The sequence below is a fragment of the Paenibacillus sp. BK033 genome (genome assembly GCF_004345425.1).
GTDB lineage: Bacteria > Bacillota > Bacilli > Paenibacillales > Paenibacillaceae > Pristimantibacillus.
Map to the genome: position 1 here is coordinate 235,814 of NZ_SLVP01000006.1, position 115,343 is coordinate 351,156.

Consider the following 115,343-nt stretch of genomic DNA (forward strand, 5'->3'; position numbering starts at 1 on the left):
TGAGTCGGCCCTGACTTACTTGCGCGAGCAATCCGTTCCGATCGTCATCAAGGCGGACGGGCTTGCGGCAGGTAAAGGCGTAACCGTTGCTTACTCCATGGAGGAAGCGGAGAAAGCGCTGAAGGAAGCGATGGTCGACAAGGTGTTTGGCGAAGCCGGCAACCAAATCGTTATCGAGGAATTCCTGGAAGGCCAAGAGATGTCGATCCTTGCTTTCGTTGACGGAGAGACGGTAAAAGCGATGGTGCCGGCGCAAGATCATAAGCCGGTATTCGACAACGACAAAGGCCCGAACACGGGCGGCATGGGAACTTACACGCCGCTGCCGCATATCGACCAGGCTATTATCGAAGAATCGATCGAGAACATCATTAAGCCAACCGCAAAAGCGATGGTGAGCGAAGGACGTCCGTTCCGCGGCGTATTGTTCGCAGGTCTGATGATTACGAAGGACGGTCCCAAAACAATCGAATTCAACGCGCGCATGGGCGACCCGGAAACCCAAGTCGTTCTGCCGCGCTTGAAGACCGAGCTGGTTGACGTTGTTCTCGCTTCCTTGAACGGGCGCCTTGACCAGCTGGAGCTGGAATGGAGCGACGAAGCAGCGGTATGCGTTATCGTGGCATCGGAAGGTTATCCGGCTTCGTATCCGAAAGGCCGCGAGATTACCGGCCTTGATGCGGCTGAAGCGCAAGGCGCTCTCGTATTCCATGCGGGAACGGCGGAGAAAGACGGCAAGATCGTAACGAGCGGCGGACGCGTCCTGGGCGTCGTAGGCCGCGGCCGCGACATTGCGGAAGCGCGCGCCCGCGCTTACGAAGCGGTTAGCGTTATTCATTTCGACGGCATGCACAGCCGTACCGATATTGCAGCAAAGGCGCTGAAGGGCTAAGCTCAATTCAATTCGAACGTCTATAATTTTTTTCTTATAAACCTGGCTTGGAGTTTCCGGAGTGAAACGCACGCCACCGCCTAAGGACGGCGATAGCCGTTTCGCCTTGGCCGGACAAACAAAAGAAAGCGGTCATCAGGCATTTGCCTGAATGACCGCTTTTTTTCGTTTGGGAGCGAATAAATAGAGACTACTCCTTGTGAAACAACAGACTGCGTTCAAGGATGATATAGACTACGGCAACCACGATGCCGGCGAGCAATAAAACTGTCAGCCAATGGTCGGTCAGCCAGGATATCCACATCGGCATAGGAATCATCTCCTTGGTTGGACATTAGTGTGCGGATTATTATAGATTGGGCAAGGAGCGACGCAACTATTCCTCCGCAGCGTATATTTTATTGGTGAACCCTCGTCATTGGGGCAGAATAACGGTATTGACACCGTGCTTAGAAGGATGATAATATGAACCCAATACAATTCATAGTAATCGGGTAGGAATTATAGATAATAAGTATCGAACCGCAGGAGGACTAATCGTTATGGAGAAACAATTATTGCTTCGTCATGAAGAGCTCGAGCTGACCGCGACGCTTCATTATCCGAGCGATCACCAGAAGGACAATGCCAAAAAGCAGGCTATTATTATATGCCACGGCTTTATCGGAAGCCGCGTTGGAGTTGACCGGTTATTCGTGAAGACGGCAAGGGCGCTTGCGGCGCAAGGCTCTTACGTGATCCGGTTTGATTACGGCGGCTGCGGCGAGAGCAACGGGGATTATGGGGCCCTCGGCTTTGAAAGCATGATTGATCAGACCCGTACGGTTATCGATTATATTGCAGGCATGGATTGCGTGGATCCAAGACGAATCGTTCTGCTTGGACACAGCCTTGGCGGTGCGGTGGCGCTTATGACGGCGGTAAGGGACAAGCGAGTGAAGCGTCTGGTGATGTGGTCCCCCGTAGCCTATCCGTTTAATGACATTGTGCGGATCGTCGGGCGCGCAGGTTATGACGAAGCGGTGCAAAAGGGAAGTACGGACTACGCCGGCTTTACGCTTCAGCCGGTATTCTTCGAATCGCTGCTTCAGCATCAGCCGTTCCAGGCTGCGACGCGCTTTGGCGGAGAAGTGCTGCTTGTTCACGGCACAAGCGACGATCTGATTCCGGTCGATTACAGCTTCCTGTACCAGAAGGTATTCTGGACGCGCAGCGACGGGCTATGCGACAAGGAGATAATTTTCCAGGCCAATCATACTTACTCCAGCCGCCATCACCAGGAGGAAGCGATTCGCGTCACCTCCGATTGGCTGGAAGGGCTGGATAAGAAGCAGCAGGAATGGCATAACTGGAGTATTTAGGAAGACATGTCCCGCTTTTTATGTTTAAATGGTAGTAATCGTTTTTCGAACGCTATCATTTTCTACTAAAAGGCGGGGAGCTAATGGGCAGTCGTTTTCGCATGGCATGGTTGATCAGCTTGGCTATTCTTATTGTTCTCGTATCCGCTTGCAGCAGCGGCTCAGGCAAGAATACGGAAGGAGCAACACCTTCTCCAGCGGGATCCGAAGAGCCGGAGGCTACGCCATCGGCCGAGCCAACGCCGGATCTGGCCTTCACGGCTCCTCTCACGGGGCTGAAGCGCGAGACGGAAGCAATAGCGCGGCCCGTTGCGGTTATGGTTAACAACTTGAAACCGGCGCGTCCGCAATCCGGGCTGACCAATGCCGATGTGGTATGGGAAGTGCTCGCGGAGGGCGGCATAACGCGGCTGGTGGCGATCTTCCAAAGCACGGACAAGGGAACCGATGCGGTCGGACCGATCCGCAGCATTCGTCCGTATCTGATCGATATCGGGGAAAGCTACGGCGCTATTCTGGCTCATTCTGGGGCCAGCAATGACGCTTATGATATTTTGCAGCACCAGGACAAGCCTTATCTCGACGAAATCTCGAACGCGGGCCCGTACTTCTGGCGGAGCAAGGACCGCAAGGCGCCCCATAATCTGTACTCCGAGCTGGATAAGCTTCGGGCAGGTGCAGAGAAGAAGGGATACCGCAGCGATGTAACGGTTCCGTCCTATACCTTTGCGGAAGAAGGAGCAACCGCTGCGGGTGCGGCAGCGTCCTCGATTCAGATCAAGTTTCTGCTCAAGGACTATAAGGTCTCCTATGAGTACGATGCGGCAAGCGGGTTATATAAACGACTCGTCAATGATGAGCCGCATACCGATCTGAATAACGGCGAACAGCTGACTGCTGCCAACGTAGTTGTGCTTGGTGCCAATCACAAGACGCTGGACGATGTCGGGCGGCTGTCGGTTGATCTGCATGCGAGCGGCTCGGCGTTATTGTTCCAGAAGGGAAAGGCCGTCGAATGCGAATGGGTTCGCGCAAGCGACAATATGGTCAGGCTGATGAAGGATGGAGCCGAGCTTCCTTTTGTACCGGGGAAAACGTTCTTCCAAGTCGTGCCGAATGCGCCAACTTTCGCCGAGCATGTGATTTATGGGTAAAAAAAAGACAAGTCGGACACACTCTAACTAGGTGTAGAGGGTGCCCGCAAAAAGAGATAAAGCGGTGCGTTCCTTCGCGGAACGCATCTTTTTATATTTTTTTTGCAAAAACGAAAACTTTTCATAAATCCTTTACATTCCCTTAACAAATATAAAGTAAACTGTGTTAAGATATTGTGGGCTCATTTCGAAAATGATGCCTAACCATCCAGTCGGGTAAAGGGGATTACGATGTTTAAGAAAAAGGATATTTTCTTTAAGACGTTTGAGGAAATGGCGGATACGCTGGTTGACGCAATCGAATATTTCGCAAACGGTGTTTCAGACCTGTCGGATGTCGCCCAGTTCGCCAAAATCATGAAAGAGCATGAGAGCAGAGGCGACCAGTACGTTCATACCATTCTGAAAGAACTGAACAAAACGTTCATTACCCCCATTGAGCGGGAAGATATAATGGCTTTAACAAGTTCGCTCGACGATGTGCTTGACGGCATCGAAGCTTGCGCATCGCGCTTTGAAATGTACAATATCCAGGAAAAAGACGAGTACATAACGCTGTTTGGCGATATCCTGCTTCGTTCCGCGAACCAAATCAAGAAAGCGATCTATCTCCTTACCGATAAAAAACTGCTGGCGATCCGCGAGCCTAATATTGCGCTCAACGAGCTGGAGAACCAGGCGGATGATCTGCTGCGCGTTTGTATCAAGAGCCTGTTCACGAATGTGACTGATCCGATTGAACTGATGAAGCGGAAAGAAATTTACGAAATGTTGGAGCAAACGACCGACTACTGCGAAGACGTAGCGAACACGCTGGAATCGATCATTATGCGCAACAGCTAAGCTTACACGGAGAGTAGGAGTCAATTCAAATGGATTCAATCACATTATGGATGGTTGTCATACTTGCGCTCGGTTTCGACTTTATTAACGGTTTCCACGATACGGCAAACGCGATCGCTACGACGGTATCGACCCGTGCCCTTAAACCAAGGGTTGCCATTATTATGGCGGCCTGCATGAACTTCATCGGCGCGATCACGTTTACGGGCGTTGCGAAAAAGATCGGCAGCGGGGTTGCCAATCCTGCGGATCTGTCCAATGGGGTAGAGATCGTTATTGCGGCCCTTATCTCGGCGATTGCCTGGAACCTGCTTACCTGGTGGTTCGGCATTCCATCGTCTTCCTCGCATGCTTTGATCGGCTCGCTTGCCGGCGCGGTAGCATCGGGAGCGGGCTTTGACGCCATTAACGCGCATGGTTTTGTCGATATCGTTAAGGCGCTTATTTTCTCGCCGTTGATTGCTTTTTCGGCCGGTTTCATTATCATGTGGATCTTGAAGCTAATCTTTGCGAGGACAAGCCCGCATCAAGTGAACAAGGGCTTCCGGTTCGGGCAGATTCTGACTGCGGCATTCCAGTCGTTCTCCCACGGTACAAATGACGCCCAGAAAGCGATGGGTATCATTACGTTTGCGCTCGTAGCGGGCGGTATCCAGGATCACTTCGAGGTTCCGCTGTGGGTGAAGATGTCCGCCGCGCTTGCAATGGCTCTTGGTACATCCATTGGCGGATGGAAGATCATTAAGACGATGGGTACGAAGATCTTCAAGATCGAGCCGATCAACGGCTTTGCCGCAGACGTTGGCTCGGCGGGCGTTATCTTGTCGGCAACGATGCTCGAGCTGCCTGTCAGCACAACGCATGTTATCACCTCCTCGATTCTCGGCGTAGGCTCCGCCAAACGCTTCTCCAGCGTACGCTGGTCGCTTGCCGGGAAGATCGTTATCGCATGGTTTATTACAATTCCGATCACGGCGCTTTTTGCAGCAGGCGTGTATTGGGTCATTGATACGGTGTTTATGTAAGAAGACAGCAAAAAGTGCCGGGAATGGTTCCCGGCACTTTTTTGTATTTTGTTCCCAAAACTCACTGCAGCTGCCATAGAGCAGGTACGTTGGAAGGCTCCCATCCGGTGAGGGAGGTATGAGCCTGGAGGCATTTATAAGCAGCTCCGTTATACGTAACGAGGGTTCCTACGGCATAAGCCGTATTTGGCGCCCAGGCAGGCGCGCCCGTCGAAGCTGCCGTTGTGCCGCTGACCGTGCTTGCGGACGATTGGTTACCGGCCGCATCGATCGCATAAACGGAGAAGCTGTAGGCAGTGCTTGCCGCAAGGCCGGTAACGGTATAGGATGTCGCGGTGCCGGAGGCCGTTGTGACTAGCGTGGAGCCGTTATAGATTTTGTAGCCGGTAACTCCTACGTTATCGGTAGACGGGCTCCACATCAGCATCATGCTGGAGGAGGTTGGAGTACCCATGATATGAAGTCCTCCCGGTGCGGTAGGTGCCGATGTATCAACGGACGGAGGTGCCGCTGTCGTAATGTTCAGGCTGTTGCTGGCAGCGGATTCGTTGCCGGCGGCATCAACCGCCTTAACGGTAAACGTGTAGGCCGTGCTTGCCGTGAGGCCGGTAACGGTATAGCTGGTGCCCGAGGCTGTTCCGGCCAGCGTAGCGCCTCTATAAATCTTGTAGCCGGTTACGCCAACGTTATCGGTCGAAGCGTTCCAGGACAAGGAAACGCTGGTTGCCGCCGTAGCGGTTGCCGCAAGAGAAGCAGGGGCCGAAGGAGCCGTTGTGTCGACGGGATTCGAACCGGTAAAGTTAACGTCGATGACGTTATAGAAAGCATTGGCCGTATCGGCAACCTCCCACACCGCAAGGATGACATGATAGCCGCTTCGCTCGGGAACGTTGCAGGTATTCGAGTAGGAGAATGGCGGCTGGGCCCCGTTATAAGCAACGGAGCAGAACGGTGTCAGATCGAATGAGTCGCGGGTAAGAGGGGCATTGGGATTCCAGGTTGGCTTGGTCATGTAATATTTCCAGCTAGCCGTGGAATGGTTGGCAGTCAGCTTCCAGGTGAAGGTATTCGTGCCGGAAGAGATATTCACTTTGGTCCAGCGGGTTGCGGATTGCTCATCGAGCTTGGGAAAAGCACCGTTTGCGCTTGCGATTTTGCCGTCGGCAGGTCCTGCTGCCGGGAAGCCTTTAGGAGCTTCCAGGCTTTGCGGCTCGTATACGATTGCTCCGCAATCGGTGTTGGCTCCGCTTTTGCACAGCGCTGCCCGGCTGGCCGGTCCTTCCACGTAACCATGCGAGTACGCTTTTGCCGTCGTGAACAGCATGGAGACGGCGGCAAGCACGAGGAGAGCGCAAATCGTCATGATCTTGAATGGAGTTGGCCGCGACAGTCGTAATAAAGTCATTATTCATACCTCCTAATAATTTGTTTATATAAACTCGGGGGAGCTTATATCGGGCAAACAAGGGTCAGGTACGATGGCTGCAGCGATTGGGTCGGATAAGTTGTATTAAAAGTTATAAGGTTATAATGATTGTAGTTGAAGCTGAGAAATTCCTCATGAGTCTTTTGGGGTAAAATTCCAAAATTATGAAATTTATATTCAAAATGTAGCTCTGTCCGCGCATAATCGGGCAATAAATTTGACAGGCAATGTCAGAAGCGGCTTTTTCGACATTGCGGCTAGTTCCAAGGTCACGGAGGAGCATGGGCCGTCTCTGGCATAAACCGACAAAAGGGCAAACAAAAAACCACCCCGTCTGCAGCTTGAAGCTGCAATCGGGGTGGTTGATCAGGCGTTGCCGGTTAACGCTGCCGCTTCCGCTTGCGGCGTCTGCCGGCGGAGTTAGTGGGTTTCTTGCGCCGTTTGCGTTTCTTCGGCACATACTCGATACTATCGTCCACCGCGTCGCTGCCGGAGTCCTTTTTGAAGGAGCCCAGAATAACCTTGACGAGAGGAGCCATTTGCGACACACTGGATACGACCTTTTGAACCTTGCCAACGGTGGTCAGAATGCCATCCAAGCCGCCAATCCGGTCGACAAAGCCTTTAATCTCGGTCAAGCTCGGCATGCTGAAGCCGCCGGCTTTGGCCGGTGCCGTCGTCTCCACCAATTCTGCCGCCGTAGTCGGCACGACGACAGGCAGGTTATCCTCGTGTTGTATGATAGTCTCTTCCGTCGAAAAGACAGGAGGCGCAGGTGGAATCGGAGCACCATCCGTACTGAAGCCAAGTGGATTCTGGAAGCTGTTTAATCCCTGACTGGTCTGGTTACGGACATAGCCGCGCCGGTGATGGCCGCTGTGCGGCGAGTGCGGCGGATACTGGTGAGGGTTCGAATGCCCGCCCCCGCCAGGGTAGTTCCGGTAATTCACGCGGATCACAACCTTTTTTCAAAGTTTATGGAACAATGGCTTCCCTACTCCGTCCGCTTCCGCATGGGGGATTAGCCTGCGCACAGGTCCGGTCCCGTATGCCGTATAGGGAAGTATTCTTGGTATTAGTCTATGGCATAGGCAAACATGACGATTGGACGAATGCCCTTTTTTTATATAAATAATACGGATATTTACCTACGGGACGCTCTTCCGTCCTGTAAAGCGTGAATACGGTAATGCTTGAAAAAACCCCCTAAAAAAGCTACAATGTGAGCATTAGACATTAATGACAATGCCTGAAATGCGCGTGTAATCACGCCCCTGAGGAGTGGATGATAATGCAGCTTAAGAAGCTCAACGATAAAGCAATTGATCAATTATTCGAAGCGATTCTTACCCTTAAATCCGTTGAGGAATGTTATATCTTTTTTGACGACCTGTGCACGGTCAATGAAATTCAGTCGTTGTCGCAGCGTCTTGAGGTCGCTCGCATGCTGGGCAAGGGCAGCACGTACAACCAAATCGAGGCGGAGACAGGCGCAAGCACGGCAACGATTTCCCGGGTTAAGCGCTGTTTGAATTATGGCAACGATGGGTATAAAATGACTTTAGAGCGTTTAGGCAGATAGTGCCATGAAGCCGGGCATTCTCGTGATCAGTCATGGTTCGAGGGAAGCAGAATGGGTTCGGCTGGTTGACGAGGCGGTCGCCGCCGCGGCAGCCTCTCCGCACGTGCAAGGCGTGCCGGTCTATTCTTCTTTTCTCGAAATTGTTGAAGGCCGTTTAATTCAGGATGGCATAGATGCGTTAGAAGAGCAGGGAGTGACGGACTTATTCGTGCTTCCTTTGTTTCTTTCGTCCGGCAGCACGCATGTCGATGAGATCGGGCAGGCATTTGGCCTGCCGCCGGTGGCCGAGCTTGAAGGCGATCTTGGCACCTTCCGGGTTAACGCCAAGGTTCACTACGGCATGCCGATCGACGACGATCCCGACATCGCGGAGCTGCTGCTGTCGAACATTAAGCCGCTCTCTGTCCACCCTGAAGTTGAGACGGTTATGCTCGTTGCGCATGGAAGCCGGGAGAAGGTTTTTCATGAACGCTGGCAGCACGGTCTGAACCTGCTCGCGGAACGGCTGCGGAAGCTGGGCGGCTTCGCCCGCTCTAGGACGGCGATGCTGCTGCCCGATCAGGCGGCGGATCATTTGAGAGCTTTGCAGGAAGAGAGACCAAATGAAGCGGTAATCGTCGTTCCTTTATTTTTGAGCAAGGGTTATTTTACGAATACGGTCATTCCATCGCGGTTGAAAGGTCTGGATTACCGGTACAACGGGCAGGCTATGCTGCCCCATCCGGCTATTGAGCGGTGGCTGGAGCGGCGTATGACGGCTTGGCTTCAGGAGAGGTAAGTGACCGTTTTTTGAAAGAAATGGTGGGTTAATCGATGAAGCGTGCAAGATTGATTTACAACCCGACATCGGGAAGGGAAGAGATGAAGCGTCGTCTCCCGGATATTCTGCAGAAGCTGGATCAGGCGGGTATCGAGACCAGCTGCCACGCGACGATTGGAGCGGGAGATGCAACGCTTGCCGCAGCGGATGCGGCGCAGCGGGATTACGATCTGATTATCGCGGCAGGCGGCGACGGCACCATCTATGAGGTTATTAACGGGATGGCGAATAAGCCGAACCGGCCTCCTCTTGGCATTTTACCGCTGGGGACGACGAATGATTTTGCCCGCGCGATGGGTATCCCGAAGCATTGGGAATACGCGTGCGATCTGATTATCCAGAATTACACGCGGCCGATTGACGTCGGTCAAGCCAATGAGCGTTATTTCATTAATATTGCGGGAGGCGGCTCGCTGACCGAGCTGACCTATGATGTGCCGATTAAGCTGAAGACGATGATCGGGCAGCTGGCGTATTATTTGAAGGGCTTAGAGAAGATGACCCGCTTAAGCCCAACGGAGCTTATTATTGAAGCGGAAGGGGTAGGCAAGTTCCATGAGGAATTTATGCTCTTCCTGATCTGCAACAGCAATTCGGTTGGCGGATTCGAGAAGCTGGCGCCGGAAGCAAAGCCCGATGACGGGCTGTTCGACGTCGTGCTGCTCCGAAGATGCAACCTGGCCGAATTTATCCGGATCGCTACGCTGGCGCTCCGGGGCGAGCATCTGAACGATTCGCATGTGATTCATTTCCGTACGAATAAGATGAAGGTCACTTCGCCAAGTTACGTGCAGATTAACCTGGATGGCGAATACGGCGGTACGCTGCCGTTTACGTTCTCGGTACTGCCGTCGCATCTGCAGATTTTTGCCGATGAGCTTGGCGAAGCCTCTTATCGCCATCGTTAATGGCACTTGGAATAAACCTCCGGCAGTGAGCGTTACGCTTGCGCCGGAGGTTTATTTCTTTATGCAGATGCATTACACTATAGGGATAATAGCATGAGGAAGCGGAGAGCAATGATGAATAGAAATCATACGCGTAATGCGGGTTCAAATAGAAAAAGCCATACGGCAGGCGGCCGGAAGAACGGGGGAGCGGGAGGATCTTCTTCGCAGGCTGCCGTGGACGCACCGGTGCAAAAAAATGAAGAGGTTGTTGTCGACATCATCGGTCTGACCCATGACGGGGAAGGGGTTGGCCGGGCGGATGGCTATACCTTGTTTATTCAGGGGGCATTGCCGGGCGAGCGCGTACGGGCGAAAGTAATGAAGGTGAAGAAAGCATACGGCTACGCGCGTCTTCAAGAGCTGCTGGAATCAAGCGCCGACCGCGTTGTACCGGTCTGCGGCATTTACGATAAATGCGGCGGCTGCCAGCTGCAGCATATGGACTATGCCGCGCAGCTCAGCTGGAAGCGGCAGCATGTCGTGGATGCGCTGGAGCGGATCGGGAAGCTGCGGATTGCGGGCGAAGGAGAAGCGGCGTCCGGGATTATCGTTCATCCGACGGTAGGCATGAACGATCCGTGGCGATACCGCAATAAGGCGCAGGTGCCGGTTGGGGCATCCGCAGGCGATGGCGAGCTGGTTGCAGGCTTTTACGCCAAGGGCAGCCATCGCATTATCGATACGGACGAATGCCACATTCAGCATGACCGCAACGATGAGGTGGTCCGCGTCGTGAAGGCGATCGGCCGCGAGCTTGGGGTTACGGCCTATAACGAAGAAACCGGACAAGGGCTGCTCCGCCACGTGATGACGCGGACAGGCTTTGTGAGCGGCGAGATTATGGTTGTGCTCGTGACGAACGGGCGCAAGCTTCCGCAAGCCGAGCTGTGGGTTGAACGGATCCGCGCGGCACTGCCGGAGGTAAAAAGCATCGTGCAGAACGTAAACACGCGCGATACGAACGTCATATTTGGCGATGAGACGAAGGTGCTCTGGGGCAGCGAGGTTATCTATGACGAGCTTGACGGTATCCGGTTTGCGATCTCGGCCCGTTCGTTCTATCAGGTGAACCCGTCGCAGACGGTGGAGCTCTACCGGACAGCGGTCGACTATGCGCAGCTGACAGGCAAGGAGTCCGTGATCGACGCTTATTGCGGCATCGGGACGATCTCTCTATTCCTCGCACGGAAGGCTGGCCGCGTCTACGGCGTAGAGATTGTGCCGGAGGCCATCGAGGATGCGAAGCGTAACGCGGAGCTGAACGGCATCGGCAACGCCTCGTTTGAGGCAGGCCCGGCGGAAGTTGTCATCCCGCGCTGGCGCGAAGAGGGAATCATCCCCGACGTCATCGTCGTTGACCCACCGCGCAAGGGCTGCGACCCGGAGTTGCTGGACACGATTCTGAAGATGCAGCCGGAGCGGGTCGTGTACGTCAGCTGCAACCCTTCCACGCTCGCGCGCGACCTGCGCACGCTGGAAGACGGCGGTTACAAGACCGTGGAAGTTACGCCGGTTGATATGTTCCCGTGGACGAGCCATGTGGAGTGCGTTGTGTGGATGGTAAGAGATTGAGAAATACGGTGAAACCCTTTATTTTATTGCATTGTGAGCTTGCCTAGGATATTAGTACTGGAAAGCTCTTGATGTAAATTTGATGTAAAAATTAATCATACAAATGCCTATATAAACGGAAGACGCCAGGAAAAACCTGTGCGTCTTCTTTATTTTATTGTGCAGTACCGGATGCGATTCTATTTCTTCGTTCGGTAGACACGCTCCGGCCGGCCGACGACCCCGTAGGAAAGATCGGCATAGACGCTGCCTAGTCCGACAAGGTGCTCCAAATACCGTCTGCTCGTCGAGCGACTCGTGCCGATCAGATTCGCAACCTGCTCAGCCGACAGGCCCTTGCTCTCGGAGGCGAGCGCTTGCACGACCTTCTCCAACGTGAGCCTATCGATTCCCTTAGGCAGCAGCGTGGATTCGGCCGCAACTTCGGACTTGCTTGAACCGGCAAGCACGCGGTCGATATCGTTCTGGTTCACGGTTTGCGAATGCGCTAAACGGTGCAGCTCTGCCTGAAAGGCAACATAGCGAAGGAGCGTTTCCCGAAGTCGGTTAAAGACGAGCGGTTTCATAATATAATCGAATGCGCCGCCACGGATCGCTTCACGCACCGCTTCGCTTTCTCTTGCGGCGGTAATCATAATGACGTCCGTATCCCGATAATGCTGACGGATGTAGTGCAGCATGCTTAATCCGTTCGTATCGGGAAAGTAGATGTCGAGCAGCACGAGATGGGGATTTAACACTTCCAGTTGTGTCCGGGCTTGTGTTTCGTCAGTAGCAATGCCGACGACATGAAAACCTTCGATTTGTTCCACAAAGCGTCTGTTAATTTCAGCGATTTTGACATCGTCCTCCACAATCAGCACTTCTATAGTTGGCGTCTCCGTCATCATTTCGATTGCTCCTTCTGGCTTAAATCAGCATGCTTTGGTATAGCTACCGTAAAAATCGTACCTCCCTGCGGGCTACGACTGAAGGTCAAGTAGCCGTTCAGTTTATGAATGGCATGCTCTACTAGCGATAGCCCAATGCCGCGATGTTCGCCTTGCTTGGTAGAGAAGCCCTGCTTGAATATGGCCTTGCTGAATTCCTCAGGTATGCCAACTCCGTTATCCTCGCATTCGATAATTAAATCATCGCCTAGATCGGTCAGAAACAAGGAGGTAAGCTTGTTGTCCTCGTCCAGCTCACTGCGGGCAAGCACCGCTTCCATCGCATTATCTACCAGATTGCCGATAATGGTGACGAGCAGACTTCGGTCTATATGAGGCGGTATGTCGCGAAAGGAGCTTTCCTCGTCAAGACGGAAGGTGATCTTCAGCTCCTTCGCGTGATTGTATTTGCCAATGAGCAGCCCGGCGATTACCGGGTCGGGAACTTCGCGCATGATGAATTGGACGAGATTTTGATGAACGCTCGCTTCTCTTGAAATAAGGTCGATCGCTTCCTGATAAGACTCAAGCTGGATAAGTCCCGAGATAACATACAGCTTGTTGGAAAACTCATGGGTCTGGGCGCGAAGCGATTCGGCGAACCGCTTGACCTGCGACAGCTCCTCGGCAAGCCGGTACAGCTCGGATTTGCTGCGGAAGCTGGATACGGCGCCGCTTACCCGATTCTGAAAATCTTTGATCGGCACGCGATTCACAACGACCTCTTCCTCGCCGATCAGCATCTCCCGATCCGATTGGGCAAGTCCGGAGCGAACAACATCCATCAGACCCGTATTCGGGATAATCTCCTCCACCTGCTTGCCGATAATGCTCTCATGCTCGGGTATGGCGAGAAGCTGGTGCGCATAGCGGTTGGCCAGTGTTATGCGTCCGGACCGGTTAATCGCGATGAGGCCTTCGCGGATCGATTCCAGAATAGCCTGTTTCTCCATATAAAGCTCGCCTATCTCCTTCGGCTCTAGGCCGTGGATGGACCGCCTTACGCTGCGGGCAATGAGGATGGAGCCAATCGTGCCTACCACAAGGACAACGAAGGAAACGAGCATCACTTCAATTTGATATGCATTAGTGATGGAATTGACATCGACGGTCAAAAATCCGACGGAAACGATGCCGATTACGCGGCCGCTTTTGTCAAAGATCGGAGCTTTGCCGCGCAGGGAAGGACCCATTGAGCCGGTAGCCTTAGAAATAATGGGTTTTCCTTCAAGCACGGGACCATTGTCGCCGCCGACCATTTGCCCGCCAATTCGTTCCGGAAGCGGATGGGAGTACCGTACGCCTTCCCGATTCCCGACTACGATGTATTGGGCGCCGGTTTCGAGCCGAACCGATTCGGCCAGAGGCTGGATGACGAGCGCAGGGTTCTGGTCGTCGAAGGCGCCCCGGATTTCGGGCATGACGGCAAGGGTCTCCGCAACCTTGAGAGCCTGCTCTCCGATTTGCTTCTCCAGCAGGGTAGTGATAACAACGTAGAAAATACCGCCCAAGCTAATAATGACGAAAGCGAGCAGGGAACAAATGATAAGGATAAGCTTTGTTTGCAGCCGCATGCAGGTCGCCTCCGATTTTTCCTCCTATTGTAGCATAACTTGTAACCGCTATCTTAAATAACGGGCCGTGAACAAAATGAACAAAATGACCACAATCGCTTTATTATCGTTTATGTCCTTAACATTTTCATTTGATAAGTCGGATGTTATTCTGAAAGCGCTTCAAAGAAAGCGCATACAAAAACAAATTCATGCGGGAGGTCTTCATACATGAAAAAATGGCTTATAAAATCCTGGAAAGCCGCTCCAATCGCCGTACTCGCCATCAGCCTTGCTGCATGCGGCAGCGCAGCGAACAAATCGGGTTCCGGCTCTTCGGATTATCCGAGCAAATCGCTCACGATCGTAGCGCCATCGGGCGCAGGCGGCGGCTGGGACATGACAGCGCGCACCATTACGAAGGTGCTGACGGAAACGAAAGCGACCGACAAAGCCATCACCGTCGAGAACAAGCCGGGCGGAGGCGGCGCTGTATTTATGGCCGAGTATGCTACGAAAGACGTCAAGGACAACCATAAGCTGTTCGTCAGCTCTCCTCCGATTCTGATCAACCATTTGAAGAAGGAAGGAAACTCGCCTTACGGCTACAACGATACGACGCCGCTGGCGCAATTGACGAAGGATTACGGCGCTATCGCCGTTGCTGCGGATTCGAAATACAACGATCTGAAATCGCTCTTGGACGACATGAAGGCAGAACCGTCGAAGTTTACGGTAGCCGGCGGGTCCGCGCCAGGCTCGATGGATCATCTGGTCTCGATCCTGCCTGCATTCAAATACGGGATTGATCCAAAGAGCGTCAAGTATGTCTCCTACGACGGCGGCGGCGAAGCGATTACCGCCCTGCTTGGCGGCAACGCCGATGTGCTGGGCACGGATGCGTCCTCGCTCGACCAGTACGTAAAGGCCGGCAAGATTAAGGTTCTCGCGGTTGAGTCTCCGGAGCGCTTGACCGGCGGCAGTCTGGCGGATGTGCCAACGCTGAAGGAGCAGGGTATTGACGCAGAGTTTCTCATCTGGCGCGGTATTTTCGGTCCGAAGGAGATGAGTGCGGATGCGAAGTCCTTCTGGGATGCAAAGCTGAAGGCGATGGTTGAGTCCGAGCAATGGAAATCCGAAATGACGGCCAACAACTGGCAGAGCGATTACAAAAACGCGGACGATTTCAAAGCATTCCTGGGACAGCAGGAAGCGCAGCTTAACGAAATGCTGACGGCGCTTGGCATGCAAAAATAGAGAAACCATGCAGCATTAGGGGAGAAGAATCTTCTCCCCTAATGCTCTCAGAGGAGAGTGACCGAGGTGAACCTTTCTTTCGACCGCTATGCTGGCATCGTTTTCTGTGCGATCGGAATCGCCTTTATGATCGGCAGCAAATCGATTACGGCAAGCTCCTACGGCAGCAATGTTGGGGCGAACATTTTCCCTATGTTTCTGGGCGGCTTTCTGTCCTTGATGAGCGCAAGGCTGATCTACGAGACATTCCGCAAACAGCAGCAGCAAAAACGCAAATCCAACCTTGACTACAAACGGTTCGGCATTATTTTCACCGCAGCCGTCTTATATGCCTTCTTCCTGGAGGACATTGGCTTTGTTATCTCGACGTTTCTGTTCCTCATGATCGGCTTTCAGACGATGGAAAGAGGAAAAGTATGGCGATCGGTTATCATTGCCGCTTGCTTCTCGTATGGCGTTTATTTTCTTTTTGTCAACGTGCTGGACGGCTCTTTGCCTGGTTTCCCAGCTTGGCTTGGCATCTCCTAGGGGGTTTACTCGATGAGCACAATTGATTATTTGGCGCATGGGCTGGCTACGGCCATGCAGTGGCATAACGTTGTATTCGTCTTCCTGGGCGTGTTGATCGGCACGGTCGTCGGCGTGCTGCCGGGTATCGGCCCGATGAGCGGTGTTGCGCTCCTTATTCCCATTACAGCAACCTTGACCGGAGGACTCGGACCCGAGGAGGCAGCCACAAGTTCGATCATTTTGCTTGCGGGGGTTTATTACGGGGCAATGTACGGCGGCTCTACCACCTCAATTCTGCTAAATACGCCAGGCGAGTCCTCATCGGTCGTCACTACGCTCGACGGTTATCAAATGGCGAAGCAAGGCAGGGCGGGCGCGGCACTGGCGATTTCGGCGATCGGCTCGTTCGCTGCAGGCATTATTTCGCTCATCGGCTTAATTTTTCTTGCGCAGCCGCTGTCGGCTGTCGCAATCAAATTCGGCCCTGCCGAATATTTCTCCCTGATGGTGCTCGGCTTGTTGGCCATCAGCGGCCTGGCGGGCAAATCGATGGTGAAGGCGCTGATGATGACGGCGTTTGGCCTGCTGCTGGCGACGATAGGCATCGATAGCGTATCGGGTGTCGAGCGTTTTACTTTCGGCATGCCGGAGCTTTATCAAGGTCTTGAGTTTTTGACCATCGCAGTTGGCATGTTCGCGGTCGGCGAAGTGTTCAAAACGATTCTGGAGCGTGAGAGTAGCGATGCCGAGATTGCCAAGATCAATCGTATCCTCCCGACCAAGCAGGATATGAAAGAAAGCGCAGGGCCAATCGCCCGCGGCTCCGTGCTTGGCTTCTTCATCGGCCTGCTTCCCGGCGCCGGCGCGATTCTAGCCTCCTTCTTCTCCTATGTGATGGAGAAGAAGCTAAGCAAAAATCCGGAGAAGTTCGGCAAGGGCGCTATCGCAGGCGTAGCCGCACCGGAATCGGCGAACAACGCGGCTTCCGGCGGCGCAATGATTCCGCTGCTTACAATGGGTATTCCTTCGTCGGGTACGACGGCCATTCTTATGGGCGCGTTTATTATGTACAACGTTCAGCCGGGTCCATTGCTATTCCAGGATCACCCGCAGCTCGCGTGGGGCGTTATCGCCAGCATGTTCGTCGGCAACCTGATGCTCCTTATTCTCAATATGCCGCTTGTCAAGCTGTTCGCCAAGGTCATTGAGACGCCGGCTAAATATTTAATTCCGCTAATTATAGTTTTTTCTGTATTCGGGGTATACGCGGTGCAGTATTCAACCTTCGATTTGCTGCTCATTATGGCATGCGGGGTCATCGGCTATGTATTGTCCAAGAATGATTTTCCGCTCGCTCCGCTTGTCCTTGGCCTTATTCTAGGTCCGATGATGGAGAACAATATGCGGCGGGCCTTGACCATTTCGAACGGCGATTTCATGATCTTCCTGCAAAAGCCGGTATCTCTCGCATTCCTCATTATCGGCGTGTTGTGGATTAGTATTCCGCTTCTACTGAAGCTGCGCGGCAAGAAGGTGATTATTAACGAAGAAGGCTAAACGGATTGGAGGTTTTTTAGGTGGATCTGCAGTGGCTTGTGCTTGGCCTGCTCAAAATTATACTGATCAATATCGTGCTCAGCGGCGATAATGCGGTCGTTATTGCCCTGGCCTGCCGCAATTTACCCGAGGAGCAGCAGAAGAAAGCGATCTTCTTCGGAAGCTTTGGCGCTATTGTTCTGCGAATCGTGCTAACGTTTGCCGCTGTGTGGCTGCTGCATATCCCTTTCGTCCAGCTAGCCGGAGGGTTGCTGCTCGTATGGATTGCTTTGAAGCTGATGAAGGGAGAGGACGAAGAGGGGGAGCTCGCATCCAGCAGCGAACTTGGCGCTGCTATTAAAACGATTCTAATTGCCGACCTGGTTATGAGTCTGGATAATGTGCTAGCCGTTGCCGGCGCGGCGGATGGCAACTACGCGCTTATCGGACTGGCCCTCGCGATAAGCATTCCGTTGATTATTTGGGGAAGTACATTATTAATGCGATTAATGCACAAATTTCCGATCATTGTCTTGCTGGGCGTCGCCTTGCTTGGATACACGGCTGGTGAAATGATCATCGGTGACGAGAGGGTCGCGCATGTCATGGATACCATGCCTCCTTTCGTTCACAGCTTGCTCCCCGTGCTGCTTGCCGTTGCCGTCGTGACAGCCGGCAAGCTGCTGCGGCGCAAACAGCACGCGGTGGTAAGGCAGGATGTGCAATCCTAGAAAAGAAATGGAGGGGCTCTTATGGATGGCTTAGGGACTAGAACGATTGTCGAAATCAATCAAACGGCTAACACGTTTCAATCGAGCGTTGTGATGAAGGTAGACAACCGGGTGATCGATGTGAAGAGCATTCTCGGACTCAGTCTCTCCCTGCTGCACGATTCGCAATATGAGCTGGAAATTCACGGTCCTGACGAGGCGGAGGCGAAGGCGGTCATGGTCGAGTTATTTGAAAAGCACGGCCTCCAGGTTAAGCTGACCCGTTAATGGATACCAAAGTTGAACTGGAAGGGAAGCTGAGAAGAATGACTATGCCGAAAACAGGGAGCAGTAACATCGTCATCCGGCTGGAGATGGACAAGGAGGCGGCAACCTTTGGCTTGATTGCTACGGCAATAGGCAAAGCGGGCGGCGATGTTGTCGCCATCGACGTAAGCGGCAACGGCCGAACGACGACCGTTCGGGATTTGACGATTAATATCGTGGATGCGGCAAGCAAGGATGTCATCGTCCGTATGCTGAACCATCTGCCAGGCGTTACGGTGCTGCAAGTGTCCGATCAGACCTTCCTGATGCATCTGGGCGGTAAGATCGAGGTGACGCCCAAAATGACCATCAAAACAAGGGATGATCTTTCCCGTGTCTATACCCCCGGCGTCGCGAACATCTGCATGGCCATTCACGACAATCCGAACAGTGCCCACAAGCTGACCATTAAACGCAATACGGTTGCGGTCGTTTCGGACGGAAGTGCCGTTCTAGGCCTTGGCAACATCGGCCCGCTCGCTGCCATGCCGGTCATGGAAGGAAAGGCGATGCTGTTCAAGCAGCTGGCTGGCGTTGATGCTTTCCCGATCTGTTTGGATACGCAGGATACGGAAGAAATCATTGCTACGATCAAACGGATCGCCCCGGCATTTGGAGGCATCAATCTCGAGGATATCTCGTCCCCGCGCTGCTTCGAGATCGAACAACGACTCATTGAGGAGCTGGATATTCCGGTATTTCATGACGATCAGCACGGAACGGCCGTTGTGCTTCTGGCTGGTCTGTATAATGCCGTGAAGCTGGTCGGTAAGCAACTCGCGGATTGCAAGATCGTTCTGTGCGGTATCGGCGCGGCAGGTATTGCATGCACGAAAATATTGCAGGCAGCGGGAGTGACGCGGATTGTAGGCGTTGACCGGGAAGGCGCGCTCGTTCGCGGTAACAGCTACCCGCACGAAGCATGGCGCTGGTATGCGGAGCACACGAATCCGGAGATGGAGAGCGGGGCGTTGTCCGATGTTATCGAAGGCGCGGATATTTTTATCGGTGTTTCGGGCCCGGGCGCACTGAAGCGCGCGGATATTGAGCGGATGGCTGCCGATCCAATCGTGTTCGCGATGGCCAATCCGACTCCGGAGATTTTGCCGGAAGAAGCCGAGGGTCTTGTCCGCGTTATGGCAACCGGGCGTTCGGATTATCCGAACCAGATTAACAACGTGCTGTGCTTCCCGGGTTTATTCCGGGGCGTGCTGGATTGCCGGGCTTCCCACGTTACGGAAGCGATGAAGCTGGCTGCGGCCCAGGCAATCGCAGACGTCGTGAGCGAAGAGGAATTAAGCGAGCATTACATCATTCCGGGCGTTTTCAATCCGCATGTTGCAGAACGGGTGAAAGAGGCAGTCATTCAAGCCGCTTATACCTCCGGCGTAGCGCGCAGGAGAGTGCGAAGCACAATGAGCTAACTTGCAGACGCCAGATATAAACAGCAAGTATGCCCAAATGTTAATACAATTTTAGTTTCCGGATATGATGAATGGTTCTTGAGAATGCTGCTGTTCATGAAACTCGTATTCGAATACTGGAGACTTTGCGTTTGGATAGTGAAACAACTCTACCCGAGAGAGTGCATTGCTGAATGAAGTCATTTATAGCAAATAACATTTTCGAAAAGTCCGTCAAATCAAGGCTACTGCGTATACTAACAGATTAAATCTATCGTAAATATGTTTCCATGGACGAGCCACGTGGAATCGGTTGTTTGGATGAAACGAAGCATGTAACAGAAGCTTCCTTCCGAAATGCGGAAGGAAGCTTTTTTAATAGAGAGGATGATTGGCGGACAGAAAATTCCTTCACGCTTAAGAAGCCGGCACATATACTGGCGTAGGCGAATGACTCTCTGAAAGGAGGCTGCGGCATGTACATCTTTCCATTCGAACGTCAGGACGATCACCCCGTGTTGACCAGTGCCAGGCAGACGGCCGCAAACCAAATTCTGTTAACGTATGACCGGCGGGCAGACCTCAACTCGGCTGTTCGTTTATCCAATTATTGGATTCGCAGCAATGCCGGCACAAATAGTGCGGCAAGCGTAAACATGGGGAATGCCCTTTCGGCTTCTAACGCCCTCCAGCCGGATATGGCGATGATTACGCCGGCCGATAATTCAGGCATGCATTTTCTCATCACGTTTAGAAGCAACATTCCTCCCCGCACGCTGTATATTGTTCTTCCTTGCTTCGTAAATACGGAGGGGGCAGCCGGATTCAACGGCGAGAATTGGGGACCTTACAGCATGAACATGTTCATCGGCATGTAAGTGACGAACAATTGAAGCGGGCTTCTTATCTGGAATCGGGTTCCAGATAAGAAGCCCGCTTTTCCTTTTTCGGAGAAAATAAAGCACCGGCAGAAGAGCCCTTGAAGAAGGCGTTGAACTGCGGATGCTTCTTTACATGCCTTGAACTTTTTTGGAAAGAATAAAATAACGATTCCTAATTCGTGGCAAACAAGGAGGCTTTCGTCATGCCCGATATTCTTGCTACCGTATACGGTTTGAACGAGCAGCCTTGTTCGGAGCCTTTGCTCGAGCTGCTAGAAAAGGCGTTTGCGGATTCCATGGATTTCCGAGTGGTGTTAATTGGCTCCTTGGATAAAGACGAAATGATTTTATGTTACCTCCAATCGTTATGCTCTTCGCAAAAGCTGGATTTTCTGCTAGGAGAGGACAATGGGCATTTAACCGCGCGTCTAGCCCGTTATAGCGGTACCGGAATGACCGAAGGGGAATTCGAGCGCTGTGAAGCGGCGATCTGCAACGGATATGCCATTCTATGCAAGCGGAAATCTTCGAAGGGCCTGATTCTGCAATTATCAGAGAATCAACAAAGGGGCATCGGGTCTCCAATAACCGAGAATGTTCTTCAAGGTCCAATGAATGCTTTTATCGAAAGTCTCGACGTGAATACGGCTTTGATTCGGCAACAAATTCATTCTTCCAAGCTGAAAATGTGGGAGACTGTGGTCGGAACCGAGAGCTATACCCGTGTCGGGCTGTTTTATTATGCGGATGCCATTGACGTTGATCTGTTATCGCAGCTTAAAGAGAGGATTTCCAGCATTAAGACGGATGCTATTCATGACTGCGTTCAATTTCTGCGTCTGCTTATGTCCCGCAAGCGAATGCATTTATTTCCTTTGGCAGTTTCCACCGAAAGACCCGATCGAGTCTCGATGGACCTGCTACAAGGCAAGGCTGTTATTATGGTTGACGGATCCCCGTTCGCGTTAAGCGTGCCTTCCGTTTATACCGACTTTTGGCACTCGCCTGAAGATAAATATGTAAATCCATTTGTAACCCAATTTCTGCTTATCCTGCGTTTTCTGGCGATGTTCATCAATTTGTTTCTCCCGGCTTTGTATGTGGCGTTGACCTCGATAAACGTGGACGTCAACCGTCTAGAGATTAGTCTGGCAGCTGCTGCAAGCCGGGAAGGCGTACCCTATCCCGTATTTGTAGAAACGCTTCTTATGCTGGTCATGATTGATTTTATTGCCGAAGCCGGCTTGCGGCTGCCCAAGACGATAAGCTCGACCGTTACGATGGTAGGGGGCGTCGTGCTTGGACAAGCGATTATCCAGGCGAATATCGTCAGCAACCTGCTCATTATCGTTGTGGCGGCTACGGCTATTACGAATTTTATTGTTATAGATTACCAAATGGGATTGGTTCAGCGGATTTTGAAGTATTTCATTGTAGTGGGGGCATCGATCGCCGGAATTCTGGGTATCGTCTTCTGCTTTGCTTGTCTTGTATTTTATCTCAGCTGCCTGGAAACATTTGGATCCCCTTATCTTACTTCCTTATGGTCTAAAAGGAAAAAGACAACCTAGCCCAATCCATCGTCCAATTGCATCAAAGGAGTGTTCTATGAAGCGTCTATCGAGTATTGGCGGGTATGAACTGTTTGCTATTCAAATGTTATACTCCGGTGCCGCGGCTGGATTTATTTATCCGAGCTTTATCATCCGCAGCACAGACGGAGCCTATTGGGTCCCCATAACGATCTGGGCAGCGGGTGCCATCGTCAGCTCATGGATTTACAGCCGGCTGCTCACTCAATTAAACGGAGAAAAGCTGTTGCGCCGCATTCGCGGTTCCATAGGCGTAGTCTGGACATGCATCATTTGCCTGCCCATTCTTCTGTTCTTTTTTACTGCGATTGTTATTATGCTGAGGGCTTATTCAGAGATCGTTACGATGACCATGCTTCCCACCACTCCAATATCGTTTTTGAACGGTATGCTTCTTGCCCCTGCCGCACTTGCGCTGGCGGGGATGATGCCGATTTTACGGACAGCCAGAGTGTTTTTTCTGCTGACTTTGCTGTTTACTTTAATATTGATAATTATTGGTCTAAGCGATGTGCATTGGACGCTTGGCGCCCCGTGGATCCGAACAAACGGCGATTTCTTCATGGATAAACGCTTCTATGCCGGATCGTTTATGTGGATGGGGTTTGTCATCACATCGTTTATTGGGCCCTATACGAGGCAGTCGGCAAGAAAGGCGTGGAGCAGTTATTTCGTTGCAATTTTGTGTACTCTTCCTTTGATCTCCAGCTATATTTATTTGCCGGTACTAACATTCGGAAGAGAATTAAGTGAACGTCTGACAATGCCCTTCATCTCCAAGATGGATTCCGTATCGCATTATTGGATTGTGTTCGAAAATTTAACCGCTTTTTATGTCTCCATCACGATGCTCTACATCTTGGTTATCATGGCCCTAAAGATGCATGCCATTGGAGAAATGTTTAGCACGCTATGGCCCCGGGCAAATAGACCTGTCATATACGCAGTGGCGTTATTGGCCGTTTATGCGACTGCAACGCTTGTAACCTCTTGGAGGGAGATCGAGAGCATTACCGTACTGACAATCGGAATCAGACTCTACGTTATGTTTGTTTTTCCTTTGCTTGGGATGCTGGCCGTAGCCTACGGCCGGAGAGTTGGAAAGGAAGAAGGAGTATGAGAAGAAGGCATCGATGGCCGCTTGTTATTACGCTCTGTCTGCTTATGCTCGTAACTTGCGGGTGCTGGGACTCCAAAGACGTGGATAACCGGCTAATGGTCGGCGTAATAGGTCTGCAGAAATCTACGGATGCCTCCTTAAAGGTATGGTTTCGTTTTCCGCTGCCCAAAGGAATGCAGGAAACGAACAAAAAGGATTTTTTTACGCTAAGCCAGCACGGGGAGACCGTATCGGATGCGATGAACAGAGTTAAATACAAGCTGCCCAAGGCGCTTGATCCTTCCTCAACACGCGCGATTTTGGTGCACGAATCGTTAGCCCAAACGGGACTTGTGCCTTACTTGGAGTTTGCGATAAGAGAGCGGTCCGTTCCCCTGGATGCCGTAGTCGCTATTATAAGAGGCGATATGGAGCGTATCTTTACGAACACCAATCCGACGGGAGAGCTCTCAGGCATCTACACCAAGCTGTTTTTCGAGACTTACGCGGGAGGCATTCCGAGAAAAAACAAAGTGATGCTGTGGGATGTTTACTCTAAATTATACAATCCCTTTCATGCTAATCTGATCCCTTTATTAACCGAAGGGAAGCAGAATTCGTTCGTCCTTGCAGGCAATGCGATTTTTGTCAAAGACAAGATCGTTGGGGAATTAAACAAGGATGAATCGCTTTTGTATGAAATTTTCACACATCGGTTTCACGATTCCGAGGTTGAACTGATGAGCAAATCGGATGTCCGAATTGTACATAACCATACCCGCGTAAGGACAGACCTGAAGGATGGGAAGCCGATTATTCGAATTGACTGCTCGCTTGTCACAACGCTCATCGACAGCTCCCGTTCCCGGAAGCAGAATTCAACCGAAGTTGTTGCCGAGCTGGAAACGGATCTGAACACTCTTGCCAAATCGATGTTTGAAAAAACGCAGCGGTTAGGAGCCGATATTTTTGGCTTTGGCAATCGTTTCCGCAGCCGCCTTCAGCCGTCGGAGTACGAGAAATGGCCGGAAATGTTCAAGCATGCGGAGATCAGCTATACGTTCCGCATCGATTTGAGAAATACGGGATTGGAGTTTCTCGACTAATGTTGTTCCTTTATAATAAACCCAGAGGTTTTCTTTATAATGGGAGGAGCGGTTGAGGTAATGGATTGGACAGTGGATGCCATGCTGCAGCAGCTGTACGAGCAAGCGGAAAGGGAAAGACGCATGAAGGAAATCGAAGCTCCGTTGGCGGAGAGACGCCATAACCTGCTGAGCAAGCTGAAGCAGGCGCTGGGCGAATTCCCGGATCGCAACTATCCTCTTAACGCCAGATTGATAGACCGAACCGACTATGGCGATTATTTCCTGGAGAGGGTTGCTTACTCTACGATGCAATCGGTCCAGGTGCCGGTCTGGGTGCTTATTCCGAAGGACACGGCAGGCCCAATGCCCGCCGTGCTTGCCTGTCATGGCCATGGCAATGGCATGAGGGATGCGGTTGGGCTGGATGAGCAAGGCCGCGCGCTGGACGATCCGGGTATTTATAACCGCTTTGCGGTTCAACTGGCACTCCGGGGAATGATCGTAGCGATTCCCGAAATCATGGGCTTTGGCGCCCGGCGGCTGGCACGGGATTCGCAAGCCAACCCTTCAGGCAGCTCCTGCGTCGATTTGTCCTCACAGCTGCTTATGTATGGAAGAACGCTGGCCGGCATGAGAGTATACGAAGCGATCCGGGCGCTTGATTATTTGCAGACACGCGAGGATGTAGACAATGAAAGGCTTGGCGTGTTCGGATTTTCGGGTGGCAGCTTGATCGGCGCGTATACCTCGGCATTGGACGAGCGGGTGAGAGCGACGGTATTATGCGGCTGGGTTAATACGTTTCAGGGCAGCATTCTGTCCATGCACCATTGCATAGACAATTACATGCCGGGCCTATTGCTTGAGGCAGAGCAGCCGGAGCTGGCCGGGCTGCTTGCGCCAAGAGCCTTGTTCGTGGAATCGGGAGAGCATGATCCGATCTTTCCGGTAAAATATACGAGGAACGCCATCGAGGCATTGCGGGAGATCTATAACGAATGGGAAGCGGCAGAGCGGCTGGGCTGGGATATCCACCCCGGAAAGCATGAGATTAGCGGAAGAATATCTTATAGCTGGCTCTATGAAACATTAATGGGATAGGAACCGACCGAATTTGACAAGAGCTAGGGCGATAGTTATGCGGCACAAGTCTTCCTGACATGGACACGTATGGTAGCAGCGGCACTTTCGTTTATTTTCCTCCTTGTTATGATAGTTGACATAGCCTTCATGCGGCTGGCACTATCGGTAAGCTCATGCTTACGACTAAAGAATCCTCACAATCAGGCTAATCCGGGCTATTTGTGTGATCATTCTTTTAAGGAGGAATGGATGTGGCGAAACGCAATTTTTTTGGTCTGATATCGTCATTAATTTTGGTCGGAGGCCTTCTGACGCCGTCAGCGGCAACGGCGGCGCCAACGAAGCAGACAAGCTACAACGCAAATCCCAGCGTGCTGGACGTAGGCGCCAAGCTTAGGGCAGACACGCTGGAAAGCGTCGAAGCCGAGGGACGGCTGGATTTGACGGGAAGTGCGGCTTCGGAGGATGCGGGCTTGTCGTCAGAGGCGGCCGGCTTGACGGAAGCGGATGTGGGTACCGTCAAACCATGGCTGACGAACAACGATGTGAACGGTCAATATTATTTAACGAACTTTACTCTTCGGGCCGTCGGGAAAAGCGGCGAGGTGTGGGTAGCGAACAACCTCCGATTCCCGGATGGCGATCCGCGAAACGGCTCCGTTCAAATTACGGACGAGCAGGTACAATACTTGCTGAACGAATTCGAAACGCGTATTTATCCGAAAGAAATCGAATACTTTGCACCGCCGGCTGAACGCAAAGGGGAAGACGGGTATAACGGCTTGTACAAGGATGACAGCGGCCGCGTTGTTATTCTAATCGATAATATCAAGGATCAAAGCTACTATGATCCGAATTATCCGAGCTATATCGCGGGTTACTTTTCTCCTACGATCAGCGATTTTGCCGATCGCAACGTAATGACGATTGACAGCCTGGATTGGCTGAACAGGACAGGGCCTACCGCGGCTAAGCCTTATCTGTATGAAGGCGTGTTCGCTCATGAGTTTCAGCATTTGCTGCACCGGGATACCGATCCGGCGGAAGAAAGCTTCATTAATGAAGGCTTGTCCGACTTTGCCCAATACATGGTGGGCTACGGTCATTCCACGGACCATGTGAGCGAGTTTTTGTCCAATCTCCGCAACTCCCTTACCTTATGGGGCGACCAGACCGATCTCCAGATTCTTGCAGATTACGGTAACGCTTATCTGTTCCAGCTGTATCTCTACGATCATTACGGGGAGTCCTTTATTCGAACCCTGTTCCATAACCCTAACGCCGGCATTAGCGGTGTTGAAGCCGCGCTGGCCGAGGCGGGGATTAATAAGTCGTTCGCAGACTTATATGCCGACTACATGACGGCCGTTGTGCTAGACAGCGGTTATAAAGGGGACTCTTCCACCTACAAGTTTAATTCCATTGATCTGGCTCCCGATTTTGCAACCTCGGTTAAGACGGATAATATTACGCCTGCATGGGGAACAGACTTTAAGGTCCTCAAGCCCGATTCGAAAATTGATCACCTGTACTTCCAGGGACTTGACTTCCTGCGCACGAACTGGACGCCTGTTCAGGATCCAGACAAAGGAACGGTCCTTTGGAGCAATCAAGGCGATCAGGCAGACAACTTCCTGATCAAGGAGCTGGATTTGACAGGCCAGTCCAAGCCTGAACTCAGCTTTGATACGAGCTATAATATCGAAGAGCAATGGGATTTCGGCGTTGTGCAAGTATCCGAGGATGGAGGAAAGAGCTGGACGTCGCTCTCGAACGAGGATACGCGCAGCGATCTGGTCGAAGGAGGTTATCCGAAGACGGCAGCGAATCTGCCCGGCTTCACGGGCAGCTCGGAAGGCTGGAAGACGGAGACCTTTGATTTGTCCGCTTATGCCGGGAAGAAGGTGCTGCTTGGGTTCCGGTACCTGACGGACTGGGGCTTTAATGAAGCGGGCTGGTACTTATCCAATCTTCGTTTGAACGGAGCGGTGATCGATCCGATGTCCGACACCTCCGGCTTCAAGAGCTTGGAGCAGACGATCGGCCAATACGTGAATTATCAGGTAGAGTTTATCGGCCTCATGAAGAACTACGACAAGCAGAAGGATAAAGAACGAGGCAACCAGGTGAAAGTCATCCGGGTGCCGGATCTGATCAACATGTCGGAGTCGAGCCGCGTCGAGCTTGCCGATATGCTTCATAGCTCCAAATACGACCGTATCATTATGATGACGACGTATGCCGCGCCCGAAGGCAGCGTGAGCAGCGTGCCTTACGATTACGACGTAGTCTTAAAGTCTAGCGGGAAAAAGGGCAAGCCGTCTAATTAAAAAATAGAAGAAGACGCCAGGACCTCCTGCGCGTCTTCTTCTTTATCTCTAAACTCTCTACTCCGTATCCGGTTTTCTTTACTCGAAATAATCAAAATCCGCGTATTTCCGTTTTCGGCAGGAATCCTGGCAGCAGACGCCAACGAAGGCACCGTTGAAGTGGCCGAATTTGGAATGTTCGTCCGAGCATTTGCTGGCATCTAATACAGGACCGGCCTACGTCCATTCCTCGCCGTCCGGGGGAGTCATAAAAGCGCAACGCCTCCCCTTCGATGACGGCCCGCAGATAAACCCGATCCCAGCCGGCAATCGGCATCCGGGACAACTTACATTCGTTATTCGCAATTTGCGGAGCCTAACAAGGTGTCGCTGAAAGGGGATCCGCTTTTAACCTCGCTATTGTTGGTTACACTGTTGTTCTTTGTGCACAGCGAAGTAGAACGGTTCGTGGCACCCGGAGCCTCAATTTTAGCCAGATTGTATTGGAGAGAATCCAACGTACTGCAAATTATTTTAGGATGCGGTTGCGGGTTACTTGCAGGGACTTGTTTTTAAGATCCTGGATCTCGCTCATTAGCGACGTCAGCGTGTCGGAATAATGCTGTTTCCGTTCCGCGTCCTTTAAGGAGGCTAGATTGATCTCGATTGTCAGTAATGCGGATTGCGCGGCGGCTTCGAACAGGATCGCGCCGATCCCCAGATCAGAGATGACGTTTTTGTTAGAAGACTCCGCAATGCGATGGGTGAACACAAGACCTTCCCGGCAAACCTGCATGAGACGAAGAGGAACATCAATCGCCTGAATGGCAGCTTCGTGAAGCGCATTTGTACGTATCCGTTTCTCTTCGTCGGAGCTCTTAGGGAGCTTTAGCGCATCCATGTATCCATTAAAAGAAGCGATATCCGCCTGCAGCAGCTCTTCGCATTCTGCCGTTAAACGGCGCATCTTCTCTATGACTTCACTAATGGTGGATTGAATATCGGCGAATTTCTCGCCTTGAGTCAGGTTTCCGACCATGGAAGTCATTGAAGCTCCAAGCGCGGCAATTAGTGCGGCTACGCTTCCTCCGCCCGGGGTAGGATTGGAGCTGCCGGCTTGCCGCAGAAAAGAACGGATGGAATCATCCCATGTAATCGTTGTTGTCATCTACTTTACCTCCCCAAGCTGAAGGTCAATCGCCTTCATCAGATTCTCGTACAGGATAGCCGTTGTTAATGTTCCGACTCCGCCCGGTACAGGGGATACCGCCGCTGCGCTTGCTTGGACGCCGGCTGCTGCATCGCCGACTATTTTACCCTCCGGCGTTTCATTAATTCCCGCATCGATAATAACCAGATCGGGATGAACCATATCTTGCGTAACGACATTTGGATGTCCAACCGCGACAAAGGCGATCTCGGCATGGCCCAGATGAGAAGCGACGTCCGGTGTACGCGAATGGCAGACGGTAACGGTGGCGTTCTCGCGTTGAAGCATATGGAACAGCGGGAGTCCAACGGTCTGACCGCGTCCCACGAGCGTTACATTCTTGCCTTCAAGCGTATAACCGTGGTGTTTCAGAAGCCGAATGCAGGATTGAGGGGTAGCCGGATAGAGGCCGGTTTCACCCGTTACCGTCGCAAGCTTATTATCCGGCGTAACTCCATCGACGTCTTTTAGAGGAGAGATCGCCTTCTCGATCGTGCTCGCCGACAGATGCCGGGGCAGGGGGAGCTCCAGCATAATGCCATGTACGGATGGATCATGGTTCAGCCGATTAACAAGCTGAAGGATCTCTTCTTCCGCAACCTCTGCCGTGAAGGAGTGCAGCGTAAAAGCGACGCCAAGCTTCTCGGCAATTCTTTGCTTAGCCCCGGCATAATAGGCCGATGCGGGGTCTCCTTCAACCAAAATGGTTGCCATATGAGGCTGGACCCCAAGCTGCTCCCACTCCTTGACCTTCGTTCGGATTTCTTCGTATACCTGATCTGCCGCTTCCTTCGCTTTCAAAAGCTTCGTCATTCCAATCCCTCCATGCCTTTTTGTTCGTGAACGAAAAAAAGCACCCGCGGAAGGCTCGCGAAAAAACGCGAGTCTCTATCCTCAGATACTTTTCCCAGGCGAACGGAACGTTCAAGCTGTATGCTCCCTCGTGGTCCATTCCACTGTTTTCGCCAGTCGCATACAACGTTATTTTTCTTACTGTATCAAAAGATTGAAAGAAAGAAAAGCCTTCTCATCTAGTAATCTATTTCTTCCTTACGGCATACACATTAGTAGTCTTGGCTGGAAGATACATAGATTCCATGGAGGTACGATGCGAATGACGGTGCTTAAATACGTAATGGCTTTGCTTCTTTTTCTGGGCTTTAATCTGGAGGCGGCGGGCCGTGTGACGGCAATAGCCTCTTCTGCTGCTTCAGCTCCGGCGAAGCCTGTTGCCAAAGAGGACAAGCCGATTGAGATCAGCTTTGCGGGGGATATTCTACTGGACGGGAAGGTTGCGGCGAACATGGATAAGTATGGCGTGAATTATCCGTTTGAGAAGGTACGCAGCCTGTTATCCGGCTCCGACATCAGCTTCGCCAATCTGGAGACTCCGATCTCGACGCGCGGGCAAAAGGCGATCAAGACGTACACCTTCCGTTCCGCGCCCAAAACGCTGCAAGCGATCGTTAACTCCGGAATAGACGGAGTTTCCGTTGCGAATAACCATACGCTCGACTACGGGGTGGAAGCTCTGAGCGATACGCTGGACTACCTGGACGAATACAAGCTTGGCCACACCGGGGCTGGAAGCAATATCGACGAGGCGTTTACCGCCTACTCCAAGAAGGTCAACGGGAAGAAGGTAGCGATCGTTGGCATAAGCCGGGTGCTCTCGGGTCCAAGCTGGTACGCAGGGGATAACAAGGCGGGGATCGCCTCGGGTTACGATTTTGACACGATGATGCGTTACGTTAAGAACGCGGTTAAATATTCGGACATAACGGTTATCTATATTCACTGGAATAATGAATACCAGGATTACCCAGAGGATTATGCGAGAACGTATGCGAAAGCCTTTATCGACGCGGGGGTAGATGCCGTAATCGGCAGCCATAGTCATTGCCTGCAGGGGATTGAAACGTACAAGGGCAAGCCGATCTACTATTCCCTCGGCAACTTTGTCTTTACCCCAACGCAGCGTTCAAACAAAGCGTACGACTCCATGATTGCTACTCTGACGTTCGACGGGGACAAGGTGAGCAGTAAAATTACGCCGGTAAAAATCGAAAATACAAGACCGATTCTGCGGGATCAGGCTTATAACGAAACGACGTATTCGAAGCTGAGTAAGATTTCATTCAACGTGAAGGTCAACAAGGATGGGACGGTATCGGCAAAATAACGGCAAGAAGAGGGATTGAAAGCCCCCTGGCGAATTATTGTCCGATGGACAATAATTCCGGGGGGTTATGTTTTTGAGAATCGGTAAGTCCAAACTCAGATTCAGATTTCTGATCTTTTTAGCCTTGTTCATTGTCACGGTTGTTGTCATTAATGTCGTGTCCAAATATGCCGATCAAACCAGCTTTGCCGTCTCAACCGTAAAAACCGAGATCAACGGCAAGCTGAGCTTGAAGATCGGCTCGCTGAAGGGCACTTACACGGTGGACGATTTCTCCGTTGCGGATGCGGGTCCGGTAAATATCCCGTATGAGGCGTCTTCGGAGGAGGGGACGTTTATCCTCAAGGTCAGCCATGATAACGAGACCGTATGGGAGAAAACCGTAACCTCCCCGGAGAACGGCAGCATTGAATATAAGGCAATCAAGGAACGTTACAAAATTACGGTCGAAACCGAATCGGCGAAAAAGCTTGTCGTCAAGCTTTCGCGATAAGCTTAATAGAAAAGGCCCCCGATCCATCGATCGGGGGCCTTGCTTGCGTTTGGTCACATGGCTTCCATCTTCTGAGCCGTGTACAGCTTGTAGTAACGGCCGCGCTGGGCCATCAGCTCGCCATGCGAGCCGGCTTCGGCGATGCCTTTGTCGGCTACGTACATAATCCGGTCGCAGTTCTTCACCGTGGACAGACGGTGCGCGATAATAAACGAGGTCCGTCCCTTCAGCAATTCGTTCAGACCCTTCTGCAGCAGGCGCTCGGTCTGGGCATCAATCGACGAAGTAGCTTCGTCGAGAATCAGGATGCGCGGATTCGCGAGCAGCGTGCGGGCGAACGAGATCAGCTGGCGTTGGCCTTGGGATAGCTTCGAGCCTCGTTCGTTTACCTCGGTCATATAGCCATGCTCGAACTCGCGGATGAAATCGTCGGCGCATACGGTCTTGGCTGCGGCAATAATCTCTTCTTCCGTCGCGTCCAGCTTGCCGTAGCGGATATTGTCCATAATCGTGCCGGAGAAGATAAAGCTGTCCTGAAGCATAATGCCCATCTGGCTGCGCAGCGACTTCAGCGTCACTTCCGCAATGTCGTGACCGTCGATTAGAATCCGGCCCTCGGTAACATTGTAGAAACGAGAGATCAGGTTAACGACGGTTGTTTTACCGGCGCCTGTAGGGCCTACAAGCGCGATGCTCTCGCCGGCCTTCACATCAAACTTCAGGTTCTGAAGCACGTTGACGCCCGGGTCGTAAGCGAAGGTCACATCGTCGAAGGTGACCCGGCCTTTGATAGCCGGCAGCTCGCGCGCGTTAGGCACATCGCTGACCGTTACCGGTTCGTCAAGCGTCTCGAAGATCCGTTCCAGATAAGCAACGGCGTTGATAAAGCTGTTGTACAGGTTGGAAATATTAAGTATCGGCTGCCAGAAACGCGCCGCGTAGCTGCTCATCGCCAGAATAACGCCAAAGGTGACTTCGGCCGGGCTTAGCGCCAAGAGACCCACGAAATAAATGGACGTCGTTACGAGCGTCGTCAGGTTATCGACTGAGAACGGCACAAGGAAGTTGAAGTACATCGCTCTCATCCACACGCTGCGATAGTTTTCCGATAAGCGGGTGAACGTGCCCTCGTTATGTTTTTCCCGGGTGAAGATTTGCGTAACGCGAATGCCGCTAATGCTCTCCTGAAGATAAGCGTTCATATTGGAGCTCTTATTGGATACCGCTTGCCATGCCCGGCGCTGCTTCGTCTTGATCAGCAGCATGATGCCGATGAAGATCGGCAGACCGCCTATAATAAGAAGAGACAATCTGGCGTCAACCGCGAACATGAACGCCGCGATAAAGATCAGGTTGAGAATCTCCAGAATCAAGTTGATGATACCGTTGGACAAAACATCGGATACCGAGTTGACGTAGTTGACAACGCGGATCAGAATTTTGCCTTGCGGGCGGTCGTCGTAATATTGGAACGGCAGCTCCTGCAGGTGCTTGAACAGATCGGAGCGGATATCGAAGATAATATCCTGCCCGACGCGTGTCATAATGCGGGAGCGGATCGTTGCCAGAATAACGCTGACCACAATGGTCCCGAGCATTAACAACGACAGCCAGACAAGCCCGCCTTTATCCTTGGCGGGAATGGTCACGTCAACCACGTGCTGCATGATCAGAGGCGCGGAGAGTGCGATACCCGCCGACAGGGCGCTCAGCACGAAAGCGATAATCATCGGTTTCTTCTGGCGCTTGATGTAGACGAGAGCACGCTTGAAGTGCTTGATATTAAAGGGCGACTCCAGATTCTCGTCGATGTCGAATTTATTCCTTGCCATGAGCCGTCACCTCTCTCTCGATGCCTTCGTTCTGCAGCATAAATACTCCGTAATAATACCCGCGCCTTGCGAGAAGCTCGGCGTGAGTGCCTTCTTCGATAACCCGGCCGTTCTCCAGAATGAGGATCCGGTCGGCTTGCGCCGTTGTCGATACGCGCTGCGCGATAATGATTTTGGTGCAGGAGAATTCAAGCTCCTTCAGACTCCGCTGAATATGCTCCTCCGTCTCGTTGTCGACGGCCGAGGTCGTATCGTCCAGAATCAGAATCGGAGGCTGCACGGCCATCGCGCGGGCCAAAGCGATCCGCTGCTTTTGACCGCCCGACAGACCCACCCCCCGTTCGCCTACGACCGTATCGTAGCCTTCCGGCATTTTGCGGATAAAGTCATGGGCAGCGGCAAGCTTGGCGAACTTCGCCACGTCCTCCTCCGGCATATCCGGATTGCCGTAAGCGATATTGCCGTCAATCGTGTCGGAGAAGAGCAGGACGTCCTGCGTCGCTACCCCGATATTGCCGCGGAGCTCGTCAAGCTCCAGCTTGCGGACATCCTTGCCGTCCACGAGAACGCGGCCCTTCGTGACATCATAGAAACGCGGAATCATGTTGATCAGCGTTGTTTTGCCGGAGCCCGTGGCGCCCATGATGGCAACGGTTTCACCCGGCTCAATTTTAAAGCTGATATTTTCGAGTACCGTAGCACTGTCGTATTTGAAGCTGACGTTGTCGAATTCGATGCTGCCCTTATAGCGGTGCTTCACAACCGGCTTGTGCTCATTGACGATTTGAGGCTGTGCATAGTACACATCGATGATTTTGCTAAGGCTGGCGAAAAACCGCTGGATATCGTTAATAATAATGCCGATGTTGCGCATCGGGTTGGATAGACCCCAGATAAGCGCGGAGAACGCGGAAAACTCGCCAAAGGTAATCCGTCCGTCCATCACGAGCAGACCGCCCGCAATCATAAGAATGACGTTAAAGGCCTGGGACAAGGTCTCCAGATAAGGGAAATAATCAAGCCAGACCAACGCGGCCTTCTTGTTGGCCGTCGAGTAATTGACGTTCTTCTCGGTAAACTTCCGAATCTCGAACTCCTCGCGCGCGAAGGCCTTGACGACCCGGTTGCCCGCGATATTTTCCTGGGTTGTTGTATTCAGCTGCGACAGGCGCTCCCGGAGATCCACATACATCGGGCGTACGCGTCTGGCGAAGATAAAAGCGACGATTAGAATTGGCGGCGACAGGATAAGCAGCCATAACGTAAGCGAGACATCGATAAAGAAGAAGTAGGCGACCGCTGCCAAAAAGATCGTAAGAGACTCGATAATCGTCTTGATAATCCATGCGAGCGAGTGGCGCACCATCTCGAGATCGCCCGTCATCTTGGTCATCAAATCCCCGGTACGGTTGCGGTCATAGTATTGCATGTCTTGACCTTGAATTTTGTTGTACAAGTAAATCCTTACGCGGAACAGCATGTTCTGCGATGCGCGTTCGTAGAGCAGGGTAGTGAAGTAAGCAAGCCCCGTGCGCAGCAGGGAGAAGCCGATCATCCCAAAGCATAAGCCGATCAGCAGGGATCGTTCATCGGTCAGATTTTTTACGGCATTGTCGCTTGCGATGAAGGTGTCGACAATGCGTTGACCAATGTACGGGTTAATGATCGTGAGCGATGAGCCAATGACTGACAGGCATAGGGCGATAATGTACCTTGCCCGATCACCCTTCAGATTGTGCCAAAGCCACTTGAATTGAAACATGTGATCACCGATTTCTGTGTTAGTGTAAAAGCTTTATTGGTAAAAAACTATGGAGATTATATCACAAATAATCCATTATCCAACGGGTTTTTATAAGTTTAGCTGAATAAAAATAAAAGGCTGATGGACTGTCTTGATCTTGAAGGAAGTATGTCCGAATATTGTAGTTTGCTCATTCGGCCGTAGACATAGAATTTTATTTTGGCTAATAATGGGGAGAGAAAATGGAAAACGGGGGAGGGCGTAAATTTGAAGGGGGACATGACGAATACCGGTGCTTTTTTGCAACAAGCGGTGAGCACCTTCAGGTCGGTATTATCGGACAATTTAGCAGGTATCTATTTGCACGGTTCGTTAGCCATGGGCTGTTATAACCCGGAGAAAAGCGATATCGATCTCATCGTTGTCGTGAAGGATAAGTTGTCCAAGGAAGAGCTGAAGCAGATAACGAGTCATGTTTTGCTTCTGGATCAGGGCTTGCCCGGCGGCAATGGGATAGAGCTGAGCATAATATTGGAGTCTTATGCAAGGGAGTTTGCGTACCCCACGCCATTTGAATACCATTACTCGCAGTATCATCGGGAGCGGTATCGGTCAGAGCCCGGTTATCTATGCGGAGGATTCGAAGACCCGGATATAGCGGCGCATTTTACCGTTATTTATTACAGGGGCAAGACCTTATGGGGCGTACCGATCCCGGAGCTGTTCAAGCCGGTTGAGAGCATTTATTACATTCGGGCTATTCTTGGCGATATAAGCGAAGCTTCCAAAGAGATTACCGATTTACCGGTGTATTATTCCTTAAATTTATGCCGGGTTTTGTTCTATTTGCGGGAAGGCAAGGTGTCCTCCAAGCTAGAGGGCGGGGAATGGGGACTGCGGGTATTGCCGAGCAAATACCGTCCCTTGCTAAGAGCCTGCCTGGATGAATACAGCGGGCAACAGGGAAATCCGCCGGAACGGGATGGTGAACAGCTTATTGAGTTCGCCCAGTATATGCTGGCTGAAATAATAGCTTCAGGTTAGCCTACTATATTCTTATTGGATCTTTATTGTATAATTTTAGCAACACATCCTAGCGAATGTTTAACGGCACGGCGTATGGGAGGTAAACGAGTGACAAGGATCTATATCGTGCGTCATTGCAAAGCTGCCGGGCAGGAGCCGGATGCTCCTTTAACGGAGATAGGCTTGCAGCAGGCCGAGGAGCTGGCGGATTTTTTCGCCGGTAAGGAAGTGGATGTCATTCTATCAAGTCCGTTTGAAAGGGCTTATCGCAGCATTACCCCATTGGCTGATAGACTCGCCGCAGATATCGTTACGGATGTTCGGTTAACGGAAAGAGTCCTGTCCCGCACCAATCATGCGGATTGGCGGGAGATGCTGCGATTAGCCTACGAGGATATGGATTTACTTTACGAGGGCGGGGAGTCCAGCAACGCGGCAATGAGCCGAGCGGTAAGCGTCGTTACGGAAGCTCTGGGCAGCGGCAAGAAAAACATCGTTATCGTCTCGCATGGCAATTTAATTTCCCTGCTGCTCAAGCATTTTGACAGCAGGATCGGATTCGACGAATGGGAGGTTATGTCCAATCCGGATGTTTTTCTGCTAACCTTCCCGTCGTGGGATAAACCTAGCATTCGGCGAATTTGGGAGAAATAATGATGTCCCTATGTTTATTTTCGCTAGTTTTGCGTTAATTCTAGGAATAGGCAAAAAATATCGTTAAAAGGAGTTTTGTCCGTATGCCGCAAGGCAAGTGGTTTCGCATAGGGTATGGCATTATCGTCGTGTTGTTGATCGCCTTTCTGGCGTCCAAAGTCGATTTCGTTTTTGATCCGATCGGGAAGGTGCTGGCCGCGCTGTTCGTACCGCTCTTGATCTCAGGCATGTTCTATTATTTGTTCCGGCCGTTTGTAAGGCTGCTCTCTATGAAGCTTCCGAAGGTGCTCTCTATTCTGATCGTTTACATAGGCGCAATCGGCATCTGCTATTTGTTCTTCTGGATGATCTGGCCTCCAATCCGGGACCAGTCCATTAATTTGGTGAACAACTTTCCGCAGATCGTCGCTTCCGTTCAGACATGGCTGGAGTCCATGCAGCAGCATGAATGGCTGAAGGAAATCGGACAGAAGGATGCTCTTTCCACGGAAAATCTGACGAACAAGCTGACCGGATCGCTGGATGAATTGCTTAATTCCGTCATCGGCAGCGTACGCGGCATTTTTAACGTGATTATGAACTTCTTCTTCCTGCTTGGTCTCGTTCCGTTTATGATCTATTACTTGCTCAGCGAGGGAGACAAGCTGCCCGGCCATATCCTGCGGATGCTGCCGGAACGATTTCACAAGGAAGCAAGCGGGGCGCTTAAGGAGATCGATGCGTCGATCGGTTCGTTTATCCTGAGCAAGGTGCTTACGTCGCTCCTTATCGGCGTATTGACCTTTGTCGGTTACCTGCTGATCGATATGCCTTATCCGTTATTGCTTGGCTTAATCGCCGCCATTACGAATTTCATTCCTTATATCGGACCGTTGATCGCTTTTATTCCGACGGCTGTTGTAGCGCTTACCGTATCTCCGATGACGGTGCTTCTGGTTGGCGTTGTGCTTATCGTTTCCAACCAGATCGAAGCGAACCTGATCGGACCGCGGATCATCGGCAAGCAAATGAACGTTCATCCGTTCACCGTTATGCTGCTCGTAATTGGCGCAAGCTCCATTATCGGCGCTTTCGGCATGATTATCGTCGTTCCCGTCTACGCGATAATCAAGATTATCGCGATCCGGGTCTACGCTTTCCGCAAGCATAACCGCATACCGCCGAAGGATCCGCTTGCGGAGGTTGTCGAGCGGAAGTAGAAATTCGCTAGATCGGAGTGGGTATCGCTGACAAGAAGGAAAAAAGAAAAGATACTCGCGCGTGCCATTGCAAAGCTGTAGCTCATTTTTTGACATGCCGTACATTAGAAAAAGCTGTCCACCCCGGACAGCTTTTTCTATTTCCCACTCAACTACCTCATTCTGAATTATTTTCCATTCCGCCGGGCATGATAAGAAATGCAAATTTGGGCACATCGCTAAAGGGAGGGGATTCGTCATGGTGACGTTAAGACAGCTGGCTACAATGGTCATTCTGTTTTTAATCGGAAGCTCCTCTTTATTTCTGCTTGGCGGCACGGCGGAGCGGGATGCGTGGATGTCGGTTGCCGTTGGCGTGCTGGCCGGCTTCGTCGTTATCAGCCTTGTGACGCTGCAGATTCAAAGGCTTGAGCCTGACCGAAACCTGATCGAAATATTCAAGCTGTATTTCGGCAAAGTGATCGGCTTTGTTTTTGGACTCATCTATGTCGTTTACTTCTGTTACAAATGCACCCGCAACGTCCGCGAATTCGCGGATCTGTCGATTATGTTTTTGCTTTCGGATACGCCGCTGTCCGTCATCATGCTCATCATTTGCATCATCGGCGGTTATGCCGTCATGGGCGGGCCCGGAGTTTTCTTTCGGATGGCAGAGGTGCTGCTCCCGATTTTGATTTTGATTTACATCTTAATCTATCTTCTGCTGATCATGACAGGGACTATTGATCTGGCAAGACTTCTTCCGATGCTGGAAAAAGGCTTCAAGCCGGTCTGGGACGCCGCTATTCCGGAGATTATCTCCTTTCCTTTTGGCGAAATGGTGCTATTTCTCATGTTCTGGCGCTATATCGACAAAAGCAGCTTCGGCCAGGTAATGCGGGTAACCATGAAGAGCTATTTATTCGCCGGAGCGTTTATTACGGTCATGAATGTAATCATTATCGCGAGCCTAGGCTCGTTAGCCGGATGGAGTACGGTACCGCTTCTGCAAGCCACGACCTTTGTTACGATCGGGGATGTATTTGAGCGGTTTGATCCGTTTGTCGCGCTTTTGTTCTTCACCGCGGTATATGTGAAGCTGACGGCTTATTATCTTGGCGCATCGCTTGCCCTAGCCTACTTGCTTCGCATTTCGCTTCGAATTGCGGCCATTCCGGTCGGGATTGGCATATTTTTCGGCTCGTTCTGGTTTAAGAGCTACATGCACCAGGTTAACGTCGGCTTCGAGCAAAATATCAAATATCATTTTCCCATCTTTCAAATGTACATTCCGCTCCTGCTGCTGATCGTGATGCTTCTCCGATCCGGAGTCCGCTCGCGCAGCAAGCGTCAAAACCAGCCATCTAGCGAGGACAGCAACCATGCTAATTGATAAGACTTCATCTAAGTCAGGCAAGCAGACCTCTTCGTCCGGGCAAGACAAGCAGCTGGAGCAAGTGCTGCTTCCGGATATGGATATCAATATTGAGCGTCTGCACCGTTTCCTGGGCGGGGGAGAGGATGTCGTATGCCGTACGTTTCAGCATCGATCTTTCGACAATACACGGTATGCGATTCTCTATATTGACGGCATTGTGGAAGGGACAACGATTAATACGCTGCTGCTAAGTCTACTGGATGATGCCAATAATCCGCATACGGACGAGGAGGGAGGCAAGGAGTCCAGCCTTTATCATCATTTGACCGAGCGGTCCATCGCAATTGGCAAGCTTAGCGAAGTCAGCACGATTGAACAAGCAGGCTACAGTATACTTGAGGGAAGTACGATTCTTGTGGTGGACGGCAGCCTGCGGGCGATTGTCATGGATACAACCGGAGGCAAAACCCGCGCGGTAGAGGAGCCAAGCACCCAGACGGTTATTCGGGGGCCGAAGGAAGGCTTTACCGAAAACCTTCGGACCAACACTTCGCTGATTCGAAGAATTATCAAGTCCCCCGACATCCGGTTTGAATACAAAATGATCGGGCGTCAGACGAGAACCAATGTCGCGGTTGTCTATATGGAGGGACTCGCGGAGGAGGAAATCGTTAAGGAGGTTCACCGCCGGTTAGATAAGATCGATATCGACGGCGTGCTGGAAAGCGGCTATGTCGAGGAATTCATTCAGGATCGGGCGTTTACGCCTTTCCCGATGCTTCAGAATACCGAGCGTCCGGATGCCGCAAGCGCCGCTTTGCTGGAGGGCCAGGTATTAATTATGGTGTCCGGAACGCCGTTTGTCCTGATTGCGCCGGTCACCTTTGCCAAGTTCTTTCAATCGAGCGAGGATTACTACCAGCGTTACGATATTGCGACCTTTCTGCGTATCATACGGATGGGCTCCTTCTTTATCTCGATGCTGCTGCCGTCGCTCTACATTGCCATCACGACCTTCCACCAGGAAATGCTGCCGACCTCGCTGCTGATCAGTCTGGCGGCCCAGCGTGAAGGAATACCGTTCCCGGCCTTGCTCGAAGCGTTCCTGATGGAGATTACCTTCGAGATTTTAAGGGAAGCGGGCGTCCGGATGCCCCGGGTTATCGGACCCGCCATCTCGATTGTTGGAGCACTCGTGCTTGGTCAGGCAGCCGTGCAGGCGGGGATTATATCGGCTGCCATGGTTATCGTCGTATCCTTTACGGCTATTGCGAGCTTCGTTATCCCGGCTGTCAACATGGGCATTGCCGCCCGGCTGATTCGTTTTGTTCTCATGATTCTGGCGGGAACCTTCGGGTTGTTCGGCATTATGTCGGGGCTTATGATTCTGCTTGCTCATTTATGCGGATTACGCTCATTCGGCAAGCCGTATATGATGCCTTTTTCGCCTTTTGTTCCGTCTAATTTGAAGGATGTTCTGATTCGCGTGCCATGGTGGGCGATGCGCAAACGCCCTGTTAATATCGCTGATGATAGCAACACAATAAGGGAAGGCGCTGGGCAGAAGCCCGGCCCTGATCAGGAAGGAGCCTAGAATCATGAAACCGGCTATATCGACCCTGCAGACCGTTGCCTTAATTCAAAGTGCCATTACGCCTACGCTGGTATTGGCCATACCGAGCGTAATGGTCTCGATTGCTCACCATGATGCTTGGATTTCAGGCATCATAGCGGCTATAGCCGGCATGATCATGGCTCTGGGAATCGCGATGATCTGCAAAGCCAATAAAGGACAGCTGTTTGTGGAATGGATGGAGAGCAGCTTCGGAAGACCGATTGGCATGGCTGTCGGCTTGCTGATCGGTATTTATTATTTCAACACCTTTTGCGTCATTGTCCGGGCGTTTGCCGATTTTGTATCCGATATCGTGCTTGATTCCACCCCGCTGTTTATGCTGACGATCATGATGGTGATCGTTACGGCTTTTATTGTCCTGCAGGGAATCGAGGCAATTGCGCGTTCGGCTTTTATAGTACTTATTATGATTCTGATTGTCATTCCTGTCTCTGTCTTCGTTCTTTATACCGATATTGGCTTCGAAAGGTTAATTCCGGTGTTTGATACAAGCATGATAAGAATGGCAATCGCTTCTTTTCCGCCCGTTGGTCTTATGTCCGAGGTTGCCATTCTGCTCCTCATAAGCCCGTATATGAAAAATCCAGCATCCGGCATGAAGGCAAGCGTAATCGGTACTCTCCTTGGTTCCGCGCAGCTTGTGATTATCATATTGCTGGCCTTGACCATTTTCGGGCAGCAGCTTGTCCCGCTGATGTCCTACGCTTTCGTTAACGTAATGGCCATCGTCGAGGTTGGTGAATTTCTGGAGCGTATCGAGGTTTTTACCGTGTCGGTCTGGTTCCTCACTATGTATGTCAAACTAGCGATGTTCCTGTTTGCCTCCGTTCATTGCATCTTTCATTCTCTTCGTTTGCGCAGCGAGCGCCATGCGGTGATCGGGCTCAGCGTTCTTGCCATAGTAACGTCGGCAGGCGAGTGGCCGCAAAATATGGAAAGCAGCTTTATGGCAACCATGGTCAATATGCCGGTGCTGCTCATTATGAATATTGTATTGCCTATTCTCATTGCGTTCGGACTTCTCGTAACGAGTGGGAGACGAAAGCGGCAAGGAGGTATGCAGAAGCCATGAGACTACGGATTAAGTCTATCTGCTGTGCTGTGTTGCTTCTTCTGTTTGCGACTATGACAACCGGCTGCTGGAACCGGATCGAGCTGAACGAAGTGGCCATCACATCGGCAACGGGCATCGATTGGGACGGAAGCAGCTGGATTGTTTCTTACCAGGTCGTTATTCCTGCCGCAATCTCGTCGGTTATGGGGGGATCGGGAGGCAGCGGTCCAAAGTCGCCAATCATTGTCTATTCGACGAAAGGCAAAACCATCCGGGATGCGATTATGCACAGCTATTCGGAAAGCCCGCGCAAGCTGTTTTTCGCGCATAACCGCGTTGTCGTAATTGGGGAAAAAGCGCTGCAGCACGGCATAAACGAGCTGATCGACGTGTATTTCCGCAATTCGGGCACGAGGGAGACCGTAAGCGTGCTTGCAACCCCGGGCACGGCGCGCCGGATTCTGGAGCAGTTCATGCAGCTGCAGGCGATCTCGGGGGCGGGTATGAAGGAGATTATTTTATCCGAGATGAAAAACACCTCCATATTGCCGAATATTCCGGTCTATCAGCTGGCCATGGAAGTGACCGGGGATGCGAAGAGCGCCGTTGTTCCCGAGATTTTCGTATCCGGAACGAAGGATACGTCTTCCTTGGAGTCGTTCGGAAGCACCTCTATTCCTTCCAAGCTTAAGCTTGGGCGTCTAGCCGTGATGAAGGATGACAAAATGATCGGCTGGATGAGCCGGAAGGAATCGCTAGGCGCATCCTATTTGCGGGACAGCGTGAAGCAATCCTATGTGGTTGTTCCTTGCGAAGACGATAAGGGGAAGAAAGGCTATGACACCATTCAAATTTTGAAGTCTTCCACGAAGGTTATTCCGAAGCTGAAGAACAATCAGCTCACGTTTACGGCGGAGGTCGACGTTACCGGATCGCTAATGGAATCCACTTGCGCACAAGACTTATACAAACCCGGCATCATCCAGTCGCTGGAACAGGGAGGGCAAGCGCAGGTTAGCTCTCTGCTGCAAGAGGCGTGGAAGAAGGGCCAGCAGTTAAATACGGACATATTCGGAGCGGCGGAGAAAACCCACCGCAAATATCCGAAGCAGTGGAAGGCATGGAGCAAGAATTGGGACGAGGTGTTTAAGCATGCTCCGCTGGAGCCGAAGGTCAAGTTCCGCATGGCTCGGATGGGATTAAGCAACAAATCTTTTGATTACTTGACGGATAAGAAGGAGAAGTAAGTTATGTTATACGTCGCAATTGTGATCGTACTGGCGTACATCGTGTCGTTGGTTGCAGGTGGAAAGCCGCTTATCCGCAAGAAATGGTACAAGGATTTTGCCGTATACCTGGTTCTGCTGACCTGGAGCACCGTTATCGCGGTGGGCTATGTGCTCAATTGGCGGGGTGTAGCCGTCGGGACAACGGTAGCGCTTATCAACATGGGAATGGAGCCGATTCGAACCGTCATGCTGGGCATAGTTGGCTGGGGGATGAAATAAAGACTAGTGCTTGAATCCTTGCGTGTATTAGGTACATAGGGAAAAGATAGTTCTGGAAGAACCCGCTGGAGCGGGTTCTTCTTGCGTTTGTTTGCTACGTGCGAACCAATTCTTGCCGAAGGGTGCCGAATAAAAAGGAATCCCGCCGAATGACAGCGAATCAGATGAGCCGCAATTATTTCTTCAGAAGGTGTGATCATCGTTGAGCAGGTTGTTGAAGTGGGTCCTTTGTATGATTATGGTTATGATGGCATTGGTCAGCTATCCCGGTAATATGGGGGCGGAAGCGGAAAAGGCTTCAGGAATTACCGTGCCTTACACCGTTAAGCCGGGGGATACGTGGTTTGGCATCTCGAAAAAATATTATCTTACAGGCGATTACGAGCAAGTAGCGAAAGTAAACGGTTTGAATTCAAAAGCCTCGCTGAAAGCCGGTACAGTGATCAAGCTGAAAAGCCCTCTTGTCCTCGACTACTACGAGGTACAGCCGGGAGATACTTTATTCGCCATTGCCAAAAGCTATTTTAACCGCGGCTATTATATGAATACGTTAATGACGTACAACGGGATCACCGATCCCAACACCGAGCTGCAAATCGGGATGACGCTTCGCATTCCGCTGCCGTCGGGAGAAGGCAGGCATCATGTTGTAAAAGGCGATACCCTGTACAGCCTGTCTGTGAAATATTTCGAATCGCAGGACTATCAAAAGGCGGTTGCCCAGACGAACGGAGTAGACACGTCCGCAAGTCTGATTCAAGCGGGCCAAGAGCTGCGGATCCCAAATCCGTATTATATGGCGGCGGCAAAGTCCGGCAGCACGGCTGCTGCGGCCGCTTCGGCCAAGCTGTCCATAGATATCGATATTACTAAGAACAAGCTGTACGTCAAGTCAGGCGGGACGGTCAAGAAGACCTTCGATATCGCCAGCGGGAAAAAAGCGGGTTTGACGCCGACGGGAACCTTCGAGATTCTAACGAAAATCGAGAACCCTTGGTACTCCGCCAAAGGAATTCCCGGCGGCGATCCGAAGAACCCGCTGGGCAGCCGATGGCTGGGATTAAGCGTCCCGAATACGCAAGGAACGAAGTACGGCATACACGGGACCAATGCTCCTTCGTCAATCGGCACTAACGCCAGCGCGGGCTGCATCCGCATGCTGAACGACGATGTAGAGTGGTTATATAATGAGGTGCCTACGGGGACAAAGGTTACGATACATAAGTGATTTTGGAGTTGGATAAAGGAGATTAAGGCCCCTCAGGGGCCTTAACATTCAGAACGCAGCTGCGATTTGTCGGGTTAAGGTCCCTAAGGGACCTTAAAGCTGCAAAAGCATGGCGAAAGGCGGCAAACTAAGGGCTATTTCCAGTTTTTAAGGTCCTTGAGGGACCTTAAAATGGTGAGTGGTGCGCCAATTTGTGTGGTTAAGGTCCCTAAGGGACCTTAACGCGGTGGAACCCTGGAGGACTGAACATAGAGCAGTGCGATAAGACCCTGCTGGGGTCTTATCGGGCTTGAGTAGAGTGAATATGCAGCGAATAAGACCCCGACAGGGTCTTATTTTATTGTACAGTGCACGAAAAGTGGCGTCAGTGGTGTGCAAAAGCATGCTTTAAGACCCTGTAGGGGTCTTAAGCATCTAAGTTGAGTGGTAATAGACCAAATAAGACCCGCCAGGGTCTTATTTGGTCTATTACCACTCAACTTGGCGTAACCCCCCGCCTACGCCTTGCCCATCAGCTTCGAATCCTTCGGCAGCAGGAACGCGCAAAGTCCAAGCAGCGGAAGGAAGGAGCACAGCTCGATGGTAAAAGCGACGTCCTTCACGTCGGTCAGCCAGCCGAGCAGAACGGAGCCAAGTCCGCCCATGCCAAAGGCGAGCCCGAAGAACAAGCCGGATACGGTGCCGATATGCCTTGGCATCAGCTCCTGCGCATAGACGATAATGACGGAGAAGCCGGACATCAGAATCAGGCCAATTGCGCAGCACAAGACAAGAGCGACAGCCGGGCTTGCATAAGGGAGCAGCAGCGAGAACGGCGCCGTTCCGGCGATGGAGATCCAGATCATCGTCTTGCGGCCGAACTTGTCGGCAAGCGGTCCGCCTAGCAGCGTGCCTACCATACCCGCGAATTGCAGAGCGAACAAGCAGATTTGCGCGCGAGAGAACGACAACCCGTAATGATCGATGAAATAGAACGAATAATAGCCGGTCATGCCCGCTATATAAACAAACTTGGAGAACAGCAGGATAATGAGGAGCGCCATCGTGCCAGCCACGAACATGGTGGAATGCGGCGATTGCCGATCCAGCATCCGGCTAGCCGCCTTTTTGATCGATGCGGCAGCGGTTAGCTGGCCGGCATACCAGCGGCTGATAATCTGTTGAATAACGATGCCTATAGCGGCAAAAATCGTAAACCACAAGAAGCCTTTTTGGCCATGCGGCATTAACAAAAAGGCAACAAGCAGCGGCGCCAGCGCCTGGCCGGTATTGCCGCCTACCTGGAATACCGATTGCGCCATCCCTTTCCCGCCGGAGGCAGCCATCCGGGCTACCCGGGAAGATTCCGGGTGCAGGACGGACGAGCCCACCCCGATGAGGGCGGAAGAGACAAGCAGCATCCAGAAGCTGTCCGCATAAGCGAAGCCAATTACGCCGGCGAGCGAGAAGAGCATGCCAAGCGGCAGCAGGAACGGCATGGGCCTGCGGTCGGACACATAGCCGATAAACGGCTGGAGCAGGGATGCGGTAATGTTGAGCATAAAGGCTACCCAGCCGATTTTGGTGAAGCTCAGATGCATCTCGGATTGAAACAGCGGAAAGGCTGAAGGCACGGCGGTCTGCATTGCATCATTCAGCAAATGGGCGAAGCTGACGCCAAACAGCATCCAGATCGCCGGGTTGCGCTGCGCCTGTAAAGCAGCGGTCGTATTCATGGAACGGTTCCCCCTTTTCATTTTTTTCAGTATAGCGGGGAAGGCGGAAAACGGTCGTTGCGAAAAGTGCTGCAAATGGAGCAACTTTTGCTATAATGGTGGCAGGTGAAGAGACATGGAGACGAAAGTAGAGACCAACTGGATTGAGCTGTGGCAAGGAAGCCATAACTTCAAGAATGTTCCCCATAAGCATGAGGACTGGATGCAGGTCACGCTTCCGATCAAAGGCACGGTTCATTTTACGCAGGAAGAGCGGAGCTATGGCCTGAAGCAAGGCAACGGGCTGCTCCAGCCGCCGGGGACCGAGCATCATTTTTATTTGGGCGAGCAATCCTCCGTCATTATTATTAAAGTTCGCGAACGCGGAAACGGGGGGATGGAGTCCCTTCAGCCGCATTTTATGGCGGGAGCGGGACAGGACATCCGGCAGGAATTTCATACCGGAGACATGATAGGCCGGTTCCGTCAATGGATGATGGCGCTGATTGAAGGGCAGGCCTTGGCCGATCCGATTGCGGTGCAGGAGGTGGAGCAGGATGTGGTCGCCTATCTGGGCGGCATGCTGAAGCTTGGCCAGAAGGAGCTGCTGCCGCCGGGCATTAACGATCCGCATATTAGGCGGGCCTTGACCTATCTCCATGACTGCTACGACCATACGATTAATATCGAGGAGCTTGCCGGAATCGCGCTTCAAAGCCGGTATCATTTCATCCGATCCTTCCGTGAAGCAACCGGTACAACGCCTTATCAATATTTGCTAAGGCTGCGCATTACGGAGGCCATGAACAGACTGCGCCGTTCGGGCGCCACGATCGGACGGATCAGCGCGGATCTCGGCTTCTCGAGCACAAGCCAATTTCACCGCGCTTTCCTGAAAATGACCGGCGTTACCCCGCAGGTGTACCGCCAGCAATAATAGAAATTTAACCCTTCCGGTCAAGGAAGGGTTTTAGCCGTTTTACCTTGACCTTCACATTAATGTGAGGGTATATAATGGGTTCGAATCGACGATGCAGGAGGCGTTAGGGATGAAAATCGGAGAGCTTGCGACCCGTACGGGAGTTAGTCTGCGGTCGCTTCGTTATTATGAGGAGCAGGGACTGCTTACTCCCATTCGGCTGGAGAACGGATACCGGGAATATTCGCCGCTTGCCGAGGAGCAGGTGCGGACGATTCAGCTGTATCTTCAGCTTGGCTTATCGACGGAGCAAATCGCCGGTTTCCTGCACTGCGTCTTGAAGAACAAGGAGGCGTTCTGCAAGGAGGTGCTCCCGATCTACCGCGAGAAGCTGGAGGAGATCGAGACGCAGATTCAGCTCCTGAGCAGCATTAAACGCAATCTGGAAGACCGCATAGCGTCGATTCTGGAAGATCAGAAGGAAACGGAGGAATGAAGATGAGCGTTAGAAAAATAGACGGGCAGTCGTTTCATGAGGCTGTTCGCGCAAGCGGAGCGACGTTGGTGGAGTTCGGGGCAGCATGGTGCCCCCCGTGCAAGGTGCTGCTGCCGATCCTGGATGAGCTTCAGCAGGAGGAAGGGGAGCGCGTCTCCATCCTTCAAGTGGACTGTGACGAATCGCCGGAAATTGCTTCCGAGTTTGGCGTGATGTCGATGCCAACCGTCATCGTTTTCCATAACGGCGAGCCGGTCGATAAATATATCGGGCTCCGTCCGAAGGACGTCTACCAGCAGGCAATTGCCCGGTATGCCTAAGGCTTGAAAAAAGCCGGTCACTTAGTTGACCGGCTTTTTTAATTGCAAGGCAGGAAATGGAAGGTCCTAACGAGAAGATCAAACAAGCTTGCTATCTTCCGATTGGAGGTTATACGAATGGAGTTGCAATCTTACATAAAGGATTTGTTCCAAGCGGCTCAAAGCGGCGACGCAACCAAAGCGAAAGAACTCGTCGAAGCGCATCCGCAGCTGGCCAATGCCGAGAATGAGGACGGCCTTACGCCGCTTGGTTATGCCGCGCATTTTGGCAGCGCGGAGGTTGTGCGGGTATTGCTGGAGCTAGGCGCGGACGTCAATGCCGTCTCCCATTCCCGCATTTCGTTTATCCCTTCCAATACGGCCCTGCATGCGGCGATTGCCGGGGAACGGAGCCTGGAAGTCATTAAGCTGCTCCTCGCGAAAGGCGCAGACACCACGATCCTGGACAGCAACGGCCATACCTGCCTGCACTCCGCGGCTTTCCATGACGACAATCTGGAGATGATCCGCCTGTTAATGGAGCATGGTGCGGATGCGAATGCTTCAGCGGATGGCGGGGATACGCCATTGTCGCTTGCGGTTCAGCAGGGGCACGAGAACGTGGCAAGCCTTCTTCGGAAGTATGGCGCTTCAGCGTAGCTGTTAAGTGCACTTTCGCAGCTAAATGAGCGCTACCTTGCAATGCAGCACCGGGCAGCCCGCCTGACCTTAAAAAGCAGCCCCCCGGCATTCGCCGAGGGACTGCTTTTCGCTTATTTCAAGCCTTTTTGCGCAAGGAAGGCATCCCACTGCTTCTGCACTTCCGCGTCTACCTTCTCTGCGCCGGAAGCCTTCAGCTTCGAGATATATTCCGGCAGCACTTTGTTTGGATCAACGGCGCCGGTCTCCAGCGCGGTTTCGTATTCGTTTTTCACCGCGTTGATGTTGGCAACCTCCGCTTTGAAATTCTCCTCATTCACCGTGAAGCCGCTGCTCGCCAGAACGACGGCGTTGTCGTTCAGCTCGATCGTCTTCTGCCATGTATCGGCCGCCATACCCGGCTTCAGGTAAGCATTAAACTGGTTGCCGAATACCCAGTCGCCGTTAGGCGCATAACCGGAGCCTTCGATTGGCTCGATATACTGGTCGTCGACCTTTTTGTAATGCTTGCCTTCAATTCCGTTGCAAATGAGGTTATACAGGTATTTATCCGTATTCAGCAAGTTGATGAGCATAAGGGCGCGTTCCGGGTTTTTCGAGTTTTTGTTGATGACGTGCATCGCGCTTGCGATCCCCGTGAAATAGCTGTCGGAGATCGGAACATAGACGACATCGTTGCCGCCGTTGATCGCTTTCTCGCCAATCTCGCCACCCGGCTTCGAAGTGAACTCGATTGATACCGCAACGTTGCCTTTCGCCTTCAGATCGTTAATGTTCTGGAGGACGGGGGCATCCTGGTTGATATAGCCCTTCTCGTACCATTCATGCAGCTTTTGGAAGTAAGGAAGACGGTCATTGGCCGTATTCAGGAACGTCGACAGCGTGTAAGCAGGATCATCTTTTTTATAGTAAACAGGGGAACCATCCGTGCCCGCAACCGTTGGGTCGATATACATGCCTCTGGAGTTCTGCGCCAGACCAAGCGGCACGACGTCAGGCTCGTTTTCTTTCAAGGCTTGCAGGAACGGCTCGATATCGCTGTAGGTATGGATGCTGGAGACGTCAAGGTTGTATTTGTCGATAAAACGTTTCTGGATAATCAAGCTCTTCTGCTTCGCCGCCACCTGATAGATCGGGAAGCCGTAAACCTTGCCGTCGGCGGCAAGCATATCGGGCCAGAATTTATCCGGGATATTCGCGCGTGCTTCGGGAGCATATTTGGCAATCATCTCGTCCGTAATCTCATGATAAGCGCCGCGGTCGATATAAGGCTGATAGTTGCCGAGCCAGCCCTTGGAGCTCCAGGCAATGTCGAAATTCTCGTTCGCCGCGAGCATCGCGTTCAGCTTAGGCTCGTATTCGTCGAAGGTGAGCGGCTTCAGGTCGACGGTGGCGTTGATCTTTTCCTTCAGGTATTTGTTGATCTCGTCGTTTACAAGCTTTTGGTCCGGGCCGGGGTCGGCAGCAACCGGGTAAAGGAAGGTAAGCTTAACCGGGTCCAGAGCCGGCTCCGTCGACTCGGATGGCGTATCGCTGGCCGCGGTTGAAGGCTCCGCCGAAGGCGTTGGAGTTGCGTTATTATTGCCGTTATTGTTGCTGGAACAGGCCGCGAGAATGCCAAACAATAAGATGACGGACAGCAGCGTTGCGAACAATCTTTTTTTGTTGTTGTTCACCGAAAACCCTCCAATTATCGTTCCTGTTTTAGTATTACTACACTTCGTGAAGCAGACCTGCTAAGCCGCGCAAAAGAGTGCGGATCACCTCCCAAAAAGAATAAGCAGGCTATAGCTTAACAATCTCCGCGCTTAACCCTTCAAAGAACCAACCGTTAGCCCTTTGACGAAATACTTCTGGAAAAAGGGGAAGATCACCAGCATCGGTCCGCTGGCCACGATCGCCATTGCCATCCGTACGGTTAATGTCGGGAACTGCGCGAATTTCAGCTTATCCGCCACCTCGGCCATCGGCGAGTTCGCCAGGAACTCCGCTTGCGACAAGATCCGGACGAGCAGCAGCTGGAGCGGGACGTATTTGTCGTTGTCAATGAAGAGCAAGGCGTTGAACCATTCATTCCAGTATCCGAAAGCGATGAACAAGCCTAGAGTTGCGAGCGCCGGCGTGGAGAGCGGCAGGATGATGGTGAAGAAGATCCGGTATTCTTTTGCCCCGTCCACCTTGGCGGATTCGATGATTTCCCTCGAGATTTTATCGAGGAAGCCCTTCATAATCATGATGTTGAACGGGCTCATTACGGCGGGAATGATCAGGGCGGCCAGCGTGTTTTTCAGATGCAAATATTGCGTCATCAGGATGTAGAACGGAATCAAGCCGCCGTTGAACAGCATCGTGAAGAAGACGTAGAACGTAAGCGGACGCTGATAGCGGAAGTCGCTGCGCGAGATCGGATACGCCATTAAGGCGGTCATGAAGAGCGACAGCACGGTGCCGATGACGGTAATCGCAATCGTAACGCCATAGCCTCGGATCAGAGGCTCCGGCTTCTCGAACACAATCCGGTAAGCCTCAAGGCTCCATTCCTTGGGCAGGAATTGATAGCCGAACTGGTGCAGGCTGTTCTCCGAGCTGAACGAGATCGCGATAACGAGCACGAAAGGCATGGCGATAAGCAGACAAACAATCAGGAAATACAGGTTAATGACGATATCGGCGAATTTGATTTTCATGGGCAGACAGGCCTCCTCGGTCAGAAAAGCGCATTGTCTTTGTCAATGCGGCGGACGATCAGGTTAGCGGTTACGACGGTCACAAGCCCAACGACGGATTGCAGGAAGCCGACTGCAGCCGCGGAGTTGATATCCCCAAGCTTCGTCAAGGCGCGGTAGACGTAGGTATCGATAATGTCCGTGGTAGGGAAATTAGGCCCGACGTTATTCGGAACAAAGTAATGCAGTCCGAAATCTCCTCTGAAAATATTGCCGAGACCTAAAATAAACAAAATGATAACGAGCGGCTTCAGAAGCGGCAGCGTAATCCGGGTCATTATCTGCACGCGGGAAGCTCCATCCAGCCGGGCGGCTTCATAATAATCGGTGCTGATTCCCGTAATGCCGGCGAAGTAGACGAGCGTCGAGAAGCCGACTCCCTTCCAAAGGGCGACAAGCGGAAGGATAAAGATCCAAGGCGTTGTCTCGAGGTACCAGTTATGGCCCTTCATGCCGAAGAATTCAAGGATCGTGTTCAGATACCCGTTCTGGAAGTCGAGAAAGGCGTTGCCGATATAGCCGACCAGCACCATGGAAATGAAATAAGGAAGGAACAAGGTCGTCTGGTACACCTTGATCAGCTTGCTGGTCAGCTCGTTCAGAAGAAGGGCCATCAAGAGCGAGACCGCCATCGTGAGAAGGATGTACGTAAAGTTGTACAGCAGCGTATTGCGGATAATGCGGAAGGCATCCTGCGCTTTGAACAAAAACTCGAAATTGTCGAAGCCGACCCATTTGCTGCCGAATATGCCTTGGTCATACCGGAAGTATTTGAAGGCCAGGATCAACCCGACCATAGGCAAATAGGCAATGACCAACTTGAATAAGACGCCTGGGAGGGCAAGCAGGATCAGCTCGCGGTTACGCCGGATATGCCAGAGCTCTTTGGCAAGCCAGCTTTTGCGTTTAACGGGCGCGGGGGCTGCCGGCTGCTCCTCCGTGCTTGGCAGACCGGCAGGCGGGATGTTAGGCAAGTGCATCTCCTCCAATCTTTGATGAGTCCAGCATGCCATGACCCGAACAGGGGAGGATAGAGTTCATTGTTTGAATAACTGTAAAAGCGGGCTGTACTTATTGCGAATTACTGTTTTATACCGCTTGCGGCATGAGAAAGCCGCCTGCTTCCTTGGAGGGAAGCAGGCGGCTTAGCTTTCAAGAGATCGATTTTTTAATGCGGAATTCCTTCGGCGTCGTGCCGAACTTGCTTTTGAATAAGCGGAAAAAATAGCTCTGGTTGCCGTAACCGACCTTCTCCATAATCTCGGTAATGGTGCTGTCTTCCTTGAGCAGAAGCTCCTGCGCCCGGCGCAGGCGGACATCGTTGAGATACTCCGTAATCGTAATTCCGCAGCTGTCCTTGAACAGCTTGCCGACATAAGCGGAGCTTAATTTGACCGTTGAGGCGATGGACTGCTGGCTCAAGTTGTAGTCGCTGTATTTTTGCCAGATCAATTCCTTCACGGTTTCGATAATCATCTCATTGCGTTCCATGCTGGAAGGCTTCGCTTCCTCGCATATCGCGGTGCAGAGGGACAGGAAGGCGAGGTGAAGCTCATCCAGCGTGTAGTAGTCCTGCGGCAGGAGCGGGATACGCTCGATGTCGACGGACAGCTGGGTAATGCGGTTGCTCGTAATCTCGGCTGCCGCGTTTTTGATCATCCAGGCCATATCGGCGATCGCCCTTCTCATATCCTCCAGCTGCAGCGCGGCCAGCAAGGCGAAAGCCCGTTCCAGCTCGCTGCCGGCTTCGGTCAGCTTCCCCTTCTTGATGGCCTCGGACAGCTTTTTCTCCACGTCGTCAGGCAGGGATTTCTGCTTGTTCTCGAGATTCGTACGTATATCCTGCCATTCTATAATCGCTTTGTAGCCCATCAGAATACTGTACTGGCTAAGCTGATGGGATTGGTAATAGCATGCGGACAGCTGGGTGAGCTGGGTAACGGCTTCGCCGATTCCGCAGGTGAGGGAAAGGTTGTAATAGCGCTCCAGAATCTGCTGGACATCGGCGATCGCGGATTTGACGGATGCCGGATCCAGCGGTTCTTCCCTGCCGGACAGCAGGATGGCGAAATGATCCTCCTGCATATCGATCATCTCGCAGCGGAAAGTCCGCGACAGCGCTTCCTTCGCGATGTTCACAACCGCAAAGCTGTGCAGCTTCTTCATGGCCGACGATGTCCTCCGGTCGTACTCGTCGTACCGGTCGAACCGGAGCGTGCAGGCCATATACGGACCGCTTGGCGCAACCTGCAGCTCATGCTTCCTGATCAGCTGCCTCATATCCAGCTCCGAGAGGCTTCGGTTATCGGTCAAAAACTTGCGGATATAATATTTGCGCACGATCTGCTCCGAGCTGATCTCCTGCAGCTGTCCGGAGAGCTGTTCATACAGATCGCCCATGGCATCCAATTCGTTGCGTTTGCTTGAATCCGGGGCCATATGTCTCATATGCGGAAGAATCCGCTTCAGCATCGCTTCGATCGGACCGTACAGCTTGTAGCTCAGCCAGACGGAGATTGCGATGGAAAGCAGAATAAAAGCGCCGGTCAGCGCGAAATTCCGGGTCCGCATATCCGAGACGGCCTTCATGATCTCCTTGTAAGGCTGAATGTACAGGATCGTCCAGTCGCCGATGCCGTGCAGGTACGTGATCATCACCTTTTGCCCGCCGGAATTGCAGATAACGAAGCCGGAGTCCTTCGCCGTCCCGGTCCCCGCTTCGGGAGCCTCTATCAGCTTGCCGATACTTGTCTGGTCAAGAGGCAAAGTCTGCCCGGAGCGCCCGCTGTCGAACATTTGACCGTCGGAGGTCCGGATCAGAATCTCGCCGCTGCCCCCGCTGCTTACGCCGTTCAGCTTGCTTAGGCTGTCGAATACCCAATCCGGTTTAATGAACAATATAATGGCCGACTGACTTGGGATAAACGGCCCATACGTATCCGTGACGATAAACGCAAAGGCATCAATCTTGTTGGAATGCTGGAAGCTGAACGGGATTAGCCGGGATGCTGGCAAAGCGCCTTCCGAGGAATGAAGCAGCCAGTCGAGGATGCTGCTTTTTGTCGTGCCGCCATCCACCAGAAAATCGCTGGAGGAGCCGTACAGCTCCCGGGTTGAAGCGTTATAGACAGCCATCGAATGCAGGAACGAGGAGCTTTCCAGCATGTTGTACATTTGCTGATAGCCGCGGATATAGTCCATTTTGGGCAGGTTGTTGCTGAACATGAGCGGAATCAAGGCGTTATCGCGGAACGCGAAGGTAGACAGGTGAACGATTATTTCGTTCATATAAGAGAGGTTGTATTGGGTCTGGGTCAGTACCTTGAGGTTCGCGTCCTCCTGGACCTGCTTGACGGACCGCTCCAGCAGGTACGTATTGGCCGCGGACAGGCCGGTAAGAATTAGGGCCATAGTCAGCATGATGGAAAACAACACGCGCTTGAAGTATTTCTTCGAGGTAAAGTAGCCGTACGCTTTCATGAGTATCCCGCCCTTTATCCGGCATGTAGTCTCTATATGTATAGTTGTAAACGCTGCCATACCGTAGCGCAAGGGTTATTTTGGCCGGAATCACCTTAGAAAGCAGAGAACCGCATATGGTACGCTTTTTAGCATTTTGTGCAGTTTACAGTATAGCGGCAGCTATGGCAGTGTGAAGTCAAAGAACAGGCAAAAGGCGGTGGGAGGATGCTTCGAATATATGTCAGCGCACTGGGCAAGGAGCATGGGGACGGGACCAAGGAGAAGCCGTTCCGGTGTATTCGGGAGGCACAGACGGCCGTTCGTTCTAGGCTGAAAAAAGGGGCAGCCGGCGGAATAACCGTTATTGTGGGTGAAGGAACCTACATGCTTGATGAGCCTCTCGTTTTCGGAATCGGTGATGCGGGCGGGGAACGCTGCCCCGTTACATACCGGAATGCGGAGGGGCAAACAGCGGAGCTTATCGGCGGAAGGGTCCTGTCCGAATGGAAGGATGCAGGGAACGGAGTATGGACCACGGAGGTGCCGAAGGGGATGCGGTTTCATACGCTGTATGCCGATGGGGCCCGCATACCGAAAGCAAGAATGCCGGCATCCGGTTATTACCGCTCGCTTCCGCTGGAGGAAGACGGACGAGCCGGCATTGGCTATAAGGAAGCGGACTTTCCGGAATTCCCGTATCATAGCAGCGGTGCGGAGGGCTTGCAGATTTATGTATGGCCGGGCGGCGGCGAAGCGAACTGGTTCGCGGAGACCATTCCGGTGGCCGGTATGAAAGAGGGCAAGATTTTGTTTAAGCGGCCTAGCTGCTGGGAGATCGGGGAAGGCTCCCGCTATTACTTGCAGGGCTCGCTCGCCTTTCTGCGAGAGCCGGGCCAGTTCCATCTGGATGAGGCGGCAGGCGTGCTGTATTACCGGCCGCGAAACGGATCGCCGCTGCATGAGCGGGTGGTTGCCCCGGCTATCGGCCGGATTCTGCATATTCAAGGAGATCGCGATGCGGAGCGGGTGGCCGGGCTCACGTTCTCGGGACTGACGTTTGCCTGCACGGACTTTGCGGAGGATTTCCGAATGATGCGGGAAGAGCCGGGCATGGACAATGCGGAGCCGGATGAGAATCGGAACGGCATTATCTACATGCGTAATGCCCACGGAATCGAGATTTCGGACTGCGTTATCCGGAACTCGGGTACATGCGGCGTCTATCTCGACCGCAGCGTTGAAGGCGTACGGCTGCTTCGCAACCGAATCGAGCGGGTAGGACATACCGGCATTTATGCTTCCGGCTATGCGCCGGGAGAAGGGGCTTTTCGGAATTGCTTGGCCGCTTACCGGAACAGAGAACATCTTATAGCTGACAATATCATCGCGGATGGCGGCGAGCTTGTCGGGCACGGCAGCGGAATTGTGCTTTATCAGAGCGGGGATAACGAGATTGCCCATAACCGGATAACTAACATGCCTCGGTACGGGATATCGATGAAGGGGCTTCGCTTCCAGCGGATGCCGCAGGAGCTATGGGGAATGCACGTAACTTGGGAAAATCATGCTTCGTTTCTGTTCACCCGCAATAATGTCATTCGTTATAATGACCTGTCCAATGTCATGACCGACAGTCAGGACGGCGGCCTTATCGAATCTTGGGGAATCGGCCGGGGGAACAAGATCCATGGCAACCGGCTTCATCATAGCGGCATCCATTTCTCCTTCGGATTCGGAATCTATCTGGACGATGCTTCAAACGATGTGGAAGTGACCCATAATCTCATTGATCATTTGTACCGGACGGGAGAAGGCAAGCTGTGGATGGCGATTTTCTCGAAAGGGGTCGGCAACCGGATTACGAACAACTTAATCGCAAATAACGAATCGGAATGCGCATTTGGCACGCAGGAAATGGCAGGCGAGAAAAATAGGGATATTGTTATCCGGTCAAATATTGTATCGAATTCCGGTTACATGTATGCGCACGTGAATTGGAGCGATGAGCGGCTGTACTCGGCCGACTGCAATTTATACTGGAGAGGCGGCGAGCCTCCGTTTGTGACAAGCGAGGAGCTGCCGTATCCCGCGGTTGGCGTAAGCAAGGTCTGGGGCAAGCTGTATGCCTGGGAAGCCTGGCGCTCGCTTGCGGACGGGAAGTTTGACGCGCAGACGATTAACGCACCTGCGGAATTTGTAGACGAAGCAGCGGGCGATTACCGCTTGCTTCCGACATCCCCGGCCTACAGGCTGGGCTGGCGGGATATCGATTTCTCGAAGATTGGTCCAAGATTGGAATGAAAGGAAGGGCAGTGATTCAAACGAAGGAATTCGTATTAAACGTTTCACGAAACGGCATGGAGCCTATGCCCTCCGATACTGAACGACCAGCGGTTCGCTGCTAACTTAGATTTGCCCAAATGCCCATGCAGTATGTCCGATGGCGCTGAGCAGGTTAAAAAAATGCCCTGGCGGAAAATCAAGTCGATTCAATAAAAGCGCGGCCCCTTGAAGGGCCGCGCTTGTCATAAGACCAGTTCTAATGCTTGTTATGAGCGCTTACCTTAAACGGTCGTCCCCGGCGTTTTCTTGCCGGCCGCAAAAGTGCCCGCCGCATGAGCTACGCGCGCTCCGAGAGCTTCGCCTAGCGCCAGCCCTTTCGAGAAGAGCGATTGGCTCAGCGGGTCATGGGTATCCTCAACGGGAGATGTGACGCCTACCCCGTAATAACTGCCGTACAGCGCATTTGCGGGAATATTGGCCGGCAAGCCGACAATAATCATCCCTTGATGCAGCATCGGCGTAATCAAGTTCAGCAGGGTGGCTTCTATCCCTCCGTGTATGGTTGCGGTCGTACAGAAAACGGCGCCGATTTTATCGACCAGCGTCCCGTTGGCCCATAAATAGCCGAGTTTGTCGATCCATTCTTTCATGCCGGAACTGATCGTGCCGAAGTGCCCGGGACAGCCCCAGATGATGGCATCCATCTGATCGAGGTCTTTGACGCTCGCCTTTTTGACGTGATTGATGAACACCTCTGCCCCTTCCACGCTTTCGGCACCCTTGGCAATGGAGCGGGCAAGTTGTTCCGTGTGGCCTGCTTCGCTATCATAAACAATGTAAATTTTCATCGATTAATCTCCTCTCTTGGCTCTGAAATCAAGCGCGATTCCTCACTCGTTTTCTTTTTGCGGTCTGTTGAGCTTCTTGAGCGATTCCCGGTATGCCTTATCGTTCATTTCTTCCTGACGGTCATCCTGATCCTGTGCGGGATTGCCTTTTAACCGAAGAATCGCCTTCCGGTACTCCTGATCGCTAAATTGTTCGTTGTCTTTCGCCGGTTCAGGCGTAAGGAACCCGCGGATGGCGTTGCGGAAATCGCTGTCTGCGCTTTGCCGATTCGAGCGATGCTCATTATTGGCCAATTCCGCAGCAGGCGCCGCCTCCACCGCCGCCTTGTCCGGCATCTGCACCGTCTCCATCGCCGCTACTGCCGCCTTCTCCGGCATCTGCACCGCGTCCTCGGCAGGCTTCACCTTGCGGATGAAGAAGGCGAGCACGAGCGCGGCGATCGTCAACCATGTCGCGACGACGAACGATTGATTAATGCCGTAAATCGTCGATTGTATGGTGACTTCGCCCATTTTGGCTTTGTCGGACGGCTCGATGTGGCCGGCGATGATCAGCTCCTTCGCATGCGACGCGGCTTTGTTCGTCATGATGGTGACGAGGATCGCGGTGCCAAGCGCGCCGGAGACGTTCCGGAGCGTCTGGGACATGGCCGAGCCGTGCGCATTCAGGCGGCGAGGCAGCTGGTTGAGGCCTGCTGTCTGGATAGGCATCATCAGCATCGACATGCCAAACATCCGCAGCGTATAGAAAAGCATCATGTGATTGTATGACGAATCGATTGCCAAATGACTGAATTCATACGTCGTAACGGCTGTAATGGCAAGACCAAGGACGGCCAGCCAGCGTGCGCCGATTTTGTCGAACACCATGCCGGTGATCGGCGACATGATCCCCATCAGGATGGCGCCAGGGAGCAGCAGCAATCCTGATTCGAGAGGCGTAAAGCCGCGGATATTCTGCAGGAAGATCGGCAATAGAATCATGCCGGAGAACATGGCCATTGTAATAATGGCGTTGATCAACGTGGTAAGCGAGAACATCGGATACTTGAAGACGCGCATCTCAAGCAGCGGAGCCTTCATGAGAATCGAGCGGACGATGAACAGAATAAGCGCAATGGCGCCGACGGCCAGGCAAACGATGACTTCGGTGGAATCCCAGCCTTCCGTACCCGCTTCGCTGAAGCCGTACAACAGGCCCCCGAAGCCGAGCGTCGAGAGCACGACGCTCAGAATGTCGAGATTCGGCCGGGACGTCTTGATGACATCCTTCATCGAGAAGGCGCCGAATACAACGGCGAGAATCGCGAGCGGTAAAACGATATAGAACAGCACATGCCAGTCGTAGTGCTCGACGACCCAGCCGGAAAGCGTCGGTCCGACGGCCGGTGCGAAAATCATCGCAACGCCCATTAGTCCCATCGCTTTGCCGCGCTCTTCGACAGGGAAGATCGTCAAGGTGACGATAGTCATCAGCGGCATTAGAATGCCGGCGCCGCATGCCTGTACGAGACGGCCGGTTAACAAAGAGCTGAAGTCGCCCGACAGGGCGCATACGATCGTACCGATCGCGAATAAGGACGAGGCGACCAGAAACAACTTCCGGGTCGTAAATCGATTGATAAGATAAGCGCTGATTGGCACGAGCACGCCGTTCACCAGCATGTAGCCGTTGGACAGCCATTGGATCGTGCTTTCGCCTACGTCAAGATCTGCCATCATTTTCGGCAGCGCGACGTTAAGCACGGTCTGGCTCAGCAGAGCCACGAACGCAGCGATGAGCAAGGAGGCCATTATCGGCCCTTTGCGCAATTGATTGGACACAATTGTTGTCATGGCTTAAGCTTCCTCCTTGGATTGTTTTAATAAACGCAATACTTCGTTCTGGAGCCGGCCCAGCTCGCGGTGATCCTGTTCGGTCATCGACAGCAGAGGACGCAGCATATTCATGCGCGTCGCATCCGTCTCGCGCCAGAGCTCCTTGCCTTTCTCCGTCAGCTTCATCGTCATCGCCCTGCGATCCGCTTCCGTTCGTTCGCGCTCCAGGATGCCTGCCTTCACCATCCGGTCCACGATGCCGCTCATCGTGCTGTTGCCCACATTCAGCTTCTCGGCAAGCTCGGACATGCGGATTTCGGGGGTTTCGTGCAGTATGCGCAGCACCAAAAGCTGAAGGGCGGTCAAGTTATGCTTGCTCGCAGCTTTGGACAAGATTTGGAAAAAGACTTGATTAATTTCGCGATAAGTTTGAAAAATGCCCACGATTCGCTGTTCTTCCACTGCAGCTTCCTCCATAAATAGTTTGCATGCGAATTATTATGAACTAAAATAATATTTTATGTCAATCAGACTTCAGGCCGTTAGTTTCCGCAAAGGTCCCGCTGCTTATCCCGTAACCGACGGTTTTGGTACTTCTTTCCCAATCTTGGAAACGGTGATAAGATAGCGTTTCGGACGGAATGCATGGTTTCTTCGCATGACGGATAACCGGTGATTGCATCTTCCAAACGGCCCTGCTATAATCAACGATAATTATTCGAGTTTGAATGAAGGAGTTACGCGCATGCGGACATTCGCGATTAATCAACTTCATTATCATCACAAACAGCGTTAGCACCCCTGATACAAAAATTCAGGGAGGGCTAGCGCCATTCGCGTTGGCCTCCCTGCGGCATACGTAACGCGCAGGACCAAGAGGTCCTGCGCGTTTTTTATTTTTAACCAAAATAAAAGGAGAGTGCCGGTTATGCAAAACGTGAAAGGAACCTACGATTTTTTCGGAAAAGAACAAGCCGTCCGCCAAAAGGTAAGAGCCGTAGTGCAGGAGGTTTTCGAGTTGTACGCCTTTGAGGGCATGGACTCTACCGTGCTTCACGAGCTGGATTTATTGACCTCCAAGTATGCGGGCGGCGACGAGATTTTGAAGGAGATGTACCGGTTCACGGATCAACGAGGAAGAAAGCTGGGACTGCGTTACGATTTGACGATCCCTTTTGCGAAGGTAATGGCTCTGAATCCCGGAATCAAGCTTCCGTACAGACGGTACGAGATCGGAAAGGTCTTCCGCGATGGTCCGGTGAAGCGGGGCCGTCTGCGGGAATTTCTGCAATGCGACGCGGATATGGTAGGCGTTGCGGGGCCGGAAGCGGAAGGGGAGCTGATGCTGATTGCGGTTGAAGTGTTTAAAAGGCTTGATATCCCGGTTACGCTTCGCTGGAATAACCGGCGGTTTCTAGGTGAAATATTGAAGGCGGTTGGCGTACCCGAAGAAGAAAGCCTGTCGGTGATGCTTACGCTCGACAAGCTCGAGAAGGCAGGCAGCGACGGTGTTTTGGAGGAATTGAGAAATAAAGGAATCACCCGGTCAACGGTTGACGAGATAGCAGAGCTTATGGCCATGAGTGAACCTTCTATCACGCTTGTGGCAGAACGTTATGACCTCAAAGAATCGAAAGGAGCCGCAGAGGTATATGCTCTTCAGGCGCTGATCGACAAGCTGAAGCTGTCGGACATATGCCGCTTTGATCCTTTTTTATCGCGGGGATTGTCTTTCTATACGGGAACCGTTTACGAGATTTTCGATGCCAGCGGAGCTTATGCATCCAGTATCGGAAGCGGAGGAAGGTATGACGCGATAATAGGCAGGCTGATCGGGAGCGAGGAGATGCCTTATCCTGCGGTAGGCTTGTCGTTTGGCATGGAGTCCATCATGGAAATGATCCGGGATCGGGTAGGCAGGGCGCCGGCTCCCAGAGTCGTTGTCCTATCCATCGGCGATTCCATGATAGGCGAGGCCTTGATGGCGGCAGCTTTCCTGCGTTCCAATGGGATTCAGACCGGGATGGAGCCGGCGGGCAGAAAGCTGAGAAAGGCGCTTGCCTCGCTTGAAAGCAGGTCAGTCCGTTACGCGCTGCTGATTGGCGAGGAAGAGGCTCAAACCGGCAAAGTGCGGCTGAAAGACATGAAGGCCAGGGAAGAGTACGCGGTTCCGCTTGATGAAGCGTTATATCTATTAGAAAAGAACGATGCCTAATAGGATTCGTCACATCTTCCGCGCCATCACCGTACTCATCGCATGCTGATGAGGAATGCCGCTGGAGCTGCAGTCGAACACGATCTCTGCGCTGTCCGTGATGAGCCAGTCCCGATAATGGGAGAGCAGCTCGCCCGAATGCCATTTGTAGGCATGAGGTTCTTTTTCCGGCGGCGGCGCGATAAACGGCTTATGGACGAACACGTTCAGGACATGGATTCCGCCAGGGTTAGTGAATTGTTTATAGTTCGCAAAGATCTCCTGGCGGAACTCCGGCTTGATGTAATGAAGCACGCCGCTGGAATAGATAATGTCGTACGGCGTATCGAGGCGAAAGTCCAATATGTCCGCTTTAACTGCGTTGACTTGGACGCCCGCGCGCTCGGCCAGCCGCTTTGTTTTCTCTATGCCGGCATCCGAAACGTCAATGCCCGTTACCTCATACCCGTTCCGGGCGAAAAACACGGCGTCTCTGCCTTCTCCGCAGCCAATATCCAGAAGCTTCAGCCGTCCGCTCGGCGGCATAGCCTTCAGCACCTCGTATACGCCGCTGTTTGGCTCCGTTCCCCAATAATAATTTTCCGTCTTATACTCTTCTTCATAAATCGTAATCGGCTTATCCTGCGAGACATAACCAAGCAGCTTGTCGATGCTGACTTCAAGCGTGCGGCACAACTCCGGCAATAGCGAGAGGTCCGGCATAGTCACAGCGTTCTCCCATTTGGATACCGCCTGGAACGAAATGCCCAGCCTGGTCGCCAGCTCCTCCTGCGTGAATCCTCTTTCTTTCCGGTAGATGGCGATGTTCCGCGCCAGTTTCTCCTTCACGTTCGCTCACGCTCCTTTTGATACTCCTCATTCTAGTGAAGTTGCCTCTTCCGAACAATAACGCGGAGATTGAACTTTCGCCGGACTCAACCTGCGGTTGAGATTTGTAGAAGTTTGGCCAAAGAGAGTATACTGGAGGTATCTTGAGCTATTAGCAGGAGGACCGTCATCCATGTTTACGCAATCAGAACCAATCGGGATCATTCAGAATCATATAAAAGTATTCCAGGCCAAGGAAGAGGATACGCCCGCCGTGCTGGGGCTGCTGGTGCGGACCGCGGAATGGCTGAAGAGCAGAGGCTCTGCGCAGTGGAGCGGATTGCTGCAGGGCGAAGACTCCCACCGTACGCCGGAAGCGATTAAGCGCGGCGAAGTGTATATTTTCGTACAGGAAGACACGCTTATGGGTATGGTTATGCTGATGCAGCAGGCCAGCCCATGGGATCGCGAGCTGTGGGGCGAGGAAGGCCACGAGAGCTCGGTCTATTTGCACAGGCTCAACATTAACCGCGCGGCCGCGGGGACCAATCTCGGCGAGGCCATCGTTCAGTGGTCAAGCTCGGGTATTCATTTCCAGGGTAAAGACCGGATCAGGCTGGACTGCATTGCCAATAATCCCAAGCTGAACGACTTCTATCGGAGCACTTGCGGTTATGAATTCAAAGGCAGCGCATCCAATCCGATCGGCGATTTTAACCTGTATGAGAAAAGGGTATCGGAAGAGTAATCTTATTCTTGCTATTCCGATAAACTTACTATACAATCTTCTCAATTCATTATTCATTTTACGATCAAAGGAGAATCCAAGATGATGCAACCGATCCATCCGGCCGAGGTTCAACGACGCCTGGAAAGCTTGAAAGATCAAGATGTGTATATTCATCTTGAGATGACGACAGGAGCATACGCGGCTCACAACGACGCTTCCAAGCATCCCGCCGCTACTTTTATATCGAATGCCGTTATTCAGTATTCGCATGGTTTAATTTCCGGGAACGGTCCTTTCCGTGTCGGGCTGAAAATGCGGCAGGGCTGGGTCTATTCCGAAGGCTTAACCCACTATGAAGAAAACGAAGCCGAACGGCTTATCCTCGCCGGCCATGACCAGCAGGGCAAGCTGGTTGTCGCTTTGCAGCTCAGCCGGGAGCCTTTTTAAGTAAGAGCTTTCTTTTAGAAAGGAGAGAAACAAATGGAACGTATATTAGTTGTTCTGCCACATCCGGATGATGAAGCATTTACGATGTCGGGCACGCTTGCGCAGCTGATCGATCAGGGCGCACAGGTTACCTACGCCTGCTTGACCCTTGGGGAGATGGCCCGGAACATGGGCTTTCCGCCGTTCGCAAGCCGGATAACGCTGCCGCAGATCCGCCGGGGCGAGCTTGAGGAATCCTGCGCGGCGATTGGAATCCAGGATCTCAGAATGCTTGGCTTCCATGACAAAACGATCGAGTTCGAGGACAAAGTGTTCCTCGATGAACATATTCATGCTCTTATCGAAGAAGTGAAGCCTGACGTGATCTTCACGTTTTATCCGGGCTACAGCGTTCATCCGGACCATGACGCAACCGGGGAAGCCGTTGTGCGGACAGTGGGAAGACTACCCGAGGAGGAGCGTCCTCCTGTCTATTGCGTGGCGTTTTCCCGAAATCACGAGCAGTATATCGGCAAGCCGGATATCTCGTTTGACGTGCGGGATTACACGAAGAACAAGATGGCTTCCATCCGGGCACACCGCTCGCAATTCAACAGTTCCGAGATCTTCGGGAATAAGCAGCATAACGACAAAGAAGTTCAAGAACGATTGGGTACGGAAAGGTTCTGGACCTATAAGTTTGAAAGCTGGAAATAAGTGCACAAAGCTAAGAGCCCCTCACGCTGCGGTTGAGGGGTTCTTTTTTATCGCAGGAATTACAGCTCAGCCGGGAGTCCGTGCAGATACATCATTTTGCAATCGTAATGCTGCCGCAGAACCCGAATGGTGCTCGGATGAGGCTCGGCATAAATGAACGGATAATCGGTCTCGTCGTATTCCTTCCGGATTGGAAAGGCCAGCCGTTCCTGGTCCAACGAGAATTGGGCGTCTATTCCCGGTTTGTTGCCTCTCGCATCCACTCTGATCCATCGCCCCGCAGCAGGCATGAACACGGCATTGAGGGCATGGATTACGTAACCCGTATCCGGCGTATCCCCAAGCGTCAGCCGCTGATAGCAATAACCCGCCGGTATTCCTTGACTTCGCAGGATGGCGCATAACAGGTTCGACTTGGCATAACAAATGCCTTCTTTATGGGCGAGGACGTCGGAAGCGACGCAAGTAATGCGGGAGCTTTGAATATCCCAGGAATGGGAGATATGATCCCGGACGTACTCGAAGGCGTGACGGATAAACGTTGTTTCGTCGGGCGCTTGCAGGCGCAGTTCCGCCTCAAGAGCCTGAATGGCGGGATGGTGATAATCCACAATCTCGGAATCGGCGAGATAATCGGTCAGTGACGGGGAGATGCAAGGGAAAGGCAAGGCGGAAGCCTCCTTTTAGCTATTTTCAATAATTATGCAATAATATGAATATATATTCAATACTTTCATTTGAACAAACATTATAATGTTTGTTGACCGCTCTTTCTATTCGATGTAATCTAACCTTATAACGTTATACTACATGTCTGTTGCAGAAAAAGGTGGCGGAATGGAATTCATATGGCGGAACGTAAAGCTGTTGGACCGTTCGGAGACGGTCGATATCGTGATGGATGCGAATGGCCGGATTGCCGAGCTGGCGGATGCCTGCACGGTAACCGGCGGCAGGATGATTGACTGTACCGGAATGTACGCCTCAAGCGGATGGATAGACCTGCATGTGCATGCGGTTCCGGGGCTTGCGCCGTACGGCGACGAGATCGATGAGATTGGCGTGAGGCATGGCGTAACCACGATCGTTGATGCGGGGAGCTGCGGAGCGGACCGGATCGACGAGCTGGCTGCCAGCCGGGCGGAGGCAAAGACGAGGGTATTGGCGTTGTTGAACGTATCCCGGCTTGGCTTGCAACGGGTTGATGAGCTCTCCGAGCTTCAATGGATTGACCGGGAAGAGGCGCTGCAAGCCATAGCACGTCACCCGGCCTTTATCGTTGGGTTAAAGGCCAGGATGAGCGGAAGCGTAATTGGTAACAGCGGGCTTGAGCCCTTGCGGCTGGCGAGGGTTCTGTCCGAGGAAAGCGGACTGCCGCTGATGGTCCATATCGGGTCAAGACCGCCGGGGGTAGAGGAGATCCTGCCTTTGCTTCGGGAGCGGGATGTGGTGACGCATTATTTGAACGGCAAGCGGGATAACCGGCTGTTTGATCATAACGGCGAGCCTTTGCCGGTTCTTATGGAAGCGTTGGACAGAGGCGTCCGGTTGGATGTCGGGCACGGGACGGCAAGCTTTTCGTTCGAGGTAGCGGAGATGGCGAAGCGTTGGGGAATTCGGTTTGACACGATCAGCACGGACATCTACCGGGGCAACCGGCTGAACGGCCCGGTACATAGCTTGTCCCGGGTGCTGACGAAGTTTCTGCTGCTCGGCTATCCGCTGGAGGAGATTATCGCGGCGGTGACTTCGCGCCCTGCCGGTTGGCTGGGCAGACCGGAGCTTGGACGCATTCGGGTTGGAGAACCCGCGAACCTCACTTTATTCGAGGTGTCGGACCGTCCGTCGGAGCTGCTGGATTCCGAAGGAGAGAAAAGAACGGCAGGGCAAACGATCAAGGCGAGGGGAGCTTATATAAATGGACAGTACTTTGCATGCTAGATACGGTTTGAAAAGAGTCATAAACGCCAGCGGCCGGATGAGCATTCTGGGCGTCTCCGCGCCAACCGACTCGGTAATGGAGGCCATGAAGCGGGGCGGACAAAGCTATGTGGAGATTGCGGATCTGGTCGACAAGGCAGGCGATTATATGGCGGGGATCATCGGCTCCGAAGCAGCCGTCATCGTAAACTCCGCTTCAAGCGGCATTGCGCTGTCGGTTGCGGGAATCGTGACGAAGGGCAGCCGGCGGCTGACGGAAAAGCTTCATCAAGAGCCGATCCAGCAGAATGAAATCATTATTCTCAAAGGCCACAACGTACAATACGGGGCGCCGGTTGAAACGATGGTCTACTTGGGCGGCGGCAGGCTGGTCGAGGTTGGTTACGCGAACGAAGGAAAAGCCGAGCATATCGAAGAAGCTATTAATGAACGCACGGCTGCTATCCTGTACGTAAAGTCTCATCATGCCGTGCAGAAGAATATGATCAGCGTCGAGGAGGCCTGGGAAGTCGCGCAGCGCCGGGGTGTGCCGATGATCGTGGATGCGGCGGCGGAAGAGGATCTATGGAAATACGTCCGATATTCCGATCTAGCCATCTACAGCGGCTCGAAGGCGATTGAAGGGCCAACCTCCGGTATCGTAGGCGGCAAGCGGCAATATATCGAGTGGGTGAAAATGCAGCTTCAAGGCATCGGACGCAGCATGAAGGTGGGCAAGGAAACATCCTTTGGCCTGCTTCAGGCGCTGGACGAATACCGTGACAAGCCGGATAACAGCGAGCGGGAGAAGGCAGCGCTGAACAAGCTGCTTCCGCTCTCCGGGCTGCCCGGCGTGAAGGCAACGATCGTGCGGGATGAAGCGGGAAGAGCGATTTTCCGTGCCCGAATTCAAATCGATCCGGCTTTGTCGGGTACAACGGCGAAGGCCGTTAATGACGGGCTGCGCGAAGGAGAAATCGCGATTTATACCCGGGATTACGGCGTGAAGCAAGGCTATTTCGATATCGATCCCCGTCCGTTAATGGGCGACGATATCGATGTCATTGAAGCACGTATACGAGAATTGGCAGGAGGCCGCACCCATGTCTAAAATGGCGAAACGATTATACAAAGGACGCGCCGCGCTTAATGTGCTCGCGGGCAGCATCGGTAACGCAAAGGATGTATTCGAGGCGGCGGAAGGCTATATGCTTGTTGGCGTTTTGTCCAAAAACTATCCATCAGCAGAGGCCGCCGTTGAGGCGATGAGGGAGTACGGTCTTGCGATCGACGATGCCGTATCCATTGGCCTTGGCGCGGGAGATAACCGGCAGGCGGCCATAGTTGCGGAGATTGCGAGGCAATACGGAGGTACGCATATTAATCAGGTATTCCCGGCTGTTGGGGCGACGCGGGCTAACCTGGGAGACAAGGAGAGCTGGATTAACAGCTTGGTATCTCCCACCGGTCAGGTAGGTTACGTCAATCTGTCTACGGGACCGGCCAGCGCGGCAGCCCGGGAGCAGGCGATTGTGCCGGTGAAGGCGGCCATTGCGCTTGTCCGCGATATGGGCGGCAACGCGCTGAAATATTTTCCGATGAACGGGCTGGCCTGCGAAGAGGAGCTTCGGGCGGTTGCGAAGGCATGCGCCGAGGAAGGCTTTGCGCTTGAGCCGACAGGGGGCATTGACAAAGAAAACTTTGAGGCGATTCTGCGCATAACGCTGGAAGCGGGCGTACCGCAGGTTATTCCGCATGTGTATTCCTCGATTATGGACAAGGCAACGGGTGCAACCAGAGTGGAGGACGTGCAGGAGCTGCTGATCACGATGAAAAAGCTGGTTGACCTTTATGGCGGATAAGCGGCGGGTTGCGGCTTTTGGCGAAGTGATGATGCGGCTGCAGACGCCCGGCTTCCAGCTGCTGACGCAGGCCGACAGCTTGTCTTATTCGTTCTCGGGGACGGGAGTTAACGTGATGTCGGCGCTCTCGCGGTTTGGTTACTCGGCATTCTTGATCACGCGGCTGCCGGATAATCCTCTGGGCGAAGCGGCAATAGGAAGCCTGCGCAGGCTTGGAGTGGCAACGGAGCTTCTGGAGCGCGGCGGACGGTATATCGGCATGTATTTTCTCGAAAATGGCTTCGGATCGCGACCAAGCCGCGTCACCTACACGAACCGGCAGGAAAGCAGCTTTAACACGGCTCCTGCGGATGCTTACGATTACAACCGGATTGCCGCCGAACTGGACGTTCTGCATTTATGCGGCATTGCGCTGGCCATGAACGACGGCGTCCGGCTCCATATGCGGAAGCTGGCCGAGGCGGTAAGGCAGCAGGGCGGAATGGTCGTATTTGATTGCAACTACCGCCCGGCATTGTGGGGCGATGGCGGCTACGAAGCGGCAAAGCCTCATTATGAGCGGATGCTGCAGCTGGCGGATGTGGTCATGATGAACGAACGGGATGCGATTTATATTTTGGGGATGCAGGCTGAGGCGGCGGAGCGCGAAGGGCAGCTAGTCGAGCTGATTCCCGCCGTGGCGGACCGTTACGGTATTTCCGTTATAGCAGGCACGCACCGTACCGTGAATGCCGACAATACGCATTCGCTGCGAGGCTTTCTTTACAAAGAGCGAGTCTTTTCTTTTTCGCCGGAGCGGTCGTTTTTGGTGTATGATCGGATTGGAGCCGGCGATGCTTATACGAGCGGGATCATTCACGGGGAGCTGCAGGGATTTGCGCCCGGGAAGACGGTGGGCTTCGCGGCGGCCGCAGCCGTATTGGCGCATACAACGGCCGGAGATACGCCAATGTCGTCGGAACGGGATATTCTTCGGGCCATGGCGGAGAAGGCGGCCGATGTGGAAAGGTAGGTAGAACGCGATGAAGCTGGTGCGAAATAACAGCCCTTTATATATACAAGTGATGAACATTATTAAAGATCGGATTTTGCACGGGATGTACCCGGTGGATGCGAATATTCCGTCCGAGCCGCTGCTCGAGCAGGAGTTCCAGGTCAGCAAAATAACGGTGCGCAATGCCATCAAGGCGCTGGTCCAGGAAGGATACCTGGAGACGAGCAGCGGCAAAGGCACGAGAGTGATCCGCAATACCTCCTCCTCCAAGCTGTCCAGGCTGAAGCGTTTTACGGAGGTTCTGGTAGAAGAGGGACATCGGATTGGCAAGCAGCCGCTGCGGACGGAGCTTTCGGATAACGAGGAAGGAACGGAGCCGTACCGTTTGTTCGGACCGCAGGCTTTGAAGATCGACCGGTTATACCTGTTGAACGGAAAGCCTTATATTCATTACACCCATTATTTGCCGGCGAAGCTGCACGGCACCGCCGATGTCCTAAAGATTCAATCCCTATACGACTGGCTGGAGGAGCAGGGCTTTGTGCCGGAGCGTTACCGGGATGAATTTGCCGTATCGCCGGCCCCCGGCGCGGTTCGGGAAGCGTTGGGAATAACAGCGGGACAGGCTGTCTGCCTGAAGCGTTCCCGGTTTGCTTACGGGCCGGGCGACGATTTGATTGAGTACAGCGTGGGTTATTATAATACGGACATGCATCCTTACGTCGTTAATTATGATGTGTAAGGACCAGGAGGGCGAATGGAAACAAGCAAAACGGAGTACAAAACGATCGACGAATACATAGCCAACTTTCCTGTCGAGCTGCAGGCCATACTTGCGAAGATCCGGGCAGTGATCCGGGAAGCCGCGCCCGATGCGAAGGAAAAGATCAGCTACCAGATGCCGGCCTTTGAGCTGAACGGAAATCTAGTCTATTATGCCGCGTTCAAAAAGCATATCGGATTTTACCCCACAGCGGCAGGCATCAGTGCTTTTCAAGAGGAGTTGTCCGGCTATAAAGGAGCCAAAGGCTCCGTACAATTCCCTTTGAACAAGCCGATTCCGTATGATATCATCAAGCGGATCACCGAATACCGGGCGGCGGAGAACCGGCAGAAGGGGAAGAAGTAAGATGGCGGATGTTTATTTGGTTCTGCCGGCTCTGGAGTGGAAGGAGCCTTACCTGGATTTCTATCGGGAATGGATCGGCAGCGGCGAGGACATCGTCCCTTGGGTGGTGGAACAGGATCCGTCGGACTTCCAGGCGATGATTGGGTGGCTGGAGGACATGTCTAACGGGATTGGCCTTCAAGAGGGCTGGGTGGCAAGCTCCACCTATTGGCTGGCAACGGAAGACCGCAGAATCGTTGGCGCGGTGAACATCCGGCATGCCTTGTCGCCTTGGCTGATGGAAAGGGGAGGGCATATCGGATACGGAATCCGCCCTTCCGCCAGAAGGCAGGGTTATGCGACCAAGCTGCTCGCCCTATCGTTAGGGAAGACGAGGGAGCTTGGCATTCAGCGGGTTCTGGTCTGCTGCGACGAGAATAATGCTGCATCGGCAAGGACTATTCTGAACAACGGCGGAATCGAAGATAAGAGCTTCACGGAAGAGAACGGGAACGTGATCCGCCGGTTCTGGATAGAGGGTTAGACTTTCTTGATTATGGAGGAAAAGAGGAATCTTGGATGAGTAAAGGATTGCTTCACCAACTCGGCTTTGTCCGGCAGGTCACTTTAAACGCGGTCCGGGGATTGCCGGAAGCTGTGCTGGACGTTGTGCCGGAAGGCTTTAACAACAATATGAGATGGAACCTGGGACATATTTACGTGGTGCAGGAAAGGTTTGCTTTTCATTTTGCCGGGGAGCCCGTGCTCCTTCCTGACAGCTTTGAGCGGTGGTTTGCGAAAGGCACCAAGCCGGGCGATTGGCAGGAGGAGCAATTGCCGAAGCTGGATACCCTGCTGGAGCTTCTTGCCGCGCAGCCGATTCGCATTGCGGAAAAATTGCACGATAGACTAGAAGAGCAAACGGCCATGCCCTTCACGACAGGGACGGGAGTTCCTCTCCATACGGTGGGCGAATTTCTCAGCTATACCTTGTATCATGAAGGAATTCACTTCAATTCCATCAGTCTGCTCAAGCGATTCGCCGCTAATGGACGATAATCGCCCTTTGTAAGCGTTTTGTTCTAAAATTGTCAAATTTCACACAAACCAGTCGAAAAGTTTTGGGCGCATTTTATCAACATGTCACCTTTCATCGCATATGGTGTAGCAAGGTGGTGATGATGGAGTGACATTTACGCTTATCGACTGGATCAAGTATACGTTCTGGGGCGTATTCGGATTTATGATTATCGACTTCGTGATTGCCTTTTCCAAGTCGTTCTGGCAGGGAAGCTTCAAGACATCATTTCTGCCTTATCTGAAGGACATCCTATTCTACGTATATCCTCTATATTTCCTTTTATCGATAGTTAACCTGGACCCGACGGAATGGACGCTGTTTACCCTTTTCTTCATAGGCGGCTTATCCTTGATAATCAAGTACGTGCTGGACATTATCGGACGGTTCAAGCCAAAAGCCGAAGACGAAAGCGGGACGTAGCTCCCGGACGAACGCGACGCAAAAAGACCCCAAGTGGGTCTTTTTTGCGTTAGGTCGACGCCTTAGTTGCTCGAACGGCTGCATTAGGCAAAAAGCCTGCTATAGCCGTTCCAGCAACATGGCGTGCCGAGGAGGGTGGCGAGTTCCAAGCCACGAGAACGAGCAGGTAGCTAATACAAAACCCGAGCAGAAAAAAAGACCCTTGCGAGGGTCATCTTTCTGCTTCATCCCCAAACGATGAAGCGAGGTTTTTGTGGTGTAACGACTCACGGAGCAGGCGGGCACGGAGCAAGTGAATGTTCTGGAGAAGCGGAGCGTTTGCCTTTGTTTCCGGATTCGGACCACCTGTCCGATTGTTCAACGAATCCGGAAACAACAGCAATCGGAAGAACATTCACTTGCGCAGTGCCAGCCCTTGCGCAGTGCCAGCCACAGCGCAGTACCACGCGCCAGCCCAACAGTTACCCGCAACTACCTCCCCTCATCGTCCCGGTCCCTATACTCCTGAGGAGTCACATCAAAAAACTTTTTAAACACCCGGATGAAATACGCGGTGTTGTTATAGCCGACGATCTCGGCGATCTCGAATACCTTGGACGGCGTAGTGCGAAGCAGGAACGCGGCCTTTTCCATCCGAAGCCGGTACACGTATTCCGTCAGCGGCTCGCCGGTTTCCGCTTTATAGATTTTCGAGAGATACACGGGATGCAGATGGACATGGTCCGCAATAGCCGGCAGCGATACGTCCTTCGCCAGATTGGCGTCGATAAACGACCGGACCGTGCGGACAATCGTGCTGTGATTATCCTTTAGCTCCTGGTCGGCATCCTCGCGGATACCCTGCAGGATCCGGATCGACCGTTCCATCAGCTGGGCCGCCGTGGTGTAAGCCGGAGCATGGAAGAACTTGAGCGTCTCAGCCGAAAGAACGGAGGACAACAGCTTGCCGTTCTTGTGAATGATATACGAGAAAGCACCGGCCAGCACATGATAAGCTTCAATCAGCTGTTCCGACATATCCTGTTCGCCGCCCGTCTCCAACATATCGCGGAAAATATGCCGGATCTTCGCCTCGACGTCGTCGAACCGGCCGGCATCCAGAAGGCTGATCAGGGTAGGCGGCTCGTATAAGGACCAGACCGTATTCATCGGGCTGGAATCCAAGGCTTCCTGCGTGGTCACAAACAACCCTTTGCCATGGCCCATCTTCCGGCGCATGGAGGTAACGGCATGCTCATAGATTTCCTTCACTTTTCCCGGAAACGTTCCTTGGCCTCCTACGAGTACCGAAATAGCCCCCTTGAGATAGTTCTGCACATTGGTCTGAATTTGCGCGGCATAACGCTCGAGCAAGGACCTGGCTTCAGCGCCGGCAACCGCCGGATTCTTTGGTTTCACAAGAATCACAATGTAATCATGAGCATCCCGGGCATGCCAGATATGATAATCATTTTGCATGATTTCACTCGTTATATTGCAGATGGCATACTCCATTAGCGCGGAATCCTGCCCCGGCATTTCGGCAAAACGCTCCTCCATCCGGATCAGCATCATGCACACCTGGTCGCCCTCCGCAAAAGGAAGCTCCAGAAGCGCCAGCTTGTCCGCCAACGCAGAATGGCTGCTGCCTCTCAGCAGCTCGTGAAGCGTATTTGCCCGGAGCAAAGGAAGATTCTCGTTCAAGGTGTACAGGGTTTTCCGATAGGAGGCAACCTCTTCCCATTTCTCCTTGATCTGCTTTACAACCCGCTCAACCGAATCGATCAGATCCTCGTCGCTGACAGGCTTCAGCAGATAGTCAAAGGTATTCTGAACGATCGCTTGCTTGGCATAATCGAAATCGGCATATCCGGTGAGCAAAATCGTCCGGACATGCGGCCATTTGCTATTAATCGCCGTAATGAGCTCTATGCCGGACATCCCCGGCATTTTAATATCGGTAATCACGATATCGATCGCATGGTCTTCCATGATTTGCAGGGCTATCGGCCCGGATAAAGCTTCGTGAACAACGCTAATGCCGCATTCTTCCCAAGGAATCGTCTCGGCAAGGGTCTCGACAACGGACCGTTCATCGTCTACAAGCAAGAGCTGTAACATGCTGCTTCACCTACTCTATTGTTTTGTCACTCCAGGTAATAGTCGTCTTGATTCCCCCCAAGCCTGAGCGGGAATAAGACAAGCCGGCTCCTTCTCCAAACAGATAGATCAATCTTTGATGCACATTCCAAGTCCCGCAGCCCATATTGTCGTCAAGCGGCTTGGTTAAGCTGAGCTGCAGCTTCTGAATTTCCTCGTCTGTCATGCCAATCCCGCTATCCTCCACGACTAACCGATACACACCTTCCTCCGCATATCCGCGGATCCGGATCTCGCCGTTCTCCGCCTGCGGCTCCAATCCGTGGACAATGGCATTTTCGACAATCGGCTGCAAGGTTAACCGCGAGATCGTTTTGTTCATCAGCTCCTCCGGCACCTCAATCGTAAACCGCATCCGTTCAAGCCGGAGAGACTGGATTTCCAGGTAATTCGTGACCATGCTAAGCTCCTCGCGGATCGTCGCCTCGTCGTTTTCCGACCTTGTAATATAGCGGAAATACTCTCCAAGATTCAAAGCCATCGCCACAACGGCTTTTTCGTTTTTCATCCGCGCCATGTTTTTGATATAGAACAGGCAGTTGTACAGAAAATGCGGATTGATCTGGGACTGCAAATGCTTCAGCGTTGCTTCGCGCCTCCGCAGCTTCTCCTCGTATACGTTCTCGATCAGCTCCCGGATCCGCTGGGCCATAATGTTGAACCGTCCGAGCAAAAGGCTGAATTCGTTATGGCCCGAATGGCTCAGCCGCACCGAGAAATCGCCGGAAGACAGCCGCTTGGTGCCCCGGACAAGCTGGAGCAGAGGGACCTGCACACTTCGGTAAATAACGAAGATAACGGCGATACTCATGACGAGCAGGACGGCAATCGACGTATAGAACAAGTTCCGGCTGTTCGTAATCGGACTCAAAATCTGCTGCATCGGAACATAATCGACATAATACCACTTCAGGCTATCCGACTTGATGTAAGAGACGTAATACTCGGTATTGTCCAGCTTCGTGCGGAAGCCTCCCCGGTCCCCGAGCTTGGATGATTTCAGCTTCTCCGTGAGAAGATCGATCTTCGCGGCGTTGGCGGAATGATTGCGGATCGATCCCTGCTCCGGATTAAACAGGAACGGATCGCCGCTGTTGTTCGCTTTGTTTTCGTCCAGCATGGCCGTCACATGATTGATCGGGAAGCTGATCTTCGTAATGAGCCTCGCGCTGCGCGGATTGGACATCGCCGTCGTTGGTTCGGTGGCATACCAGACAAAGCTGTCGCCCGTATACTCCCAGGATTTGAGGAACGGCCTCGTAAATGCATCCTCCCGATACGTGATCGTATTGTAATAGTCCGTGGACAAGGCGTCTCCCGTGCGCGGGAAAAACAACGTAATGGTGGAATGCCACTTGCTGGCGGCATTGTACAGATTCATTTTCTCCAGTATGGCGACGCTCAGCTTTACCCGTTCATAAGGCTGCTCCCGGAAGTCCGGACGCTGGTACTCCTGAATGCTGGAGTCCTGCCCAATTGATACGCCGTAGAGGGATAACTGATAAATATTCGACTCGACCTGGGCAGCGAAGGAAGACAAGCGATTCGTTGTGCCGCTTTGGATTTCATTCTCGATGACGCGCACGCTTTCCCGGTTGGAATAGGTGTACAGGGATAGGACCGGGATAAGCAGGAGCAGGACGAGAAGGGAGATTTTCGTAAAAACATTGAACCGCAGCAGCAAGATGAGGCCCCCTTCAGATAGTTAAAATATCAATATCGTTGTTGCAATATTAGGATATAGATCGCAAATCCCCGTTGCTATAATCGTTATATTACAAGGTCAGGACGACCTAGAAAAGCACAAATTTGTCTGAACATGGAGGATACCGCGGTGAAAGAAACTGCTTTACAGCTACCTGCACAACAAGAGAAACGCCGTGTTTCAAGGAAAAGCTGGAACATGAAACGGAACTGGCCCCTGCACGTGATGCTCCTGCCGGCGCTTGTTCTCGTCCTTATTTTCCAGTACGTTCCGATGGCCGGAATCGTAATCGCGTTCCAGGATTTCAAGCCTTGGAAAGGGTTAACCGGGTCCGAATGGGTCGGCCTCGACAACTTCCGGTTTCTGTTCAAGTATCCGGATATCGGTCAGGTGATATGGAATACGCTTGTCATCGCTTTTTTCAAAATGGCAGCCGGACTTATCGTTCCTTTCCTGTTCGCCATTCTGCTCAACGAGGTCAGGCTGATGGCCTTCAAACGGGTTACCCAGACGCTTGTCTATCTGCCGCATTTTCTTTCCTGGGTTATTCTCGGGGGAATTTTGCTCGATATTCTCGCTCCGGACGGGGGACTCGTTAACAAAGCCGTAACGGCGCTGGGGTTTGAACCGGTCTTCTTCCTAGGGGATAACAACTGGTTCCGGTTCACGCTTATTGTCAGCGACGTCTGGAAGGAGTTCGGCTTCGGAACGATTGTCTTCCTGGCGGCGCTGGCGGGAATCAATCCGGCGCTTTACGAAGCGGCGGAGGTAGACGGGGCGTCAAGGCTGAAGCAGACCATCCATATTACGATGCCTGCGCTAATGCCCATAACCATCGTGCTTGGAACGCTTTCGATCGGCAATATTTTGAATGCCGGTTTCGACCAGGTGTTTAACCTGTACAACCCTCTCGTGATGGAGAAGGGAGATATTATCGACACCTTCGTTTATAGGCTGGGGATATTAAACGGGAAAATGAGCTTCGCCACAACGGTCGGACTGTTCAAATCCGTCGTAGCGACGATTCTCATCGCTACATCTTACCGGCTTGCCTATAAATTTGCGAATTATCGCGTCTTCTAAGGAGGTTCTACTTTTGTACCACAAAACGTTAGGCTACAAAATTTTCAACATCGGCAACTATGTGTTTCTTGGCCTTCTGTCGCTTCTATGCATCTTGCCGATCATTCATATTCTGGCCGTATCGTTCAGCAGCATGGCGCCGGCTTCTTCGAATCTCGTAGGCTTCTGGCCGATCGGCTTTACGACGGATGCCTACGAGAAAACGTTCGGCAATTCCAATTTCTTGAACTCGCTTGGCGTTTCGGTTATGAGAACCGTATTATCCACGGTAATCGGCATGGCTCTTTGCCTAATGACCGCTTATCCGCTGTCGAAGGAGGATCTTCATTTCCGGGGCCGCACGATGTATATCTGGATTTTTGTCTTTACGATTCTGTTCAGCGGAGGGTTGATTCCAAGCTACATTCTGGTTCAGAAGCTAGGCCTGATGGATTCCATCTGGGCGTTAGTGCTGCCCGGCGCGGTGTCGGTATGGAACGTCATTTTGATGCTGAACTTTTTCCGGGGCCTGCCGAAGGAGCTGGAGGAAGCGGCTTATCTGGACGGGGCGGGACAGCTGAAGACGCTGGTGCTGGTGTTTATACCGCTGTCGATGCCGTCGATTGCGACTTTGTCGCTGTTCACGATGGTCTATCAATGGAACTCCTGGTTCGACGGGATGATCTATATGCGGGATATCAAGGATTATCCGCTGGCATCGCTTCTCCAGACGATTATCGTCCAGCAGGATTTCAGCAAGATCAACGTCGATCCGAAGCAGCTGGAGAACATTTCGCAGCGTACGGTACGGGCCGCGCAGATCTTCATCGGCGCGCTTCCGATTCTGCTCGTTTATCCGTTCCTGCAGCGGTTCTTTGTTAAAGGGATGGTAATTGGCGCGGTAAAAGAGTAGCGACAGGCAAAGGAGGGGCCGCTTGATGCGGCCTCGACAATGTAAACCATTGGGGAGGTAACTATGTTAAAGAAGAGATTATCGCAATTAACGGCCTGCAGTCTGCTGGCAGCCACTCTTAGCCCGCTTGTTGGCGGGACAGCCATCCAAGCCTCGGAAACGGCGGCTGTATCCTCGTTTCAGGATTTGAAAGGACATTGGGCGGAATCCGCCGTCAATCGCATGGCTTCGTTTGGAGTTGTAAGCGGTTACGGAGATGGGGCGTTTAAGCCTGGCTCGCCTATCAGCCGTGCCGAATTTATTGTCATGCTGGACCGTATCTTTGGATTCGCCGGACAGGATGAATCCGGATTTCAGGATGTAGCGCCGGATGCCTGGTATTCCGACGCGGTGACGAGAGCGAGCGGTTCCGGCATTGTTCGGGGCGTGGACGCGAAGCATTTCGCTCCAAACGCCGGCATTACGCGAGAAGATGCGGCGGTTATGATCGACCGGGCGTTCGAGCTCTCGACGGGCTTGGAATCCGATGCGGAAGTAAAGCAGTTTAAGGATTTGGGTGATGTTTCCGGCTATGCAAGGAAAGCGCTTACTTATATGACGGGCGAAAAATACATGAAGGGCTACAACGGCAAGCTTGAGCCGAAGTCGCCGATTACGCGCGCCGAATCGGCCGTGCTTTTGTCCGGCATGATCGGGGATTTGGTTGCGAAGCCGGGCAAGTACGACGCTGCGCAAGTGGAAGGCAACCTCATCATTCGCTCCACGGATGTTACCGTCGACCGTACGGCGGTGCACGGAAGCCTGCTGCTTGCCGAAGGGATTAAAGATGGCGATGTAACGCTCAAGGGCGTAACCGTTACTGGCAAGACCGTTATTAAAGGCGGCGGAAGCCATTCGGTTGTTTTTAACGGCGCCAAGCTGAAGGATGTGCTTATTAACAAGCCAGGCGGTCCGGTCCGCGTTGTTTTCTCAAACGGAACGACGGCGGACCAGGTCCTTATCCAGCATCCAACGGATTTCGAATGGTCGGCGGACAGCCGCGTAGGAAGCCTTCAGGTCCAGTCCGGCGGCGTGACGGTGAATGACAAAGCCGTGCCGGCAGGCACGACAACCAACCTTGGTTCGGGTTCCGCGGGAATGACCAATCCTCCGGCAACCAACCCGCCGGCAGCCTCTGGGGAGAAGCCCGTGCCGCCTACGACGATAGCGGATAACGAGTGGAAGCTCGTATGGAATGACGAATTCAATCAATCAACGATTGACGCAAGCAAGTGGACGGTTCAAGATACCGGCATCGTTTACAATAACGAGCTTGAGTACTACAAGCCGGATAATGCGGTCATTGAACAGGATGGCGGCCGCAGCGTCCTGAGCCTTAAAGCCAAGAAGGAAGAGCATAAAGGCAGCCATTACACCTCGGCGAAGCTTATCACCAAAGAAAAAGGCGACTGGACCTACGGCAAGGTTGTTGTCCGCGCCAAGCTTCCCGTTCAGCAGGGCATGTGGCCGGCGATTTGGATGATGCCAACCGACGAAGCCCATTACGGGGGCTGGCCGGCTTCCGGCGAGATCGATCTGATGGAGCTGATTGGCGGGGCGAACAAGAACCGCGTCTTTGGCACCCTTCATTACGACAGCATTCAGCCGGACGGCTCGCATGGCTCCGAACAAGGCAGCTATGTTCTGCCGGAGGGCAAGAGCTTTGCCGACGATTACCACGATTTTCAGCTGGAATGGCTCCCTGGCGTCATTCGTTTCTATGTGGACGGCCAGCTCTACCAAGAAGTGAGCGACTGGAAAACAAAAGGGCCGGGGCAGCCGGAATATTATACTTATCCCGCGCCGTTTGACCGCCCTTTCTATCTGATTCTGAACCTGGCGGTGGGCGGTGATTGGCCGGGTTCGCCAAACGGCGATTTTACGGCCGATCAGATGAATGTCGACTTCGTAAGGGTGTATGAATACAAGAACCTGGACAGCTGGGGGGATGTAACGGGCAATCCGCCGGAGCCGTTCCCTAAGCGCGAACCGCAGGCCGACGGCAATCTGTTGTATAACGAAAAGTTTACGCAGTCAACGGATGCAAATGGCGTGCCGCAGGATTGGCAGTTCCTTCTTAATGCCGGCGGCTCAGGCCAAGTTGCCGTTGTTGACGATACTTCCAAAGGAAAAGCGGCAAAAATCACGATCGATAACGCCGGTACGGAGATTTACTCCGTTCAGTTGACGCAAATGCCGGTGTTTTTGCAGAAGGGCAAGAAGTATAAGGTCACGTATGAAGCGAAGGCCGATGAGGCCCGCACGATGATGTCGAAGGTGAATCAGTTCGAGAAGAACTGGAAGAATTACTCCGGCGAGCAATACGGCAATCTGACGACCGAATGGCAGGCCTATGAATATACGTTCGACATGCTGGAGAGCACGGACAACAATGCGAGATTCGAGTTTAATCTTGGGAAAAACGCGGCTGCCGTCTATATCGCAAACGTGAAGCTGGTTGAGATCGGCGATGCGTCCCCCCAGCCGGAGATCCCGGGCGAACGAGCCGCGCTGGCGGACGGGAATCTGATTTACAACGGGACTTTTGACCAAGGAAAAGACCGGCTGGCCTTTTGGACCAAGTTCGTTGCTCCGGATGCGGAAGCTGCGGTCGGCGTAAATAATTTTCTTGCGTTCCCGATTTATGAGCGGCAGTTAGTCGTTAATGTCGTAGACGGAGGAGCGGACGCGGAAGCCGTAACGGTCTCCCAGCCGAAGCTGGCGCTTGCAGGGAATAGCGAATACGGCATTACTTTTGAGGCTAAAGCCGATGCGCCGCGGAGTATGAAGGTTGAACTGGCAGGCGATCATTCCGCCTCCTACCCAGGCGGCAATACCATATCGCTTGGCACCACGCTGCAAACCTACTCGCTGGAAGCGGTATTGGGGGACGGCTCGGATACGGCGGAAGCCGAGTTGAAGCTGCTGTTCGGCGGTGAGAGCGGTACGGTCTATGTCGACAACGTCCGGATGGTGAAGCGCGGAGAGCCGATTACGGTAGCGGGCTATACTCATATTCCGGCGGCAAACGCATGGGAGATGCAGGGGCTGCAGCTCGAAAATGCAAGCGAGGGCGGCAAAAACGTCGCGTACATGGATGAAGGAGATACGCTCAAGTATAAACTCGGCGTAACTCGTTCCGGTGAATATCAATTCTCGGCCAGAGTGGCAAGCGGTAAGGAGCAGTCGCAAGTCCGTCTGCGAATCAAGGACGAGAACGGTGCCGTTGTCTCGCAGTCAGACTATGAACTCGGCAATACCGGCGGCTGGCAGACGTATCAAACCATCTATATGAATCCTGCCGCGCTGACAGCCGGACATGACTATTATGTGGAATTCCAAGGCTACGACTATAACACGCTTTGGGTAGACCTGTCGCCTAACTTGGTACAGAACGGCGGATTCGATACGGATCTTAACGGCTGGAATCTGATTGCGGGAGGTTCGGCGACGATGAGCCGCTCGGATGGGGGAAGCCTGGTTGCGACGCTCCCGGGCACAAGCGCGAACTGGTGGGACGATACGCTTCAGCAAGGCCAATTAACGATCGAGAAGGGCAAGACTTACCGGCTGGAATTTGATGCTTCCGCTACTAACGAGAAATCCGTGCAGGTTGTTGTCTCGCAGAGCAGCGGCGATTTCGCCAAATATTTGGAATACACCGCCCAGCTTTCCGCAGACCGCAAGCATTACGCGTACTCTTTTGCAATGGCCGGCGATTCCGATCCTTCGTCCGTGTTGGTGTTCGGTTTGGGGAATCCGGCGGGCACCGCAGGCGGGCATTCGGTAACGATCGATAACGTGCTGCTGTACGAGGTTAATGCTTCCGCGGAGAGCGGCGGCCAGCCGACGAACGTCAATCTGCTGCAAAACGGCAATTTCGCGAACGGCCTCGCGGGGTGGTTCTCTTATACGGCGGCACCGGGCGAGCTTACGGTCGGGGCTAACAACGGAAAGCTGGAGGCTTCGATTGGCACGGTAGGCGATAACCCTTGGGACCGCCAGGTTATTCAGGAGGGCTTCGCCGTTCAGCAGGGAAGCAAGTATGCGTTTAGCTTCAAAGCGAAAGCAAGCACCGCAAGGAAGATGGGGCTTGGCATCGGATGGGTAGATGTGCCGGCAGGCTATGCCTGGCATGGCTATTACGGCCAGCAGGTGGATTTGACGGAAGAGGAGCAGACCTTTACGTTCACTTTTGACGTGACCGATCAGGGTTATAATACGTCCCGCATCTCCTTCGATATGGGCAATATCGCGGGCGGCAACGCCGGCAATGCGACGATTACGATCTCGGACGTTAGCTTGGTCAATCTGGGGCCGATTTAACGCCATTTTATAGATCGAAAGCTTGGTGCCTAAGGAGGGGATACGAGAAGGCGGCAGGCAATTCCAAGGCACGATAAAATCCGGAGGTGTTCGATGAAAAAGAAAGCATCCCTTCTCATGGCCGGTTCGGCGATTGTATCGATGTTGTTTGTCTCAAGCTCTTACGGGGCTACGGAATTTTGGGAGCCTCTGACGTATTATAATCCCGCGACCTGGCAGAAGGCGGACGGCTACTCGAATGGCGGCATGTTCAACTGTACCTGGCGGGCGAACAACGTAAGCTTTACGAGCGACGGGCATTTGAAGCTGGGCTTGACCAGCTCTGCCTACAACGTGTTTGACTGTGCCGAGTACCGTTCCGTCAACAAATACGGTTACGGTCTGTACGAGGTCAGCATGAAGCCGGCGAAAAATACGGGCATCGTATCTTCCTTCTTCACTTATACCGGTCCGTCTGACGGTACGCCTTGGGATGAGATCGACATTGAATTCCTCGGCAAAGACACGACGAAGGTGCAGTTCAACTATTTCACGAACGGCGTAGGCGGGCATGAAAAAATCGTTGATCTTGGCTTTGATGCGTCGCAAGGCTTCCATACTTACGCGTTTAACTGGCAAGCCGGATCAATCAAATGGTATGTGGATGGCGTACTGAAGCATACGGCAACCTCCAACATCCCGAGCAACCCGGGCAAAATCATGATGAACATCTGGAACGGCAAAGGCGTTGACAGCTGGTTAGGTGCCTATAACGGCGCCAATCCGCTTTATGCCGAATACGATTGGATGAAATATACGAGCAACTAAACTAGCGATAACGGTACAGGGGGAACCTGTACCGTTATTTCATGAAACAACTTTCATCTGGTGGAGAGCAGCCCGTTACAGTAAAATTTTAAGGATACATATTCAATTTCCAACATCCTAAAGAAGTGCAATCGATGTTGCAATCTTAGTATAGAACGGGGTAGTCCGACTCCTTAATATAAGTCCTGTAAGCCAATACATTGCACTGGGGGAAACGCAGTTGAAAGAACAGAAGAGAAAGTTGCTGCCTACCATGGTACTCGCGGGAGTGATCTCCCTTACGGCGATTACAAGCGCATGCGGCAACAATAACAATGCACCGGACAATGCCGATGCGAGTGCGAGCAAAGAGCCAAGCAACACGGCTTCTGCGGAGAATACGAATACAGGCACAGAAGCGAAAGACGTTAAATTCGATCCTCCGATTACGATTACGTATTTGCGCCCATGGGGCCCGGATGTCAAATTCAAATCGGGCGAAGACCAGGACAACAACGTTCATACGAAATGGGCGCTGGATAAATTCGGCATTCAGCTCAAGAACCAATGGATTGCTCCTTCCACGAACAATGCCTTTGAAACGAAGCTTCGCCTGTCTCTGGCAACAAACGAAAAAATGCCGGACATTATTTCGTACCGGGGCGACTTCACGCTTGTGAGAGAGCTGATTGATTCCGGCCGTTTCGTTGATGCGGGCGAGCTGTTCGACAAATACGCCAGCCAGGTATGGAAAGATGCGATGAACGAGGATCCGACCGTATGGTATCCGTACATGGAGGACGGCAAGCGGATTGGCATTCCGATTCTCGATTACGCTTACAACGGCGACCCTGTTATGTGGATCCGCGAGGACTGGATGCAGAAGCTGGGACTTTCGGCTCCAAAAACACTGGATGATCTCGAAAAGGTAATGGATGCCTTCACCAACCAGGATCCCGACGGCAACGGCAAGAAGGATACATACGGTCTGGCGATTGGCTTCAAAAACTGGATTAATACATGGATGTCGGATGCGGGCTGGATCTTTGGCGCTTACGGCACGATGCCTAACCAATGGAACAAAACCGCGGACGGCAAGCTGGAATACGGCTCCGTAACCGAGGGCTCCAGGAAGGCGCTTGCCACGCTTCAAAGCTGGATGAGCAAAGGCTACCTGCCAACCGAAGCGGGCTTGTACGACGAGACCAAAGCGGCGGAAGACTTCACGGCAGGCAAAGCGGGTATTGTCGTTGGTCCTCACTGGATGCCGGCATGGCCGCTGGAAGACGTGAAGAAGAACAATAAAGACGCACAGTACAAAGCTTATCCGCTGCCAGCGGGACCAGACGGCCAAGTGGGACGTCACGGCACATCGAACTCCAACGGCGTTGTCCTGATTAATGCCGAGATGGAGCATCCGGAAGCGTTCTTCGCTTACCAGAACTACCTATTCGAGCAATACGCGAATCCGCCGGTTGGCGGAGAGTTCGAGAACGGCCTTGCCGAAGGCTATGACTGGGTTACGGTAGACGGTCAGGTGAAAACCGATGCGGCAAGCACAGGCGGTTACGCACCGGAGAAATATACGATTACGTTTGACGGTGCGCGTATTCCAAGCCTGAACATGCAAGTGCTCTCAAAGCTGGCGAACGGCGAAGAAGCGACTACTCCATTCGAGAAGAAGCTTAAGATGAGCACGCCGCAGCCAGTGCTGGAAGCGGCTAAAATCGTACAGGGGCAGAAGGATTCGGTTCTGCCTCAAATGTTTACGGGCGCTCCCACCAAGACGATGCAGACAAGCAACGATATTCTGGGCAAAATGGAGAAGGATACCTTCTCTCAAATCATCTACGGCAAAGCTCCGGTTGATTCATTCGACAAGTTCGTAGAGAAGTGGAAATCCTCAGGCGGCGATAAAATCACTGAGGAAGTAAACGAGTGGTACCAATCCGTCAGCGGCGGAACAAAATAATAATAAGTTTTCGAACCGCCTCTCTATATTAGAGGCGGTTTTTTTTCGCCCCCCCGCTCGTAAAAAGAGCAGGGTTCTTTGCGGCGTAACGCCCGTAAGGGCGCAGGAAACCGGACGGAGCGGGCAGGCACGGAGCAAGTGAATGCTTTTGAGAAGCGGGGTTTATGCTTCCGGAGTAGCTTTCTTGCAGAAAGCTTGTAGTCCGCCTTTGTTTCCGGATTCGGACCACTGGTCCAATTGTTCAATCCGGAAACAACAGCGGTCGAAAGGGCATTCACTTGCGTAGTGCCGGCCATTAGCGTAGTCCCATACCCCCAGCGCCAAAACCAGTTACCCGCAACAACCAACTCTTTTTATGTTATAGTATTGGTTATTTAAAACGACTTACGCAAAATGACGGGGGAGCTTCACATGGTATGGAACTGGTTCATTCGGAAAAGCAGCGTGCAAAATAAGTTTCTGATCGCTTCGCTGGTGCTGATTATTATACCGCTGGGACTGTTCGGGACGATCTCGCTGCAGATCTCCAAGGACTCCATCACCTCGCAGGTCAGCCAGTCGAACCTGAAGATGCTGGGACAGATTGCCGATAAGACCGACCGGATGCTGGATGACATTATCGCGGTGTCGAACCAGTTCTTCCTCAGTACCGAGGTGAACCACGCGTTTACGCAAGCCTTTGATCCAAGCAGCTACGAATATGCCATGCAGCGGGCTTCCTTCGATCAAATGCTGTCCAATTCCATCTATTCGTTTAATCGGATCAGCTTTCAAGTGCTGCTGAGAGGATTAAACGGGTTTGAATTTCCGGGGAACGGCATGGAGGAGACGTTGTCTCAGCCGGTCAGCTCGTATTCGGACAAAGAGTGGTACCGAGCGGCTGTCTACGGTCAGGGCCAGATTATTTGGGTAACCGAGCCCATGCCGGAGCTGACGGGAGTGGACCGGGGGGCCGCGTTCTACGGCGTACGGATCAGCAAACGGTTTGAGAGCGGTTCACCTACCGGCATTGTAGCGGTCAGCGTTGACGAAAGCTCGCTTAGCGACCTATACGGCAGCGCGCTCGATAAAGCGCAGGAGATCGAGATCGTGGACGCAAACGGCAGGATCATCTCTTCCGGGCATAAGGACCAGATTCGGCAGTCGCTGGCCGACCGGCCGTATTATTATAAAATCCGGGATTACGATTCCGGTTATTTCCGGGCGGAGGAAGGCGGGAAGGAGCAGTTGATCTCTTTCCAGACGATCGGCAAGACGAATTGGAAGCTGATTTCCTACACGCCAACCGCGACGGTATTGTCCAGCATTAACCAGCTTCAAAAGATCGTCATTCTGGTGTTCGCGGGCGTTGTTCTGCTCGCTTACGCGGCGTCCTATTTCATGGCAAGGCGTCTTGCCGTCCCGATCAAAAGATTGTATAACCATTTTGGACGGGTGGAGCTTGGCGACTTATCCGTTCGTCTTCCCGTTAACTCGGAGGATGAGATCGGGCATTTGACGAGAAAGTTCAACCGGATGATCGAACGGATTCAAGAGCTGCTGGAAAATATCCGGCTGGAGCAGGAGCGCAAAAGACATGCGGAGCTGCAGGCGCTGCAATCGCAGATCAACCCGCATTTCCTGTACAATACGCTGGCCTCGATCCGCTTTATGCTCGTGAAGCACAAGCCGGAGACGATCGATTCGGTGATCGTAGCGCTGGTGAAGCTGCTGAAGCAATCGATTTCGAAGCAGGACGAGCTTATTCCGATCGGGGAGGAGCTCGAGATGGTCCGAAATTATTTGTACATTCAGCAAGTCAGGCAAGGAGACCGGATGGAGGTCCGGTATGAGCTTGAAGAAGAACTCTACGAATACAAGACCATCAAGCTTATTTTGCAGCCGCTCATCGAGAATGCGATATTCCATGGCCTGGAACGCAAGGGAGAAGGACAACGGCAGCTGGTCGTGAGAGGGTATATGGAACGAACCGATATTTGTTTTGAGATCGAGGACAATGGAATCGGGATGGATCTAGGGGCCATGGAATCCGAAGCGGCGGGAGAGCAAGACGGAAAGCTGGTTCACCGGGGCGGCTACCGGAATGTTCACGAACGGCTTCAGCTGAATTTTGGCGGAAACTACGGAATCAGCGTGCAGTCGCAGGCAGGGGAAGGAACCACGGTTCTGATCCGGATTCCGGCTATACACAAATGGGAGGAGGTGAGGACAAGATGAATATTCTCATTGTGGATGATGAACCGATGATCCGGGAATGGTTCCAGATGACGGTGGAGCGGACGGGCGGCGATTACCGGATCGCTGGCGAAGCTTCAAACGGCGAGGATGCTTTAACCTTTTGCCGGGCTAACCCCGTTGATCTTGTCGTAACGGACATTAAGATGCCGGGGATGAACGGTATCGATCTCATCAAAGCGCTGAAGGAGGAAATGCCGCATATCCGGTCGGTCGTCTTCAGCTCTTACAGCGAGTTTCAGTTCGCGGCCGAAGCGCTGAAATTTGGGGCAAGCGAATATATTTTGAAGGCGGAAATCACGCTGTCCGGACTGGAAGAGATTTTGCAGAAAATCAAAAAGGATATTGACCTGGATCAAAGGGCGGCCAGCGAGATGAATGCGCTGAGATACAGCCTGAATGAAAGCCAGATTACGCTGCGCAATGCCTATTTCCGCGAACTCTTGGAGGGCGGCCGTGAAGCGGCGAATGGTTTCGCGGAGAAAATGGAGCGCCTGCATATTGGGTTGTCCGAGAAGCATCTTGCCCTGCTTTTGGTTGGGATCGCGCAAGGCGAGGAGCCGCTTCGGATTCAGGACGAAGGGCTGCTGCAAAATGCGGTCATCAACATTTTGGACGAGACGCTGCAGCATGAGCTGGGTAACGGCTGCTCTTTCCTCTATAAGCCGGGTCTCTATATCATGCTGTGCAATTCGGTTCATACGGGACTGAAGTCGCAGCGGGAGTCGCTGCTTGTGCTGGCAAGCCGGGCAAGCGAGCATCTCCAGCGGTTTGTCGGGGCTAATGCCGTGATCGGAATCAGCCATATGTACAGCAGGCTGTCGTATTTGCCGGAGCAGCTGTCCGAAGCGCTTGCGGCAGCCGACCGTCATTTATTTTACGGCGATCCCGGCATTGCCTGGTATGAAGGAAACGGCAGCGCAGGCGGCGCGGCCTACAACGGTACCGGCTCCGGCTGGACGTCAACGTTTCAGGGCTATCTGGATAACGGACTGACGGCTAGGGCCGGATCGTTCCTCGAGATAATCATGGACGAGATGGAGACGGGCAGATTCCTGTCCGCCAAGCAGGCGAGGTCGCTGATGCTGGAGCTGATCTATATTGCGGTCAACCGCGGCCGGACGGTAGGCGTTCCGATGGAGCAGTTGGAAACCCTCTATATCGATGCCCATGTGGAGGTTCAGCGGTATGCAACGTTCCGCGAATTGTCCGGTTGGGCGAGAACCATCTTTCACCGGATTATGGACCTGATCAACGCGCGGCGTCCGCAATATGGCGAAGCGGTGGAGCGGGCATGCGAATATATTGCGCTGCATTACGCGGAAGACCTGATGCTGCAGGACATCGCGGATCATGTTCATCTGAGCAGGACGTACATCAGTGAATTATTCAAGAAAGAAACGGGCATGAATTATAACGAGTACCTGATGCAGGTGCGAATGGAAAAGGCCAAGGAGCTTTTGAAGCGGCAGACCTTGAAGGTTGCCGATGCCGCGGCGCTTGTCGGTTATTCGAATACGAGCTATTTCATCAAGCTGTTCAAGAGCTATACGGGCTTCTCTCCGTCGGAATATATGGAGCAGCAGCGGAAAATTTAAATAACAGATCCATCCCCTAAACATCGCGATAGCGGTGTTTTTTTGCGACATCCAAGAATAACCGAATATCGGAGCATGGAATCCGAATATTTTGTTAGTCACTCTCGATGAAGGGCATGACTGTGCTTTATTCCTGTACTTTTGAGCTGAAAGACCGGAATATGGCGTCACTGGCGGGCTCTGTATTTCTATATACTTCACAGTAGATTCAACAAAGGGAGGTCATAGGAGATATGAAAAGAAGAAAAAGCATCATGACGGCGCTATGCGTGACCGTGCTGGCCAGCGTTGCGCTAACCGCATGCGGCGGCAATTCCACCGAGCAGCTGAACCCTAAGGACAACGGTTCTTCCGGCGGCAGCAAGACGCTGACATTCTGGCGGGCGGGCACGGACGCGCCGGAGAAAGCGTATTGGACGCGCGTCATTCAGGAATTCGAAGCCAGCCATCCGGGCGTGAAGGTGAACTACAGCGAGGTTCCGTTCGGCAACGACATGGAGACCAAGCTGAATGCCGCTTACGCAAGCGGTACCGCGCCGGATGTGCTGTCCTATACACTGGCATCGGTTGCCCAGCGGGCAAATCTTGGCCAATATGAACCGCTTGACGCTTATACGGACAAGTGGGAAGGCAAAGGAGACATGATGGAAAGCGTGCTGAACACCGGCATGTACAAAGACAAGCTCTATGGCCTCGGGTTTATTCCCGACCCGCGCGTTCTGTTATGGCGCAAGGACCTGTTCGAAGCGGCGGGACTTGATCCCGAGAAGCCGCCGGCAAGCTGGGAAGAGCTGGCGAAGGACGCGGAGCTGTTGACGAAGAAAGACGGCAATACAACGGTGATGGCGGGTCTCGCGATTCCAACGGCTAACGCTTGGACCTTCTGGCAGTCGTTTGTCCTGCAGAACGGCGGCAAAATCATTGATGCCGACAAGAACGAGCCGCTCTTCGATTCTCCGGAATCGATTGAGGCAACGCAGTATATCGTGGATCTGGTGAAAAAAGGCGTAACGATTCCGAACGACTCGGCGAAATCCAACGAGAACCTGTTCCCGAACGGCAAAGCCGCAATCGCTTACGACAGTCCGGCGGCTTACGTCAACACGCAAAAGGATCATCCGGAGCTGGCCGGCAAGATAGGCGTATCCGGTCCAATCGAACGCAAGACAAAAGCAACCTTCGCCGGTATGCGCCTGCTCTTCATGAGCTCGCAAAGCAAGCAGAAGGATCTGGCGTTTGAATTCATGCAGACGGTCATGTCCAAGGAAGAGACCTGGAACCGTTACAAGGAGCTTGGCACGCCGGTTGTCCTGAACTCGCTGAAGGATGATTACATCAAAGACAAACCGGAAATGAACCAGGCGGTATTCGACGCGGTATCCTACGGGGAAGGTGCTGCAAAGGTCACTTACTCCAGCAAAATGTACGAGATCATCAGCCAGCATCTTGAAGCAGCCTTCTACAACACGAAAACAGCGGAGCAAGCCATGAAGGATGCGGCCGCGGAGCTGAAAAAAGAGCTTCCGAACCTGATTACCAACTAACCGGCATTCATCTAGCAAGTGGTAGGCGCCTGTTGCTGCAAGAAAGACAGGCGCCTTTTTCAAAGGATTTTTCTTATTGAAGGAAGAGAGGTGAGGCGTTATGAATTCCGCGAATTCGGCAACGGCAGCAAGCAAGGTGTCAACCCGCAAAAGCCGGCGGCGCGCCCCAATCGATAAAGCCGGATACTTGTTTATTGCCCCGGGTTATCTCGTTTATTTCGCGTTTATTTTTATCCCGCTGCTGGTGGGGCTGTATTACAGCTTTACGAACTACAACTTCTATTCGACGCCGGCGTTTATCGGTTTCGACAACTACGTAAGGCTGTTCCATGACAAGCTGTTTGGCACGGCGGTGTACAATACGTTTATTTATTCCTTGTTTTCGATTTTCCCGCAGATGGCATTAGGCCTCTTGCTCGCGGTACTGCTGAACGGTAAGCTGAGAGGCCGCTTGTTCGCACGCGTCAGCGTTTATATTCCGAACGTCACCTCCATGGTTGCGGTCTCGATGATCTGGCTGTGGATTTACGATCCTTCCCTTGGGATATTGAATCGCGTGCTGAAGACGGTTGGCCTCGCCCCGGTGCAATGGCTGTACGATCCAAGCACGGCGATGGCCGCTATCATTATGATGGGAATCTGGAAATCCATCGGCTACACGATGATCGTGTATTTGTCAGGTCTGCAGTCCATCCCTACAAGCCTGTACGAAGCCGCTCATATGGATGGCGCAACAAAGGTCCGGCAGTTTTTCGCCATCACGATCCCGATGCTTAAGCCAACAACGTTTTTTATTCTGGTTATGTCCTGCATCAACTCGTTTATGGTGTTTGAGCAGGTTAACATTCTGACCAACGGCGGACCGCTGAACAAAACGACAACCATCGTGCATCAGATTTACCTGCGCGGCTTCCAGGATTTCCAGATGGGCTACGCATCGGCGATGGCGATGGTCCTGTTCGTGATTACGCTGCTTATTACTTTGCTGAATTTCCGTCTCGGAAATAAAGGGAATGACACGGATGTGGATTAGGAGGCGGACCTGAAATGACTAGAAAATGGCCTACTGTACTTTTTTCAATCGTTATGTTTATCATTGCATTGCTTATGCTGTTCCCGTTCTTGTTAATGGTTGTTACTTCGCTGAAAACGATGGGCGAGATCCAGTCCCCGACGTTTACGTTTATTCCGAAACATTGGTTATTCGACAATTACTCGGTCGCCATGGGACGAGGCGATTGGCTCCGATATTTCTATAACTCGTTTATCGTAACCGGCGTTACCGTTGTAATCAGCCTGGTGTTTAACTCCATGGCGGGCTTTGCTTTTGCAAGGCTGCGGTTCCCGGGCCGGGACGTGCTCTTCTTCTCCGTGCTGATCGGCATTATGGTGCCGCCGCAGGCGACGATGATTCCAACCTTCCTGATGATGAAGATGTTCCCGTTCTTTGGGGGGAACGACTGGATGGGGCAAGGCGGTTTTGGCTTCATCAACAGCTATACGGGTCTGGTGCTGCCGTTTATCGCAGGGTCCTTCGGGATTTTCCTGTGCCGGCAATATTTCTTGAATTTTCCGCGGGCGCTTGACGAGGCGGCGCAGATTGACGGAGCGAATGTCTTCCGCGTCTTCTTCCGGATCTATCTGCCGCTCAGCAAGCCGATTCTGGCAACGCTGGCAATCTTCAAGACCACGGCAACATGGAACGATTACATGTGGCCGCTTATTATGACCAATACGGAGCATATGCGGACCGTGCAGCTTGGCCTCACCATTTTCCGCAGCGAGACGAACGTGGAATGGAATTTGCTGATGGCGGCAACTACCTTAGTCGTATTGCCTCTTGTATTATTATTCTTGGCAGCGCAGAAATACTTCGTGCAGGGGATTGTAACAACAGGTCTGAAATAAGGGGGATCTCATGAGAACGATTATGATTATGCTCGATACGTTGAACCGAAGAGCTTTATCCGCTTACGGCGGGGACGGCGTTCGGACGCCTAATATCGACCGGCTGGCAGAGCAGTCCGTCGTCTTCGACCAGCATTGGTCCGGGTCGCTGCCTTGCATGCCGGCTCGGCGCGATATGCTGACGGGACGGGCCGCCTTTCTGGAAAAAGGCTGGGGCGGCATTGAACCGTTTGACCGCACTTTGCCATCGTCGCTGAGGGAGGCCGGCGTGTTCAGTCATATCGTTACCGACCATTATCATTATTTTGCTACGGGCGGAGAGAATTATTGCCAGTCCTTCTCCACTTGGGATTTCCACCGGGGGCAGGAGGATGATCCTTGGGTTTCTTCTATTAAGAATCTCCCGGAGCCGGAGCGTTATTACGGCCAGGTGCGCGCGCAATGCGAGAAGAACCGTACGCAATTTCTTCGCGAAGAGGATTATCCGGGGCCAAGGACCATTCGGGCGGCATGCGATTGGCTGGAGAAAAACGGGCGCGAGGACCGGTATTTCCTGACCGTGGAAGCTTTTGACCCGCATGAGCCGTTTGATACGCCCGATCATTATTTGCGGATGTACCAGGACAGCTATGAAGGTCCAACCTACAGCTGGCCGAAATACGGCACAGTTGACGTACCGCCGGAGGCGCTTGCCCATATTCAGAAGCGTTACGCGGCTACTCTTACGATGATCGACCATTGGCTTGGCAAGCTGCTCGATACCATGGAACGGCTGGATATTCTGGACGATACGCTTGTTATTTTTACGACCGACCACGGTTTATTGCTAGGCGAGCACGAACAGACCGGCAAAAACGTCATGCATGTCTATAACGAGCTGGCCCATATCCCGCTGATGATTCGTCTTCCCGAAGGGCGAGGGGCGGGTACCCGTATCCAGGCGCTTACGCAAATTATCGATCTTATGCCAACGATCCTGGATTATATGGGAGCTGAGATTCCGGAAACGGTGCAAGGCGCCTCGCTTCGCGGATTGCTCGAGGGAACCGAGGAGAAGGTTAGGGAAGCGGCTTTGTACGGCTACCACGGGATGTGCGTCAATGTGACGGATGGCCGTTATACGTATATGCGCGCACCGATCTCCAAAGATAACTACCCGTGTTATGCATACACAGCTATGCCGACCACCTTCCGTTCTTATCTCGGACGCGTAGCGCCGGAGCGTATTGAAGCGGGCCGGTTCCTGCCTTATACGGCCTATCCGGTGTTCAAAATTCCGGAAAGCACGCAAGGGGTAACGTATGCCCGGAATCAATTCGTCATGGAGACGAAGTTATATGATCTGGCGGAGGACGAGCATCAGGAGCATCCGCTTCAGGATGAGGCGGCCGAGGCACGGATGATGGAGCTTCTCGTTGCGGGCATGAAGCAGGCGGGGGCGCCGGAAGAGCAGTATGCAAGGCTTGGCCTCTTGCAACAATAATAGAGCAGATGGCAGTATTAACTCTTCCGTGAAATAACAAGCGGAAAGCGTTGTACTGCCATTTCTTATTATGGTAGTGTTGAAATAAGAGATTCTTAGAGTGGTTAGATTGATCATAGACACTTCTTATACGGAGAGGAAGTTGAAGATGGCACAGGAATCGGATCATAACACGGTAAAATCCTGCTGTTCAACCGATCGTTCATCGGTTGTCCTTGCACCAAAGAACCTGAAGCTGAAAGCTGCGGTTAAACCGGCGGACTCTAAGCCGGCAGCCGATTCGAATTCCGATACAACGGGAATGTTGTTCATTCCGGGAGGGACCTTCCTGATGGGAACCAATGATAAGGAAGGCTTTGCGGCAGACGGGGAAGGCCCGGTTCATAGCGTAACCGTAAACAGCTTTTATATGGACGAAACGGCGGTTACGAATGAGCAGTTCGGACGTTTTATCGCGGCAACGGGATACATCACCGAAGCCCAGAGGTTTGGCTGGTCCTATGTATTCCATCTGTTCGTCTCGGAGGCGGAAGCGGCGAAGGTGAGGACGGTGCCGCAGGCGGCCCCTTGGTGGTACCCGGTAGAAGGCGCGGACTGGAACCATCCGGAAGGACCGGATTCTACAATTGAAGGCCGCGAGGATCATCCGGTTATTCATGTCAGCTGGAATGATGCGATGGCGTATTGCGAGTGGGCGGGCAGGCGTCTGCCGACGGAAGCGGAATGGGAATACGCGGGCCGAGGCGGACTTGCGCAGAAGCGCTACCCGTGGGGCGATGAGCTGAAGCAAGGCGGCGAGCATAACTGCAACATTTGGCAGGGCAAGTTCCCGGTCAAAAATCACGCCAGCGACGGTTACTTAGGCACTGCCCCGGCCAAGAGCTTCCGGCCAAACGGCTACGGTCTCTACAATATGGCCGGCAATGTATGGGAGTGGTGCTCGGACTGGTTTAGTCCGACCTACTACCAAAGCGGCGAAAGCGATAACCCGCTTGGCCCTCGCACCGGTGAAGGGCGCGTCATGCGGGGCGGCTCGTATCTCTGCCACAGCTCCTACTGCAACCGTTACCGGGTAGCGGCGCGCAGCAAGAATACCCCCGACAGCTCCACCGGCAATTGCGGGTTCCGCACGGTGCTGTCCGCACCGCAGCAATAATGGAAAAGCCGTCTACCAAGCTGCAATTAGCTTGGTAGACGGCTTTTTTAGTGCCCTCAATCGCGGTGGCTCGTCACCCCCGGCTCCAAAGGGCCGTTTTCTCCAAGCTTAACGATGCCGCGCATCGTTAAGCTCCCCGAAACAGCTCGCTGGGCTGCCTTAACGATGTCGCACATCGTTAAGGCGCGCCAAATCGGCCGCAAGCACGGTTTCCCCCGGAACTTTTCATTAAGCCGCTTCCTTCTGTCCCGTCCAACTTACAAGTCACAATCTTATCCTTTCAGGTCACCGGAGTGGTAGTGAGACTCCCGCCCAAAATCCTACAATGAACTCATGAACCACGGCATACCGGGGTCAACAAACCTACAAGAGTTGATAAAGGGAAGGGAGCTCTCAACGATGTTAAAGAGCAAAAAGATGCTTATCACGCTTAGCCTGCTGGCTGTATCGATGTCGCTCGCCGCATGCGGCGGCAACAATAACGGCAATAGCACAACTGGTGGCAATGCCAACGCCTCCGCAAGCGCCAATACGAACGCTAACGTGCCGGCTTCGGAATCGCCAAGCACGGATGCGGCGGCAACAACGGAAGCGAACGGTCCGACTGAAGCGAAGCCTGCCGAGCTCACGATTTGGCCGGATACGGCGGAAGACAAACTCGCGGTCATCCAAGCGGCAGCAGATAAATACACGGCCGCAACAGGCATCAAGATCAATATCAAGCCGGTAGCGATGAACGATCAGCCGGATGTGCTTGCCCTCGACGGTCCTGCAGGCAAAGGTCCGGACCTGTTCTACCAGCCGGGCATCGGCAGCTTGGTTGTGAAGGGTCTCGTGCAAGAGGTGAAAGCGTCGGATGAAGTAAAGGGCACCTACACGCCGGAAGCGCTTGCGGCTCTTAGCCAAAACGGCGTGCTGTACGGACTGCCGCTTGTAACCGAAACGTACGCTCTCTTCTATAATAAGAAGCTTGTTCCTACGGCGCCTGCAACGATTGCAGACCTGGAGCAAATTATGAAGGACCAGACAGACGCGAAGAAGCAAAACTACGGCTTCCTCTTTGAGGCGGCGAACTTCTACTTCGCTTGGGGCTTCCTCGGCGGCGAAGGCGGCTATATTTTCAAAGACAACGGCGGCAAATACGATATCAACGATATCGGTCTGAACAAGGAAGGCACGGTAAAAGGCGCTTCCCTGATCCAAAGCTGGTTCAACAACGGCTACCTGCCTAAAGGCGTAAACGGCGACATCGTTGGCGGTCTGTTCACGCAAGGCAAAGTTGGCGCGGTTATCAACGGACCGTGGGCTATCAACGATTACAAAAAAGCGCTCGGCGACGATCTGGCGGTTGCTCCAATCCCTACCCTTGAAGGCGGCGCACATCCAACCTCCTTCATCGGCGTAAAAGGCTGGATGCTCTCCAAGTTCTCGAAGAGCCCGGAATGGGCGGCAGATTTTGCGGCCTTCCTGACGAACGAAGAGAACGCGCTTGAATACTTCAAGAAAACGGGCGAGGTTCCTCCGGTTATCAACGTACTGAACAATCCGGTTCTGACGGGTGATCCGCTTGTAGCCGGCTTCTCGCAGCAAATCCAATACGGCCAGCCGTTCCCGACGGTTCCCGAGCTTGACCAGGTATGGGATCCAATGGCGAATGCCCTGAAATTCATCACGGAAGGCAAAGACGTGCAGGCTTCCCTGGACGATGCCGTCAAACTCATTAACGACAAGATGAAAATGGCCGGCGCGAAGTAAGGCAAATCTTGCACGCCACACCATGAACGAATGGAAAGGGGCTCCCGCAGCCCCTTTCCATATTAAATTGCATTCGGAAATATGGAAGGTGAACCAGACATGAATCTCAATGCCCCGGAGCCGGCTACGCAGGCCAGACAGAGCCATCATAATCCTGCCCTCGCGACGGTCCTGTCCATCGTCCCTGGATTAGGCCAGCTGTACAACCGAAGGTGGATTAAAGGAATTGTATTTCTTGTCATTGGCTTAAGCTTGATCCTTGCGTTATCCATGCCTATAGCAAACAGCATCGCAGGAATGATTACGCTCGGGGACAACCCGGAGACCGATGATTCCCGCAACCTGCTCGTTCAAGGCTTGTTATCGGCTATCATCGGCTTCATCCTGCTGAGCCTTTACGCGCTGAATATGGTGGATGCCAGCAAGGATGCGAAAAAACGGCAGGCGGGGATCCCCACGCCATCCGTGCGGCAGGCCTTCCAGGACAGCTGGGAGCATGGCTTCCCTTATTTTGTCGTCGTGCCGAACTTCATCATGATGGCGCTGATCGTTATTTTCCCGCTGCTGTTTATGATCTCTCTCGCTTTTACCAACTACAACCTGTACAATTCTCCGCCTGCCCATTTGCTGGATTGGGTCGGTTTTGCGAACTTCAAAGCCCTGTTCACGGAAGCCGTGTGGAGCAAAAGCTTGTTTACCGTTCTATCCTGGACGGTCGTATGGACGCTTGTCGCGACAACGCTGCAAATTATGCTGGCCTTTTTCCTTGCGGTGATGATCAACGACAGCCGCGTCCGATTCAAGCGCTTGATCCGTACGGTTATGATTCTCCCTTGGGCGGTACCGTCTTTTATGACCGTGCTGGTGTTTACGGCCATGTTTAACGATACGTTTGGCGCGATTAACCGGGATATTTTCTCCCACTTCGGCGTGTCGATTCCTTGGCTCTCGGATCCAACCTGGGCGCGAGTAGCGATTATCGGCATTCAGGTGTGGCTTGGTTTCCCTTATGTGTTCACGCTGATTACCGGCGTCCTGCAGGGGATCTCGAAGGATTGGTATGAAGCAGCCGATGTGGACGGAGGCTCCCGCTGGAAGAAGTTCCGCTTCATCACGATGCCGCATGTGCTCTTCGCAACGGCTCCGCTGCTCATCATGCAATACTCGTACAATTTCAATAACTTCAATATTATTTACCTGTTCAACAAAGGCGGCCCTCCGGTACCGGGCCAGAACTCGGGCGCGACCGACATCCTGATCTCATGGGTGTACAGCCTGACGTTTAAGGAGAACAACTACAAAATGGCTGCCGCCGTGTCCATCATCATGGGTATAGTCGTAGCGGCGTTTGCTCTCTATCAATTCCGCAGAACCCGTTCCTTCAGAGAGGAGGATATGTATTAAGATGAAACGCTCGCTCAAATCCGCTCTGGAAGTGTCCGGCATTTATCTGGTTGTCCTAATTATGTTCGTCATCATTCTGTACCCGCTGCTGTGGGCGTTCAGCATGTCCCTCAACCCGGGCACCAGCTTGTTCTCGCTCAAGATGATCCCGGACAACTGGTCGCTCGAGCATTACAAATGGCTGTTCAACAGCCCTAGCAGCAACTACACGCTTTGGTACAAAAATACGCTGATTATCGCGTTTGCGAACGGTCTTGCCTCGGTCTGCATCGTTTCCATCGTTGCGTACGTGTTCTCACGGTTCCGGTTTATCGGGCGCAAGAACAGCATTTATACGTTCCTGCTGCTGCAGATGTTCCCGGTCTTGATGGGGATGGTGGCGATCTACCTGCTGCTCAATACGGTTAACCTGCTGGATACGTTTTTGGGCTTGATTCTGATCTATGTGTTTGGCGGCCTGCCGATGAACCTTTTCCTTGTAAAAGGTTACCTCGATACGATTCCGCGCGACCTCGACGAATCGGCCAAAATCGACGGAGCGGGCTACCTGACGATTTTCTTCCGGATTCTGGTACCGCTTGCCAGCCCGATTATCGCGGTCGTTGCCCTGTTTACGTTTATGGCGCCGTTCTTCGACTTCCTGACGCCGCAGATCATTATCCGCAGCCCGGAGAAGTTTACGTTGGCGCTAGGGTTGTACAACTTCATTAACGATAAGTTCGCGAACAACTTTACGATGTTTGCCGCAGGCACGATTCTGATTGCGATTCCGATCTCGATCGTTTTCCTGCTGCTGCAAAGGTTCCTCATTTCCGGCCTTGCCGATGGGGCAACCAAGGGATAAATACGATGCTTTTCAGAGCAGGAGGAATGGGATCAATGCCATCATTATTAAAGAAGCTGATGATACTGTGCATGGCGCTCCTTATTATGATCCCCCCGCTGTCCGCTAGTGCGGACGGCGTTTCCAGGGTTAATAATGAAGACGCTTACATTCGGATTCATAATCCTTGGCAAGGGTATTCGCTTTATGAGGATGCCGGGGGCAAGGTGCGGTACGGGTTTCCAGCAATAAATGATCCGTATGCGCAGTGGTTAATCGAAGAAAAGGATGGACACAAGCGTTTCAAGAACCGCGCGACCGGCCATTACATGAACTCCGAGCAAGTAACGGATGCGAATATTACGAATGCGGTGGAGAGCTCGGCTTTAAGCGAGGGCTCGGCTTCGGACACTTGGGATATTGCGGAAGTAGCCAGCAAGCCCGGCGAGTTCAACCTTATCAGCACCCGCAATTCGTCGTGGATTGTGAACTTCCAGATTCAAGACGGCAAGGTGCAGGCGAACAACTGGGCGCAAAAGGATTGGGGAAGCGCGACATGGACGCTTGAGCCCGCCGATGCATCTGAGCCGGTACGGATCGTCAACCCCTGGAACGGCTCCTATTTATATGAAGAAGACGGGGAAGCGAAATACGGGGAAGTCGCGTTAAACAACGCGTCCTCGCAATGGTTCGTGGAAGACAAGGACGGCTACAAACGCCTGAAGAACCGCGCCACCGGGCATTATCTCCATTCGCAGGCCATTACTGCGGAGCAAATTACGAATCCGGTCGGCATTTCCGCGATTGCCGAGGGCTGGACATCCGATCTATGGTCCCTCGAAGCGGCTGACGATAATGGCGGCATCAACATCGTCAGCTCCCGCGATAACGGCTGGATTGTGAATATCCAAGGCACCGGCAATGGACCGGACGGCATCGTCCGTGCGAACAACTGGGCGCAGAAGAGCTGGGGCAGCGCCGTCTGGAAGCTTGAACCCGCGGCGGATACCGCTCCGAAGCGGATCAAGAACAACTGGAAGGGCACCTATCTGTACGAAGATAGCGGTCAGATCAAATACGGAGAGCCTGCCTACACGGATAAGGCTTCGCAATGGATTCTGATCGACACGGCTACCGGAACATTGCTGCGTAATCTCGCTACCGGTCATTTTGTAACAAGCGTCGATTACGCGGGAGCAACGCCGCTCTCGGCAGAGGACTCGCCAAGCGCGGATTCGGCCTGGGTAGTTGCGGCGGCCAAGAATGACAGCGGTGGTGAAGTCGAAGGCTACATTACGCTTGGAAGCGCCGCAAACGCAAACAGCTTCATCAACGTGCAGAATCAGGACGGCTTCGCGCAGGGCAATAACTGGGCGCAGGCAACCTGGGGCAGCGCGCAATGGGCGCTGGAGGATCCGGCTCCGCCGAAGGAACCCGTTGTTCCGTATATCCGGATCAAGAACAACTGGCTGCAGCTGTATTTGTTCGAGGATGCAAACGGCGTTGTTCAATACGGCAACATACAGCCTTCGGACCGGAATGCGCAGTGGCTGGTTGAGGAGCATGACGGCGTGAAGCGGATCAAGAACCGCGGTACCGGTCACTATTTGAACAATGACGGAGTAACCGAGGACCGGGACGCGCTAAAATCTACCGCCTTGGCCGACGATTCACAGGCTGGCGATTGGACGATCGAGACGTATCAAGGCTATAAGCTGATCGGCAAGCCCGGCGATACCGGCGGCAAATACGTCAACGTCGAGAACAAGCTGAAGCATGCGCAGCTTAGCGTGGTGCCGAAGGATTGGGGCAGCCCGAAATGGGAGTTTATTACGGTAGGCGAGACAACTCCATCCTACGTGCGTCTGAAGAATAGCTATTTTGGCCAATATCTCTTTGAGGACAAGAATGGCAAGGTTGCTTACGGCCAGCCGGCGGCGGACGATCCGGCTTCCCAATGGTCGCTTGAGACTGCTCCGCAAGGCGTATACATCGTGAACAAGGCGACCGGTCATATGATTTCGAATGAGAACATCAACCGTGATCCTACCAATGAATCGGATCCGCATCTGAAAGCGCTGGAAAGCTTGACTCTGGATAAATCATGGGGCAGCGTGCAATGGGCAGTATCGGATGTGGAAGGCGCTGCGAATACAAAGGTATTAAGCAATGGATGGAATGCGAACTGGAATAACGAACCTGCCCGCATCCATATCCAGGACCGGACCGGCTATGGTCAGGCGAGCCCGATTCCTGCCGACTGGGGCAGTGCGCAGTGGGTGCTCGAGCCTGCACCCCAAGCGCAGGCCGAGCTGCCGGAGGGTTTTATACGCATCAGGAATGAAGCTAACGGTCAATACCTGTACGAGAACGGCAACAACGTTGTGCTGTACGGTACGCCTGAAGCAAACAACGCGGCCTCGCATTGGAAGATTGCAAGTCATGACGGCAAGCAGCAAATCGTAAACCGGGCGACCGGCGACGCGATTTCGATTGAACATCTGGAAAGCTACCTCGAGACAACGGCATCGCCTTCCGCTGAAGACACGAAGGTACAATGGGTGGTCGAAAACGGTCCTACAGCCGGCATCTATCTTATGCGCAGTGCCGCAGAGGGCTATGAAGACAACTATATCCATACCGAAGACCTGCAAGGTTACGCGCAGTATGAGCTGAGGTCCGTTGAAAGCCGCGGCGTGCAGTGGAGATTCGAGACGGCACCGGCGGAAGCGGTGACGGTACCGCCGATTGACGGACCGGCCAACGCGGTAACGCCTGTACTGAAGGAGCTTAACGCGGTACGGATTGCGGACGCAGCCAGCGGCAAAGCGCTGATTGAACGCAATGGAGTTATTGTGGCGGATACGCCTGCCGCTGCCGACGGCAAAGCTGCCGAATGGCTGCCGCAGGATTATAACGGCCATAAGCAATACGTGAACCAAGCAACCGGTCATAAGCTGGCTGTGAAGGCAAGCGGTCAGGCAACCGTGTCGGCCGATGGGGCAAGCTTGTCCACGCAATGGGATGTCTCGTCTCACGCGGGTTATCAGTTGCTCGGCAATGCTTCGGCAGCAGGGCAGTATTTGACGCTTGAAGAGAAAGGAGCCGCATCCGTTCAAACGGTAGAGCCATCCGAGGACTCGGCGCATTGGCTGCTTCTGCCCGTGAAGAGCGATGTCCGCTATGAAGCGGAGGACGCTTTCATGACAGGCGGTGTTTTCGCAAACGGTACTTATGCGGCTGGCTTCACGCATGAGGATGCAGTCCTGCTGTTTGCCGTCCATACGGACAAAGCAGATAACTACGCTGCTAAGATTCGTTTCCGGAATAGCGACAGCAGCGTAAAAACGTTAGCTCTTTACGTCAATGGCCTGAGACAAGCAGAAGCTGCGCAGTTCCCAAGCACAGGCGGGAACTGGTCGGACCTTGCCCTCGAGCTGCCGCTTCGCGCCGGCTTTAACACCGTATCGTTTCAATACGATAGCGGCAGTACGGGCGGTATCGAAGCAGATTACCTCCTTGTGCGCAATACGGTAAGCAAGAACTACCGCGGAGCAACTGTTCCGTTTACGACCTATGAAGCTGAACACGGTACAACAAACGGCACCCTCATTAAAGAGGACCGTACGTTTAAAACCTTCGCTTCCGAGGCCTCCGGAAGAGAGGCGGTTCGTCTGGATGCAACGGGACAATACGTCGAGTTCAAGACAACGGAGCAGGCAAATGCGCTCACCATGCGTTATATCCTTCCCGACTCTTCGGCAGGGGATGGCGAAGAGCATACGTTAACGCTTTACGTTAACGGCAGGAAGCAAGGCAAGATCAACCTTTCCAGCAAATACAGCTGGGTGTACGGCAAATATCCGTGGACGAATAATCCGGCTGACGGTGATGCCCATCGTTTCTATGACGAGTCCCGCTTATTAATTGGGGACGTACCGGCAGGCTCCGCGATTCGCCTCGTGAAGGAAGCAGACGATACCGCGCGTTATTACCTAGTGGATCTGGTTGATCTCGAACAGGCGCCCGATGCTTATGCGAAGCCGGAGGGTTACGTATCCGTTGCTGACTTTGGCGCAACAGCCAATGACAGCTCCGACGACTCGGCAGCTTTCGAAGCGGCAATCGCGGCTGCCAAGGAGCAAGGCACCGGCGTATGGATTCCGGCAGGAAGCTTTAATCTTGCGCAAGGACCTCTCCATATCGATAATGTAACGATTCGCGGTGCTGGAATTTGGCATACGGAGCTGCATGGCGCAGGCTTCCTGGCGGAAGGTAGCAAAGTTCGCGTCTACGATTTGTATATGGATCTTGGCGTAACGGGACGCCATGACGAGCTGCGCGAAGCGGGCTTTGACGGAACGTTTGGCCAAGGCTCCGTCATTCAGAACGTATGGATCGAGCATGCCAAAGCGGGCATCTGGTCGATGCGAAGCGATGCGGGAGTTGTGACGGATGGCTTGTACGTAGGCGGCGTGCGTATTCGCGATACCTACGCGGACGGCATCAATTTTACAACGGGTACCAGAAACTCGATGATTGAGCAGACGTTTATCCGGAATTCCGGCGACGACAGCATCGCGCTTTGGTCGCAGAAACCGGAAGGCGTATCCGACGCTGACAGCCGGGTAAGCAACAATACGGTGCGCTTCAATACGGTTCAGCTGCCATGGCTAGCCGATAACGTTGCGATCTTTGGCGGGCGCGATAACAAGGTGCAAGATAACATCCTGTCGGATACGGTAGGCTTTGGTGCGGGGATTGCCGTATCGACGCGGTTTAATCCGGTTGCTTTCGACGGCACCACGCTTATCGAGCGCAATACGCTGATCCGTACCGGCGGCCGCGAGCCAAGCTGGGGGCAAAACATCGGAGCGATTTGGCTGTTCACGGGCGACAAGCCGATTGATGCGGACATTAAAATCCGCGATAACACCGCTCTGGACAGCACGTATCAAGGCTTGTACGTAAACGGGCCAAACGCGATTGCTGACGGTACCCGCAGCATTACGATCGAGAATTACGTCATTGACGGTACCGGCACATGGGGCATTCATGTCAACAATGACGTAAGCGGCTCTATCAATCTGGATAATGTCATTGTACGCAACACCAAGATTGGTCCGGTCTTTAATGCGAAAGCTAAGGGCTTTGAGCTTCGGACGATTACGCACGAAGACAATCCGGGCACAGGCCATACAGGCGGAGGCGGTTCAACTCCGGCTGAGCCATCGGTTAACCATGACGCAGAGCTGAAAGACGGGCTAACCGCAGGCAAAAAAGAGATCGTCATCGACCTGCCGGCAAATGGCGCAGCAGGCACGGCCGAGTTCTCGGGCGCCGTACTGAAGACGGCTGCCTCCGCCCCGCAGGAGGCAGCCATTATCATCCGATATGGCGGTATAACCTACACGCTTCCATCGACGATATGGACGATTCTGGAGGAAGCTGGTTATGCGGATGCGTTGGCCGCTGCCGATGCCAAGCTGACGTTAACACTCTCGCCGGCTTCCGGCACGCTAGTCGACGAAATGAAGAGCAAAGCTGCTTCCGCCGGCTTTACCCTTGCCGGCAATCCGGTTTCCTTCGAGCTGTCGCTGCAATCCGGCGGCCAGTCCATGACCGTCCATCAATTCGGCAAACAATTTATTGCAAGAAGCTTTACGTTTAATGGCCAGGTAGATCAGGCTCACAGCTCTGTTGTTGTTTACGATCCGGCAGCGGGCCTGTTCAGAACGGTACCTGCGTTGTTCGCAAGCCAAGGCGGAGATACGGTCGTGACGGTACTCAGCGCAACAAACAGCTTGTACGCCGTTGCGGTGACGGATGCTTCCTTTAAGGATATCGCTGTCCACTGGGCCAAGGCCGATATTCTGCTATTGGCAAACAAACGGATTGTGAATGGCGTATCAGCTGATCTGTTCGCGCCTAACCGGAATATGACGAGAGCCGAGTTCGCGGCGCTTGTCGTAAAAGCGCTTGGCCTTACACCAGGCAGTGCCGCATCAACACCATCCTTTGCGGATGTCCCTTCAACCGCCTGGTATGCTTCTTATGTGCGGACCGTCGTTCAATACGGCATTGTAAAAGGCATGAGTGACGGGACGTTCCGTCCGAATCAGGAAATTACCCGTCAGGAAATGGCGGTTATGCTGACGCGGGCATTGGACCAGATTACGAAGCACGAACAAATCCACTTTGAAGCGCCCAAAGCGGCCTTCCCGCAAGACGGCAGCCAGATCGCCGATTGGGCGCAATCCTCAATCGACGAGCTTGTTGCCAAAGGCATCATGCAGGGCAAATCGGCCGGCAAGTTTGCGCCGCTCGATCACGCGACACGCGCCGAAGCGGCGGTCACGCTGAAGCGATTGCTTCAGGTGGCTGGCCTCATGAACAAATAATAGGCAGCTAGAAAACGGCAATGGCGCCACTGGATCTTCCAGTGGCGCCATTGCCTATTTTTGTCGTATGACAGCTTGCTGGTTTTGATAGAATAATGATAAAAGCACAACTTGTTAATCATTGCTGATTCAAGACGTAAGATTTTTCATAGGAAATTGAGAAGTTGCTAAGGATTTGTTAAGGAATCATTCGTATACTTGATAACATATCAAAGCGCTCCAGGAGGCATTATGACCGTGAATACAATATTAATGGTAGATGATGAAGCAGAGATCATTAAGCTGATGAGCATTTATCTCCATAACGAAGGATACAGGTATCTGCAGGCGTCAAACGGACTTGAGGCTCTCGAGATTTTGGAAAAGCAGCATGTCGATCTGATCATCCTAGATCTGATGATGCCTAAAATGGATGGAATCGAGGCCTGCATGAAAATACGGGAAAATAATCATATTCCCATTATTATGCTTTCTGCAAAGAGTCAGGATATCGATAAAATATCGGGTCTCAGCGTAGGCGCGGACGATTATGTAACCAAGCCGTTTAGTCCGCTTGAGCTTATCGCGCGAATCAAATCGCAGCTTCGCCGAATGAAGCAATTCAAGACCGGTCCATCAAACGCAAGCGAAATTCAAATTGACAACGTGATTATTAATATCGCCTCCCATACGGTTATGGTCGACCAGAAGGAGATTAAGCTGACTCCAAGGGAGTTTGCGCTTCTGCGGTTTTTGGCGGTTAATCGCGGCAATGTGCTCAGCATGGAGCAGATTTATGAAGAGGTATGGAACGAGCCTTTTATGGAATCCAAGAACAGCGTGATGGTTCATATCCGCAAGCTCCGCGAAAAAATCGAATGCGACCCGCGCAACCCCCGCATTATAAAAACGGTTTGGGGGATCGGCTATAAAATTGAGGCCGTCTGATGCAGAGAGGGGAGTTTGTCATGAAAGCGAAATGGATCTTTACGATCCGGTGGCGTTTAATGCTGATCATGCTTATGAGTCTCGGCATGACGGCGCTTGCGCTTTTTGTCGGTTATTATTTGACGGGTCCGCTTCTGAAGGTGAAGCTGTTCCAGCCGCCGATTGATTGGTTAGTTAATACTTACGGCTCCCAGGTCGTTATGCTCGTTACCGCCGTCCTCTGTTTTCCTTATTTCTTCTTTGTGGCCAGCAGCGGACTCGTGAGAGATTTGCGCAATGTGGATGCGGGGCTGCAGGACATCCTGGAAGGACGCTTGGGCGAACAGGTAAAGGTAGGGGGAAGAGACGAATTAGCCCGGGTTGCGGATAGCGTGAATCAAGTAAGCAGCCAGCTGGACCATAACCTGGAGGAAATGATACGCGGACTGGAGGCCATCGCGGAGGGTCAATTTGACTATCGCATTCCGGAGATGGACGGCAGCAAGATAGGGAAAATGGTGTCCAGCATCAACCGGATGAGCGAGCGGCTCCATCGTTCGATTCAGGAGGAGCGTAATGCGGAGAAAACGAAAAACGATCTCATCACAGGTGTTTCTCACGACCTGAGGACTCCGCTTACCTCGATATTAGGTTTTCTCGAAGTTATAGAAAAGGATCGATACAAAGACGAAACGGAGCTCAGGTATTACGTGAATATCGCCTATGAAAAATCGTTAAGCCTGCGGCGTCTTATTGATGATTTGTTTGAATACACCCGGATCAATAACGGGATGCCGCTTGATCTCCGTCAGCTTGATATCATCGGGTTGATCGGGCAGCTTAACGAGGAGTTTGTTCCTGCGCTTGAAGCAGCGGGGATGGAGAGCAGAGTTGATTTCCAAGACGAAAGCCGCAAGATTATGGCAGACGGAGGCTTGTTGGTAAGGGCTTATGAGAACCTGATATCCAATGCCATACAATACGGCCGGGAAGGACGTTACGTAGATATTGAACTGGTGTGCGAAGAGGAAGATGTTATTGTGCGGATTACCAATTATGGAGAACCGATTCCCGAGAGGGATCTGCCCTATATCTTTGACCGCTTTTACCGGGTAGAACGTTCTCGGTCCAAGGAGACGGGCGGAACGGGGCTTGGACTGGCTATCACGAAGAGCATCATCGAGCTTCACGGAGGAAAAATTACCGTTCAAAGCAGTAAGAGGTTTACCTCCTTCGAGACCCGCTTACCGTGCTCTGGCCCCCTTAAGCGAGAGGGAACGGGACCTGACAAGCTGTCGTAAGCATTCAGCCTCTGACAGCTTGTTTTTTTATGTTTTTCTGCAAAAATCCTCGTCAATCTTTAGTAGAACTTAAGAAGTTCATAAGGAGTTCATGGCTTGTTTATTAAGATCTGCCTATTATACTGCTCTCAACAAGCAGGGAGGCATGATTAATCATGAAAAGCCGTAGATTGATGTTATTATCTTTTGTGAGTGTGTTTGTCATTGTGCTTATTGCTACAACCGTATACGCGTCGGGACTTTCCAACAAGAGTAACGGAGCTGTATCGAATAACGCAGCCGTATCCGAAACGGTAAGTAAAAACGGTCAACGCGTTGCTGTCCTTATGTATCATCATATTATGGACAAACCTACAGCGGACAGTATTATTTCGACCAAGCAATTTGAAGAGCAGATGCGCCTGCTCAAAGAAAAGAACTACCGTGTCATTGGAATGGATCAATATCGGGACTTTATTCTCAACGGAAAACCTGTTCCCGACAAAGCCGTTCTAATCACCTTCGACGACGGTTATGAATCCTTTTATAAACTCGCCTATCCGATCTTAAAGAAGTATGGCTATCCGGCAGTCAGCTTCGTCATTGTATCAAGAATAGACCACCCCGTCGGCGGAGAAATCCCGAAGTTGACTTGGGACCAAATGCGCGAGATGAAGCAGAACGGCATTGCCTTTATGAATCATACCTACGATCTGCATAAGATGGGAGTTGTTAATGCAGACGGGGGAGAAAAGCCCGAAACGGTTGGACGACTCTATTTGAAGGATCAAAAACGCCAGGAGACGGAAGCCGAATATGAAAAACGCGTTGCGGAGGATCTAAAGCTCGCCGAAACCCGGTTGAAAGAGGAATTGGGCAATACGTACGGCGTTCTTGCGCTTCCTTACGGCTGGTACAATGATGAGCTGCTTAAGGTCGTCAAAGAACAAGGCATTGATTTGACCTTTACGGTAAAACCGGGTCTGAATGGTCCATCGGAAACAAACGGATTTCGGATTAACATGGGCTACTCCAATAAGAAGCCGGCGGACTTTATTAAAGAGCTGGATAAATACGAGCAGAAAAAGTAAGAACAGAACAGCGGCGCAGGATGAACCATACCTTCGCCGCTGTTTTTAATGCGGTGGGAGCACAGTCACAATCTTGTTATTAAAAGTTACAATTAGAGTAGTCGGAAAGAATCAGGCCGTTGTATGATGAGGTATCTAACCTTGTGCCAAGGAGACGAGTGACATGTTCAATAGAGCTAACAAGAAAGCGCTTCCAATCGTGATCGGATCGCTGCTCGTCGTTGCTATTCTAATCGCCTTTTCGACGATGTACGGGCCAACGCCGGGGCCGGTCGATACGAATACAGCCCGGACCCAAGAAGGTCCGGAAGCCAAACCGGCAGAAGACAGCGATACGGACCGGCTGGTTATGGTTTTCCCCGCAGGCAATGTACCGAGGGATCTTAACCTTGTTGAGGATAAAATCAATGATTACCTCATGAAGAAAATAAACGCAACGCTGGATATCCGCACGATCGACATGGGCTCCTGGTGGGATAAGACGGGGTTGATGTTCGCATCGGGCGAGCAGATGGACATTATTTTCACCGCGGGCTGGATGCGCTTCGGAGACGAGATTGCGAAGGGTCGTTATCTGCCGCTTGACGAATTGCTGGACAAATACGGATCGGGCATCCGAAAGCTTCTTGATCCTTCCATTCTGGAAGCCAGCAAAGTGAACGGCAGGCTTTATGGGATTGTGACCAACAAAGAGTTTGCCTCCAGCAAAGGACTGGTGCTGCGTCAGGATCTGGTCGGCAAGTACGATATCGATCTGTCCCGGGTCAAGACATTGGCCGATTTTGGGCCGATTTTCGAGAAGCTCAAGCAGAATGAGCCGGAGCTGGCTCCGCTGCAGGCAAGGGCAGACCGCAGTCCGCTTACGTTTATGATGCAGTACGGCATTTTTGACATGCTGGGAGAGGGTCCAGGCGTCCTGCGCCGCGAAGGGCAGTCGACGAAGGTGCTGAATATGGCGGAGACTCCCGAGTTTATGGCGTACGCGAAGCTGCTTTTCGAATGGAACCGCAAAGGTTATCTAAACGCCGACGCGACCACTTCGAAGGACAACGAGTATGATGCGGTAAAAGCCGGCAACGCCTTTGCTTACGCGGAGTCGCTGAAGCCCGGCTTCGAGATTCAAGCCTCCCGGGATACCGGATATCCGATGGTGAGCGTGGAGCTCACCAAGCCTTATACCACCACGGCGGATACAACCAGCGCGATGTTTGCGATTACCCGCAATGCGAAGCATCCGGAGAAATCGATGATGCTGCTCAATTTGCTCTACACCGATCCTTATTTGCTGAACCTGCTGGATTGGGGCGTAGAAGGGATTCATTATGTCAAAAAATCCGATAACGTCATTGAGTACCCGCCTGGCATTGACGCCAAGACGGTCGGCTATAATCTGAATCAGCCCTGGATGTTTGGCAACCAGCTGAACTCGTATCTATGGGATAACGAGAACCCGGGGCTATGGGAAGAATACCGCAGCTTTAACGAGCAGGCCGATAAGTCGAAGGCGCTGGGCTTTGTTTTTAATCCGGAGCGGGTGAAGGCGGAGATTGCCGCTTCGCTTCTGGTCGAGAAGGAATTTATGCCGGCCTTTAACACCGGGGCGCAGGACCCGGAGAAAATCATTCCGATGTACGTAAGCAAGCTGAAGGCGGCGGGAGCGGATAAGGTTGTTGAGGAGAAGCAGCGCCAGCTTGATCGATGGCTTGCGAACCGCTAGCCATTCCCCAATGAGGAGGAGGAAAGTCATGAGACAAGCAACGATGCGTTCCAGACTGATACTTGGCTTTGGTCTCGTTATTATCCCTCTCGTCATTTTGCTGTTATGGAACAATCTTTACGCGACGAAGGTGGTCCATTCCCAGGTGGCGCAGTCGAACCGGAATATGCTCACGATGTACATGAACGATATGGATCAGGTTCTTGGCGAGATCGAGAACTATCTTTATAAAGCGGCGGAGCAGGATCAAAGCCTGATTTCGCTCAGCCAATACGACAAGGACAGCTGGGAGTATTATTTGTCCACGACGCAGACGGCAAACGATCTGGATTTGAACATCAACTATTACGACGCGGCGGATGTGTTGTTTGCTTACGGCGGGAACTACAAGGAGCTTCTTGTCGCCCAGCAGCAATCCGTCACCTATGCCCGCAAGCAGGAAATCCAGTCCAAGCTGAAGGAGCTGCTCGCGGGTAACGATCCGGCTCTTCGGGCGGGCTGGAAGGTTGCCGAGCTGAAGGGGCAATACGCGCTTGTCCGCGTTGTGGATACGAATTACGATTCTTTTATCGGAGCATGGATTGATCTTAATCGGTTGATGGAGCCGATCCGCCAGCTGGGCCAAGGGGGCAAGGCCGAAGCGCTTCTGGTCTCGGGGGAAGGGAAACCTCTATCGACGGTAAGCGAATCCATCCGGCAGGAGATTAACGCCTTTGACTTGGCGGCTTATATGGATAACGGGAATGCGGCTTACAATATCGTCAAGCTGGGCAATCCGTATTTGCTTGTCGCCAAGAGCTCCCGGATGGCCGATATGAACTTGATCTTCCTGCTGCCGGAGCGCAAGCTGCTCGAAGGGCTTCCGATTTTCCGCAAAATGACGTATCTCATTCCGATGCTGGCGGCGATCATGCTGGGACTCTATCTCTTATTCCTGCAAAATTCGATCGTGAAGCCGATCCATCATTTCATTAAAGGGATGCGAAAAATCCGTTCCGGCGACCTGAGCGTCCGGATGGAGGATTACAAGCTGCAGGAGTTTATAACGCTCAAAGAGACGTTTAACGGCATGGCCCAGCAGATTGAGCATTTGAAGATTGATATTTACGAGGAGCAGCTGCGGACGCAGAAGGCGGAGCTCAAGCATCTGCAAGCCCAGATCCACCCTCATTTCTTCATGAATTCTCTCAATATCGTCTATCAGCTTGCCCAGATCAAGGACTATGAAGTCATCCAGAACATGTCCCTTCATCTCGTGAGGTATTTCCGGTTTACGACCCGTACCCAGGTCTCGACGGTAAGCGTGAAAGAAGAAATCGAGCATATTTACCATTATTTATCGATTCAGAAATATCGGTTCCCGGAGACGCTCGCCTTTGATTTCGAGGTTGATCCGGCGCTCGAGAAGGTGAGTATCCCGCCGCTGACGATTCAGCCGATGGTGGAGAACGCGATGGTGCACGGCTTCTCGATCCGTACGGGCTCGCCGTTTCATATCAGCGTAAAGGTGTCGGCAGAGGGCGAAGGAGAGGACGCCGAGCTGGTCATCAAGGTGCAGGATAACGGGAAGGGTCTGACGGAGGAGCAAATGGAGCATTTAAGAATAAAAGTTCATTCGCTGGAGCCCGGCGACGGCAGCTTAGGATTGTGGAACGTTGTCCGGCGGTGCAGGCTTTACTATAAGGGAACAGTCAGAATGGCATTTGGCAGCGCGGATCCGCAAGGCGCGGTCGTAACGCTCCGGGTGCCGAGATACAAAACGGGCGAAAGGGAGCCGGGACTATGATACGCGTGCTTATTGTGGATGATGAGATCTATGCGGTAAAAGGACTCCGTTCCGGCGTACGCTGGGAGTTGATCGGGGTGGACGAGGTCTATGAAGCGTACCATGCCCCGATGGCCCAGCAGCTGCTGCTTGAACAGCCGATCGATATTGTCATTTGCGATATCGAAATGCCGGAGATCAGCGGTCTTGAACTGATGGAATGGGTAAAAGCGCGCGGCATGCAGCCGGAGACGATCGTCTTGACCTGCCATTCCGAATTCGAGTATGCCAAGCGGGCGATTCATCTGGGCAGCTTTGAATATTTGCTGAAGCCCGTTGTTTATACCGAGCTGGAGGAGACGCTGCTTACCGCCATCTCCCGGGTGAAGGAGAAGCGGAGAATCAGCGAGACCGACGACCAGTACAACAGGATCGTGGAGCTGTGGAACAGCCGCAAGCCGATGCTTGTCGAGCGGTTCTGGCAGGATCTGCTCGAGCGCAGGGTTTCAAGCCATCCCGATGCCATTCGCCATTCGCTCTCCGCTTACGATATGCGGATGAGCAAGGTTGAACGGGTGCGCCTCATCCTCATCAGCGTGGAGAGCTGGGAACGGCCGCTTAACGAGCGGGATGAGCTTATTATGGAATTCGCGCTGCGCAAATCGGCCGAAGAGCTGCTGCTCGACAAGCTTCCCGGCAATGTGATTCAGGATCACCGGGGTAACATTCTTGCGGTGCTGCATCTGGGCGAAGTGGAGGCGGCAAGAGAAGAGATCGAAGACTTGTGCCGGAGTTATGTCGATGCCTGCAGGCAGTATTTCTATTGCCGGCTCTCCTGTTATATTGGCCAATTAACGGTCGTAACGGAAGTGCTGCAAAGCTATTTGGCGCTGCTGAACAAGGAATACCGCAACGTGAGCATGGCGGGCGGCGTCATCTGGAGCGAGGACCCGCCGGGCAGCATGACGAAACCGGCCGTTAGCTTTACCGAGACTATGCTGGATTGGGCGGATTTGCTGGAGCAGGGCAACATTGAGCAGCTTTCCGCTAGACTCGAGGAATGGACCGATTCTATTAACCCTGATCAAGCAACGGCTGAGACGCTGACCTCTTCCTACCATGCGCTCTTGCAGGTCATCTATTATGCGATGCACCGCAAAGGCCTTCAAGCCCAGCAGCTTTACGAGAATCATGCCTGCTCCGGCGTAGAGACCGCAACCCGTTCCGTCGGACAGTTCAAGCAATGGGTAAGCTGCATAGCCGAAGCGGCGGGCAGTCTGTTTGCGAGAACGATGGCGGTTAGTCCCATTGTACAAAAGGTAAAAACGTACATTGGCGAGCATCTGCACGAAGAGCTGTCCCGCGAGCAGCTGGCTTCCATTGCTTTCGTAAATCCGGCGTATCTGTCCCGCCTGTTCCGGAAGGAAACCGGCATGGTGCTGACCGATTATTTATTGAAGGAAAGAATGGAAAGGGCTGCGGAGCTGCTGGCTACGACGGACCGCAGCATCAGCGAAATTGCCGACGGGCTCAGCTACGGGAACTTCTCGTATTTCGCCAGGCTGTTTCGGAAGGTTCACGGCGTGACGCCGCAGGAATACCGCAAGCCATACCGCAAGGTGCAGTAAAAAAACCGGCCGGAGTCTCCCTTTTTGATAACCACCTTTTCGGGTGGTTTTTTGTTTTTCTTTCATAAAATTTCCTTTCGCGGGCATCATGAAGTTAAACGAAACGGCGGAGGATCAATATGGAGCATAACGGACAACCATTAGAGCAGCCATCGAAACCTTTCGCCGCCGTCAGCGATAATTTAACTTTTATCAGGCAATCTCTTGGATCACCCAATGATTTATTGATCCGAACCTTTCGGATGGCCGAAGGCGAGAAAGCGGCGGTTGTATGCATTGAAGGGCTGGCTGACAAGCAGGTTATTCAGAATCAGGTCATCAGCCAGCTGATACAAGTCAGCGGGAGTCATTTTAGCCGCACGGACCGTACCGTGAATACCGGGCAAATGGACGATGAATACAGCAGAGGGCTGGAGGCGCAGACGACCGAGCAGCTGTCGCTGCAGGATATGAGGCGTTCTTCGGATTGGGATGACATCATGCTGACTATCCTGTCGGGGGATGCCGCCCTATTCATCGAAGACATGTAAGAGACGGTTCTGATCGGAAGCAAGGGCTGGAAAAGCCGGGCGATAGAAGAACCTCAGACGGAGTCGCTTATCCGCGGACCAAGGGATGGCTTCACGGAAGACCTCCGGACAAATACGTCCTTAATCAGAAGACGGATCCGTGATCCGCATCTCCGGTTTGATTCGTTTTGCATCGGGCGCAGATCTCGCAAGGATGTCACGATCGCCTACATTGACGGCATCGTCAATCCGATGCTCGTAGATGAAGTGAAGCGCAGAATCGGCACGATCGACATCGATGACCCGGAAGGCTCCGGCTTTATCGAGCAGTGGATTCAGGACCATTACTGGTCGCCTTTTCCCCAAATTTTGAATACGGAACGTCCGGACAAGGTGGCGGGGGCTTTGTTGCAGGGAAGAGTATCGATATTGGTCGACGGCACGCCTTTTCAACTCATTCTGCCGATTACGATAGCTTCCTTTATTCAATCGCCGGAGGATTATTACCAGAACTGGATCCTGTCCAGCCTTCTTCGAATTTTACGCGTCTTTGCGGTGTTTATGGCGCTATTTCTCCCGGGCATGTATATCGCGATATTGGAATTTCATCACGGAATGCTGCCATCCAAGCTCGCTTTTTCCGTGGCGGGAACGAGGGAAGGGGTTCCTTTTCCGGCTGTCGTCGAGA

At 52.7% G+C, this 115,343-nt stretch carries 93 protein-coding genes, 2 pseudogenes and 1 riboswitch (2 of these 96 running past the window's edge); of the genes and pseudogenes, 73 read left to right on the plus strand and 22 right to left on the minus strand.

The annotated features are described in order from the left end of the window. The 5 genes from purD to EV294_RS20590 all read left to right on the plus strand — a co-directional run. Positions 1–892: the 3' portion of a phosphoribosylamine--glycine ligase gene (purD, locus tag EV294_RS20570; protein WP_132310174.1), read on the plus strand. The gene continues 377 nt to the left of window position 1, outside the view; only the last 892 of its 1,269 coding nucleotides appear in the window; the start codon falls outside the window, past its left edge; its stop codon occupies positions 890–892. A 542-nt stretch (positions 893–1,434) separates the two neighbouring features. After that, on the plus strand, positions 1,435–2,253 hold the full coding sequence (locus EV294_RS20575) for an alpha/beta hydrolase (RefSeq protein ID WP_132310176.1): 819 nt from the start codon (positions 1,435–1,437) through the stop codon (positions 2,251–2,253). Between the two features lie 83 nt (positions 2,254–2,336). Further along, positions 2,337–3,407, plus strand: a complete 1,071-nt coding sequence (locus EV294_RS20580; RefSeq protein WP_132310178.1) for a DUF3048 domain-containing protein — start codon at positions 2,337–2,339, stop codon at positions 3,405–3,407. 231 nt (positions 3,408–3,638) lie between these two features. Beyond that, positions 3,639–4,250 carry a DUF47 domain-containing protein gene (locus EV294_RS20585; protein WP_132310180.1) on the plus strand — a complete coding sequence of 204 codons (612 nt, stop codon included), beginning with the start codon at positions 3,639–3,641 and terminating at the stop codon, positions 4,248–4,250. A gap of 29 nt (positions 4,251–4,279) precedes the next feature. After that, complete coding sequence (locus EV294_RS20590) at positions 4,280–5,275, plus strand: inorganic phosphate transporter (RefSeq protein WP_132310182.1); 996 nt, start codon at positions 4,280–4,282, stop codon at positions 5,273–5,275. Between the two features lie 61 nt (positions 5,276–5,336). On the opposite strand, the gene EV294_RS20595 is transcribed toward EV294_RS20590, so the two are convergent. After that, complete coding sequence (locus tag EV294_RS20595) at positions 5,337–6,680, minus strand: lytic polysaccharide monooxygenase (protein ID WP_132310184.1); 1,344 nt, start codon at positions 6,678–6,680, stop codon at positions 5,337–5,339. A 401-nt stretch (positions 6,681–7,081) separates the two neighbouring features. Beyond that, on the minus strand, positions 7,082–7,651 hold the full coding sequence (locus EV294_RS20600) for a hypothetical protein (protein ID WP_132310186.1): 570 nt from the start codon (positions 7,649–7,651) through the stop codon (positions 7,082–7,084). 341 nt (positions 7,652–7,992) lie between these two features. On the opposite strand from EV294_RS20600, the gene EV294_RS20605 reads away from it, so the two are divergent. The 4 genes from EV294_RS20605 (at position 7,993) to rlmD (ending at position 11,625) form a co-directional block, all read left to right on the plus strand. Then, positions 7,993–8,283, plus strand: a complete 291-nt coding sequence (locus EV294_RS20605) for a YerC/YecD family TrpR-related protein (RefSeq protein WP_015842506.1) — start codon at positions 7,993–7,995, stop codon at positions 8,281–8,283. A 4-nt stretch (positions 8,284–8,287) separates the two neighbouring features. After that, complete coding sequence (locus EV294_RS20610) at positions 8,288–9,061, plus strand: sirohydrochlorin chelatase (protein WP_132310188.1); 774 nt, start codon at positions 8,288–8,290, stop codon at positions 9,059–9,061. 35 nt (positions 9,062–9,096) lie between these two features. Beyond that, positions 9,097–10,011 (plus strand): diacylglycerol kinase, encoded by a 915-nt coding sequence (locus EV294_RS20615; RefSeq protein WP_132310190.1) that lies wholly within the window; start codon positions 9,097–9,099, stop codon positions 10,009–10,011. A 111-nt stretch (positions 10,012–10,122) separates the two neighbouring features. After that, entirely contained in the window at positions 10,123–11,625 is a 1,503-nt protein-coding gene (gene rlmD, locus EV294_RS20620; RefSeq protein WP_243711731.1) for a 23S rRNA (uracil(1939)-C(5))-methyltransferase RlmD, read from the plus strand. Positions 11,626–11,804: 179 nt separating this feature from the next. Here rlmD and EV294_RS20625 read toward each other — a convergent pair whose 3' ends face one another. Then, positions 11,805–12,512 carry a response regulator gene (locus EV294_RS20625; RefSeq protein WP_132310373.1) on the minus strand — a complete coding sequence of 236 codons (708 nt, stop codon included), beginning with the start codon at positions 12,510–12,512 and terminating at the stop codon, positions 11,805–11,807. After that, positions 12,512–14,128: an ATP-binding protein gene (locus EV294_RS20630; RefSeq protein ID WP_132310192.1), complete on the minus strand. Its 1,617-nt coding sequence runs from the start codon at positions 14,126–14,128 to the stop codon at positions 12,512–12,514. Before EV294_RS20630 ends, EV294_RS20625 begins: the two co-directional genes overlap by 1 nt. A gap of 210 nt (positions 14,129–14,338) precedes the next feature. On the opposite strand from EV294_RS20630, the gene EV294_RS20635 reads away from it, so the two are divergent. The 12 genes from EV294_RS20635 (at position 14,339) to EV294_RS20690 (ending at position 27,923) form a co-directional block, all read left to right on the plus strand. Then, positions 14,339–15,364 carry a Bug family tripartite tricarboxylate transporter substrate binding protein gene (locus tag EV294_RS20635; RefSeq protein ID WP_132310194.1) on the plus strand — a complete coding sequence of 342 codons (1,026 nt, stop codon included), beginning with the start codon at positions 14,339–14,341 and terminating at the stop codon, positions 15,362–15,364. A 66-nt stretch (positions 15,365–15,430) separates the two neighbouring features. Next, positions 15,431–15,892 (plus strand): tripartite tricarboxylate transporter TctB family protein, encoded by a 462-nt coding sequence (locus EV294_RS20640; protein WP_132310196.1) that lies wholly within the window; start codon positions 15,431–15,433, stop codon positions 15,890–15,892. 12 nt (positions 15,893–15,904) lie between these two features. Beyond that, positions 15,905–17,431 (plus strand): tripartite tricarboxylate transporter permease, encoded by a 1,527-nt coding sequence (locus EV294_RS20645; protein WP_132310198.1) that lies wholly within the window; start codon positions 15,905–15,907, stop codon positions 17,429–17,431. A gap of 26 nt (positions 17,432–17,457) precedes the next feature. Next, positions 17,458–18,141, plus strand: a complete 684-nt coding sequence (locus EV294_RS20650) for a TerC family protein (protein ID WP_132310375.1) — start codon at positions 17,458–17,460, stop codon at positions 18,139–18,141. 21 nt (positions 18,142–18,162) lie between these two features. Next, positions 18,163–18,408 (plus strand): HPr family phosphocarrier protein, encoded by a 246-nt coding sequence (locus EV294_RS20655; protein ID WP_132310200.1) that lies wholly within the window; start codon positions 18,163–18,165, stop codon positions 18,406–18,408. A 38-nt stretch (positions 18,409–18,446) separates the two neighbouring features. Beyond that, entirely contained in the window at positions 18,447–19,871 is a 1,425-nt protein-coding gene (locus tag EV294_RS20660) for an NAD-dependent malic enzyme (protein ID WP_132310202.1), read from the plus strand. A gap of 455 nt (positions 19,872–20,326) precedes the next feature. After that, entirely contained in the window at positions 20,327–20,728 is a 402-nt protein-coding gene (locus EV294_RS20665; protein WP_132310204.1) for a hypothetical protein, read from the plus strand. Positions 20,729–20,934: 206 nt separating this feature from the next. Further along, entirely contained in the window at positions 20,935–22,302 is a 1,368-nt protein-coding gene (locus EV294_RS20670; protein WP_132310206.1) for a spore germination protein, read from the plus strand. Positions 22,303–22,339: 37 nt separating this feature from the next. Continuing rightward, positions 22,340–23,443, plus strand: a complete 1,104-nt coding sequence (locus EV294_RS20675; RefSeq protein WP_132310208.1) for a GerAB/ArcD/ProY family transporter — start codon at positions 22,340–22,342, stop codon at positions 23,441–23,443. Beyond that, positions 23,440–24,528, plus strand: coding sequence for a Ger(x)C family spore germination protein (locus EV294_RS20680; protein WP_132310210.1), 1,089 nt, complete (start codon positions 23,440–23,442; stop codon positions 24,526–24,528). The genes EV294_RS20675 and EV294_RS20680 overlap by 4 nt, the downstream gene beginning before the upstream one ends. 60 nt (positions 24,529–24,588) lie before the next feature. After that, the gene (locus tag EV294_RS20685) at positions 24,589–25,611 is read left to right on the plus strand and encodes a dienelactone hydrolase family protein (RefSeq protein ID WP_165930757.1); all 1,023 of its coding nucleotides are present in this window, start codon (positions 24,589–24,591) and stop codon (positions 25,609–25,611) included. 233 nt (positions 25,612–25,844) lie between these two features. Continuing rightward, the gene (locus EV294_RS20690) at positions 25,845–27,923 is read left to right on the plus strand and encodes a choice-of-anchor J domain-containing protein (protein ID WP_165930758.1); all 2,079 of its coding nucleotides are present in this window, start codon (positions 25,845–25,847) and stop codon (positions 27,921–27,923) included. A 78-nt stretch (positions 27,924–28,001) separates the two neighbouring features. Here EV294_RS20690 and EV294_RS30735 read toward each other — a convergent pair. The 3 genes and pseudogenes from EV294_RS30735 to EV294_RS20700 form a co-directional block, all read right to left on the minus strand. Next, positions 28,002–28,076 (minus strand): annotated as a pseudogene (locus EV294_RS30735) (beta-xylosidase family glycoside hydrolase); the annotation flags it as partial. Positions 28,077–28,431: 355 nt separating this feature from the next. Continuing rightward, the gene (locus tag EV294_RS20695) at positions 28,432–29,070 is read right to left on the minus strand and encodes a cyclodeaminase/cyclohydrolase family protein (protein WP_132310216.1); all 639 of its coding nucleotides are present in this window, start codon (positions 29,068–29,070) and stop codon (positions 28,432–28,434) included. Beyond that, positions 29,071–29,925, minus strand: a complete 855-nt coding sequence (locus EV294_RS20700) for a bifunctional 5,10-methylenetetrahydrofolate dehydrogenase/5,10-methenyltetrahydrofolate cyclohydrolase (protein WP_132310218.1) — start codon at positions 29,923–29,925, stop codon at positions 29,071–29,073. It abuts the gene before it with no gap. Between the two features lie 85 nt (positions 29,926–30,010). Beyond that, a riboswitch (ZMP/ZTP riboswitch) is annotated at positions 30,011–30,095 on the minus strand. Between the two features lie 131 nt (positions 30,096–30,226). Here EV294_RS20700 and EV294_RS20705 point away from each other — a divergent pair. Next, complete coding sequence (locus EV294_RS20705) at positions 30,227–31,294, plus strand: CapA family protein (RefSeq protein ID WP_243711732.1); 1,068 nt, start codon at positions 30,227–30,229, stop codon at positions 31,292–31,294. 73 nt (positions 31,295–31,367) lie between these two features. Next, entirely contained in the window at positions 31,368–31,787 is a 420-nt protein-coding gene (locus tag EV294_RS20710; protein ID WP_132310222.1) for a hypothetical protein, read from the plus strand. Positions 31,788–31,840: 53 nt separating this feature from the next. On the opposite strand, the gene EV294_RS20715 is transcribed toward EV294_RS20710, so the two are convergent. Then, positions 31,841–33,619 (minus strand): ABC transporter ATP-binding protein, encoded by a 1,779-nt coding sequence (locus EV294_RS20715; RefSeq protein WP_132310224.1) that lies wholly within the window; start codon positions 33,617–33,619, stop codon positions 31,841–31,843. After that, positions 33,606–35,381: an ABC transporter ATP-binding protein gene (locus tag EV294_RS20720; RefSeq protein ID WP_132310226.1), complete on the minus strand. Its 1,776-nt coding sequence runs from the start codon at positions 35,379–35,381 to the stop codon at positions 33,606–33,608. Before EV294_RS20720 ends, EV294_RS20715 begins: the two co-directional genes overlap by 14 nt. Before the next feature lie 249 nt (positions 35,382–35,630). Between EV294_RS20720 and EV294_RS20725 the strand changes: the two genes are divergently transcribed. The 9 genes from EV294_RS20725 (at position 35,631) to EV294_RS20765 (ending at position 45,025) form a co-directional block, all read left to right on the plus strand. Beyond that, entirely contained in the window at positions 35,631–36,407 is a 777-nt protein-coding gene (locus tag EV294_RS20725; protein ID WP_243711733.1) for an aminoglycoside adenylyltransferase domain-containing protein, read from the plus strand. A 90-nt stretch (positions 36,408–36,497) separates the two neighbouring features. Then, the gene (locus tag EV294_RS20730; RefSeq protein WP_132310228.1) at positions 36,498–37,043 is read left to right on the plus strand and encodes a histidine phosphatase family protein; all 546 of its coding nucleotides are present in this window, start codon (positions 36,498–36,500) and stop codon (positions 37,041–37,043) included. 83 nt (positions 37,044–37,126) lie between these two features. Further along, positions 37,127–38,242 carry an AI-2E family transporter gene (locus EV294_RS20735; RefSeq protein ID WP_132310230.1) on the plus strand — a complete coding sequence of 372 codons (1,116 nt, stop codon included), beginning with the start codon at positions 37,127–37,129 and terminating at the stop codon, positions 38,240–38,242. 238 nt (positions 38,243–38,480) lie between these two features. Continuing rightward, positions 38,481–39,614, plus strand: a complete 1,134-nt coding sequence (locus EV294_RS20740) for a GerAB/ArcD/ProY family transporter (RefSeq protein WP_132310232.1) — start codon at positions 38,481–38,483, stop codon at positions 39,612–39,614. Next, positions 39,604–41,193, plus strand: coding sequence for a spore germination protein (locus EV294_RS20745; protein ID WP_132310234.1), 1,590 nt, complete (start codon positions 39,604–39,606; stop codon positions 41,191–41,193). The genes EV294_RS20740 and EV294_RS20745 overlap by 11 nt, the downstream gene beginning before the upstream one ends. A gap of 4 nt (positions 41,194–41,197) precedes the next feature. After that, the gene (locus EV294_RS20750) at positions 41,198–42,307 is read left to right on the plus strand and encodes a GerAB/ArcD/ProY family transporter (protein ID WP_132310236.1); all 1,110 of its coding nucleotides are present in this window, start codon (positions 41,198–41,200) and stop codon (positions 42,305–42,307) included. Continuing rightward, on the plus strand, positions 42,304–43,536 hold the full coding sequence (locus tag EV294_RS20755; RefSeq protein ID WP_132310238.1) for a Ger(x)C family spore germination protein: 1,233 nt from the start codon (positions 42,304–42,306) through the stop codon (positions 43,534–43,536). The genes EV294_RS20750 and EV294_RS20755 overlap by 4 nt, the downstream gene beginning before the upstream one ends. A 3-nt stretch (positions 43,537–43,539) precedes the next feature. Then, entirely contained in the window at positions 43,540–43,797 is a 258-nt protein-coding gene (locus EV294_RS20760) for a hypothetical protein (RefSeq protein ID WP_132310240.1), read from the plus strand. Between the two features lie 232 nt (positions 43,798–44,029). Further along, positions 44,030–45,025, plus strand: coding sequence for a LysM peptidoglycan-binding domain-containing protein (locus tag EV294_RS20765; RefSeq protein WP_132310242.1), 996 nt, complete (start codon positions 44,030–44,032; stop codon positions 45,023–45,025). Between the two features lie 497 nt (positions 45,026–45,522). Here EV294_RS20765 and EV294_RS20770 read toward each other — a convergent pair whose 3' ends face one another. Then, positions 45,523–46,740, minus strand: a complete 1,218-nt coding sequence (locus EV294_RS20770) for an MFS transporter (protein ID WP_132310244.1) — start codon at positions 46,738–46,740, stop codon at positions 45,523–45,525. A gap of 115 nt (positions 46,741–46,855) precedes the next feature. On the opposite strand from EV294_RS20770, the gene EV294_RS20775 reads away from it, so the two are divergent. The 4 genes from EV294_RS20775 (at position 46,856) to EV294_RS20790 (ending at position 49,093) form a co-directional block, all read left to right on the plus strand. After that, positions 46,856–47,656, plus strand: a complete 801-nt coding sequence (locus EV294_RS20775) for an AraC family transcriptional regulator (RefSeq protein WP_132310246.1) — start codon at positions 46,856–46,858, stop codon at positions 47,654–47,656. A 112-nt stretch (positions 47,657–47,768) separates the two neighbouring features. Continuing rightward, positions 47,769–48,134, plus strand: coding sequence for a MerR family transcriptional regulator (locus EV294_RS20780; protein WP_132310248.1), 366 nt, complete (start codon positions 47,769–47,771; stop codon positions 48,132–48,134). 2 nt (positions 48,135–48,136) lie between these two features. Continuing rightward, a complete protein-coding gene (locus EV294_RS20785; protein ID WP_132310250.1) occupies positions 48,137–48,454 on the plus strand; it encodes a thioredoxin family protein in 318 nt (105 codons plus the stop codon). Positions 48,455–48,571: 117 nt separating this feature from the next. Next, positions 48,572–49,093: an ankyrin repeat domain-containing protein gene (locus EV294_RS20790; RefSeq protein WP_132310252.1), complete on the plus strand. Its 522-nt coding sequence runs from the start codon at positions 48,572–48,574 to the stop codon at positions 49,091–49,093. Between the two features lie 113 nt (positions 49,094–49,206). Here EV294_RS20790 and EV294_RS20795 read toward each other — a convergent pair whose 3' ends face one another. The 4 genes from EV294_RS20795 to EV294_RS20810 all read right to left on the minus strand — a co-directional run bounded on the left by EV294_RS20795 (position 49,207) and on the right by EV294_RS20810 (position 55,299). Next, positions 49,207–50,769 carry an ABC transporter substrate-binding protein gene (locus EV294_RS20795; protein ID WP_132310254.1) on the minus strand — a complete coding sequence of 521 codons (1,563 nt, stop codon included), beginning with the start codon at positions 50,767–50,769 and terminating at the stop codon, positions 49,207–49,209. 132 nt (positions 50,770–50,901) lie between these two features. Then, a complete protein-coding gene (locus EV294_RS20800; protein WP_132310256.1) occupies positions 50,902–51,780 on the minus strand; it encodes a carbohydrate ABC transporter permease in 879 nt (292 codons plus the stop codon). Between the two features lie 20 nt (positions 51,781–51,800). Continuing rightward, positions 51,801–52,793 (minus strand): ABC transporter permease, encoded by a 993-nt coding sequence (locus tag EV294_RS20805; protein ID WP_132310258.1) that lies wholly within the window; start codon positions 52,791–52,793, stop codon positions 51,801–51,803. A gap of 178 nt (positions 52,794–52,971) precedes the next feature. Beyond that, entirely contained in the window at positions 52,972–55,299 is a 2,328-nt protein-coding gene (locus EV294_RS20810; RefSeq protein ID WP_165930759.1) for a helix-turn-helix domain-containing protein, read from the minus strand. A 207-nt stretch (positions 55,300–55,506) separates the two neighbouring features. On the opposite strand from EV294_RS20810, the gene EV294_RS20815 reads away from it, so the two are divergent. After that, positions 55,507–57,582, plus strand: a complete 2,076-nt coding sequence (locus EV294_RS20815; protein WP_132310262.1) for a right-handed parallel beta-helix repeat-containing protein — start codon at positions 55,507–55,509, stop codon at positions 57,580–57,582. Between the two features lie 263 nt (positions 57,583–57,845). Here the strand turns inward: EV294_RS20815 and EV294_RS20820 are convergent, their stop codons facing one another. From EV294_RS20820 to EV294_RS20830, 3 genes are read right to left on the minus strand one after another with little or no spacing between them, the layout of a single operon-like run. Further along, positions 57,846–58,412: an NAD(P)H-dependent oxidoreductase gene (locus EV294_RS20820; RefSeq protein ID WP_132310264.1), complete on the minus strand. Its 567-nt coding sequence runs from the start codon at positions 58,410–58,412 to the stop codon at positions 57,846–57,848. Between the two features lie 42 nt (positions 58,413–58,454). Next, positions 58,455–60,248, minus strand: coding sequence for a DHA2 family efflux MFS transporter permease subunit (locus EV294_RS20825; RefSeq protein ID WP_132310266.1), 1,794 nt, complete (start codon positions 60,246–60,248; stop codon positions 58,455–58,457). 3 nt (positions 60,249–60,251) lie between these two features. After that, positions 60,252–60,692, minus strand: coding sequence for a MarR family winged helix-turn-helix transcriptional regulator (locus EV294_RS20830; protein ID WP_132310268.1), 441 nt, complete (start codon positions 60,690–60,692; stop codon positions 60,252–60,254). A 466-nt stretch (positions 60,693–61,158) separates the two neighbouring features. Here EV294_RS20830 and EV294_RS20835 point away from each other — a divergent pair, with 466 nt between their 5' ends. Then, positions 61,159–62,445: a histidine--tRNA ligase gene (locus EV294_RS20835; protein WP_132310270.1), complete on the plus strand. Its 1,287-nt coding sequence runs from the start codon at positions 61,159–61,161 to the stop codon at positions 62,443–62,445. A 9-nt stretch (positions 62,446–62,454) separates the two neighbouring features. Here EV294_RS20835 and EV294_RS20840 read toward each other — a convergent pair whose 3' ends face one another. Then, on the minus strand, positions 62,455–63,273 hold the full coding sequence (locus EV294_RS20840; RefSeq protein WP_132310272.1) for a methyltransferase domain-containing protein: 819 nt from the start codon (positions 63,271–63,273) through the stop codon (positions 62,455–62,457). A 172-nt stretch (positions 63,274–63,445) separates the two neighbouring features. Between EV294_RS20840 and EV294_RS20845 the strand changes: the two genes are divergently transcribed. From EV294_RS20845 to bshB2, 3 genes are all read left to right on the plus strand, one after another. Beyond that, positions 63,446–64,000: a GNAT family N-acetyltransferase gene (locus EV294_RS20845; RefSeq protein ID WP_132310273.1), complete on the plus strand. Its 555-nt coding sequence runs from the start codon at positions 63,446–63,448 to the stop codon at positions 63,998–64,000. Between the two features lie 84 nt (positions 64,001–64,084). Next, positions 64,085–64,429 carry a YojF family protein gene (locus tag EV294_RS20850; RefSeq protein ID WP_132310379.1) on the plus strand — a complete coding sequence of 115 codons (345 nt, stop codon included), beginning with the start codon at positions 64,085–64,087 and terminating at the stop codon, positions 64,427–64,429. A gap of 33 nt (positions 64,430–64,462) precedes the next feature. Continuing rightward, a complete protein-coding gene (bshB2, locus tag EV294_RS20855) occupies positions 64,463–65,125 on the plus strand; it encodes a bacillithiol biosynthesis deacetylase BshB2 (protein ID WP_132310274.1) in 663 nt (220 codons plus the stop codon). 59 nt (positions 65,126–65,184) lie between these two features. On the opposite strand, the gene EV294_RS20860 is transcribed toward bshB2, so the two are convergent. Beyond that, on the minus strand, positions 65,185–65,793 hold the full coding sequence (locus EV294_RS20860; protein ID WP_132310276.1) for a transglutaminase-like domain-containing protein: 609 nt from the start codon (positions 65,791–65,793) through the stop codon (positions 65,185–65,187). A gap of 169 nt (positions 65,794–65,962) precedes the next feature. Here EV294_RS20860 and EV294_RS20865 point away from each other — a divergent pair, with 169 nt between their 5' ends. The 9 genes from EV294_RS20865 (at position 65,963) to EV294_RS20905 (ending at position 72,510) form a co-directional block, all read left to right on the plus strand. Beyond that, on the plus strand, positions 65,963–67,066 hold the full coding sequence (locus EV294_RS20865) for an amidohydrolase/deacetylase family metallohydrolase (protein WP_132310278.1): 1,104 nt from the start codon (positions 65,963–65,965) through the stop codon (positions 67,064–67,066). Then, positions 67,044–68,156, plus strand: a complete 1,113-nt coding sequence (locus EV294_RS20870; RefSeq protein WP_132310280.1) for a DgaE family pyridoxal phosphate-dependent ammonia lyase — start codon at positions 67,044–67,046, stop codon at positions 68,154–68,156. The genes EV294_RS20865 and EV294_RS20870 overlap by 23 nt, the downstream gene beginning before the upstream one ends. Next, positions 68,149–68,907 (plus strand): 2-dehydro-3-deoxy-phosphogluconate aldolase, encoded by a 759-nt coding sequence (dagF, locus tag EV294_RS20875; RefSeq protein WP_132310282.1) that lies wholly within the window; start codon positions 68,149–68,151, stop codon positions 68,905–68,907. Before EV294_RS20870 ends, dagF begins: the two co-directional genes overlap by 8 nt. Then, entirely contained in the window at positions 68,897–69,919 is a 1,023-nt protein-coding gene (locus EV294_RS20880) for a sugar kinase (protein ID WP_132310284.1), read from the plus strand. The genes dagF and EV294_RS20880 overlap by 11 nt, the downstream gene beginning before the upstream one ends. Positions 69,920–69,929: 10 nt before the next feature. Beyond that, entirely contained in the window at positions 69,930–70,643 is a 714-nt protein-coding gene (locus EV294_RS20885) for a GntR family transcriptional regulator (protein ID WP_132310286.1), read from the plus strand. Between the two features lie 15 nt (positions 70,644–70,658). Continuing rightward, a complete protein-coding gene (locus EV294_RS20890) occupies positions 70,659–71,030 on the plus strand; it encodes an iron chaperone (RefSeq protein ID WP_132310288.1) in 372 nt (123 codons plus the stop codon). A 1-nt stretch (position 71,031) separates the two neighbouring features. After that, a complete protein-coding gene (locus tag EV294_RS20895) occupies positions 71,032–71,553 on the plus strand; it encodes a GNAT family N-acetyltransferase (RefSeq protein WP_132310290.1) in 522 nt (173 codons plus the stop codon). Between the two features lie 35 nt (positions 71,554–71,588). Beyond that, on the plus strand, positions 71,589–72,068 hold the full coding sequence (locus EV294_RS20900; protein ID WP_132310292.1) for a DinB family protein: 480 nt from the start codon (positions 71,589–71,591) through the stop codon (positions 72,066–72,068). Between the two features lie 127 nt (positions 72,069–72,195). Then, positions 72,196–72,510, plus strand: a complete 315-nt coding sequence (locus EV294_RS20905) for a hypothetical protein (RefSeq protein ID WP_132310294.1) — start codon at positions 72,196–72,198, stop codon at positions 72,508–72,510. Between the two features lie 471 nt (positions 72,511–72,981). On the opposite strand, the gene EV294_RS20910 is transcribed toward EV294_RS20905, so the two are convergent. Together EV294_RS20910 and EV294_RS20915 are read right to left on the minus strand one after the other, a co-directional pair. Further along, a complete protein-coding gene (locus tag EV294_RS20910; RefSeq protein WP_132310296.1) occupies positions 72,982–74,610 on the minus strand; it encodes a response regulator in 1,629 nt (542 codons plus the stop codon). Between the two features lie 10 nt (positions 74,611–74,620). Further along, positions 74,621–76,333 carry a sensor histidine kinase gene (locus EV294_RS20915; RefSeq protein ID WP_132310298.1) on the minus strand — a complete coding sequence of 571 codons (1,713 nt, stop codon included), beginning with the start codon at positions 76,331–76,333 and terminating at the stop codon, positions 74,621–74,623. 219 nt (positions 76,334–76,552) lie between these two features. Here EV294_RS20915 and EV294_RS20920 point away from each other — a divergent pair, with 219 nt between their 5' ends. The 12 genes from EV294_RS20920 (at position 76,553) to EV294_RS20975 (ending at position 95,376) form a co-directional block, all read left to right on the plus strand. Beyond that, a complete protein-coding gene (locus EV294_RS20920) occupies positions 76,553–77,437 on the plus strand; it encodes an ABC transporter permease (RefSeq protein WP_132310300.1) in 885 nt (294 codons plus the stop codon). 13 nt (positions 77,438–77,450) lie between these two features. Continuing rightward, positions 77,451–78,329, plus strand: a complete 879-nt coding sequence (locus EV294_RS20925) for a carbohydrate ABC transporter permease (protein ID WP_132310302.1) — start codon at positions 77,451–77,453, stop codon at positions 78,327–78,329. 63 nt (positions 78,330–78,392) lie between these two features. Next, positions 78,393–82,694, plus strand: coding sequence for a carbohydrate binding domain-containing protein (locus EV294_RS20930; RefSeq protein WP_132310304.1), 4,302 nt, complete (start codon positions 78,393–78,395; stop codon positions 82,692–82,694). A 141-nt stretch (positions 82,695–82,835) separates the two neighbouring features. Then, positions 82,836–83,501 (plus strand): beta-glucanase, encoded by a 666-nt coding sequence (gene bglS / locus EV294_RS20935; protein WP_481856086.1) that lies wholly within the window; start codon positions 82,836–82,838, stop codon positions 83,499–83,501. 253 nt (positions 83,502–83,754) lie between these two features. Then, positions 83,755–85,452 (plus strand): extracellular solute-binding protein, encoded by a 1,698-nt coding sequence (locus EV294_RS20940; protein WP_481856087.1) that lies wholly within the window; start codon positions 83,755–83,757, stop codon positions 85,450–85,452. Positions 85,453–85,863: 411 nt separating this feature from the next. Further along, positions 85,864–87,669 carry a cache domain-containing sensor histidine kinase gene (locus tag EV294_RS20945; protein WP_132310310.1) on the plus strand — a complete coding sequence of 602 codons (1,806 nt, stop codon included), beginning with the start codon at positions 85,864–85,866 and terminating at the stop codon, positions 87,667–87,669. Next, on the plus strand, positions 87,666–89,285 hold the full coding sequence (locus tag EV294_RS20950) for a response regulator transcription factor (protein ID WP_132310312.1): 1,620 nt from the start codon (positions 87,666–87,668) through the stop codon (positions 89,283–89,285). Before EV294_RS20945 ends, EV294_RS20950 begins: the two co-directional genes overlap by 4 nt. A 233-nt stretch (positions 89,286–89,518) precedes the next feature. Beyond that, complete coding sequence (locus EV294_RS20955) at positions 89,519–90,829, plus strand: ABC transporter substrate-binding protein (RefSeq protein ID WP_132310314.1); 1,311 nt, start codon at positions 89,519–89,521, stop codon at positions 90,827–90,829. Between the two features lie 100 nt (positions 90,830–90,929). Beyond that, positions 90,930–91,862, plus strand: coding sequence for a carbohydrate ABC transporter permease (locus EV294_RS20960; protein ID WP_132310316.1), 933 nt, complete (start codon positions 90,930–90,932; stop codon positions 91,860–91,862). A 14-nt stretch (positions 91,863–91,876) separates the two neighbouring features. Beyond that, positions 91,877–92,737: a carbohydrate ABC transporter permease gene (locus EV294_RS20965; protein WP_132310318.1), complete on the plus strand. Its 861-nt coding sequence runs from the start codon at positions 91,877–91,879 to the stop codon at positions 92,735–92,737. A gap of 10 nt (positions 92,738–92,747) precedes the next feature. Beyond that, the gene (locus tag EV294_RS20970) at positions 92,748–94,220 is read left to right on the plus strand and encodes a sulfatase (RefSeq protein ID WP_132310320.1); all 1,473 of its coding nucleotides are present in this window, start codon (positions 92,748–92,750) and stop codon (positions 94,218–94,220) included. Between the two features lie 148 nt (positions 94,221–94,368). After that, positions 94,369–95,376 carry a formylglycine-generating enzyme family protein gene (locus tag EV294_RS20975; RefSeq protein ID WP_132310322.1) on the plus strand — a complete coding sequence of 336 codons (1,008 nt, stop codon included), beginning with the start codon at positions 94,369–94,371 and terminating at the stop codon, positions 95,374–95,376. 56 nt (positions 95,377–95,432) lie between these two features. On the opposite strand, the gene EV294_RS30390 is transcribed toward EV294_RS20975, so the two are convergent. After that, a complete protein-coding gene (locus EV294_RS30390; protein WP_165930760.1) occupies positions 95,433–95,579 on the minus strand; it encodes a hypothetical protein in 147 nt (48 codons plus the stop codon). A 196-nt stretch (positions 95,580–95,775) separates the two neighbouring features. Here EV294_RS30390 and EV294_RS20980 point away from each other — a divergent pair, with 196 nt between their 5' ends. From EV294_RS20980 to EV294_RS21030, 11 genes and pseudogenes are all read left to right on the plus strand, one after another. Next, a complete protein-coding gene (locus EV294_RS20980; RefSeq protein ID WP_132310324.1) occupies positions 95,776–97,131 on the plus strand; it encodes an extracellular solute-binding protein in 1,356 nt (451 codons plus the stop codon). 99 nt (positions 97,132–97,230) lie between these two features. Next, complete coding sequence (locus EV294_RS20985; protein WP_132310326.1) at positions 97,231–98,535, plus strand: sugar ABC transporter permease; 1,305 nt, start codon at positions 97,231–97,233, stop codon at positions 98,533–98,535. 1 nt (position 98,536) lies between these two features. Further along, on the plus strand, positions 98,537–99,379 hold the full coding sequence (locus tag EV294_RS20990; protein WP_132310328.1) for a sugar ABC transporter permease: 843 nt from the start codon (positions 98,537–98,539) through the stop codon (positions 99,377–99,379). Between the two features lie 35 nt (positions 99,380–99,414). Continuing rightward, complete coding sequence (locus tag EV294_RS20995) at positions 99,415–105,759, plus strand: S-layer homology domain-containing protein (RefSeq protein ID WP_165930761.1); 6,345 nt, start codon at positions 99,415–99,417, stop codon at positions 105,757–105,759. Between the two features lie 231 nt (positions 105,760–105,990). Further along, the gene (locus EV294_RS21000) at positions 105,991–106,686 is read left to right on the plus strand and encodes a response regulator transcription factor (protein WP_132310332.1); all 696 of its coding nucleotides are present in this window, start codon (positions 105,991–105,993) and stop codon (positions 106,684–106,686) included. Positions 106,687–106,706: 20 nt separating this feature from the next. Further along, positions 106,707–107,966 (plus strand): sensor histidine kinase, encoded by a 1,260-nt coding sequence (locus EV294_RS21005; RefSeq protein WP_132310333.1) that lies wholly within the window; start codon positions 106,707–106,709, stop codon positions 107,964–107,966. Positions 107,967–108,121: 155 nt separating this feature from the next. Then, positions 108,122–109,036, plus strand: coding sequence for a polysaccharide deacetylase family protein (locus EV294_RS21010; protein ID WP_132310335.1), 915 nt, complete (start codon positions 108,122–108,124; stop codon positions 109,034–109,036). A gap of 163 nt (positions 109,037–109,199) precedes the next feature. Continuing rightward, positions 109,200–110,753, plus strand: a complete 1,554-nt coding sequence (locus EV294_RS21015; RefSeq protein ID WP_132310337.1) for an ABC transporter substrate-binding protein — start codon at positions 109,200–109,202, stop codon at positions 110,751–110,753. A gap of 28 nt (positions 110,754–110,781) precedes the next feature. Continuing rightward, positions 110,782–112,539, plus strand: a complete 1,758-nt coding sequence (locus tag EV294_RS21020) for a sensor histidine kinase (RefSeq protein WP_165930762.1) — start codon at positions 110,782–110,784, stop codon at positions 112,537–112,539. Then, positions 112,536–114,146, plus strand: coding sequence for a response regulator transcription factor (locus EV294_RS21025; RefSeq protein WP_132310341.1), 1,611 nt, complete (start codon positions 112,536–112,538; stop codon positions 114,144–114,146). Before EV294_RS21020 ends, EV294_RS21025 begins: the two co-directional genes overlap by 4 nt. Positions 114,147–114,265: 119 nt before the next feature. After that, positions 114,266–115,343: pseudogene (locus EV294_RS21030) on the plus strand (spore germination protein) (it continues 482 nt past the right edge of the window).

Bases quoted from the DNA above. Each gene is read 5' to 3' on its own strand.
- EV294_RS20575 (WP_132310176.1), top strand. From the start codon at position 1,435: ATGGAGAAACAATTATTGCTTCGTCATGAAGAGCTCGAGCTGACCGCG.
- EV294_RS20580 (WP_132310178.1), top strand. From the start codon at position 2,337: ATGGGCAGTCGTTTTCGCATGGCATGGTTGATCAGCTTGGCTATTCTT.
- EV294_RS20585 (WP_132310180.1), top strand. From the start codon at position 3,639: ATGTTTAAGAAAAAGGATATTTTCTTTAAGACGTTTGAGGAAATGGCG.
- EV294_RS20590 (WP_132310182.1), top strand. From the start codon at position 4,280: ATGGATTCAATCACATTATGGATGGTTGTCATACTTGCGCTCGGTTTC.
- EV294_RS20595 (WP_132310184.1), bottom strand. From the start codon at position 6,680: ATGACTTTATTACGACTGTCGCGGCCAACTCCATTCAAGATCATGACG.
- EV294_RS20605 (WP_015842506.1), top strand. From the start codon at position 7,993: ATGCAGCTTAAGAAGCTCAACGATAAAGCAATTGATCAATTATTCGAA.
- EV294_RS20610 (WP_132310188.1), top strand. From the start codon at position 8,288: ATGAAGCCGGGCATTCTCGTGATCAGTCATGGTTCGAGGGAAGCAGAA.
- EV294_RS20615 (WP_132310190.1), top strand. From the start codon at position 9,097: ATGAAGCGTGCAAGATTGATTTACAACCCGACATCGGGAAGGGAAGAG.
- rlmD (WP_243711731.1), top strand. From the start codon at position 10,123: ATGATGAATAGAAATCATACGCGTAATGCGGGTTCAAATAGAAAAAGC.
- EV294_RS20625 (WP_132310373.1), bottom strand. From the start codon at position 12,512: ATGACGGAGACGCCAACTATAGAAGTGCTGATTGTGGAGGACGATGTC.
- EV294_RS20630 (WP_132310192.1), bottom strand. From the start codon at position 14,128: ATGCGGCTGCAAACAAAGCTTATCCTTATCATTTGTTCCCTGCTCGCT.
- EV294_RS20635 (WP_132310194.1), top strand. From the start codon at position 14,339: ATGAAAAAATGGCTTATAAAATCCTGGAAAGCCGCTCCAATCGCCGTA.
- EV294_RS20645 (WP_132310198.1), top strand. From the start codon at position 15,905: ATGAGCACAATTGATTATTTGGCGCATGGGCTGGCTACGGCCATGCAG.
- EV294_RS20655 (WP_132310200.1), top strand. From the start codon at position 18,163: ATGGATGGCTTAGGGACTAGAACGATTGTCGAAATCAATCAAACGGCT.
- EV294_RS20660 (WP_132310202.1), top strand. From the start codon at position 18,447: ATGACTATGCCGAAAACAGGGAGCAGTAACATCGTCATCCGGCTGGAG.
- EV294_RS20665 (WP_132310204.1), top strand. From the start codon at position 20,327: ATGTACATCTTTCCATTCGAACGTCAGGACGATCACCCCGTGTTGACC.
- EV294_RS20670 (WP_132310206.1), top strand. From the start codon at position 20,935: ATGCCCGATATTCTTGCTACCGTATACGGTTTGAACGAGCAGCCTTGT.
- EV294_RS20675 (WP_132310208.1), top strand. From the start codon at position 22,340: ATGAAGCGTCTATCGAGTATTGGCGGGTATGAACTGTTTGCTATTCAA.
- EV294_RS20680 (WP_132310210.1), top strand. From the start codon at position 23,440: ATGAGAAGAAGGCATCGATGGCCGCTTGTTATTACGCTCTGTCTGCTT.
- EV294_RS20685 (WP_165930757.1), top strand. From the start codon at position 24,589: ATGGATTGGACAGTGGATGCCATGCTGCAGCAGCTGTACGAGCAAGCG.
- EV294_RS20695 (WP_132310216.1), bottom strand. From the start codon at position 29,070: ATGACAACAACGATTACATGGGATGATTCCATCCGTTCTTTTCTGCGG.
- EV294_RS20700 (WP_132310218.1), bottom strand. From the start codon at position 29,925: ATGACGAAGCTTTTGAAAGCGAAGGAAGCGGCAGATCAGGTATACGAA.
- EV294_RS20705 (WP_243711732.1), top strand. From the start codon at position 30,227: ATGACGGTGCTTAAATACGTAATGGCTTTGCTTCTTTTTCTGGGCTTT.
- EV294_RS20715 (WP_132310224.1), bottom strand. From the start codon at position 33,619: ATGGCAAGGAATAAATTCGACATCGACGAGAATCTGGAGTCGCCCTTT.
- EV294_RS20720 (WP_132310226.1), bottom strand. From the start codon at position 35,381: ATGTTTCAATTCAAGTGGCTTTGGCACAATCTGAAGGGTGATCGGGCA.
- EV294_RS20735 (WP_132310230.1), top strand. From the start codon at position 37,127: ATGCCGCAAGGCAAGTGGTTTCGCATAGGGTATGGCATTATCGTCGTG.
- EV294_RS20740 (WP_132310232.1), top strand. From the start codon at position 38,481: ATGGTGACGTTAAGACAGCTGGCTACAATGGTCATTCTGTTTTTAATC.
- EV294_RS20745 (WP_132310234.1), top strand. From the start codon at position 39,604: ATGCTAATTGATAAGACTTCATCTAAGTCAGGCAAGCAGACCTCTTCG.
- EV294_RS20750 (WP_132310236.1), top strand. From the start codon at position 41,198: ATGAAACCGGCTATATCGACCCTGCAGACCGTTGCCTTAATTCAAAGT.
- EV294_RS20755 (WP_132310238.1), top strand. From the start codon at position 42,304: ATGAGACTACGGATTAAGTCTATCTGCTGTGCTGTGTTGCTTCTTCTG.
- EV294_RS20760 (WP_132310240.1), top strand. From the start codon at position 43,540: ATGTTATACGTCGCAATTGTGATCGTACTGGCGTACATCGTGTCGTTG.
- EV294_RS20765 (WP_132310242.1), top strand. From the start codon at position 44,030: ATGATTATGGTTATGATGGCATTGGTCAGCTATCCCGGTAATATGGGG.
- EV294_RS20770 (WP_132310244.1), bottom strand. From the start codon at position 46,740: ATGAATACGACCGCTGCTTTACAGGCGCAGCGCAACCCGGCGATCTGG.
- EV294_RS20775 (WP_132310246.1), top strand. From the start codon at position 46,856: ATGGAGACGAAAGTAGAGACCAACTGGATTGAGCTGTGGCAAGGAAGC.
- EV294_RS20780 (WP_132310248.1), top strand. From the start codon at position 47,769: ATGAAAATCGGAGAGCTTGCGACCCGTACGGGAGTTAGTCTGCGGTCG.
- EV294_RS20785 (WP_132310250.1), top strand. From the start codon at position 48,137: ATGAGCGTTAGAAAAATAGACGGGCAGTCGTTTCATGAGGCTGTTCGC.
- EV294_RS20790 (WP_132310252.1), top strand. From the start codon at position 48,572: ATGGAGTTGCAATCTTACATAAAGGATTTGTTCCAAGCGGCTCAAAGC.
- EV294_RS20800 (WP_132310256.1), bottom strand. From the start codon at position 51,780: ATGAAAATCAAATTCGCCGATATCGTCATTAACCTGTATTTCCTGATT.
- EV294_RS20810 (WP_165930759.1), bottom strand. From the start codon at position 55,299: ATGAAAGCGTACGGCTACTTTACCTCGAAGAAATACTTCAAGCGCGTG.
- EV294_RS20815 (WP_132310262.1), top strand. From the start codon at position 55,507: ATGCTTCGAATATATGTCAGCGCACTGGGCAAGGAGCATGGGGACGGG.
- EV294_RS20820 (WP_132310264.1), bottom strand. From the start codon at position 58,412: ATGAAAATTTACATTGTTTATGATAGCGAAGCAGGCCACACGGAACAA.
- EV294_RS20825 (WP_132310266.1), bottom strand. From the start codon at position 60,248: ATGACAACAATTGTGTCCAATCAATTGCGCAAAGGGCCGATAATGGCC.
- EV294_RS20835 (WP_132310270.1), top strand. From the start codon at position 61,159: ATGCAAAACGTGAAAGGAACCTACGATTTTTTCGGAAAAGAACAAGCC.
- EV294_RS20845 (WP_132310273.1), top strand. From the start codon at position 63,446: ATGTTTACGCAATCAGAACCAATCGGGATCATTCAGAATCATATAAAA.
- EV294_RS20850 (WP_132310379.1), top strand. From the start codon at position 64,085: ATGCAACCGATCCATCCGGCCGAGGTTCAACGACGCCTGGAAAGCTTG.
- bshB2 (WP_132310274.1), top strand. From the start codon at position 64,463: ATGGAACGTATATTAGTTGTTCTGCCACATCCGGATGATGAAGCATTT.
- EV294_RS20865 (WP_132310278.1), top strand. From the start codon at position 65,963: ATGGAATTCATATGGCGGAACGTAAAGCTGTTGGACCGTTCGGAGACG.
- EV294_RS20870 (WP_132310280.1), top strand. From the start codon at position 67,044: ATGGACAGTACTTTGCATGCTAGATACGGTTTGAAAAGAGTCATAAAC.
- dagF (WP_132310282.1), top strand. From the start codon at position 68,149: ATGTCTAAAATGGCGAAACGATTATACAAAGGACGCGCCGCGCTTAAT.
- EV294_RS20880 (WP_132310284.1), top strand. From the start codon at position 68,897: ATGGCGGATAAGCGGCGGGTTGCGGCTTTTGGCGAAGTGATGATGCGG.
- EV294_RS20885 (WP_132310286.1), top strand. From the start codon at position 69,930: ATGAAGCTGGTGCGAAATAACAGCCCTTTATATATACAAGTGATGAAC.
- EV294_RS20890 (WP_132310288.1), top strand. From the start codon at position 70,659: ATGGAAACAAGCAAAACGGAGTACAAAACGATCGACGAATACATAGCC.
- EV294_RS20895 (WP_132310290.1), top strand. From the start codon at position 71,032: ATGGCGGATGTTTATTTGGTTCTGCCGGCTCTGGAGTGGAAGGAGCCT.
- EV294_RS20900 (WP_132310292.1), top strand. From the start codon at position 71,589: ATGAGTAAAGGATTGCTTCACCAACTCGGCTTTGTCCGGCAGGTCACT.
- EV294_RS20910 (WP_132310296.1), bottom strand. From the start codon at position 74,610: ATGTTACAGCTCTTGCTTGTAGACGATGAACGGTCCGTTGTCGAGACC.
- EV294_RS20920 (WP_132310300.1), top strand. From the start codon at position 76,553: ATGAAACGGAACTGGCCCCTGCACGTGATGCTCCTGCCGGCGCTTGTT.
- EV294_RS20930 (WP_132310304.1), top strand. From the start codon at position 78,393: ATGTTAAAGAAGAGATTATCGCAATTAACGGCCTGCAGTCTGCTGGCA.
- bglS (WP_481856086.1), top strand. From the start codon at position 82,836: ATGTTGTTTGTCTCAAGCTCTTACGGGGCTACGGAATTTTGGGAGCCT.
- EV294_RS20940 (WP_481856087.1), top strand. From the start codon at position 83,755: ATGGTACTCGCGGGAGTGATCTCCCTTACGGCGATTACAAGCGCATGC.
- EV294_RS20945 (WP_132310310.1), top strand. From the start codon at position 85,864: ATGGTATGGAACTGGTTCATTCGGAAAAGCAGCGTGCAAAATAAGTTT.
- EV294_RS20950 (WP_132310312.1), top strand. From the start codon at position 87,666: ATGAATATTCTCATTGTGGATGATGAACCGATGATCCGGGAATGGTTC.
- EV294_RS20955 (WP_132310314.1), top strand. From the start codon at position 89,519: ATGAAAAGAAGAAAAAGCATCATGACGGCGCTATGCGTGACCGTGCTG.
- EV294_RS20960 (WP_132310316.1), top strand. From the start codon at position 90,930: ATGAATTCCGCGAATTCGGCAACGGCAGCAAGCAAGGTGTCAACCCGC.
- EV294_RS20965 (WP_132310318.1), top strand. From the start codon at position 91,877: ATGACTAGAAAATGGCCTACTGTACTTTTTTCAATCGTTATGTTTATC.
- EV294_RS20970 (WP_132310320.1), top strand. From the start codon at position 92,748: ATGAGAACGATTATGATTATGCTCGATACGTTGAACCGAAGAGCTTTA.
- EV294_RS20975 (WP_132310322.1), top strand. From the start codon at position 94,369: ATGGCACAGGAATCGGATCATAACACGGTAAAATCCTGCTGTTCAACC.
- EV294_RS20980 (WP_132310324.1), top strand. From the start codon at position 95,776: ATGTTAAAGAGCAAAAAGATGCTTATCACGCTTAGCCTGCTGGCTGTA.
- EV294_RS20985 (WP_132310326.1), top strand. From the start codon at position 97,231: ATGAATCTCAATGCCCCGGAGCCGGCTACGCAGGCCAGACAGAGCCAT.
- EV294_RS20990 (WP_132310328.1), top strand. From the start codon at position 98,537: ATGAAACGCTCGCTCAAATCCGCTCTGGAAGTGTCCGGCATTTATCTG.
- EV294_RS20995 (WP_165930761.1), top strand. From the start codon at position 99,415: ATGCCATCATTATTAAAGAAGCTGATGATACTGTGCATGGCGCTCCTT.
- EV294_RS21000 (WP_132310332.1), top strand. From the start codon at position 105,991: ATGACCGTGAATACAATATTAATGGTAGATGATGAAGCAGAGATCATT.
- EV294_RS21005 (WP_132310333.1), top strand. From the start codon at position 106,707: ATGAAAGCGAAATGGATCTTTACGATCCGGTGGCGTTTAATGCTGATC.
- EV294_RS21010 (WP_132310335.1), top strand. From the start codon at position 108,122: ATGAAAAGCCGTAGATTGATGTTATTATCTTTTGTGAGTGTGTTTGTC.
- EV294_RS21015 (WP_132310337.1), top strand. From the start codon at position 109,200: ATGTTCAATAGAGCTAACAAGAAAGCGCTTCCAATCGTGATCGGATCG.
- EV294_RS21020 (WP_165930762.1), top strand. From the start codon at position 110,782: ATGAGACAAGCAACGATGCGTTCCAGACTGATACTTGGCTTTGGTCTC.
- EV294_RS21025 (WP_132310341.1), top strand. From the start codon at position 112,536: ATGATACGCGTGCTTATTGTGGATGATGAGATCTATGCGGTAAAAGGA.